This window comes from Prevotella sp. TCVGH, assembly GCF_023522295.1.
GTDB classification, from domain to species: Bacteria; Bacteroidota; Bacteroidia; order Bacteroidales; family Bacteroidaceae; genus Prevotella; species Prevotella timonensis.
This window is the reverse complement of sequence record NZ_QFFX01000001.1, coordinates 1-115343: the sequence shown is the minus strand read 5'-3', so window position 1 is coordinate 115343 and position 115343 is coordinate 1. Positions and strand designations below refer to the sequence as shown.

The 115343-nt window shown below is 44.7% G+C and carries 90 protein-coding genes, 4 tRNA genes and 2 pseudogenes (1 of these 96 running past the window's edge); 53 read left to right on the top strand and 43 right to left on the bottom strand.

What is annotated here, in order from left to right; genetic code table 11:
* Positions 1–158, bottom strand: partial view of an MBL fold metallo-hydrolase gene (locus DEM91_RS00475; RefSeq protein WP_249857446.1) — the 5' end (the start) only. It extends 643 nt beyond the left edge of the window; only the first 158 of its 801 coding nucleotides appear in the window; its start codon is at positions 156–158; its stop codon lies off the left edge, out of view.
* Positions 159–249: 91 nt separating this feature from the next.
* Here DEM91_RS00475 and DEM91_RS00470 point away from each other — a divergent pair, with 91 nt between their 5' ends.
* From DEM91_RS00470 to DEM91_RS00460, 3 genes are all read left to right on the top strand, one after another.
* Positions 250–714, top strand: a complete 465-nt coding sequence (locus DEM91_RS00470; protein ID WP_249857445.1) for a hypothetical protein — start codon at positions 250–252, stop codon at positions 712–714.
* 716 nt (positions 715–1430) lie between these two features.
* On the top strand, positions 1431–2600 hold the full coding sequence (locus DEM91_RS00465; protein WP_249857444.1) for a PCMD domain-containing protein: 1170 nt from the start codon (positions 1431–1433) through the stop codon (positions 2598–2600).
* Between the two features lie 6 nt (positions 2601–2606).
* On the top strand, positions 2607–3365 hold the full coding sequence (locus tag DEM91_RS00460; protein ID WP_249857443.1) for an outer membrane beta-barrel protein: 759 nt from the start codon (positions 2607–2609) through the stop codon (positions 3363–3365).
* Positions 3366–3483: 118 nt separating this feature from the next.
* Here the strand turns inward: DEM91_RS00460 and DEM91_RS00455 are convergent, their stop codons facing one another.
* The 6 genes from DEM91_RS00455 to gap all read right to left on the bottom strand — a co-directional run bounded on the left by DEM91_RS00455 (position 3484) and on the right by gap (position 11263).
* Positions 3484–4869, bottom strand: a complete 1386-nt coding sequence (locus DEM91_RS00455) for a glycoside hydrolase family 57 protein (RefSeq protein ID WP_249857442.1) — start codon at positions 4867–4869, stop codon at positions 3484–3486.
* 54 nt (positions 4870–4923) lie between these two features.
* Positions 4924–6192: a glycosyltransferase family 4 protein gene (locus DEM91_RS00450; protein ID WP_249857441.1), complete on the bottom strand. Its 1269-nt coding sequence runs from the start codon at positions 6190–6192 to the stop codon at positions 4924–4926.
* Positions 6193–6209: 17 nt separating this feature from the next.
* Entirely contained in the window at positions 6210–8153 is a 1944-nt protein-coding gene (locus DEM91_RS00445; protein WP_249857440.1) for a glycogen debranching enzyme N-terminal domain-containing protein, read from the bottom strand.
* A gap of 167 nt (positions 8154–8320) precedes the next feature.
* On the bottom strand, positions 8321–9256 hold the full coding sequence (locus DEM91_RS00440; protein ID WP_036928163.1) for a diacylglycerol/lipid kinase family protein: 936 nt from the start codon (positions 9254–9256) through the stop codon (positions 8321–8323).
* Complete coding sequence (gene miaA / locus DEM91_RS00435) at positions 9246–10217, bottom strand: tRNA (adenosine(37)-N6)-dimethylallyltransferase MiaA (RefSeq protein WP_249857439.1); 972 nt, start codon at positions 10215–10217, stop codon at positions 9246–9248. Before miaA ends, DEM91_RS00440 begins: the two co-directional genes overlap by 11 nt.
* 26 nt (positions 10218–10243) lie before the next feature.
* The gene (gene gap / locus DEM91_RS00430) at positions 10244–11263 is read right to left on the bottom strand and encodes a type I glyceraldehyde-3-phosphate dehydrogenase (protein ID WP_008121715.1); all 1020 of its coding nucleotides are present in this window, start codon (positions 11261–11263) and stop codon (positions 10244–10246) included.
* A gap of 298 nt (positions 11264–11561) precedes the next feature.
* Here gap and mscL point away from each other — a divergent pair, with 298 nt between their 5' ends.
* Together mscL and DEM91_RS00420 are read left to right on the top strand one after the other, a co-directional pair.
* A complete protein-coding gene (gene mscL / locus DEM91_RS00425; RefSeq protein WP_195253914.1) occupies positions 11562–11984 on the top strand; it encodes a large-conductance mechanosensitive channel protein MscL in 423 nt (140 codons plus the stop codon).
* Between the two features lie 9 nt (positions 11985–11993).
* Positions 11994–12368, top strand: coding sequence for a YccF domain-containing protein (locus DEM91_RS00420; protein ID WP_249857438.1), 375 nt, complete (start codon positions 11994–11996; stop codon positions 12366–12368).
* Positions 12369–12540: 172 nt separating this feature from the next.
* Here DEM91_RS00420 and DEM91_RS00415 read toward each other — a convergent pair whose 3' ends face one another.
* The 3 genes from DEM91_RS00415 to dnaB form a co-directional block, all read right to left on the bottom strand.
* Complete coding sequence (locus DEM91_RS00415; RefSeq protein ID WP_195253126.1) at positions 12541–13245, bottom strand: SIMPL domain-containing protein; 705 nt, start codon at positions 13243–13245, stop codon at positions 12541–12543.
* An 882-nt stretch (positions 13246–14127) separates the two neighbouring features.
* Positions 14128–14748, bottom strand: a complete 621-nt coding sequence (locus DEM91_RS00410; protein ID WP_249857437.1) for a tetratricopeptide repeat protein — start codon at positions 14746–14748, stop codon at positions 14128–14130.
* Positions 14749–15000: 252 nt separating this feature from the next.
* Positions 15001–16515, bottom strand: coding sequence for a replicative DNA helicase (gene dnaB, locus DEM91_RS00405; protein WP_249857436.1), 1515 nt, complete (start codon positions 16513–16515; stop codon positions 15001–15003).
* A gap of 168 nt (positions 16516–16683) precedes the next feature.
* Here dnaB and DEM91_RS00400 point away from each other — a divergent pair, with 168 nt between their 5' ends.
* Positions 16684–17250, top strand: a complete 567-nt coding sequence (locus DEM91_RS00400) for a hypothetical protein (RefSeq protein WP_249857435.1) — start codon at positions 16684–16686, stop codon at positions 17248–17250.
* A gap of 58 nt (positions 17251–17308) precedes the next feature.
* On the opposite strand, the gene DEM91_RS00395 is transcribed toward DEM91_RS00400, so the two are convergent.
* Positions 17309–18130: a DUF5715 family protein gene (locus DEM91_RS00395; RefSeq protein ID WP_249857434.1), complete on the bottom strand. Its 822-nt coding sequence runs from the start codon at positions 18128–18130 to the stop codon at positions 17309–17311.
* A 372-nt stretch (positions 18131–18502) separates the two neighbouring features.
* Between DEM91_RS00395 and DEM91_RS00390 the strand changes: the two genes are divergently transcribed.
* From DEM91_RS00390 to DEM91_RS00355, 8 genes are all read left to right on the top strand, one after another.
* A complete protein-coding gene (locus tag DEM91_RS00390) occupies positions 18503–19510 on the top strand; it encodes a PhoH family protein (protein WP_249857433.1) in 1008 nt (335 codons plus the stop codon).
* On the top strand, positions 19488–20432 hold the full coding sequence (locus tag DEM91_RS00385; RefSeq protein WP_008121692.1) for a phosphoribosylaminoimidazolesuccinocarboxamide synthase: 945 nt from the start codon (positions 19488–19490) through the stop codon (positions 20430–20432). Before DEM91_RS00390 ends, DEM91_RS00385 begins: the two co-directional genes overlap by 23 nt.
* Before the next feature lie 131 nt (positions 20433–20563).
* Positions 20564–21304 (top strand): bifunctional demethylmenaquinone methyltransferase/2-methoxy-6-polyprenyl-1,4-benzoquinol methylase UbiE, encoded by a 741-nt coding sequence (gene ubiE / locus DEM91_RS00380; protein WP_249857432.1) that lies wholly within the window; start codon positions 20564–20566, stop codon positions 21302–21304.
* Positions 21305–21348: 44 nt separating this feature from the next.
* Complete coding sequence (locus DEM91_RS00375) at positions 21349–22092, top strand: shikimate dehydrogenase family protein (RefSeq protein ID WP_249857431.1); 744 nt, start codon at positions 21349–21351, stop codon at positions 22090–22092.
* Between the two features lie 53 nt (positions 22093–22145).
* Entirely contained in the window at positions 22146–23306 is a 1161-nt protein-coding gene (locus tag DEM91_RS00370; protein ID WP_249857430.1) for an AIR synthase-related protein, read from the top strand.
* Between the two features lie 4 nt (positions 23307–23310).
* Positions 23311–24423, top strand: coding sequence for a peptide chain release factor 1 (gene prfA / locus DEM91_RS00365; RefSeq protein ID WP_008121684.1), 1113 nt, complete (start codon positions 23311–23313; stop codon positions 24421–24423).
* Positions 24424–24784: 361 nt separating this feature from the next.
* Positions 24785–25609 (top strand): orotidine-5'-phosphate decarboxylase, encoded by an 825-nt coding sequence (gene pyrF, locus DEM91_RS00360; protein WP_249857429.1) that lies wholly within the window; start codon positions 24785–24787, stop codon positions 25607–25609.
* Positions 25610–25654: 45 nt separating this feature from the next.
* On the top strand, positions 25655–26110 hold the full coding sequence (locus tag DEM91_RS00355; RefSeq protein ID WP_249857428.1) for a hypothetical protein: 456 nt from the start codon (positions 25655–25657) through the stop codon (positions 26108–26110).
* 1001 nt (positions 26111–27111) lie between these two features.
* On the opposite strand, the gene DEM91_RS00350 is transcribed toward DEM91_RS00355, so the two are convergent.
* Positions 27112–27726, bottom strand: coding sequence for an OmpH family outer membrane protein (locus DEM91_RS00350; RefSeq protein ID WP_249857427.1), 615 nt, complete (start codon positions 27724–27726; stop codon positions 27112–27114).
* Positions 27727–27836: 110 nt separating this feature from the next.
* Positions 27837–28031 (bottom strand): hypothetical protein, encoded by a 195-nt coding sequence (locus tag DEM91_RS00345; protein ID WP_025071745.1) that lies wholly within the window; start codon positions 28029–28031, stop codon positions 27837–27839.
* Between the two features lie 93 nt (positions 28032–28124).
* Between DEM91_RS00345 and DEM91_RS00340 the strand changes: the two genes are divergently transcribed.
* Entirely contained in the window at positions 28125–29585 is a 1461-nt protein-coding gene (locus tag DEM91_RS00340; RefSeq protein WP_249857426.1) for an aminoacyl-histidine dipeptidase, read from the top strand.
* Positions 29586–29770: 185 nt separating this feature from the next.
* On the opposite strand, the gene DEM91_RS00335 is transcribed toward DEM91_RS00340, so the two are convergent.
* Positions 29771–32482 carry a 3'-5' exonuclease gene (locus tag DEM91_RS00335; RefSeq protein WP_249857425.1) on the bottom strand — a complete coding sequence of 904 codons (2712 nt, stop codon included), beginning with the start codon at positions 32480–32482 and terminating at the stop codon, positions 29771–29773.
* A 216-nt stretch (positions 32483–32698) separates the two neighbouring features.
* On the opposite strand from DEM91_RS00335, the gene DEM91_RS00330 reads away from it, so the two are divergent.
* Positions 32699–33604, top strand: a complete 906-nt coding sequence (locus DEM91_RS00330; protein ID WP_249857424.1) for a DMT family transporter — start codon at positions 32699–32701, stop codon at positions 33602–33604.
* Between the two features lie 81 nt (positions 33605–33685).
* On the top strand, positions 33686–34027 hold the full coding sequence (locus DEM91_RS00325; protein ID WP_249857423.1) for a hypothetical protein: 342 nt from the start codon (positions 33686–33688) through the stop codon (positions 34025–34027).
* Here DEM91_RS00325 and DEM91_RS12550 read toward each other — a convergent pair.
* The 5 genes from DEM91_RS12550 to DEM91_RS00305 form a co-directional block, all read right to left on the bottom strand.
* The gene (locus DEM91_RS12550) at positions 34024–34188 is read right to left on the bottom strand and encodes a DUF805 domain-containing protein (protein ID WP_275975229.1); all 165 of its coding nucleotides are present in this window, start codon (positions 34186–34188) and stop codon (positions 34024–34026) included. The genes DEM91_RS00325 and DEM91_RS12550 overlap by 4 nt on opposite strands.
* Positions 34154–34444, bottom strand: coding sequence for a DUF805 domain-containing protein (locus DEM91_RS00320; RefSeq protein WP_249857422.1), 291 nt, complete (start codon positions 34442–34444; stop codon positions 34154–34156). Before DEM91_RS00320 ends, DEM91_RS12550 begins: the two co-directional genes overlap by 35 nt.
* A gap of 196 nt (positions 34445–34640) precedes the next feature.
* Entirely contained in the window at positions 34641–36629 is a 1989-nt protein-coding gene (locus DEM91_RS00315) for a glucosamine-6-phosphate deaminase (protein WP_249857421.1), read from the bottom strand.
* 59 nt (positions 36630–36688) lie between these two features.
* On the bottom strand, positions 36689–37480 hold the full coding sequence (nagB, locus tag DEM91_RS00310; RefSeq protein WP_249857420.1) for a glucosamine-6-phosphate deaminase: 792 nt from the start codon (positions 37478–37480) through the stop codon (positions 36689–36691).
* Between the two features lie 23 nt (positions 37481–37503).
* A complete protein-coding gene (locus DEM91_RS00305) occupies positions 37504–39111 on the bottom strand; it encodes a beta-N-acetylhexosaminidase (protein WP_249857419.1) in 1608 nt (535 codons plus the stop codon).
* Positions 39112–39770: 659 nt separating this feature from the next.
* On the opposite strand from DEM91_RS00305, the gene hflX reads away from it, so the two are divergent.
* The 12 genes from hflX (at position 39771) to DEM91_RS00245 (ending at position 56021) form a co-directional block, all read left to right on the top strand.
* Positions 39771–41018: a GTPase HflX gene (gene hflX, locus DEM91_RS00300; protein ID WP_008123148.1), complete on the top strand. Its 1248-nt coding sequence runs from the start codon at positions 39771–39773 to the stop codon at positions 41016–41018.
* 462 nt (positions 41019–41480) lie between these two features.
* Positions 41481–41939, top strand: coding sequence for a transposase (locus tag DEM91_RS00295; RefSeq protein ID WP_249857418.1), 459 nt, complete (start codon positions 41481–41483; stop codon positions 41937–41939).
* Between the two features lie 287 nt (positions 41940–42226).
* Positions 42227–44083: a DUF4954 family protein gene (locus DEM91_RS00290; protein WP_249857417.1), complete on the top strand. Its 1857-nt coding sequence runs from the start codon at positions 42227–42229 to the stop codon at positions 44081–44083.
* Positions 44084–44234: 151 nt separating this feature from the next.
* Complete coding sequence (locus DEM91_RS00285) at positions 44235–47141, top strand: M16 family metallopeptidase (RefSeq protein WP_249857416.1); 2907 nt, start codon at positions 44235–44237, stop codon at positions 47139–47141.
* A gap of 59 nt (positions 47142–47200) precedes the next feature.
* Positions 47201–48850 carry a fumarate hydratase gene (locus DEM91_RS00280; RefSeq protein WP_249857415.1) on the top strand — a complete coding sequence of 550 codons (1650 nt, stop codon included), beginning with the start codon at positions 47201–47203 and terminating at the stop codon, positions 48848–48850.
* Positions 48851–50022: 1172 nt separating this feature from the next.
* On the top strand, positions 50023–51441 hold the full coding sequence (gene rlmD / locus DEM91_RS00275; protein WP_249857414.1) for a 23S rRNA (uracil(1939)-C(5))-methyltransferase RlmD: 1419 nt from the start codon (positions 50023–50025) through the stop codon (positions 51439–51441).
* A 26-nt stretch (positions 51442–51467) separates the two neighbouring features.
* Positions 51468–52499: a type I asparaginase gene (locus DEM91_RS00270; RefSeq protein WP_102187804.1), complete on the top strand. Its 1032-nt coding sequence runs from the start codon at positions 51468–51470 to the stop codon at positions 52497–52499.
* Positions 52500–52622: 123 nt separating this feature from the next.
* Positions 52623–53486 (top strand): RNA polymerase sigma factor RpoD/SigA, encoded by an 864-nt coding sequence (locus DEM91_RS00265; protein ID WP_025072528.1) that lies wholly within the window; start codon positions 52623–52625, stop codon positions 53484–53486.
* Between the two features lie 26 nt (positions 53487–53512).
* Positions 53513–54187 (top strand): hypothetical protein, encoded by a 675-nt coding sequence (locus DEM91_RS00260; protein WP_249857413.1) that lies wholly within the window; start codon positions 53513–53515, stop codon positions 54185–54187.
* Between the two features lie 96 nt (positions 54188–54283).
* Positions 54284–55183: a hypothetical protein gene (locus DEM91_RS00255; RefSeq protein WP_249857412.1), complete on the top strand. Its 900-nt coding sequence runs from the start codon at positions 54284–54286 to the stop codon at positions 55181–55183.
* Between the two features lie 44 nt (positions 55184–55227).
* Complete coding sequence (locus tag DEM91_RS00250; protein ID WP_249857459.1) at positions 55228–55722, top strand: S24/S26 family peptidase; 495 nt, start codon at positions 55228–55230, stop codon at positions 55720–55722.
* A 32-nt stretch (positions 55723–55754) separates the two neighbouring features.
* Positions 55755–56021 (top strand): PqqD family protein, encoded by a 267-nt coding sequence (locus DEM91_RS00245; RefSeq protein WP_249857411.1) that lies wholly within the window; start codon positions 55755–55757, stop codon positions 56019–56021.
* An 80-nt stretch (positions 56022–56101) separates the two neighbouring features.
* Here DEM91_RS00245 and DEM91_RS00240 read toward each other — a convergent pair whose 3' ends face one another.
* The 9 genes from DEM91_RS00240 to nspC all read right to left on the bottom strand — a co-directional run bounded on the left by DEM91_RS00240 (position 56102) and on the right by nspC (position 60780).
* Positions 56102–56701, bottom strand: a complete 600-nt coding sequence (locus DEM91_RS00240) for a 4'-phosphopantetheinyl transferase family protein (protein WP_249857410.1) — start codon at positions 56699–56701, stop codon at positions 56102–56104.
* A gap of 3 nt (positions 56702–56704) precedes the next feature.
* Positions 56705–58048: a gliding motility-associated protein GldE gene (gldE, locus tag DEM91_RS00235; RefSeq protein WP_249857409.1), complete on the bottom strand. Its 1344-nt coding sequence runs from the start codon at positions 58046–58048 to the stop codon at positions 56705–56707.
* Positions 58049–58060: 12 nt separating this feature from the next.
* Complete coding sequence (locus DEM91_RS00230) at positions 58061–58480, bottom strand: single-stranded DNA-binding protein (RefSeq protein WP_249857408.1); 420 nt, start codon at positions 58478–58480, stop codon at positions 58061–58063.
* A gap of 27 nt (positions 58481–58507) precedes the next feature.
* Positions 58508–59062, bottom strand: a complete 555-nt coding sequence (locus DEM91_RS00225; RefSeq protein WP_249857407.1) for a hypothetical protein — start codon at positions 59060–59062, stop codon at positions 58508–58510.
* A 27-nt stretch (positions 59063–59089) separates the two neighbouring features.
* Positions 59090–59162 (bottom strand) — tRNA-Gly (locus DEM91_RS00220).
* A 25-nt stretch (positions 59163–59187) separates the two neighbouring features.
* Positions 59188–59271, bottom strand: a tRNA-Leu gene (locus DEM91_RS00215).
* Between the two features lie 26 nt (positions 59272–59297).
* Positions 59298–59379 (bottom strand) — tRNA-Leu (locus DEM91_RS00210).
* A 47-nt stretch (positions 59380–59426) separates the two neighbouring features.
* Positions 59427–59499, bottom strand: a tRNA-Gly gene (locus DEM91_RS00205).
* A 108-nt stretch (positions 59500–59607) separates the two neighbouring features.
* Positions 59608–60780: a carboxynorspermidine decarboxylase gene (gene nspC / locus DEM91_RS00200; protein ID WP_249857406.1), complete on the bottom strand. Its 1173-nt coding sequence runs from the start codon at positions 60778–60780 to the stop codon at positions 59608–59610.
* A 168-nt stretch (positions 60781–60948) separates the two neighbouring features.
* On the opposite strand from nspC, the gene DEM91_RS00195 reads away from it, so the two are divergent.
* The 3 genes from DEM91_RS00195 (at position 60949) to DEM91_RS00185 (ending at position 63109) form a co-directional block, all read left to right on the top strand.
* Positions 60949–61557 carry a thiamine phosphate synthase gene (locus DEM91_RS00195; RefSeq protein WP_025072521.1) on the top strand — a complete coding sequence of 203 codons (609 nt, stop codon included), beginning with the start codon at positions 60949–60951 and terminating at the stop codon, positions 61555–61557.
* A gap of 63 nt (positions 61558–61620) precedes the next feature.
* Positions 61621–62559 (top strand): ribose-phosphate pyrophosphokinase, encoded by a 939-nt coding sequence (locus tag DEM91_RS00190; RefSeq protein WP_008125321.1) that lies wholly within the window; start codon positions 61621–61623, stop codon positions 62557–62559.
* 4 nt (positions 62560–62563) lie between these two features.
* A complete protein-coding gene (locus DEM91_RS00185; RefSeq protein ID WP_249857405.1) occupies positions 62564–63109 on the top strand; it encodes a peroxiredoxin family protein in 546 nt (181 codons plus the stop codon).
* A gap of 778 nt (positions 63110–63887) precedes the next feature.
* Here DEM91_RS00185 and DEM91_RS00180 read toward each other — a convergent pair.
* Positions 63888–64727: a DUF4738 domain-containing protein gene (locus DEM91_RS00180; protein WP_249857404.1), complete on the bottom strand. Its 840-nt coding sequence runs from the start codon at positions 64725–64727 to the stop codon at positions 63888–63890.
* Between the two features lie 11 nt (positions 64728–64738).
* Positions 64739–65293, bottom strand: a complete 555-nt coding sequence (rfbC, locus tag DEM91_RS00175; protein WP_249857458.1) for a dTDP-4-dehydrorhamnose 3,5-epimerase — start codon at positions 65291–65293, stop codon at positions 64739–64741.
* A gap of 144 nt (positions 65294–65437) precedes the next feature.
* Between rfbC and DEM91_RS00170 the strand changes: the two genes are divergently transcribed.
* The 8 genes from DEM91_RS00170 (at position 65438) to DEM91_RS00135 (ending at position 75575) form a co-directional block, all read left to right on the top strand.
* Complete coding sequence (locus DEM91_RS00170) at positions 65438–66550, top strand: SPOR domain-containing protein (protein ID WP_249857403.1); 1113 nt, start codon at positions 65438–65440, stop codon at positions 66548–66550.
* Positions 66551–66561: 11 nt separating this feature from the next.
* Complete coding sequence (locus DEM91_RS00165) at positions 66562–67092, top strand: FHA domain-containing protein (protein ID WP_249857402.1); 531 nt, start codon at positions 66562–66564, stop codon at positions 67090–67092.
* Between the two features lie 1079 nt (positions 67093–68171).
* Positions 68172–68909 carry a cell division ATP-binding protein FtsE gene (locus DEM91_RS00160; protein WP_249857401.1) on the top strand — a complete coding sequence of 246 codons (738 nt, stop codon included), beginning with the start codon at positions 68172–68174 and terminating at the stop codon, positions 68907–68909.
* A 64-nt stretch (positions 68910–68973) separates the two neighbouring features.
* The gene (locus DEM91_RS00155) at positions 68974–70305 is read left to right on the top strand and encodes an aspartate kinase (protein WP_249857400.1); all 1332 of its coding nucleotides are present in this window, start codon (positions 68974–68976) and stop codon (positions 70303–70305) included.
* Positions 70306–70319: 14 nt separating this feature from the next.
* Positions 70320–71498 carry a diaminopimelate decarboxylase gene (gene lysA / locus DEM91_RS00150; protein WP_249857399.1) on the top strand — a complete coding sequence of 393 codons (1179 nt, stop codon included), beginning with the start codon at positions 70320–70322 and terminating at the stop codon, positions 71496–71498.
* Between the two features lies 1 nt (position 71499).
* Complete coding sequence (locus DEM91_RS00145) at positions 71500–72732, top strand: glycosyltransferase (protein WP_249857398.1); 1233 nt, start codon at positions 71500–71502, stop codon at positions 72730–72732.
* A gap of 2 nt (positions 72733–72734) precedes the next feature.
* Entirely contained in the window at positions 72735–73571 is an 837-nt protein-coding gene (locus DEM91_RS00140; protein ID WP_249857397.1) for a hypothetical protein, read from the top strand.
* Positions 73572–75575 (top strand): fructose-1,6-bisphosphatase, encoded by a 2004-nt coding sequence (locus DEM91_RS00135; RefSeq protein ID WP_249857396.1) that lies wholly within the window; start codon positions 73572–73574, stop codon positions 75573–75575. It begins immediately after the preceding gene.
* A 120-nt stretch (positions 75576–75695) separates the two neighbouring features.
* Here DEM91_RS00135 and hutI read toward each other — a convergent pair whose 3' ends face one another.
* The 4 genes from hutI to ftcD all read right to left on the bottom strand — a co-directional run bounded on the left by hutI (position 75696) and on the right by ftcD (position 82295).
* Positions 75696–76958 carry an imidazolonepropionase gene (gene hutI / locus DEM91_RS00130; RefSeq protein WP_249857395.1) on the bottom strand — a complete coding sequence of 421 codons (1263 nt, stop codon included), beginning with the start codon at positions 76956–76958 and terminating at the stop codon, positions 75696–75698.
* Positions 76959–77016: 58 nt separating this feature from the next.
* The gene (gene hutH / locus DEM91_RS00125) at positions 77017–78492 is read right to left on the bottom strand and encodes a histidine ammonia-lyase (RefSeq protein WP_249857394.1); all 1476 of its coding nucleotides are present in this window, start codon (positions 78490–78492) and stop codon (positions 77017–77019) included.
* A gap of 82 nt (positions 78493–78574) precedes the next feature.
* Positions 78575–80572 (bottom strand): urocanate hydratase, encoded by a 1998-nt coding sequence (locus DEM91_RS00120; RefSeq protein WP_195252761.1) that lies wholly within the window; start codon positions 80570–80572, stop codon positions 78575–78577.
* 19 nt (positions 80573–80591) lie between these two features.
* Positions 80592–82295, bottom strand: a complete 1704-nt coding sequence (gene ftcD, locus DEM91_RS00115) for a glutamate formimidoyltransferase (protein WP_249857393.1) — start codon at positions 82293–82295, stop codon at positions 80592–80594.
* A gap of 293 nt (positions 82296–82588) precedes the next feature.
* On the opposite strand from ftcD, the gene DEM91_RS00110 reads away from it, so the two are divergent.
* Together DEM91_RS00110 and DEM91_RS00105 are read left to right on the top strand one after the other, a co-directional pair.
* Positions 82589–82756, top strand: a complete 168-nt coding sequence (locus DEM91_RS00110; protein ID WP_249857392.1) for a hypothetical protein — start codon at positions 82589–82591, stop codon at positions 82754–82756.
* Between the two features lie 882 nt (positions 82757–83638).
* Entirely contained in the window at positions 83639–83806 is a 168-nt protein-coding gene (locus DEM91_RS00105) for a hypothetical protein (protein ID WP_249857391.1), read from the top strand.
* Positions 83807–84090: 284 nt separating this feature from the next.
* On the opposite strand, the gene DEM91_RS00100 is transcribed toward DEM91_RS00105, so the two are convergent.
* From DEM91_RS00100 to DEM91_RS00090, 3 genes are read right to left on the bottom strand one after another with little or no spacing between them, the layout of a single operon-like run.
* Positions 84091–86517, bottom strand: coding sequence for an ATP-dependent helicase (locus tag DEM91_RS00100; protein ID WP_249857390.1), 2427 nt, complete (start codon positions 86515–86517; stop codon positions 84091–84093).
* Complete coding sequence (mtgA, locus tag DEM91_RS00095) at positions 86514–87245, bottom strand: monofunctional biosynthetic peptidoglycan transglycosylase (RefSeq protein ID WP_249857389.1); 732 nt, start codon at positions 87243–87245, stop codon at positions 86514–86516. Before mtgA ends, DEM91_RS00100 begins: the two co-directional genes overlap by 4 nt.
* A gap of 54 nt (positions 87246–87299) precedes the next feature.
* Positions 87300–87977, bottom strand: a complete 678-nt coding sequence (locus tag DEM91_RS00090) for an OmpA family protein (RefSeq protein ID WP_249857388.1) — start codon at positions 87975–87977, stop codon at positions 87300–87302.
* 192 nt (positions 87978–88169) lie between these two features.
* Between DEM91_RS00090 and proS the strand changes: the two genes are divergently transcribed.
* The 3 genes from proS to DEM91_RS00075 all read left to right on the top strand — a co-directional run bounded on the left by proS (position 88170) and on the right by DEM91_RS00075 (position 94084).
* Positions 88170–89651: a proline--tRNA ligase gene (proS, locus tag DEM91_RS00085; protein WP_249857387.1), complete on the top strand. Its 1482-nt coding sequence runs from the start codon at positions 88170–88172 to the stop codon at positions 89649–89651.
* Positions 89652–89809: 158 nt separating this feature from the next.
* Positions 89810–91501, top strand: a complete 1692-nt coding sequence (locus DEM91_RS00080) for a putative transporter (protein ID WP_249857386.1) — start codon at positions 89810–89812, stop codon at positions 91499–91501.
* 228 nt (positions 91502–91729) lie between these two features.
* A complete protein-coding gene (locus DEM91_RS00075) occupies positions 91730–94084 on the top strand; it encodes a C10 family peptidase (RefSeq protein WP_249857385.1) in 2355 nt (784 codons plus the stop codon).
* A 203-nt stretch (positions 94085–94287) separates the two neighbouring features.
* Here the strand turns inward: DEM91_RS00075 and glgP are convergent, their stop codons facing one another.
* Both glgP and DEM91_RS00065 read right to left on the bottom strand, forming a co-directional pair.
* Positions 94288–96849, bottom strand: coding sequence for an alpha-glucan family phosphorylase (gene glgP / locus DEM91_RS00070; RefSeq protein WP_249857384.1), 2562 nt, complete (start codon positions 96847–96849; stop codon positions 94288–94290).
* A 22-nt stretch (positions 96850–96871) separates the two neighbouring features.
* On the bottom strand, positions 96872–98539 hold the full coding sequence (locus tag DEM91_RS00065) for a glycogen/starch synthase (protein ID WP_249857383.1): 1668 nt from the start codon (positions 98537–98539) through the stop codon (positions 96872–96874).
* Between the two features lie 130 nt (positions 98540–98669).
* Between DEM91_RS00065 and DEM91_RS00060 the strand changes: the two genes are divergently transcribed.
* Positions 98670–99098 carry a hypothetical protein gene (locus DEM91_RS00060; protein WP_249857382.1) on the top strand — a complete coding sequence of 143 codons (429 nt, stop codon included), beginning with the start codon at positions 98670–98672 and terminating at the stop codon, positions 99096–99098.
* A gap of 891 nt (positions 99099–99989) precedes the next feature.
* Positions 99990–100679: a class I SAM-dependent methyltransferase gene (locus DEM91_RS00055; RefSeq protein ID WP_249857381.1), complete on the top strand. Its 690-nt coding sequence runs from the start codon at positions 99990–99992 to the stop codon at positions 100677–100679.
* Between the two features lie 158 nt (positions 100680–100837).
* Here the strand turns inward: DEM91_RS00055 and DEM91_RS00050 are convergent, their stop codons facing one another.
* The 3 genes and pseudogenes from DEM91_RS00050 to DEM91_RS00040 form a co-directional block, all read right to left on the bottom strand.
* Positions 100838–102283, bottom strand: coding sequence for a PepSY-associated TM helix domain-containing protein (locus tag DEM91_RS00050; protein WP_249857380.1), 1446 nt, complete (start codon positions 102281–102283; stop codon positions 100838–100840).
* A gap of 14 nt (positions 102284–102297) precedes the next feature.
* Positions 102298–103173: a hypothetical protein gene (locus DEM91_RS00045; protein WP_195253287.1), complete on the bottom strand. Its 876-nt coding sequence runs from the start codon at positions 103171–103173 to the stop codon at positions 102298–102300.
* An 8-nt stretch (positions 103174–103181) separates the two neighbouring features.
* A pseudogene (locus tag DEM91_RS00040) lies at positions 103182–103656 on the bottom strand (HmuY family protein); the annotation flags it as partial.
* Between the two features lie 397 nt (positions 103657–104053).
* Between DEM91_RS00040 and DEM91_RS00035 the strand changes: the two are divergent.
* The 6 genes and pseudogenes from DEM91_RS00035 to DEM91_RS00010 all read left to right on the top strand — a co-directional run.
* Positions 104054–104635 carry a hypothetical protein gene (locus DEM91_RS00035; protein WP_249857379.1) on the top strand — a complete coding sequence of 194 codons (582 nt, stop codon included), beginning with the start codon at positions 104054–104056 and terminating at the stop codon, positions 104633–104635.
* A gap of 224 nt (positions 104636–104859) precedes the next feature.
* Complete coding sequence (gene rpsA, locus DEM91_RS00030; protein WP_249857378.1) at positions 104860–106635, top strand: 30S ribosomal protein S1; 1776 nt, start codon at positions 104860–104862, stop codon at positions 106633–106635.
* Positions 106636–106984: 349 nt separating this feature from the next.
* The gene (gene rho / locus DEM91_RS00025; RefSeq protein WP_249857377.1) at positions 106985–109000 is read left to right on the top strand and encodes a transcription termination factor Rho; all 2016 of its coding nucleotides are present in this window, start codon (positions 106985–106987) and stop codon (positions 108998–109000) included.
* Positions 109001–109002: 2 nt separating this feature from the next.
* Positions 109003–111840 carry an excinuclease ABC subunit UvrA gene (gene uvrA / locus DEM91_RS00020; RefSeq protein WP_249857376.1) on the top strand — a complete coding sequence of 946 codons (2838 nt, stop codon included), beginning with the start codon at positions 109003–109005 and terminating at the stop codon, positions 111838–111840.
* A 45-nt stretch (positions 111841–111885) separates the two neighbouring features.
* Positions 111886–112797: a glycosyltransferase family 2 protein gene (locus DEM91_RS00015; RefSeq protein WP_249857375.1), complete on the top strand. Its 912-nt coding sequence runs from the start codon at positions 111886–111888 to the stop codon at positions 112795–112797.
* 1171 nt (positions 112798–113968) lie between these two features.
* A pseudogene (locus tag DEM91_RS00010) lies at positions 113969–114133 on the top strand (ATPase); the annotation flags it as partial.
* A 583-nt stretch (positions 114134–114716) separates the two neighbouring features.
* On the opposite strand, the gene DEM91_RS00005 reads toward DEM91_RS00010, so the two are convergent.
* Positions 114717–115343 (bottom strand): transposase (locus tag DEM91_RS00005; RefSeq protein WP_249857373.1); only part of this gene is annotated, 627 nt, incomplete at its 5' end.

The window sequence follows — 115343 nt, the reverse complement described above, 5'->3', positions numbered from 1 at the left end:
ATATGACGAATATGGGAAAGAGATAGCCCGTTTTCCTTGAACGATCGCTTCAATGTTCGGACGCCTAAGCCAGCATCAATCATCAGTCCATCGTTTTCTGTAAACAAACAATAACAGTTGCCGCTGCTACCGCTTCCCATGCATATAAATTGCAACATGAATATAAATTTGAAGTTACAAAAGTATTAAAATCAAACGATATGCGCAAATTTTTAGCTATCTTTGCCATGATTAAGGAAAGCGAAAGGAATGAAAGTAAAGTTAATCATTTTCAGTATGTGCGTATGCGTCAGTGGCTTGCTGATTACAGCCTGTTCATTGCATAAAGATGAACCCCAACTCAAAGAGGCTGTCAATGGTTTTGCAGCAACTTTCTTTAATTGGCAACTGAACGAGGCTTTGCCCTATTGCACTCCCGAATCAAAGAAATGGATTGAGTATGCAGGTTCGCAAATCACACAAGAAGACATTGATTTGCTTAAAGCTCAAGACGAAGGAGCTTCACATCAACTCGAAGATATTAACTATCAAGCGGGAGACACAACAGCCACAGTAGTTGTAAAAGTAAAAAACGTAATGTTGCTTGATTCGATTGGGAAATCGGGAAAGATGATGGATAAGGCTTCTTTCCAAATACACTTATGTTATCGGAACAAGCAATGGAAAGTCCTCCTCACGTCTCTACCAAGACCCATGCGCAACAGCGATATTTAATTGGGCTTTATATTGTTGAGAGATACGAAGAAGCAACTCAAATGTTAGTCTGTATCACCACTCATTCAATAAAAAAGCTCAGCATTTTTGGTAAAATGACGATACGTGTTTGTCCTGTTATTTTACTAAAAATCGACCATTGAAAATCTTCAAAATAGAAAAATTTAATAGGCAAACGACCGACAAAAATGCGCTGATTTTAGCAAAATAACCCAATCAAAACGTTAGAACACTGAGTTAATGCGCTTGGAAACATGTATTAGAGGTGTTATTCGCATGCTTCAGCGGCATTAAAGCATGCAAATAGTTGGTTTAGAACAATGCTTTAGCGGACAAAAAAGGCTAAAAATCGGCAAGTAACGAAATAGTATAGTCGTAATTTGTTCAATATCAATGAATTATGAAAGTTGCTCATTTTTAGCGTATTTACGACCAACTTTGCTGTTGGTTGATTTTACGCGAGTTTTGAGAGGCACTTTGTAAAGAAAATTCAGCAATTATTCACCTTCCATACAGCATACTAACAACGCTTCAAATACAGTTGGGTTGGTGTTGTTTGTCGTAAAAATATCGTGCTTCAAAAGAAAGAGCAGTGTGCTTGTATCTTGCTTCAATTGGTACCGTTTGGAATAGAAAAGGCTATAATTTGAACATTTCGTTTGTGCCATCCAAAATTATGCTTTAACTTTGCAACGAAATAATAAAGTGTTATATCAATGAAATTTTATCGCAATTTATGCTTGGTTGCCGTGTGTAGCCTGTTGGTATCGTGCTTCAAAGAAGAACCTCTGAATGCCGAATGCGACATTTTAGCAGTGAGAATTGCTGACAATCAATTGCAAGAGATGTTTTTTAATGAAACAGAACGACAAATTGATGTGTTGTCAGGAGATAGTATCATTAATTTTAAGGTAAGACGTAAAGCAGATTTGAAAGCGATTGCTCCCCTATTCAAGATAACAGAAGGGGCAACCATACAACCTGCAAACGGAAGCACACACGACTTTAGCAAAGGCTCCGTTACATACACTGTAACTTCGGAAGATAAACAATGGAGCAGACGATACAAGGTTAGTTTTATCCCAACTTCGCAAACGGTGAAGGATACCATTCACTTTGATTTTGAATATTTCAGAATAGAACCTAACGACAAAAAGTTCTATTTGTGGTATGACTTTGACGAAAATGGAAAGGAGACCGATTATTGGGCAACGGGTAACATTGCCTTCAGTATTGCTGCGGGCGACAAACCGGCAGATGAATATCCCAGTGTACCAGTTTCAGAAGGTGGACACCACGGCGCTTATGTTCGACTGACAACTTGCAGTACAGGACCTTTGGGAGCTATGTTTGGTAAACCTACCGCTGCAGGAAATATGTTTTTTGGTAAATTCGATGCTGGACAATCGTTGGTAGATCCTAACAAAGCAACCCAGTTTGGTATTCCATTCGACAAAAAGCCTATCAAGTTTACAGGCTGGTACAAATATCAACCCGGCAAAAACTTTCAGAATCAGCAACAAAAGATTTTGAAAGATCGCACCGACCAAGCCGCAATATACGCCGTACTCTATCGTAACACCGTAGCTGAGGGCGAAGGCGAGAGAAAATCTAAAAAGATAGTTCTCGATGGTAACAATATCCTAACCAGTGAACATATTGTAGCTATTGCCCAAATGGAGAATATAAAAACGACCTCTGAATGGACACCTTTTGACATATCTTTCCTATATCGTCAACCCATTGATGAGAATATCGTAGAGAATAGAGGATATAGTTTGGCGATTGTTTTCTCATCAAGTCGTGATGGTGCCAAGTTTGAAGGTGCCATTGGGAGCGAACTATGTATTGACGATATTCGTATCATTTGTACTACAGAGGAGTAATAAAAGATGAAGAAGAAACAAATTATTTTAGCCACTGTTTTGAGTGTATTTACTTCCCTGTCCTGTTTGGCAGAATCTTGGTGGCATCAATTAGAAGTAACTGCACGAATAGGATATAATTTAGGGGGTACTGCGCCCTTTGGGTTACCCGCTTCTATTCGTTCATTGGAAGGCTATAAGATGCCCAACAACTCGGTATTTGAATTGGATGGAACGCAAGCCATCAACGAAAGTTGGTCATGGAGTTCAGGTCTTCGTTTTGAAAACAAGGATATGTTGGTGGATGCCAGGGTTAAAAATTATCATCTGGCAATGGTACAAGGTCAAAGTGCCATGGAAGGCATGTTTACTGGATATGTACACACCGAGGTACGGCAATGGATGGTGACACTTCCCGTGCAAGTAAGTTATCACGTTCATCCCCGTATCAATTTACGTGCTGGAGTGTATGGCTCGTATCTGCTTACCAAATCGTTTACGGGCAACGCTTACAATGGTTATTTGCGTGTTGGCTCCCCTACTGGCGCAAAAATAGAATTAGGCAATGATCTGGGAACGCGCGGCGACTATGACTTTTCTTCGGACATGCGCAACTTTCAGTTCGGTATTGTGACGGGTGTTGATTTCCATGTATATCGCCGCATCGGACTGTACGCTGATGTGAATTGGGGTCTGACTGGCATCCATAAAAGTTCATTCAAAACCATAGAGCAAACGCTTTACCCCGTGTACGGCACCATTGGACTTTCTTACAAAATAAAATAAAGTTAGCGGAGCATTGCTCACACCTATAAAAACAAAGTAGCCAGTTGAAAAGCATTTTCTTCTCAACTGGCTATTTTCTTGAAGTAAGCATTCTATAGATGCCCGATTGCAAATAGCATTATTTCTCTTCTACTTTAGTAGTGGCTGACTTGTCGTTGGTTGTTTTCTCTTTATCTTCCAACTTGGCACGCAACTTACCACTCTCTTTCTCAATCTTCTCTATCTTGTTTTGCAACCGCAATATTTCTTTCTCTTTCATCACAATCTCCTCGCCTTGATTTTTTATCGTAGTGAGTAGAGAGTTCAACTCTTCATTATCAATATCCTCAGGATACAAAGTATTTACGCGATTGATAAAATCTCCTAAGATATTCATATAATTGGTAAAGGCATCAAAAGCACTGCTATAAATGCCACGATTGAAACCTACAGCAGATGATTTTGTGGTCATAAACCTAAAGTTGTTGCTCGCCTGTAGATAATCCCAGTCTTGGTTAATACGTGGATCGTTGGCAATGCGAACCCTATCGGCAACACTGTAGAGCTTGTTAAAAGCTTCACGCTGCATGGGATTTCCCAACCAAGTACTTACATCACGTTCTTCATCATACCAACTCAATGTATCAGGCACGTCTAACGCATCAACAGTATTGATATTGGCGCATATCTCACTCGGTGTAGAAAAAGTGATTTTCTTTTCCTTGGCGCAGGCTGGCAACGCTTTGAAGAACTCTAAGATATTGGAGTTCAGAGGTTGTGCAATTCCAATAGCCGACAAGTTCATAAAGATATTGACCACTTGCTCACGTTCAGGTAGATTCGCAATGCGATCTATATAATGATCGGCAAACAACGGATAGCCTGGCCAGTCTCTGTTGTTGAAACGTAGCGAAATGTCATCACTCATACCAACATCTCTTAACAGCAACTTGAGTTGGGGTGCCAAGGCACAATGATAAAGGTAATGAGGAGACTTCCAGCCCAATACGTGCTTCGCTCCCTCTGTCAACATGCCCTCAAAGCCCATATTTGCTACTTGCAATCCAATATCGTCACTATAAATAAGCGATGAGTTACGCAGGACTTTAGGATATTGTCCAAAGTATTCGTGCATCTTCTGACATTGCCGTTTCACTTCTTCTGCAAAACTTTCTTCATTGGCTAAAGATGCCAATCCATGCGAATAGGGTTCTGCCAAGAATTCCACACAGCCTGTTTCATTCAGCTCTTGCAACTTTTCCAATACCTGTGGGGCGTGGATTTCCATTTGTTCCATTGCCACCCCCGACACAGAGAATGCTACCTTGAAGTACTTATCGCTTGAATGAATCATGTCTAACAAGGTGTTCAAAGCTGGCATATAAGACTTTTCTGCAATCTCGGTCATCATACGCTCATTCTCGTAGTCGTCATAATAGTAATGATCGGTACCAATATCAAAAAAGCGATAACGTTTCAGTTGTATGTTTTGGTGTATCTCGAAATAAAGACAAATTGTTTTCATGATCTAATGAGTTTTTCATTTATACTGATGAATATCTTTTCTATTGGATAGAACTTATCGCCATCCCATCGTGCGTTCGTAAAGTTCTCGAATCCACAATCCTACTTTTTCCCAAGTAATCTGGTCAACTTCTCGCTTGCCTTCTTCTTGAAGATATTTGAACAAGCTTTCATTGTGACAAATAGAATACATGGCATCTGCCAAAGCATTGATGTCCCAGTAGTCTACCTTGATACAATTGTGCAATATTTCTGCACATCCACTTTGCTTGGAAATGATGGAGGGCGTGCCACATTGCATCGCCTCGAGTGGCGAGATACCAAATGGTTCGCTAACAGATGGCATCACATATACATCAGAGGCTTTCAGGCATTCGTAGACTTGTTTGCCACGCATGAAGCCGGGAAAGTGAAAACGGTCGGCAATACCACGCTTTGCAGCTAAGTAAATCATCTGGTCCATCATGTCGCCCGCCCCAGCCATACAAAACCTGATGTTATGCGTACGATGCAACACCATGTTAGCAGCTTCCACAAAATACTCGGGACCTTTCTGCATCGTCAAACGTCCTAAGAATGTCACCACCTTCTCTTTTCCTTCATGATTAGGTCGTGGAATATCTTCCAACTCTTGTCGAAGTGGATAGACAGCGTTGTGCACCGTAAAACATTTGCGTGGATCTTGATGATATTGATGAATAACGGTTTGTCGAGTCAGTTCACTCACGCACATAATACAGTCCGCATAGTCCATCCCATTTTTCTCAATGCCATACACAGTGGGATTGACTTTTCCTCTACTACGGTCAAAGTCTGTAGCATGCACATGGATGCAGAGCGGTTTGCCACTCACCTGCTTAGCATGGATTCCTGCAGGATAAGTAAGCCAATCGTGTGCGTGGATAATATCGAAATCCCTTGAACGTGCCACCACACCTGCCACAATAGAATAGTTGTTGATTTCTTCATGTAAATTATCAGGATATCTTCCAGAGAACTCTATGCATCCTAAATCATTCACTTGCATGTAACTGAAATCAGCATAAATATGGTCACGTAGCTGATAATACTCCTCAGGACTGGTAATCGCTCCTATTCTTCCTTTGACATAGTCGTAATCTACATCATGCCATACCACAGGCACATTGTTCATTGCCAGAATATGGGCATTCGATTGGTCTTCATCGCCCCAAGGTTTGGGTAAGCAGAAGGTGATGTCCATGTCGCCTTGCGCATGCAGACCTTCCGTAATACCAAAGCTTGCAGTGCCTAAACCACCTAAGATATGAGGAGGATACTCCCATCCAAACATTAATACTTTCATCTGTTCGTCCTCCTTTTTTAATATTTATACTTTTCCAATAACTCAAGTGCCCGCAGAATCTCAGCCACATTAATGGCATACGAGATGGCACCACGACCACTAAAGGGCGGATTTCCATCAAACAACTCTGGAATTGTACCCAAGCAATGGCGTATCATTTCATCTTCATATCCCACCATCTGACGCTCAATAAAGCTCAAACGAGTTCGTTTGTAGAGCTTCAAATTTGCTTCCATATAGAAGCCACCTAACCATGGCCACGCTGTTCCTTGATGATAGGCATAGTCACGTTGTGTTTGTGGACCGAAATACATTGGATTATATCCCACACTCTTCGGCGAAAGGGAACGCAGTCCCTTCGGCGTTAGCAACTCTCTGGTACAAATATCTAACACACTTTTCTTCTGTTGTTGCGTCAAAGGTGAATAATCAAAAGCTACAGCGAAAACCATATTTGGCCTAACACTCTTGTCTTGGTAGCCCTCATCCACATAATCGAAGAGATAGCCACAATCATTATAAAAAGTCTGAACAAATGCTTCTCCACATTTCTCTGCCATCGACTCATAGTGGTTAGCAGCCTCCTGATCATGAGCTGCAAGGCACAGCGCCGATACATATTTCAGGGCATTGTACCACAAAGCATTAAATTCAACGATATATCCCGTCCGTGGAATCACGGGGCGTCCATTCACAGTAGAGTTCATCCAAGTCACAGGTCTATCTTTACCATTCGTTTTCAACAATCCATTGGATTGCAAACTGAGATTTGGATGGCGACCGTTGATAATAAATTCAATGATCTGATGTACTGTCTCTCCATACAGCGATAAACATTTCTCTAATCCTTCCGACTTTCCATATTGCTGAATCGCCCATATCGCCCACAGCAATACATCGGGTTGGTCTATCTCATAGATTTTAACAGAGAGGGGCTCTCCTTGCATAAATTCTTGTAAACCTTGAAGGGCGGTCTTCATTACTTTCTCAAAATAGTCGTTTTCCTCGATAGACAGCGTCAATCCTGGCAAAGCTATAAAGGTGTCACGAGCACGACATTTGAACCAAGGATAGCCGGCAATGAGGTAGCGTTCATCTTCGGAGGCTCGAATATGAAACTGATGAGCCGCATTCACCAAACAATGAAAAAAGTTATTACGAGGACTTCGAGATTCTACTTCTTGTGTAAAAACAGATAACATCTTTGTGGTATCACTCGAAGAAGTAGAAGCTGCAAAGACTACACTCTCCCCTTTTGTAATTCCCATCTCGAAATATCCGGGTACGTATAAATCCTCATTCGACGCATAGCCACGTTCCTGTTCTTTAGGATATTCTACTCCACGATACCAATCGGGTTGAAAAACAAACTCATTCTTCTTAGAGAACTGCATGTACAAATCGGGGTAACCTGCATACATACAAGTTTTTATGCCATTAGGTACTTCATCGTAGGCACGACTTGCCGTTGCATTTTCATGTGTAAACTGTCGCACACTTCGAAAAGCTAAGAAGGGTTTGAACCTGAGTGTCGTTGATGAATGTGCATCCAACAATGTGTAACAAATCAGAATCCTATCTTCGTAGTACTGAAACACCACTTCTTTTTTCAGTAAGACACCTCCCACTCGATATATCGTCGTAGGAACTTTATCGCAATTAAACTGTCGAATATATTTGTGACCCTTTGGGCTGAAATGATTTCCCTGATATTTATGAAGACCTAAATTAAATTCTGCACCGTGCTGTATAACGGTTACATCCAACGAAGATAACAAGACATGGTTGTCTTCATCGATATCAGGAATTGGAACGGTCAGCAGTCCATGATACTTTCTGGTATTACAATCTACAATCGTTGAACACGCATAAGCTCCCGATCGATTGGTACGCAGTATTTCTCTTTGGAGCGAATAGTCCAAATTCGTCATCAGGGCCTTTTCAAACTTAATGTAACTCATAGGCCTATATTAGTGTGTAATTTATGTTTTTTTATAGATTTAACGTTTCATGCGGCACCTCTTATATTTAATTAGAGATTCCTATCATGCGCTTTCAAAGTTACTCATTTTTTTAGTAAATATGAAACAATTCCTATGTTTTTTGTCTTTTCTTTCCTTTTTTTGTTCTAATCAGGTAGCAAGAAGTTGATGACATCTGGGGCAATCGAGATAGTAAACTTATTGACTGGCGTTTTCATGAGTCGTCCATCAATGCCCACCATAGCGCGTTTGGCTGCAAACACTTCAACTTTCTTCGTCCGATAAGGATGTACACTGCGGTGATTCAGGAACTTTCCACGCAAGAACAGATAAATGCCCTCAAAGAGTTGCGTCATCTCTGGATGATAGACAATCGACACATCCAATAGTCCATTGTAAGGCACTGCATTAGGTGTTTGCCCATACCCCAAGGCATTGCCCACACAAACGGTCATCACTTTGCGTTTGATGACATCGGTGTTGATTTTTAAGTGCATCTTATAATCTAAACGCTGGAAGAGTAACAAGCCAAACGAAAACAAGAAAGACAAGGCACGCGAACCAAAGATATGGTTCATTTTTCGTCGCAAATTCATGATAGCAGCCACATATCCAATGTTTATGCAGTTCAGGAAATAGCGTCGACACGCATCCCCTTCCGTATTGGTGTAACGGATACAGCCCATGTCTATCTTCTTCACCCTACGGCGTTTGAACGCTTTGACGAGCTTTTCTTCATCATCTTCCTCTATTCCCCAAAAGTGTGCAAAGTCGTTCATTAGCCCATTGGGTATCAATCCCAACACAATTTGGTTACGTGTCTCTGCATCTACCTGCATCAAACAGTTCACCGTATCATTCAAGGCAGAGTCTCCCCCCACCACAATAATGGTTTTGTAGCCACTGTTGATGAACATTTTGATGAGTCGCTGCACACTACTTGCACTTTCGCTTTGCACATAGTCATAAGCCACTTGCTGTTCCTTCAGATATTTCTCTATCTTTTCCCAGCGCTTTTGTGGTCTGAAAGCGTTTGTTTTTGGACAATATAAGATGCCCCATCGATTGTTGTCAATTGCCATATATCTGTTGTACTTGTTTTATTTTCTCTGGAGTAGGTAACAAAGCGTCTATCCAATGAATCTTAAATCCTCTGCGTTCCATGCCTCGAAACCATGTCATCTGCCGTTTAGCAAACTGATGTATCGCGATTTCGAGACGTTGAAACATGTCATCGTACGACAGCTCACCTATTATATATTCGGTTACATATTTGTATTCCAACCCATAGTATATCAAATCGTTAGCAAGTATTCCTCTTGCCAACAATCCTTGTATCTCTTCTACCATTCCTTCTTTGAGCCGTTGTTTCAGTCGGTTAGTAATCTTTGCTCTTCTGCTTTCGCGATCTATATCTAACCCTATGATACAAGTCTCTATGGGAGGAAGGCTTCGATTCTCAAGAGGATGCTCTTTATTGTACGTTTCAATCTCAATGGCACGAATGGCACGCTGTGCTGTATCCACGTCTGAACGGTTGTGCATCGTTGAGTTGTTCTGTGCTTTCAACCGAGTGAGTCGCTCGGTGAGTTCTTCCAACGAACATCCTTCCAAGCTGTTGCGCAATTCAGGGTTTTGAGGAACTGGCGAAAGTGCATACCCTTTCAGCACAGCTTCTATATATAGTCCTGTTCCTCCACACAAGATAGGCTGTCGCCCTCTGTTCACGATGTCTTGATAAGCGACATGAAAATCCTGTTGATATTGAAAGAGGTTATATTTTTCTCCAGCATTGACAATGTCTATCAAATGATAAGGAACGCTGTACCCATGTACTTCGTAATCTGCTAAGTCTTTTCCCGTGCCAATATCCATTCCACGGTACACTTGCCGACTGTCCGCACTAATGATTTCGCCTCCCATCTTAACAGCAAGCTGGGCAGCAAAGGCAGTCTTTCCACTGGCCGTAGGACCTAAGATCGTTAACAACTTCACGCTACAAATATAATAAAAAAAAGCCGTTCGACAGAAATCGAACGGCATATTTATCGTAAAACGACTATTTTTAATTAGCCATTCACCTTAGCCATGTGCTTGATTAGTTCAACAACCTTGTGAGAGTAACCAATCTCGTTGTCATACCAAGAAACAACCTTAACGAAGGTATCGGTCAAAGCAATACCTGCCTTAGCGTCGAAGATAGAGGTACGAGCATCGCCCAAGAAGTCAGATGAAACAACAGCCTCTTCGGTGTAGCCAAGGATACCCTTCAACTCGCCTTCAGAAGCTTCCTTCATTGCCTTGCAAATTTCTTCGTACTTCGCTGGCTTAGCCAAGTTTACAGTCAAGTCTACTACAGAAACATCCAAAGTAGGAACACGCATTGACATACCAGTCAACTTACCGTTCAACTCAGGAATAACCTTACCTACAGCCTTTGCAGCACCTGTAGAAGAAGGAATGATGTTGCCAGAAGCAGCACGACCACCACGCCAGTCTTTCATTGAAGGACCGTCAACAGTCTTTTGTGTAGCTGTTGTAGAGTGTACAGTAGTCATCAAACCATCGGTGATACCAAACTTGTCGTTCAATACCTTTGCGATAGGAGCCAAACAGTTGGTGGTGCAAGATGCGTTAGATACAAACTGTGTACCCTTTACGTATTTATCGTGGTTAACACCGCAAACAAACATAGGAGTGTCGTCCTTAGAAGGAGCAGACATTACTACATATTTTGCACCTGCGTCGATGTGTGCCTGTGATTTCTCTTTGGTCAAGAACAAACCAGTAGACTCAACTACGTATTCAGCACCAATCTCGTTCCATTTCAAGTCAGCTGGGTTGCGTTCTGCTGTTACACGGATAACATTTCCGTTTACTATCAATTGAGATTTTTCTACGTCAGCTTCGATAGTGCCATCGAATTGACCGTGCATGGTGTCATATTTCAGCATATAAGCCAAGTAATCTACTGGGCAAAGGTCATTAATACCTACTACTACTACGTCTTTAGCATTTGCCTCTTCCAAAGAAGCGCGGAATACGAAACGACCAATACGGCCAAATCCGTTAATACCAATCTTAATCATTTTACTTTCTTTTTATTAAAGGGTTAAAAAATAAATATTTTTTATTGCTATTGAACAAAATCTTAATTTACCTTACTACTTTACATGTAGATCGAAAAAAGACGTCGTTCCTGAAACATTTTCTTCTTTTCAACCGCAAAGTTACATTTTTTTTCTATATTTGCAGTGGCAATTAGTCTTAAATTTCTTAAAAAAGAAAGGTTTATAAGTCATTCTGTCACTTGTACATTGCATAATGACTACTTAAGACAGAAAAATGAGATTTTTTAATGTGATATGATTCAAAATATAATTGACTATGAGTAAATTTTTAAATGAATTCAAAGAATTTGCCATGCGTGGCAATGTGATAGACATGGCAGTGGGTGTTATCGTTGGCGGTGCCTTCGGTAAAATCGTCACCTCATTGGTGAATGACATCATTATGCCCCCCTTAGGTTTTGCCTTGGGACGGGTCGATTTCACCGATTTAAGCATCAAACTGGGTGAGAAATTAGCTGAGGATGGAAAAACGATGGAAGCGGTCACGCTGAACTATGGTAATTTTATTCAAGAGGTTGTCAACTTCCTGATTATTGCTTTCTGTATCTTCTTGGCTATCAAGGGCATCAATTCGCTCTCTAAGAAAAAAGAAGAAGTGAAAGAAGAGCCTGCTGCTCCAGCACCAACCAAAGAGGAGACGTTGCTCGAAGAGATTCGCGATTTGCTAAAAAACAAATAATCTGTACATATGAAAACGATTGGAAACGTCCTTTGGCTTATCTTTGGAGGTGTAGAAGCCGCCCTTCAATATTTCCTTGGAGGATGCCTTCTCATGCTGACCATTGTCGGTATTCCCTTTGGAAGACAGGCTTGGAAAATTGGCTTTTTCATCCTTTGGCCCTTTGGCTCTAAGGTGGTAAGCACATCGGAAGGCAACGGTTGTCTCAACGCGGTGATGAATTTGATATGGATTGTCTTTGCTGGAATTTGGATTAGTATAACACATGTCTTTTTTGGCGTCTGTCTATACCTCACCATTATTGGCATCCCCTTTGGCCATCAGCATTTCAAAATGGCACGACTGGCTCTCAATCCGTTTGGCAAAGATGTTCAGGTACAGTAAACGCTGGTCGACACCATACTGATAAAGTCATCATCGTGAATGACTTCATGAAGCTGACAAATGAAAAAGAGGTGCAGAAAGCAATCACACTTTCTGCACCTTTTTCTATTTATTTAGTACTGCCAAACACGCACACCTGCGCCCTTCAGCGCATTGCATGCAAACTCTATGCTTAATCTTTCAGCGAATAAGTGATAGTGGTCACCACCCTAACCTTCTTAATATAAGGTGTATTGGAATCGCGGTCTTCAATAGAAAACTGTCCTTGGTCGGCACTTACAATCTTGCTCAACTTGCTATGACTGTTCTCCGCAAACTGTTGTGCAGTCTTCTCCGCATTCTCAATGGCTTCTTGCATCATCTTAGGTTTCATCGAACTGAAAGCCACGTATTCGTACTTCACAGGATTTTCATATCCTCCTTCAACAATGGCAACACCCAATTTCAACAAATTGCCTTGCTTGGCAATAATTTGTCTCACCAACTTCACCTTTTTTGAGGTCACCGTGATTGATGAGGTGATGTTATAGCGATAACGCGACTCATTGCTTGAATACTGATTGGCATTCATATCAATGACCGATGGCGCATTGACACTAATTTCACTTTCGGAGATTCCGTTGTCCAACAAGAATTTCTTAATAATGGCTTGTGTATGTCCAATCTTCTCATAAAGCTCTGGTAAGTCGTTGCCCAACTCCTTAGACAGGATAGGCCAGGTCACTTTGTCCGCCTCTACTTCACGCTCGGAAAGTCCTTTCACCGTCACTTTGTGGTCTTTATTCACAAAATTATCGATACCTCCTTTGAGTGCAAAGCCCAATATTACAATGCTGACAGCCAATATGGTTGCCGAAATAATTCGTTCTTTTTGCATAATTTGTATCGTTTTATAAGTTTCACTTCCCCACTGTTCTCCCAGTGTGTTGATGCAAATATAACAAAAAAGGATAAGAACTGCGAGTTTTAAGCGATATATTTTTGGAGATATAGCTGTCATAAAGTAGGAATTAAGAGCTGACAACCTTTATCGTTTTCAACATTCTGTGTCATTTCATCTTAAAATTCAGCATCAGCGATTTTCTTCTACAACAGCTACATCGTCTATCATGTTGTTCCTATTTTCAACGCCTGATTTACTCATTTTCTGTAAAATATAGATAATCACAACGTTGATTACGAAAAGGAGAAACCTCAGTTCTTTCTTTGTTGGATGATATTGTTACAACCAAAATCACCAACAAAAATGCCCCAAAAACCTCATTTGCAGAATTGGTGATACACTTCATAAATGAATAATAAATGCTGAATTTTCTTTACAAAGTGCCTCTCAAAACTCGCGTAAAATCAACCAACAGCAAAGTTGGTCGCAAATATGCGAAAAATGAGCAACTTTCATAATTCGTTGATGTTAAAGATGTTACGATTACAGCTCCTCTATTCAATCCTATTTTTACCGCTTTTTGGCGGTTAAAGCATTGAGATAAGCCTACAATTTGCATGCTTTAAGGCTGCTGAAGCATGTGAATAACACCCTTAAAGAGTGTTTCCAAGAGCGTTAAATCAATCTTCTAATTTGAAAAGACATCTATTTTGTTAAAATCAGCCCAATTTTGTTGTTGGTTTGCCTATTGATTTTTTCTATTTTGAAGATTTTAGATGGTCGATTTTTGGTAAAATAATAGGACAAAAGAAAAGACTATATTTCACAATAAGTCGGCATTATGAACCACTGTTTGATGATCAGCACACTTCACTGTTACAGTTGTCGGTACCACTTTTTCAATGCGGGGCGTGGCACACCTAATTCTACCAGTCTGTCCAAATCGGCTTTTGCCCGTTGCTTTCTGCCCAATTTTAGCCACAGTTCTACCCTATTGAGCAAATAATCTGAGTTGTCCGCATCCCGTTTCAAAGCCTCGGTATAGTCATATACCGCCAATTCTATCATGCCTTGCTCCTGCTCCATGCCAGCTCGTGCGGCATAAGCGACGGCACTATCGGGAAACTGATTCACCAAACGGTTGATTTGATTCATCGCCTCGGTATGATGCTTGTCCTTCTGATTGAGCAGTGCCAAGCCTAATTGTGCCGAAAAATGTCCGGGCACCACTTTCAAAAGATTTTCATAATCCAACCGTGCAAAATTATATCTTCCCAACTGTTGGTTGGCATAAGCACGATAATACAGCCCTGCGATGTCATCAGGATGACTTCGCAACACTTGATCGTACTCATCTTTGGCATATTGCCATTGCTCCAACTGAAGGTTGAGAGCTGCCTTTTTCAACCGCAAATCGACACTGTCAGGATAGCGCGACAACACCTCTGTGGCTTCCTTGAGCTGACTGCGGAGCGTTTGATGGTCTTGTGCGTACATAGATAAAGAATAAAGATGAATACACACGCACAAGCATGTTATTATCAATAAGTTATGAATTTCAGTAAAACGATTCATTTGAAGTGTTGAGTGAGGGTTGGTAAGTCATGAAAATAAGCCCGTTAAGTCATGGAGTTAATAAAGAGGGGAAAATAAGTGGAAAAAAGAAGTGCGATAGAAGTGTAAATTCAGAACTTTTGGTCGCCGCCTTTATGGTTTTGCAAGGCGGCCTTTCCTCTCTGTGGTATGCTCTTAAAATGGGGGATTTTCCCCCGACGTCATTCCATTAAAAGGGGTTGTATCGTCTGGAGGTGGTGGCGGAAAACCGTCGTTCATGCGCGATTCCACAAACTCGCCTCCCTCGCGAACAGGCATTGAATATCGATCGTCTACGTTTTCAAAACGAGTAAACTCGCCACGGAAGTTGAGCAGCACGTCACCCGTAGCTCCTTTACGGTGTTTGGCGATGATGATTTGTGCCTTGCCACGCAGGTCTACTCCGTTAGCATCTTCATACAAGCGGTAGTATTCTGGGCGATGCACAAAAAGCACCATATCGGCATCTTGCTCAATAGCACCCGACTCACGGAGGTCGCTCAACTGTGGACGCTTGCCTTCCAATCCCTCTCGGTTCTCTACATTACGGCTCAACTGAGACAGTGCCAATACGGGAATGTCCAACTCTTTCGCCAATCCTTTGAGCGAGCGAGAGATGGTAGACACCTCTTCTTGGCGGTTACCAAAACGAATACCGTTGGCATTCATCAACTGTAGGTAGTCGATCATGATGAGCTTCACCCCCTTTTCGCGCACAAGTCTACGAGCTTTGGTGCGCAGTTCAAAGATACTAAGCCCTGGAGTGTCGTCTATATAAATAGGTGTACCTGTAAGATTGCGTACCTTGACGTCAAATCGTTTCCACTCCTCATCCGACAACTGACCGCTCAAAATTTTGCTACCCGATATCTCGCAAGTATTTGAAATCAAACGATTCACCAACTGTACGTTGTTCATTTCCAAAGAGAAGAAAGCAATGGGTTCGTTATAATCAACTGCAATATTCTTTGCAATAGACAGGGCAAAAGACGTTTTACCCATGGCTGGACGTCCTGCGATAATCACCAAATCCGATTTCTGCCACCCGCTGGTAATCTCATCTAATTTGGTAAAGCCCGATGCAATGCCCGTAAGGTCGCCCGTATTGGCAGAGGCTTTTTGCAAAATATCTGTGGCTTGCGCAATGATGGGGTCAATCTGGGTGTAATCCTTCTTCATGTTGGTTTGCGAAAGCGTGAAGAGATTACCTTCGGCTTCTTGCATTAATTCGGCAATATCTTGCGTTTCATCAAAGGCTTTGGTCTCTATCATGCTGGCATACGAAATAAGTTGGCGCGCCAACGATTTCTGCGCAATAATCTTGGCATGATATTCAATATTGGCAGACGAAGCCACTTGCGAACTCAACTCTAATACATAGGGCGCTCCACCAATCTCGTCAAGGGTGCCCTCTCGCTTGAGTTGGTCTATAACAGTCATGATATCCACAGGATTTTCATCCATGTTAAGGGTTTGGATAGCATGATAAATCTTCTGATGTTTAGGGTCGTAAAAGGTCTCTGGACGAATAAGTTCGGAAACAACCGAAAAGGCATCTTTGTCAATCATCAATGCGCCTAACACTACACGTTCAACATCGGTTGCTTGAGGTTGAACATGCGCATAGGTAGTATCTATCGGAGTCGTTTTTTTAGTTTTGGGTATTGCCATATCATGTACTGTTTTTATCAAGAAGAACGATTGAGTCGGGAGTGCAAATGTATAAAAAAAACTTCAACTACTCGCATGCCTTTGTACAAATTAACAAGTTATGAAAGATGGTGTGACTTTTTTCTTGTTTTTTTGTTTTTCCCAGTAAGATGAAGTATCTTTGCAGGCATGGTGAACATCTCCAAGCGCAGTAAGACGCTCTATCTCATATTAATGATGTGTACCTGTTTGGCAGCTCAGACTCCTATTGCCAATCGGGTGCGGGTGGCAGCACGACATTTGCCGCAAGGAGCTACCGTGTTGGCGAAGTACACCGACAACCAGCGCCATTGCTTGTATTACATTCAGGGCGAAAAAATATTTTGTTTGGATGTGGTGTTGAATATCAACGAAGAATTAGACTTTAATCAACACACCTATAAGAAGGTAGTGTCTACGTCTATTAGTAATGGTGGCGACTACATGTTTGTGGTCTTAGACACGGGCGAAAAGACGGGATGGGCGTTAGAACAGCGGTTTGAACTGTGGCGTATCGATTCTAAAAATCGACATTTTACACAACTTGGTCGTGGTTTCAAGATAGAGAAGACAAAAGAAGGTTATGTTTTAAGCCAGACCGTGAAATGTCTCAACCCTCGTGCCCCACGCTCTCAACAACGCTGGATGGTGAGAGAACATGGCTATGATGAAAAAGGAAAACCGCTACCTCCACAAAAGCCTTACGAAATGAAATAGAAAGTGAAGGGAAAAGTGATGAGCCGAAGGACAATATTTCTACTTACTCGTCCTCAATTTACTTCACCGTAATATGAAAACACCCTTGATGAACTTCATATTTCACATGGCAGCGATTTTGCTGACGTAAATCATTAAGCACCTCACTAAGCACCCATTTCAGACTGTCATTGCGTACCTTGCGCCGTGTCGGACCGTTAGGTTCTTGCACGGTCACATAACGATTGTAGGCTACATCAAAGGTTGTACCGTACAGATGACAACTGTTGGATTTTGCATTCGTATTCCGTCCTTGGAGTTTCTCTACGTCCGCTTTGCTGCGCATGACGCTCGTTACGATAATCTTGTGAAGTGGAATGCCTTTTATTTGTAAGCTATCAAAGAAGTTACTACCAATGTCTTGCAGCAAAACGGCTGCATGCGGCACCAAATAAGGAATGCTGCTCTTCAGTCGGTCAACATAAAAAAATGGATTGGCACCCACATATACCAACTCTGCCTTGCGACTTTCTGCCTCTTCGCGGTTGGTCACAGGCTCAACTCCCCAATGGGTAGCCGAAGCCAACTGCACATCATTTTGGTCGGGAAAGGCTTTGGAAAAATTGGAAACACTATAGATACGATTTTTCACCTCACTCCCATCGGCACGAAAGAAGCGAGAAGCCGTGGCTCGTTGTGTTGGCATGTTGGCAGGACTCGATGGGTTAGGTCGATTAGTCTGCTGACTGGCTTGGGCAGAGTCGAGCTGGCGAGCATTGGAAAGTTGTGCCGTGCCTTGACTTCGGTCGGTTGCAACCTGTGGAAAGATACACCGCACCATGCCTAACAAGACGACAACAAAGGCAAAACCCTGAAGATATTTTTGTTTTGAAATTTTCATTGAATTGGATGTATGGTGCACAAAGTTACGAAAAACATCATGAGATTTAGGATTTGTTTCTGTTTTTTATATTTTTTAATGCTTTATGGTAATAATTATATAAAATAAGGAGCAACCCAACAAAAGGCTGCATCTGGAAGTGAAGAGCATGGACGAGAACTTGCTCTGAACATTTTCTCCATGAAGAAAAAGGGCAACAGAGAAAGAGACAACAAACCAAATCGACAAAATTCATGGACTTTTTATCCATGTAAGTAAAAAAAACTCAAGTGGTAAAATGGTAGTCTGTAATCTTTTTCGTACATTTGCATCATCATATAAAAGGTCAACGAACACCTCCATATAAGTATCACTTAAAAGTACCTTACAACATTGATAGAGAAGCATATTGTTCTTGAAGACATCGACCCCGTAGCATTTTATGGCGTCAATAACGGTCATTTGCAAATGATAAAGTCGCTTTTTCCAAAACTACGCATAGTAGCTCGCGACAACGTAATTCGTATTTTGGGAGACGAGGAAGAGATGGCAAAGGTCGAAGAGGATATCGAACTGATGCGAAAGCATATTGTGAAGTACAACGCCATTATGGAGGAAGATATCTTAGATATTGTACACGACCATAAGACCAAAGCTGATGCGGTGAAAGGTGTGGTGGTGTACAGCATTGCAGGCAGACCTATCAAGAGCCGAAGCGTAAAGCAACAGCAACTGATTGATGCCTATCATCAGTCAGACATGATATTTGCCATCGGGCCTGCTGGCACAGGTAAGACCTATCTCAGCATCGCCTTAGCGGTAAGAGCCTTGAAAGAAAAGCAAGCGAAAAAGATTATCCTTTCACGTCCTGCCGTAGAAGCGGGCGAAAAACTCGGTTTCCTACCAGGCGATATGAAAGATAAAATCGACCCCTACCTACAGCCGCTCTATGATTCGCTGCAAGACATGATACCCGCAGTGAAACTACAAGACATGCTGGAGAAAAACATCATCCAGATTGCCCCACTCGCTTTTATGCGCGGACGCACGCTCAACGATGCGGTAGTGATATTGGATGAAGCACAGAATACAACGCCTGCCCAAATCAGAATGTTCCTTACTCGCATGGGATGGAATACGAAAATGATTGTAACTGGCGACCTTACCCAAATAGACCTGCCGAAACATCAGAAGAGCGGACTGAAAGAAGCGGTAGAAATCCTACACAACGTAGAAGGTATTTCTGTGGTAGAATTGGGACAGAAAGATATTGTGCGGCACAAATTGGTAACGCGTATCGTTCATGCCTACGAGGCATACGACCAGCGAAGAGAAGAGAATGAAGAAAATCAACCGATTAAAGATAAAATTTACAACAATGAAAGCATTAACAAAGACTGATTTCCATTTTGATGGACAAAAAAGTGTTTATCACGGAAAAGTACGTGATGTGTATGACATCAACGATGACAAGATTGTCATGGTGGCTACGGATAGGATTTCCGCATTCGATGTTGTTTTGCCGAAAGGTATTCCTTTCAAGGGACAGGTATTGAACCAAATAGCTGCCAAGTTCTTAGATTTGACACAAGACATTTGCCCCAACTGGAAACTTGCTACTCCCGACCCCATGGTTACGGTAGGTATCAAGTGTGAGGGCTTTCGTGTTGAAATGATTATTCGTAGCATCCTCACAGGTAGTGCATGGCGCGAATACAAGGCAGGAGCCAGAGAACTGTGCGGTGTAAAACTACCCGAAGGGATGAAAGAGAACGAACGATTCCCCGAACCTATCGTAACACCTACCACAAAAGCTGATGAGGGTCATGACATGAATATCTCGAAAGAAGAGATTATCAAGCAAGGATTGGTTTCAGCAGAAGACTATGCGGTCATCGAAGACTACACTCGGAAACTTTTTGCACGTGGTCAAGAGATTGCAGCCAAACAAGGACTTATCTTGGTAGATACCAAATACGAGTTTGGAAAACGTGACGGAAAGATTTACCTCATTGACGAAATTCATACACCTGATTCAAGTAGATACTTCTATGCCGACGGCTATGAAGAGAAGTTGGCGAAAGGTGAACCACAGAAGCAATTGTCTAAAGAGTTTGTTCGTCAATGGCTCATCGAACATAACTTCATGAATGAACCAGGACAAACGATGCCTGAGATTACCGATGAATATGCCGAGAGCGTAAGCGAACGATACATCGAACTATACGAACACATCACAGGCGAAAAGTTTGTTAAGGCCGATGAACACGATGACTTGGCTGCTCGTATTGAACGTAATGTGAAAGAATATCTCAAAGCATAGATTCCTTCAATCGTAAATGAGCTGACCCGTTGATTTGCGCATAGACTTGAGGCGATTTCTCTCCTTATCTATGAGCTTGTCAATCGGTCAGCTTATCCACCACAACCCCACCTACTCATCCTTATCAACGCATGTACGAACAGGAACACATAAAGCCTTATCACGCCGAAGGCGAAAAGAAACAGCAAGTGGCACAGATGTTTGACCACATTGCGCCTACCTACGATGCGTTAAATCATCGTCTCTCTTGGAACATCGATAAGGGTTGGCGCAAAAAAGCCATTCAACAACTCTGCCCATTTGCACCACAAACCGTGTTAGATATAGCCACAGGTACAGGCGACTTTGCCATAATGGCGGCACAGATATTACAGCCTCGAAAGCTGATAGGCGCAGACATTTCAACGGGGATGATGAAGATTGGCGAGCAAAAGGTTGCCAAAGCAGGCTTGTCGCATGTCATTTCTTTCCAACAAGAAGACTGTTTAGCACTCTCTTTTCAAGAAAATTCGTTTGATGCTGTCACAGCTGCCTTTGGCATTCGCAACTTTCAAGACCTCGATCAGGGATTAAGAGAGATACATAGAGTATTGAAACCTGGCGGTCATGTGAGTATTGTGGAACTCACACAACCAGTGGCATTTCCCATGCGACAGTTATTTAAGATGTATTCGCACACATTTTTGCCCTTTTATGGCAAACTACTCTCCAAGGACAAGCGTGCTTACGAATACCTCACCACAACGATAGAAGCATTTCCGCAAGGCGAGACAATGCTACAAATCTTTTCAAAAGCGGGATTTGCAAAGGCACGGTTTACACGCCTCACCTTTGGCATTTGTACAATGTACTTGGCACAAAAGGCAAAATAAGCTACCCTATTGCCCTCAAATTGACGAACGATAACACATAGAATATGGACAAATACGGACTGATAGGCTATCCACTCGGACATTCGTTCTCTATTGATTACTTCAATGAGAAATTTGAAAACGAAGGAATAGATGCCCAATATGTAAATTTTGAAATACCAAAAATAGAAAATCTCGAAGAGGTGTTGGCTTCCAACCCCGAGCTAAAGGGATTAAACGTCACCATACCTTATAAAGAGAAAGTGATTTCTTATTTAGACGAAATCAGTCCAGAAGCTAAAGAAATTGGTGCCGTCAACGTCATTAAAGTAACACACAAAGGCAAGAAGACTCTTCTAAAAGGCTTCAATAGTGACGTGATTGGATTTACCAGAAGTATCGAACCCATGTTAGAAACCTTTCATCAGAAAGCCCTCATCCTCGGAACTGGCGGTGCTGCAAAAGCCATTGACGTAGGCTTACGCTCGTTGGGCATTGCGACAAAGTTCGTCTCTCGAACCCCTCGACAAGGTGTTTTGACCTACCAAGACATCACACCTGCCGTTATCAACGATTATCGCATCGTTGTCAACTGTACACCTGTGGGCATGTATCCACATGCAGACACTTGTCCTCCCCTGCCTTATGAAGCCATGGACATGCATCATCTCCTCTACGACTTGATTTACAATCCTGATGAAACATTGTTTCTAAAGAAAGGAGCCGAACACGGAGCAACCATAAAGAATGGATTGGAGATGCTCTTATTGCAAGCTTTTGTCTCATGGGAATTTTGGCACGAATACTAATCAATCAACATATCAACTCATCAACTCGTCAACAATAAAAAACTTACAACCACATGGACAGATATATGTTGCGCGGTGTGTCTGCCGCCAAAGAAGATGTACACAACGCTATTAAGAACATTGACAAGGGCATTTATCCACAAGCTTTCTGCAAAATCATTCCTGATATACTGGGAGGAGACCCCGACTACTGCAACATCATGCATGCCGATGGTGCTGGCACCAAATCGTCTTTAGCATATATGTACTGGAAAGAGACGGGCGACCTTGGTGTATGGAAAGGCATCGCACAAGATGCCATTGTGATGAACACCGACGACTTGCTGTGTGTGGGGGCAGTAGATAACATCTTAGTATCAAGTACTATTGGGCGTAACAAGCTTTTGATACCCGGTGAAGTCATCTCCGCGATTATCAACGGCACCGATGAATTGTTGCAAGAGATGCGAGACATGGGCATTGGCATTTACCCCACAGGAGGCGAAACGGCTGATGTAGGCGACTTGGTGCGCACCATCATCGTCGACTCTACCGTAACCTGCCGTATGAAACGCAGCGAGGTCATCGACAATGCCAACATTCGTCCCGGCGATGTCATCGTAGGATTGAGTAGCACAGGACAGGCTACCTACGAGAAAACATACAACGGTGGCATGGGAAGCAACGGTCTCACCAGTGCCCGTCACGACGTCTTTGCCAAATACTTGGCAGAAAAGTTCCCTGAAAGTTACGATAATGCCGTGCCCAACGAGTTGGTGTATAGCGGTGAATATCAACTCACCGATAGCATAGAAGGCGTGGAAATTGATGCTGGTCATTTGGTGCTCTCTCCTACTCGCACCTATGCACCTATTATAAAGAAGGTGTTAGATGCACATCGAAGTCACATCCATGGCATGGTTCACTGCACAGGAGGCGCACAAACAAAGGTGCTACACTTTGTCGGTGACAATTGCAAAGTGGTAAAAGACAATTTGTTCCCCGTTCCTCCCCTATTCAAAACTATCCAACGTTGCAGTGGCACTGATTGGAAAGAGATGTACAAAGTCTTCAACATGGGACATCGCATGGAAATATATGTGGCTCCCGAGTACGCACAAGAAATCATTTCAATCAGCAAAAGTTTCAATGTTGACGCCCAAATCATCGGTCATATCGAGGAGGGAAAACGCTCTCTCACCATTCAATCAGAATTAGGAACATTCGAATATTAAATATATGATAGAAAACAACAGCATACTGAATAAGCTCGAAGGATTAGAGGCAAGGTTTGAAGAAGTATCTACCTTAATTACCGACCCAGATGTCATAGCCGATCAGCCACGCTATGTAAAGCTAACCAAGGAATACAAAGACCTTGGCGACATCATGGACATTCGCAAGCGATACATTGCATGCCTCAATGCCATACGTGAGTCGAAAGATATTCTTGCCAATGAAACGGATGCTGACATGAAAGAGATGGCTCGTGAGGAATTGCAAGCCAACGAAGATATGCAGCCACAGTTGGAAGAAGAAATAAAATTAGCATTAGTGCCAAAAGACCCTGAAGATGCCAAGAACGTACAAATGGAAATACGTGCTGGCACGGGAGGAGATGAGGCAGCCCTGTTTGCCGGCGACTTATTTAACATGTATAAGCATTACTGTGACTCGAAAGGTTGGACGTTAAGTGTCACATCGGTCAACGAAGGCTCGGTGGGTGGTTACAAAGAAATCGACTTTGCAGTGAGCGGCGACAATGTCTACGGTACGTTGAAGTACGAAAGTGGCGTACATCGTGTGCAACGTGTACCTGCCACGGAGACACAGGGACGCATGCACACATCGGCTGCCACGGTGGCAGTGTTGCCAGAGGCAGACCAGTTTGAGGTGAACATCAACGAGGGTGATATTAAATGGGACACGTTCAGAAGCTCGGGAGCTGGTGGACAAAACGTCAACAAGGTTGAATCGGGCGTTCGTCTTCGCTATCCATGGAAGAACCCCAACACTGGCGAAGTAGAGGAAATTCTCATTGAATGTACCGAGACACGCGACCAACCTAAGAACAAGGAACGTGCGTTGTCGCGCTTACGTACCTTTATCTACGACCGTGAGCATCAAAAATACATTGATGATATTGCCAACCGACGCAAGTCATTGGTATCTACTGGCGACCGCAGCGCGAAGATTCGTACCTACAACTATCCACAAGGACGTGTCACTGACCACCGCATTGGCTACACCACTCACGACCTGCAAGGCTTTATTGGTGGCGACATTCAAGGTGTCATCGATGCTCTTACCGTTGCAGAGAATGCCGAGAAATTGAAAGATAGTGAATTGTAAGATGAGTTTTTAAGTTTTTAAGTTTGTGAGTTAATGAGTTGAGTCTTTAAGTTAATGAGTTTTGAGTTAATAAGTTTTTAAGTTATTGAATTTTAAGTTGGTGAGGTAATGAGTTAATAAGTTTATTAGTTAATGAAAGCTTTATCAACTTCTCAACAAGAGAACTCATCTACAAAAGAAACTCAAAAACTAAACAACTCATAAACTTAAAAACCAAACTCACCAACTCAAAAACTTAAAAACTCAACTCATCAACTAAAAAACTCATCAACTAAAAAACCAAACTCACCAACTAATAAACTCAAAAACTTAAAAACTCAACTCATCAACTCAAAAACTTATAAACTTAAAAACTCACTCCATGACCAAACAACAGCTCGTCAAACAAATCTTTGACAAACAAACTTTTCTATGCGTAGGCTTAGATCCAGACCTACAGAAGATACCAGCACATCTCTTGGAAGACGAAGACCCTATCTTTGCCTTTAATCGTGCGATCATCGATGCCACTGCTCCCTACTGCGTAGCCTATAAGCCCAACTTGGCTTTCTACGAATCTACAGGCATCAAGGGAATGCTGTCGTTCGAGAAAACTGTGAAATATTTGCAAGACAACTATCCCACACACTTCCTCATTGCCGATGCCAAGCGTGGAGATATAGGCAACACCTCTGCCATGTACGCCAAGACTTTCTTCGAAACGTACCAAGTAGACGCCCTCACCATTGCCCCCTACATGGGCGAAGACAGCATAAAACCTTTTCTTGCATACCAAGACAAATGGGCTATCGTGCTGGCACTCACCAGTAATAAAGGCTCACACGACTTCCAACTCACACAAAATACCACAGGTATGCGCCTTTTTGAGAAGGTAATAGCAACCTCGAGTCAATGGGGAACGGATGAGAACATGATGTATGTGGTTGGTGCCACGCAAGGAAAAATGTTCGAAGACATCCGAAAAGTAGCCCCTCATCATTTCTTGCTCGTACCGGGCATTGGTGCTCAAGGTGGTAGTTTGCAGGAAGTGTGTCGCTATGGCATGACAAAAGACTGTGGTTTACTTGTCAACAGCTCACGCGGCATCCTCTATGCCAGCAACGATATACACTTTGCCGAAGCTGCGAAAGAAGCAGCAAAGGAACTGCAAGCACAGATGAAAGAGGAACTGCAAGCGCATAGCTGAAATACCAATCGACAACTCACAAAAGCACATTAATTCGCTCTTGTTATGGAAGAAGTACCAATCATACCTACAACACTTCGCTTTGCGGACATCTTTCCCATTTTGCTCATTGTCATCATGGGATTAGGTGTCATTGCATTTTGGCTGTATCGGAAAGGTTACTTTCGGAAAAAACTTGTTGTCGCAGCAACGGATAATGACACAGATTCTAAAAATGAGCAAGAGGATCAATTACCCATTGACGTCATGATGTTCGAGGAGGATAACCTCACGATTTATCCTAACTGCCTCTATATCAATAAAACGAAAGTGGGTTTCAACCAAATCGAAGATATAACATTTCATAATAGCAGCAGTCCTTACGAAGCACAGTCGTACCATCTTGTGATTACCACGACGCTCACTCAGCATCCTGTTTTTCGTTTACCCGTAGGCTCCAGCGTCTTATTTGCTCGTGATGCGTCCGAACGTCTCATTCGTTATTGGCAGCAGTACAAATAATACCAATGGTTTGAAGGGTCACTGTTGTAAGAAAAGCGCCCCCACGGCTCTTTGATTTAACGGCAATGTTGTAGAACAACAAATAAAACCAATAAAACGAATCAACGCAACAAGACAATGAACGCAAGCGTTCTACAAATGTAACAAATCTATCGACATCAACATGCTGTGTTTGCTTGCTAAATTCGCTTTATTCGGTGAACGCCTGCGTTCATTGATTCCAGCCGTTGGATTTGTGTCATTTGTTCGATTTGTTGTCGAAACAAAAAAGCATGCATGTTGTTGACAACAAACAATCTTAATAAATAAAAGAGAGTTCATGTTGCCCCTTCAACGAAAGAGTTTTTTCCTTTTGTTTTTATCTTTTTTGGAGAAGAGCATTTATTGTTTTTGTCCTATTATTTTACCAAAAAACGCCCATCTAAAATCTTCAAAATAGAAAAATTTAATAGGCAAACGACCGACAAAAATGGGCTGATTTTCACAAAATAAACGTCTCTTGAAACTAAAACATTGACTTAACAGGCTTGGAAACACTCTTTAGAGGTGTTATTCACATGCTTCAGCTGCCTTAAAGCATACAAATAGAGAGCTTATCTCAATGTTTGAACCGTTGAGAAATGATAAAAATGGAAATAAATGAAGTCATTTTAACGGTAACGTCTTATGCAACAACAGATTATGAAAGTCGCTCAAAATTAGCGTATTTGCGACCAACTTTGCTGTTGATGGATTTTACGAGAGTTTTGAGAGGCACTTTGTAAAGAAAATTCAGCATTAATAATTCTTCAAAACAAGATACTAACGATTACACAAACGCAATTTCAGAGATGTGCTTCGCAGTAAAAATATCATTCCAAAATGAAAGTCTTATGCTTCGTTGCTCCATGTTCAAGCGTCCACGTAACCAACCTATTTAGCAAAAAAATGCGAGCCGAAAAAGCTCGCATTCATTATATACAGATAATGATATTTGAAAACTGTCTTCTCAAACACCGTTGTTATTTCTTCTCGTCCTTTTTCTTTACATCCACAGGTTTGTAAGCCTTGTTCAGTCCTGCCACAACATCCTTGGTGATGTCATACGCCTTGTCGGCATACAGCAAGTTATCCCCTGCCTTTGACAAAATCAAACTGTATTTTTTGTCTTTGTTATAACTTGCCAAGAAGTGCTGAATAGAGTCACGCAATGCCTTATTATATTTATCCGTCTCGGTTTGGAACTCATTGGTCAAACGTTGGTTCAAGGCTTGCAAATCAGCTCCTTGTTTTTGCAACCCAGCCTGAATCGACTCGGCTTGCTCACGAGTGTACGCATTTTGCTGTAGTTTTTGTTGGAAATTACCAGCTGCCTGCTCCAATTGTTTTTGTTTGCCAGCCAAAGTGTTCTGTATATTTTGACCCTTTTTCTGAAGAATCATACTATAATCTTTGCAAAACTTGTACTGGGTCATGATGCTATCCACCTCCACATAAGCAATCTTAAATTCAGTAGGCACCTTTGGGGTTGCCTCTTCATTTTTGTTGTCTACCTGCGATTTGGATTTGTCGCAAGCCACCAATGTGAATGCTGCCAAAGCGGCAACAGCAACCGAACGAATCATTGTTTTCTTCATTGTTTTATTTAATATTAATGTTTTATTTTCTTTTCATATCAACCCTAACTGCCTTATTGCATGGAGTAAAGCTCAGTGAAGACATGGGTTAGTCGCCTTATCTCTACGGATTAACAAGCCTTGTTGCTACGTCGAGCCTCACGGTCTTGGTCTACCACACAATGAATGCCACGCTCCTGCATCGCCTTACTGTCATGAATGTGCTGAGAAGTAAACGAGCCATTTTTACGAAAAAGCAACTTTACAGCCAGCAATGCAAAGCAGATTGCAATAATTAACACGCTAAGAAGTAATGTTTTCAACATTTTTAGTTATATTTGCAGAGTCACATTGTGAAATAAACGTGGCAAAGATAGTAGAAATAACGCAATTTACAAAATAAAAAAACAAAAAATAACATGGAAAAGAAAGACTTAAAGCCAGCTGGCGTATTTGAACAATTTGCAAGAATTAATGAGATTCCACGCCCTTCCAAGCGTGAGGAAAAGATGATAGAATACCTGAAAGAATTTGGGAAAAAACATCAGTTGGAAACCAAGGTTGATGAGACGGGCAACGTGATTATCCGTAAGCCTGCCACCAAAGGTTATGAAAATCTGGCTACCGTGATTTTGCAAAGTCACATGGATATGGTGTGCGACAAGTTAGTAGATGTTGAGTTCGACTTTGACAAGGATGCCATTCAGACCTATATCGATGGCGAATGGCTCACCGCCAAAGGCACCACACTGGGTGCTGACGATGGTATTGGCATGGCTATCGAACTGGCTATCCTTTGTGCCGACGACATAGAACACGGTCCTATCGAGTGCGTATTTACCAGAGACGAGGAGACACAGCTCACTGGTGCCATGGGTATGAAGGCTGGTTTCATGACAGGCGACTATCTCATCAACCTTGACTCGGAAGACGAAGGACAGATTTTTGTGAGTTGTGCAGGCGGACGCAGCACCAATGCCACCTTTGACTATCAGGCTGAAGAGGCTCCTAAAGACTATTTCTTCCTACAAATTGCATTGAAGGGATTGGTTGGTGGCCACTCTGGCGACGATATCAATAAGAAACGTGCCAATGCCATTAAGATACTCAATCGATTCCTTTACAATGAAAAAGAGAAGTTCGACTTGCGCTTGTGTTCTTTTAACAGCGGTAAGTTGCACAATGCCATTCCTCGCGATGGAAAGGTGATATTTGCTATCCCTAACGACGTTAAAGAGCAAGTGCGTGCCGACTGGAACGTATTCCAAACAGAAGTGATGCAGGAGTACCACGTTACCGACAAGGACATGGTATTTAGCATGGAGAGCGCAGAAGCATGTCGGGTAATGCCTAAGAACGTAGGTTGCCAGATTATCAATGCTCTGCAAGCTGTCGACAACGGCGTTTTTGCTATGTGTCAAGATGAAATTTTGGCAAAGATGGTAGAAACTTCCAGCAACGTTGCAGCCGTTAAGACCTTAGAAGACAAGGTAGAAATTCTGTCCTCACAGCGCAGTAATGTGATGAGCAATTTGGACAATATGTGCAACACCGTCAAGGCTGCCTATGAATTGGCTGGTGCCAAGGTGGAGCAAACCGACGGATACCCCGCATGGAACATGAATCCTGACAGCAAACTGGTTAAGATTACCGTTGATGCCTATAAGAAACTCTTCAACAAAGAACCGAAAGTACTTGGTATTCATGCTGGTTTGGAGTGCGGTTTGTTCTCAGAGCGTTATCCTCATATCGATATGGTGAGCTTCGGACCTACGCTCCGTTTTGTCCATACACCCGATGAGCGTCTGCACATCCCTACTGTTCAAATGGTATGGGATCATCTGCTTGAAATTCTTAAGAACATCCCTGAAAAGAAATAATTCTTACAAGTTCATGCCACATCAAGCATGAGCAACTTGCCAACAGGAGGTTTCTACTTGTATTTGTTCGCCTGAAGAACGTACAGACTGAAACGCATTTATAAAGAAAGACCATTCCAAAACTCGTTTTAGAGCAAGGGGATGGTCTTTTTTTGTTCGTTAAAAACTCCCTTGCTATAAAGAGGTTATGCCAACGCCTCAAAGAAATGGAGCAAGGGTTTCATGAATGGCGTGAGATAACGAGGCTGCAACTGGTTGTGGTAGTCCACCCTATTGCGTGACCACGACACATACAACCGCTGCTTGGCACGGGTCATGGCAACATAAAACTTGCGTTTATCCTCGGCAACTAACCGCGCATTGTCACGATTGAAGTAGTTGGGGTATCGACCATCTACCGCATCAAACAAGACAACCTGATCGAACTCCAGTCCTTTGGCTTTGTGAACCGTCGTCACAAAGATGCGTTCATCTAAAGTTGTGCCATGACATAGGTCTGCCTCTTTCAGCGTGTTGATTTCGTTGATATACACCGAAAGCTGTTCAATGAGCGACGGATAGGCATCCTTGTCTATCATGTCAGTTGACAAATACTTGATGACATGAGGCAATTTGTCAATGGGTTGCAGCAATCCTTGTTCACAGAGGGTGCGATACAGATACTCTATTTCGGTCGCCAAGACAGGCAAATGCTCCGAATGCTGACGCTGATACAACAGCTGGCGCGCACGAGTATAGATTTCGAGATAATGCCTCCTGAACACTGCTGCCCTCTGTTGGAACCGTGGATGCTGTATCCATTCCCTTTGAGAGTTGATGTGCAGTTTCGCTTTCTCATAACAATGGCGCACCACACTGCAGGTGGCATGCACATCAGCATCGGCAAGGTGCGAGTTTTGTCCTTCGAGATGCAGCACCGACAGTAAATATTTCAGCTTGTATTCTTTTAGGTTTGGTTCGAGTAAACGGATGAGTTTCAGTGAATCAAAATACATGTTACAACGTTCTTCTAACTGTATATCAGGAAGATAACGCTGTAAGTTAAAGTTTAAGATGTGATAGTCATAGTCGGCATTATGCCCCAACAGTCTGCTCTTTCCCACATACTCCATAAACATTCTCAAGCCCTCGCTTGGGCTGTACAGCTGATGATGCTGTATTTCCTCTATCAGCGGATTGTCAATGTTGCCCAACTTGCGTGGTATCTCACGATTGGTGCGCATAAACACCACAAATTCTGACCCGGGAACCACACATCCTTGTCGCATACGTACGGCAGCTATCTGCACAATATCGTCCTTAAAAACATTCAAACCCGTAGTCTCTGTATCGAATACCACGATGTCCTGTTGCTCGTAACACTCCACAAAGGCTTGCACATAGCTGCTACCAGGGTACATCAACAAATCGGATGGCAACATGGCATTATCGAACAATCCTCGTACAAACCTACGAGCGGCAGCATTACTCTCAAACACCTTCAAGCCTTTGAGCAATCTCGACCAGCCCATGAACTGATGTTCATTACACAAAATGTTGAGGTGTGCCAAGAGTAACTTCACCTCCGAAGAAGCAAACACATCCTCTCCCGACACCTTGAAATGAGGTAAATTCCTCTGTGTTAAAGCCTCACTCATCAATTCGGCATCAGCATTTGAACTCACAATCACAGCCGTTGTCTCTTGAGGATACTGCACCTGCAAGCGTTGCACCTTGTCAGCCACATCGGCATATTCCGATTCCACCTGTTCGCTCGACATCAATTGCAGTTCATCACCTTGACGAGGAGGGTCAAAATCGGTGGTAGGCAACAAGGCAGGGTCGATGTCTAACATCTTTTCGGCAAATGTATTGAATACTTGAAGTAGATACCGAGGTGAGCGATGATTGACGAACAACCGATGCAGGTGTCCCTCACATCGCTGCTTCAGTGCGTCGAGGGTACTCATCTTCGCACCCATGAAAGAAAAAATTGCTTGTTGTTCATCGCCAAGATACATCACCGTGTGGAAGTCTTTGCTTGTAAAACCATCGATGAGTGCCAACTGTAGCGGGTTGAGATCTTGCACTTCGTCTACTTGTATCCATCGATAGCGCTTCAATTCGAGCTGGTCATCAGCGTTCAGTGCATCGTAGGTGAGCATAAGCAAGTCCTCAAAGTCGAGCAACTTGTTTTCTTTTTTGTACTGGATATAATACTGTGCTTGCTGCATCTTGCGCAACAATGCTTCTATATCATGCTGACTCCCTATGTCGTAGGCATCCGAATGGATAAGACTTTCATATGTATCCGCATTTTTGAAAACTTCTTGAAAGGTATCAGCCGTGAGTTCCATCCGCTGTACCCAACACAAAGTGCGCAAGGCAGCCACGTCCAAAGAGGTGACACATTCAGGATGCAAGCGCAAATGCTTGGGGTGATGATGAGTAAGTTGATGTATGAATCCTGCAAAATGAAGCACTTCGATGTACTCTTTCTTCAACCGAAAATTGTGCTGCACTGCATATTCATCATCATCCCGATAGCGAGCCAAGATGCTGAACGCATCATCATCGTCAATCACCGAACTCTCTGCAGGCACCAAACTATTGTCGAACAAGAACTTAGAACAAAACCTATGCACGTTTCCCACATACAATTCAGCTATCTCTTCATCATTGATATGGGTCTCAATACGCTCTCTCATGCCTCGTGCAGCACGATTGGTAAAGGTAAGGCACAACATATCGTCAAAGGAAATGCCTTGCTCGTGCGCCCTCCGAATACGCTCGGTGAGGATTTGGGTCTTGCCACAGCCCGGTGCAGCCAACACTAAATGATAACCACCGCTGGCTTGTATCACTTCGGTTTGATATTGGTCGGGAGTCAATGAATTTGGGATATTGTCTTTCTGCATGGTTTTCAATGGGCTTGATTCGTTGTACAAATATATTATTTTATTTCTGTTCCCAAGCCCCATTATTGGAAAAATCTGTATCTTTGCAACGATTTTCTACCATTGAAAATCGCCAAGCCGCAGTTGATGGCTTGTTCACATGGCATCAGAAAGAAGGATGTACCACGCTGATGTCTTCACACAACCAAAAGAAAATCAAACCATAACGAACTCGTCATGATAAAGAAACAACAGAAAATACAAGCACACACCGCAATCATCTTAGCCAACGTCATCTTTGGTTTGGGCGTACCTGTCACCAAACTACTGCTTGATCAATGGGTAACACCTATGGGCTACATGTTCATGCGGTGCTTGGGAGCGGCTGCAATCTTTTGGGCAATCAGTCTGTTCCTGCCTAAGGAGACCGTTCAACGCAAAGACTTGCTCATCATCATGTTGGGAGGTTTATTAGGTTTTGTGATTTCACAAACGCTCACAGCATGGGCTTTGGTGTACACCACGCCCGTTTATTTCTCGCTCATTGCTACACTCACCCCCGTTGCCACCATGCTCATGGCTGCGTTGTTCTTGAAAGAGAGAATGAACGGTACAAAGATATTCGGAGTGTTGATAGGTATTGTGGGTGCGCTACTCATGGTATTGATGAGTTGGAAAAGTGGCTCTGGGAAGAATGACTTATTAGGTATCACGCTCACCATTTTAAGTTTGATGACCTGGGTAGTGTATTTACTGATTACGCGCAACGTGTCTCAGAAATACACAGCCGTGACTCAAATGAAATGGATATTTCTTATTTCCACCCTTGCCGTATTGCCCTTTGCTGCTCCAGAGTTTAACCAACAAAGGTTGTGGTCGTCACAATGGGCTTGGAGTGGTGTGATCGAGATGACTTTCATTGTGGTGTTTGCCACAGTGATTGGCTATTTTGCTATCCCGTATGCCATGCGTTACCTGCAAGCTACAACCGTTAGCATCTACACCAACCTGCAACCAGTGGTGGCTTCGTTCGTAGCTATTTACATTGGACAGGACATATTGACGTGGGACAAGCCCGTGGCAGGTATCTTGGTGCTGCTGAGTGCCTATATCATTACCATTCGCAAATCGGATGGGAACTAATGGGACTGCCTTCTAATACAGCCCCATTACATCCTGAATGACCTCTAATGACGATTTAATACGATAGAAGAAGAACGAATCATGCTTATTATTCACAATCGACTGATACCTTTTAAGAAATACGATGCCATCAATCTTTTTGGCTTGTTGTTTTGCCGAAAAGGGACAACGATTACTGCCGACTTGATACAGCATGAGCGTATTCACACCCGACAGATGATAGAAATGGGGTTTATCTTCTTCTATTTGTTCTACGTCATCGAATGGTTGATTCGCATCCCGATGCAAGGGCGTGCCTATCTAAACATCTCTTTTGAACGTGAAGCTTATCAACACATGGACGACCCCAATTATCTGACTCGTCGAAAGCCCTATGCTTGGGTGAAATACTTGCGCCGAAAGCCTCAAAACGACATCAACTAATCGATGTATTTTGGTGAAGCTCCATACTTATTTGTCTCTGGTTTTGAATCGTAACAAAACCAAACGATGAGCAAAATACCACCAACAATAGGTATCAACACCCATAAATAGTTCCAGCCACTCTTGTTAATATCGTGCAAACGACGTACAGCGACAGCCAAACCAGGAATAAGCAAACCTAATGCAACGAGGATATAAAGAGGTCCATAACCAATGTCTGTGAACGTTAAGCCAAGTGCCAAGTGCAAAGTCTAAAATATAGGCAACCATGCCTGCCAATGTACCAAACAATGCAAAATACCAATATTCAGATCGACGTGCACGACCCGTAAAGGTAGCATACTTGTTGAACACTTGTTTGATTGCTTCACCAAAGGATAAGGTTGGCGTAGCCTGTGGAGTTGTGTTTGTTTCCATAATCTATTGAGTTTTAATGATGCTGTAAAAGTAACAATTTATAATGATATTTGCAATTTTTAATGTTCTTTTTTTTTACTCTTATCCACAAAAAACACGCCCCATCTTTCTACAAAAGAAGAGATAGAGCGTGTTGAACTTTACGTTAAATGGTAAGAGACTGTTCGGATGTCCTTATTAAGAAGTCTTTCGTTTCTCACACCTTATATTCTACAAAGGCTTCCATCGCCTCGTAGCAAGCCAAACCTAAACTGTCATAAAGTGCTGCCGTGGCATGGTTGCGGTCTTCAGAACGCTGCCAGAACAATCGTTCATCGTTGCCCAAGAACGGTGCACTTTCCATTTGACTCTGGTGTTTGAGGATGCTATTGCGTTTAGCACGCAACTCTTCAGGACTCATAGGAACACACATCTCTATGTTTTCGATTTCCCATTCTGCCCAAGCTCCACGATACATCCACACACGACAATCTTTGAGCCACTCTGCACCAGCTTCTTTTTCCAAATCGAGAGCAGCCAATACAGCATCTGTACACTTTCTATGAGTACCGTGAGGATCTGCCAAATCACCAGCGACATAAATCTGATGTGGCTTCACTTGCGTAATCAAATCACGTACAATCTGCACATCCTTCTCTGTCATAGGCAACTTTTCTATCTTACCCGATTCGTAGAATGGCAAGTCCAAGAAGTGAACATGATCCAAAGGAACCCCATTATACGTGTTGGCAGTGCGGGCTTCTCCACGACGAATCAATCCCTTGATGGTTCGTACGTCTAACGTATCAATATCACCTTCCTTCTTTTTCGACAAGAACTCCTTGATTTCCTTGTACTTATTCTTGATAACTTCATCTTTTTCAGAGCCAAACAACTGGTTGAATCCATTGATGAAGTGCATGAAACGTGTCACCTCTTCGTCGCCTACAGCAATGTTACCACTCGTCTCATAAGCCACATGTACATCGTGTCCCTGCTGAACTAAACGTCGCAAAGTGCCTCCCATGGAGATAACATCATCGTCAGGGTGCGGTGAAAAGACAATTACTCGTTTGGGGAACGGTTTCGCACGTTCGGGACGATAAGTGTCGTCTGCATTCGGTTTGCCACCTGGCCATCCTGTAATGGTATGTTGCAAATCGTTAAAAATCTTGATATTGGCATTGTATGCCGAACCATAGAGCGCCAACAATTCGCTCAATCCGTGGTCATTGTAATCCTTATTGGTGAGCTTCAGGATAGGTTTCTTCGTTAATTGACACAACCATACCAAGGCTGAACGCACCAACTTATCCGTCCAATGACACGACTTTACCAACCATGGATGCACAATGCGTGTGAGTCTGCTGGCAGCAGACAGGTCGATGACCACATGAACATTATTATGTGTTTGCAGAAAAGAAGCTGGAATGGTATCCGTTATGTTCTCCTCAACCGCCTTTTGAATCATCTCTGCCTTTTCTTCACCCCATGCTACCAAGAATATCTTTTTGGCTTTCAATATTGTAGCGATACCCATGGTGATAGAACAAGGTGGAACTGACTCGTTATTACCAAAGCTCAATGCCATTTCTTGACGTGATACCTCGTCTACCAAGATGATGCGTGAGGTAGATGTCAACGTAGAACCTGGCTCGTTAGTAGCGATATTGCCCGAACGTCCAATGCCTAAGAGCATGATGTCGATGCCTCCAAAGGTTTGTATGCGCTCTTCGAAAAGGCGACAATGGCTCTGTACATCCTCCTGCGAGATGCTCCCATCGAGACTAAAGACATTCTTTGGGTCGATATCGACATGGTTTAAGAAGCGATCTCCTAACTGCTTCATACAACTGTTTTGCGTATCTGCAGTAATGGGGAAATATTCATACGCATTGAATACTATCACATTATGAAAGCTTACCTTATCGGTTTGATGGCGATGAATAAGCTCATTATAGATAGGTGTGAGCGACAATCCCGTTCCCAAGCCAAGCACACAAAACTTGCCTTCAGCTTGTTTTTCCTTCACAGTCTTTATAATTTCATCTGCTATGTGACTGGCTCCCTCCTCTATTTTTGGAAAGATATCTGTTTCAATCTTCTCATAGCGTGTCAACTCAGATCGGTCAATGGCAGTTGCAGGCCGATACAACTCAACGGGTACTTTGTTGAGTACAATCTCAGAACTTAGATTTAGTTTCATAGATCTGTTATTAAAAAAGAGGCTTGTCACGAAGCGAAATCGTACAAGCCCTCGGTTAATTAAATATTGTTTTTCTCTATATCCTTAAAGTAGCGGTACGTTCCCACACGCAATTCGTCGGTAGCAGGCTCGTCACACACAATAATGCCGTGAGGATGTTGCTGCAACACACTAATCGTCCAGTAGTGGGTAACAGGACCTTCAACTACAGCTTGCAAAGCGCGAGCCTTGTGGTGGCCATTACAGAGTATCATGACTTCTTTCGCATCCATCACGGTCCCCACACCTACTGTCAGCGCATGTTTAGGCACCTTGTTGATGTCGTTATCAAAGAACCTACTGTTGGCAATAATAGTGTCACTGGTGAGGGTCTTGATACGAGTACGCGATGTAAGTGAAGAGCATGGTTCATTGAATGCAATGTGTCCATCTGGACCAATTCCTCCAATAAACAAATCGATGCCACCCGCTGCAGCAATCTTTTCTTCGTAGGCTTTGCATTCAGCTTCCAAGTCTTCTGCGTTTCCGTTGAGAATATGGATATTCTCTTTCGGGCAATCGATATGATCAAACAGATTGCGTGCCATAAACGAGTGATAGCTTTCCGGATGCGATTCGGGCAAACCAACATACTCGTCCATATTAAAGGTGATGACGTGTTTGAACGACACTCTTCCCTCCTTGTTGGCTTTAACTAACCGTGCATACATTCCCTCTGGCGAAGAGCCTGTGGGAAGTCCTAACACAAAAGGACGCTCAGCGGTAGGATTGAACGCACGAATGCGCTCAATAACGTGCTCTGCTGCCCAGTTTGACAGCGCTTCATAATTTTCTTCAATAATAAGTCTCATGTTCTTAATATTTCGTTGAATGATTATTTTTTATTCCAAAGATGCTTGGCATATTCGTAGTTATACAAGTCGTAGAACTTCGTCAAACGAGTTAAACGGTTCTTAAACTCAGGGAAGTCCTTCTTATGTTCCGACCATTGTATTTCTGCAATGGCTGCCATGCGTGGCAACACTTGATATTCTGCCAACTTTGGATAAGGAATATACTCCGTCCAAAGATTACATTGTACACCAATGATATGCTCACGTGCCTCAGCTGGTAAATCGTTGGGCAATGGCTCATAGCTGTATGTCTTTTCAATAGGCAGGTTTCCGCCAATGAGTAATGGTTCGTTAAAAGTCTTATCGGTCTGGTAATAATCGAAATAAGCATAAGTAGTAGGCGACATCACGACATCGTGACCTGCCATGGCTGCCTTTACACCGGGCTCTACCCCACGCCAACTCATCACAGTAGCACTTTGATTGATATCTCCATCTAAGATTTCATCCCAGCCTATGAGGCGACGACCTTTGCTATTGATGAATTTTTCAATGCGATTAGTGAAATAACCTTGCAACTTCTTAGCTGTCAAACCTTGTGCTTGCATGACACGTTGGCACTTTGGACATTTTTCCCAACGCACATGAGGAGCTTCGTCACCACCTATATTGATATATTTCGAGGGGAATATATCCATCAACTCGGCTAAAACATCTTCACAGAACTGGTAAGTTTTCTCGTTGCCCAAACACAAAACGTCTTCAAACACGCCCCATGTTTTTGCCACTTCGTAAGGACCACCCGTGCATCCCAACTCTGGATAAGCTGCCATAGCAGCAAGCATGTGGCCAGGCATATCTATCTCGGGAATCACAGTAATGTAACGGTCGGCAGCATATTTCACGATTTCGCGCGCCTGTTCTTGTGTGTAATAACCGCCATAAGGCACTCCGTCGCACACGCTTGAATTGCGTCCCACTACTGTTTCTTTGCGTATAGAGCCTATCTTGGTAAGTTCGGGATATTTCTTGATTTCAATGCGCCAACCCTGATCTTCGGTTAAATGCCAGTGAAACACGTTCATGTTGTGCAAAGCCAACAAGTCAATATATTTTTTAACGAAGTCGATAGAGAAGAAATGGCGACCGCAGTCCAACATTCCACCACGATAGCCAAAACGAGGAGCATCCTTGATAACAACTGCTGGCAACATCACTTCCGTTAGGTTATTTGCAACCGGGAGCGACTTGCGCAAAGTTTGCAGTCCATAGAACACACCACGTGCCGTCTTTCCAGCCACCGTCACTCCTTGAGGTGTAACGGACAGCACATATCCTTCATCGTTTTTAATTTTAGAATCTATGGTTAAAGAAATCGCTTGTTTGGTTTTCTTCGTCACACAATTGAGTTGCAAGCCCGTCGTCTCACGAATATACTCCGACAAGTACTGGGCATTGCGCTGCAAATCCATGTCTCCTGCAGGACTGTAAATACAGGTGGAAGCCGATAGAACAAAGGGCTTCTTCGTAGTGAGTGACAACTCTTTGGGCATGGGAACAATCTGATAGTCTGCCACATTCTGAGCAGAAGCGGAAAAGAAAGACATCATACCACACACCAATAGTAAGGTAATCATTTTTGTTTTCATGTTTATATCGTATTAAATGAATGACAAAGATACAACTTTATTCTGATAAAACACCTTTGTTGAGGTGCTCAATTTCCACAATCATTTCGCATTTTTAGTTTTTTTAGTATTCATCTGCAAAAATGGTGTTCAACTGCACAGGATGATAATAGATGCTGAATTTTCTTTACAAAGTGCCTCTCATAACTCGCGTCGTAACAACAAACGTCAAAGTTGGTCGCAAATATGCGAAATTTGAGCAATGTTCATAATTCGTTGTTACTCAAAATGTTATGTTTACATATTGTCTTTTCATTCCTTTTTTAACCACTTCTTGGCGACTGAAGCATTGAGATAAGCCTGCTATTTGCATGCTTTAATGCTCTTAGGTCATGCAAATAACCCCTCTAAAGCGTGTTTACAAGCCTGTTAAGTCGTTGTTTTAGCTTCAAGAGACGTTTGTTTTTTGAAAATCAGCTCATTTTTGTATATGGCTTGCCTATTAATTTTTTCTATTTTGAAGATTTTCAAGAGCCGTTTTTTGGTAAAATAATAGTACAAAAGCAACAGATGCCTTGACCAAGATGGAATGGCAATCAATCTTGAAAAGAAAAAAGAGTGTTTTATTTTGTGCTTTTGGGGCTTTATTGTACCTTTGCATGAAATCACATTATATATAAATGAAAGAATTTGTTATTTCCGAAGCCAAATCAGAAACAGCGGTATTGGTAGGTATCGTCACGCAAGAACAAAACGAGGCTAAAACCAACGAGTACCTCGACGAATTGGAGTTCTTAGCAGATACCGCAGGGGCAGAAACCGTGAAGCGTTTCACTCAAAAGGCAGGCGGACCTAATGCTGTGACTTATGTAGGCAAAGGAAAATTGGAAGAAATCAAACAATATATTGACGAAGAAGCAGAAAACGAGCGCCCTGTGGGCATGGTTATTTTTGATGATGAACTATCCGCCAAGCAGATAAGGAACATCGAAAAAGCGTTGGATGTGAAAATCTTAGACCGCACATCGCTCATCCTCGACATCTTTGCCATGCGCGCCCAGACAGCCAATGCCAAAACACAAGTGGAGTTGGCGCAATATCGCTACATGCTCCCTCGCTTGCAACGGTTGTGGACTCACTTGGAACGACAAGGCGGAGGGTCAGGCTCTGGCGGCGGAAAGGGTTCTGTGGGACTTCGTGGACCTGGTGAGACGCAGTTAGAAATGGACCGACGAATCATCCTACAACGCATCACTCTCTTAAAACAACGACTGGAACAGATTGACAAACAAAAGACGACGCAGCGCAAAAACCGTGGGCGCATGATACGAGTCGCATTGGTGGGCTACACCAACGTAGGAAAATCAACGCTCATGAACCTGCTTTCCAAAAGCGAAGTGTTTGCAGAAAACAAGCTATTTGCAACACTCGACACCACTGTTCGTAAAGTAGTGGTTGAAAATCTGCCTTTCCTTTTAGCTGATACCGTTGGATTTATACGGAAATTACCCACTGATTTGGTCGATTCTTTTAAGTCTACCTTGGACGAAGTGCGAGAAGCAGACTTGCTGCTGCATGTAGTTGACATCTCTCATCCCGACTTTGAAGAGCAAATTCATGTCGTTGAAAACACGCTGAAAGAGTTAGGATGTGCAGAAAAGCCCTCTATGATTATCTTTAACAAAATAGATAATTACACTTGGGTACCTAAAGATGCGGACGACTTGACACCTTCCACCGCAGAGAATATCACCCTCGATGAACTCAAACAAACATGGATGGCACGGCTCAACGACCAGTGTCTCTTCATTTCTGCCAAGAAAAAGTTGAACATAGACGAATTCAAAGAGGTGTTGTATCAACAAGTTCGCCGGCTCCATGTACAAAAATATCCCTACAATGATTTTTTATATCCCATAGAAGAATAACGTTCAACTCTCTATGCAGCGGCTCAATGCTCCACCTTTTATTATGAAGAGAATCAACTATAAAATATGTAACCAATGCCTCCCTTTGCTCTTTCAGAGCGTCAACCCCCTGCAACTCTCTACCCAGGGCGCTGCCCTGGGCTAAGTTCCTACTGGACCTTCGGTCCGCATCGTAGCCGTAAAAACAATCAGAGAAGGACGATAAACTGAATGAAGTAAAGAAGGACATATAGCAAGCAACTCACCACAGAATATGTAACAATTCAACAAAAGAGCGATGTCTCTAAATAATATAAAAAAAGAGAAATACAAATAAGCTAATGAAGTGGAGAAAAATCTTGCACGGAAAATAGAACTAAGTTCCAAAGAGAACATTGCTTGGGCTATGTTTTCGGCAAACTATGACAAATAACTTGCGCTCATAGAGGCAAAAGGGACTAAGAAAATAAGGATGGAAACAATATGGCACAATCATTATGTAAAATATATATACATTTGATTTTTCATATCAAAAGCGATAGCCCTTGTATTCGTGAAAATGATTTGAGTCGTATTCATGAATATTTAGCAAAACTCGTGGATTTAGCAACAAACTGCAAAGTCTTGAGTGTTGGAGGTATTTCCAATCATATACACATTTTATTCACACTTTCCAATATAGAAAGTGTTGCACATGTAGTTGAAGAAATTAAGAGAAAAAGTAGCAAATGGATAAAAACTATAGACGTTCATTATCAGAAATTTTCATGGCAACATGGATATGCAGCATTTTCAGTGAGTCAATCACAAATTGACAAGACTATACATTATATTAAAAACCAACATCAGCATCATCAAAAATTATCATTCGCAGATGAATATAAACATTTCTTAGAAGCATATCATATCCAGTATGACCAACAATATATATTTTCAGATTGACCCCCTACCGCTCTTTCTGTGTAAGTACATATCTTACGGTCTGCACATTGATGATAGATAAATAAACAGGAATAAGTGGACGAATGAAAAAGGAAAGGAGTAACAACATTCAATTGATGATAGATAAGTAAACAGGTATAAGCGGACGATGTAGACAAATAGCTTGCGCAGAGACGGGGCGAAGCCCCAAAAGGAATACAGCCCAGGGCAACGCCCTGGGGCAACAAGGAAATGTAACTTGCGCTCTGAAAGAGCAAAAGGAACCAAGATAATAAAATAAATAATGTATGAAAGAATACCGTAAACTGACAGAAGAGGAGATTCGCATCCTCGAGGAAAGAAGTTGTTGGGCAGAGGAATGGGCGAACATTCACGTAGCCGAAGGGTTCAAGCCCAATTACATGCATCGTGTGATGCTGTATGGAGAAGTTTACATTGGTGCTTTCGACGACACCATTGAAGTGAGTAGAGACTTTTTCAAACATTCGGGCATCAACAACGCAACGCTGCGAAACGTGACCATCGGTGACAACAGTCTGGTAGAAAACATTGGCAACTACATCAACAACTATACCATTGGTGACCGATGCTACATCTCGAACGTCTGTACGCTCGAAACCTCAGAGGGGGCTACCTATGGAGAAGGCAACTTAGTGTCTGTATTGAACGAGGTGGGCGACGGCAATGTGGTGCTGTTCAGAGACCTCAACAGTCAGCTCGCTGCATTCATGGTGCAACATTTCCACGACAAACCGCTCAAAGAGGCGATAAGAAGACTCATCAAAGAGGAGATAAATCTACACGCTCCCGAACAGGGATGGATTGGCAACAACGTGAAAATTGTCAATACGAAAGAGATTTCGAATACCGTTATCTTTGACGAATGCGAAATCAATGGAGCCTCCAGACTGAGCGATTGTACCATTCTAAGCTCGAACAATGCCAGTGTTTATATCGGCACGGGAGTGATTTGTGAAAACTCTATCATCTCTTATGGCTCATCCATTATCAATAGTGTGAAGATGCAAGACTGCTTTGTGGGCGAAGCCTGTCAGATAAGTAATGGGTTTACTGCATCAGCGAGTGTGTTTTTCGCCAACAGTTATATGTCCAATGGTGAAGCCTGCGCCGCCTTCTGTGGCCCGTTCACAGCCAGTCACCATAAGAGTAGTTTGCTCATTGGTGGCATGTTTTCGTTTTACAATGCAGGCTCTGCCACGAACTTCAGCAATCATGCCTACAAAATGGGACCAATGCACTATGGTACTTTACAACGAGGATGCAAGACAGCCAGCGGTGCTTACCTGCTAATGCCAGCCAACATTGGCACGTTCTCGGTATGTTTTGGCAAGCTGATGTACCACCCCGACACCAGTTGTCTACCTTTTTCTTATCTCAAAGCTTATAGTGACATCATGTATCTCTCACCAGGACGGAATATCACCACGGTGGGTTTGTATCGTGATATCAGGAAATGGCCCAAACGAGACCTAAGACCACAAGGCACACTGAAAAGTATTGTCAACTTTGACTGGCTTTCTCCTTACTCTGTAGGTGAGATAATAGAAGGAAAGAAAATATTGGAAAAGCTGCAAGATGCCTCTGGCAATGAAGTAGCACTGTACAACTACTATAACTATGTCATCAAATCCAATTCGCTACAAAAAGGTATTGAGAATTATGACATGGCACTTCGCATCTATATGGGTGCCGTATTGAAGCGCGTGCGAAAGCGAGATGCCAACCTAACTCCACCCTCCAGCACTGTGGGAACAGGACAATGGACGGACTTATCGGGATTACTTCTGCCCGTTTCTGAAGAAGAACGCCTGATTGAGGATATCAAAAACGGCAACTTAGAGTCTATTCAAGACGTGCTACAACGCTTTGAGGATATCAACGAACATTATCGAGATTACCAATGGGCATGGACTTATCAACTCATTTTGGACTATTATCATTTGAACACCATTACCCCGCAAGACGCCGATCGCATTCGAGAAGACTACATCCAAGCACGTCGTACTTGGATTGCTGCCATTCGGAAAGATGCTGAAAAAGAGTTTGCCATGGGCGATGTTGAGCAAAATGTCTTGGATGATTTCTTAAACAAACTCGATCATGAAGTGGATTATGAAGAGTAAGTATCACTAAAAACTTAAAAACTTCATCACTCACAAACTTAAAAACTCAACAACTCAATAAACTCAACTCAAGAACTCAAGAACTTCAACTCAATAACTCAAGAACTTCAACTCAATAACTCAAAAACTTAAAAACTCAATAACTCACCCAATGAAAATAGCAAAATTCACGCTCAGTTTGGCTTTGTTGCTCATTACAAGCATTGCATCAGCCAAGTCGTACAACTACAAAACGGTGGCTGGCGACCCCATGAAAACCCGTATTTACACCCTCGATAATGGACTGAAAGTTTACCTGAGTGTCAACAAAGAGAAACCACGCATTCAAACTTACATTGCGGTAAAGACAGGAAGTAAAAACGATCCTGCCGAAACCACAGGCTTGGCGCATTACTTAGAGCATCTCATGTTCAAGGGAACAAAGCAGTTTGGCACTACCAATGCCGAAAAAGAAGCCCCCTATCTCCAAGAGATTACCGAGCGATACGAGCAATATCGCTTGCTCACCGACCCCACCGAGCGTAAGAAAGCTTATCATGAAATAGACAGTGTGTCACAATTAGCTGCTGCTTATAACATTCCTAACGAGTACGACAAACTTATGGCATCGATTGGTTCGGAGGGTACTAATGCTTTTACGAGCAACGACATCACCTGCTATGTTGAGAACATTCCTGCCAACGAAGTAGAGAATTGGGCAAAGATACAAGCCGACCGCTTTCAAAATATGGTGATTAGAGGCTTCCATACCGAACTGGAAGCAGTGTACGAGGAGTATAATATCGGCTTAGCTAACGATAGTGAAAAGGAATGGAATGCACTCAATGCCAAGCTGTTTCCAACACATCCCTATGGCACACAGACCACGATTGGCACACAAGGACATCTAAAAAATCCCTCGATTGTAAACATTCAAAACTATTTCAAACGCTACTATGTACCCAATAACATTGCCATCTGTATGGCAGGTGACTTGAATCCCGACGAGGTGATGACCGTTTTGGAGCGCTATTTCAGCACATGGAAGAAGAGCGAGACACTGTCTTACCCCACTTTTGCACCCCAACCGTCTTTGCAAGCCAGCGTAGATACAACAGTTGTAGGCTTAGAAGCCGAGAATGTACTCATGGCATGGAAGTTCGATGGTGCCGCATCACTGCAAAATGACACCCTCACTTTGGTGGATAAAATATTGAGCAATGGACACGCAGGACTGTTAGACCTGAACCTCAATCAAAGCATGCAAGTGCTTGAAAGTGGTACTTTTATCAATCCTCTCGCTGACTATAGCTCCTTTTGCATCATAGGAATGCCGAAAGAAGGGCAAACCTTGGACGAAGTGAAGCACTTGTTGTTGTCGGAGGTTGATAAGTTAAAGCAGGGAGCGTTTGCCGATGACCTGCTGCTCTCTATCCTCAACAACTACAAACGCGAATATTATCAATCGTTACAATCCAACCGTTCGCGCGTTTCGATGTTCACCGATGCCTTCATCAATGGGCAAAAATGGGAAGATGTAGTGAACAAACTCAACCGATTGACAAAGATTTCTAAGCAAGATATTATTGCTTTTGCCAACAGACATTTCAAAGATAACTTTGTATGTGTGTACAAGAAGCAAGGCGAAGACACCACGCAAAAGAAAATAGACAAGCCACAAATCACGCCTATCCCAAGCAATCGCAACGAGAGTAGTGCCTTCTTAAATAACATACGAAATACACATACCACTCCCATTCAACCGCAGTTCCTCGACTTCAAACGCGACCTCACCTTCACGAAGACGAAGAAGAAGTTACCTATTGTTTACAAACACAACAGTGAGGACGGTCTGTTCAACCTTGCATTGACATGGGATTTCGGCACAACAGCAAACAAAGAGTACGACGAGGCGTGCAACTATATCGAATATTTAGGCACATCGAAGAAGTCGGCAAAAGACTTCAAGCGCGAATTATACAAGTTGGCATGTAGTCTCTACATATCAGCAAAGCCACGTAACATCACCATTAAACTATCTGGATTGGATGAAAATATGCCGAAAGCGCTCCAACTTCTCAACGAACTGATGACCGATGCCCAACCCGACACAGCGGCATACAAACAGTATGTTGCGTTAGTATTGAAAGCAAGACAGGACAACAAACAAGATCAAAAGAAAAACTTCAATGCCTTAATCAACTACGTGAAGTTCGGACCTTATAACGATGTCCGCAATATCGTTAGCGAAAAGGAACTGAAAGCATTGCAACCACAACATTTGGTCGATTTGTTTCAATCGCTTCGGAAGTACGAACACACCGCCCTTTATTACGGTCCAACAAGCGTGCAGCAGCTATCCAACGACCTCGACAAGTTGTATCATCATGCCAAAAAGAAGTGGCCAACTCCACAAAATAAAGAGTATCAAGAGCGTACTACCCCACAGAACCAAGTATTTATAGCCCCATACAAGGCTAAAAACATCTATATGTTGATGTATCATAACGAAAACAAGCCCTTCGATGAGAAACTGTTAGCAGTGGGAGCACTATTTAACGAATACTTTGGAGGAGGCATGAACACCGTTGTCTTCCAAGAGTTACGCGAGGCAAGAGGCTTGGCTTATAGCGCATCGGCATATTATAACAATAGTCCACTGAAAGGACATCCCGAATATGCCCAAACCTATATCATCTCTCAAAACGATAAAATGATGGATTGCATCAAGGTGTTCAACAACATCTTAGACACCATTCCACAAAGTCAGGCAGCCTTTGAAATTGCAAAACAAGGACTTACAAAGCAATTGGCAAGCCGCAGAATCACTCGGAGCGGTGTGCTCGAAGCTTATCATAGTGCCAAGGAAAAAGGCATTGATTATGATGTGGCAGAAAAGATTTACCACGCTTTGCCTGCCATCACCTTGCAAGACATTGTTGATTTCGAAGTAAAACACATGGCACACAAGCCATACCATTATATTATTTTGGGAGATGAGAAGAATTTGAATATCAACGCACTGCAAAAGATAGGCAACATCAAGCATCTTACTACCGAGGAAATCTTTGGTTACTAAACAAACATCACAGCATAAACAATAACAAATAACTCTATAAAACATAACAACAAAACATTATGGCAAAAACACCTGATTTCAAGTATGCGCCCATGTTTCAGATGGGCAAGGATGACACAGAGTACTATTTATTGACCAACGATGGCGTATCGGTGGGCGAATTTGAGGGCAAACCCATTCTAAAGGTAACCCCAGAAGCTTTAACCATGCTCACCCAACAAGCCTTTCACAATGTGAGTTTCATGTTGCGCCGCGCTCACAACGAACAAGTAGCGAAGATTTTAACTGACCCTGAGGCTTCGGACAACGACAAGTATGTGGCACTCTCCTTCTTGCGCAATGCAGAAGTATCATCAAAAGGCAAACTGCCACTTTGCCAAGACACGGGTACGGCTATTGTACACGGTGAAAAGGGACAACAGGTATGGACGGGCTTTTGCGATGAAGAAGCCATCTCTCGTGGCGTTTACAACACCTACACACAAGACAACCTGCGCTACTCACAGAATGCACCCCTCAATATGTACGACGAGGTGAACACCAGATGCAACCTTCCTGCACAGATTGACTTAGAGGCAACCGAGGGAATGGAATACAAATTCTTGTTTGTCACCAAGGGAGGCGGCTCTGCCAACAAGACCTATCTGTACCAAATGACCAAAGCCATTATCCAAAACCCTGGCACCTTGGTTCCTTTCTTGGTAGAGAAAATGAAATCATTGGGTACAGCTGCTTGTCCTCCTTACCACATTGCATTCGTCATTGGAGGCACCTCGGCAGAGAAAAACCTGCTCACCGTGAAGTTAGCGTCTACTCATTATTATGACAACCTACCCACCTCTGGGGATGAGACAGGACGTGCTTTCCGCGATGTAGCATTAGAGAAGGAACTTTTAGAAGAAGCACACAAGATTGGACTGGGTGCTCAGTTTGGTGGTAAATACATGGCTCACGACATTCGGGTGGTACGCTTGCCACGCCATGGAGCATCGTGTCCCATCGGAATGGGCGTCAGCTGTTCGGCAGACCGCAACATCAAAGCCAAGATTAACAAAGAGGGTTTGTGGATAGAGAAGTTGGACGAAAATCCCGGTTCGCTCATTCCAGAGGAATTACGTCAAGCTGGTGAAGGCGATGTAGTGAAAATCAACCTCGATCAACCCATGGCAGACATCTGCAAAGAGCTGTCGCAATATCCCGTATCTACACGTGTGAGTCTCAACGGTACTATCATCGTGGCACGCGACATCGCACATGCCAAGCTCAAAGCACGTCTCGATGCAGGCGAAGAGTTGCCCGAATACTTCAAGAACCACCCTATTCTCTATGCTGGTCCTGCCAAGACTCCAGAGGGAATGCCTTGTGGCAGTATGGGTCCTACTACCGCAAACCGCATGGACCCCTATGTAGACGAGTTCCAAGATCATGGTGGTTCGATGGTAATGATTGCCAAAGGCAACCGCACACAAGTGGTGACCGATGCTTGTCAAAAGCACGGAGGTTTCTATTTGGGTAGCATTGGCGGTCCTGCTGCTGTGCTGTCGATGAATTCTATTAAGAGCATTGAGTGCGTGGAATATCCCGAACTCGGCATGGAAGCCATTTGGAAAATCGACGTTGTCGACTTCCCTGCTTTCATCTTAGTAGACGATAAGGGAAATGATTTCTTCAAACAACTGAAACCTTGGACGCCCTGCTGCAACAAGTAGTACATATAGAGCAACACAAGAAGTAAGTCTATTGCCACGGTTAGGATTCATTTAGCATCTATACTTGGCAGTCAATCATCGCCAGTTTCTGCAAGAGACTGGCGATTTCTTTTCTTCTCCGCCTCGTCTCGCACCTTTGGTTCGTACTTTGAAGATTCATATTTTTACATCGAAAAACATCCGCTGCACAGGTCGCTTTCACTTAAAATAATCGTTTATTGTCAGAAACAATCATGTTCTTTTGTTTCAACAACAAATCAAACAAATGACACAAATCTGACGGCTGGAATCAATGAACGCAGGCGTTCACCGAATAAAGCGAATTTAGCAAGCAAACACAACATGTTAATGTCAATAGATTTGTTTCATTCGCAGAACGCTTGCGTTCATTGTCTTGTTTAGTTGATTGGTTTCATTCGTTTCATTCGTTGTTGAAAAACATTGCCCTTAAATGTAAGAACCGTGTCCTCTTTAGTGGTCGTTGATACGTTGCAAGAACGTAAAATAAATGCTGAATTTTCTTTACAAAGTACCTCTCAAAACTCGCATAAAAACAACCAACCGCAAAGTTGGTCGCAAATACGCTAATTTTGAGCAAGTTTCATAATCTATTGTTACACAAACTATTACGATTAAATCACTTTCATTTGTTCCCATTTTTACCCTTTCTCAACGGCTAAAGCATTGAGATAAGCCTGCTATTTGCATGCTTTAATGCTCTTAGGTCATGTGAATAACAGTTCTAAAGCGTGTTTCTAAAACCGTTAAGTCAATGTTTTAGTTTCAAGAGACGTTTATTTTGTGAAAATCAGCCCATTTTTGTTGGGCATTTGCCTATTGATTTTTTCTATTTTGCAGATTTTAGATGACCGTTTTTTGGTAAAATGATAGGACAAAAGCAAGAGCACATGTTTACCAAAAATGGCAAAAACGTAGCGCATTGATTGAACAAAAATTGGGCTGGCAAAAACTGGAACAGTTGAGGGTTTCAATGCCGTTAGATAGAGGGTTGAAACCAAAGAGCAAAGATGGTTTTTCATCCTAAGCAACCGCTCTTCAATAAAGGATGCGTGTCTCAAATTCCACATTTCTTCCACATTCGCATAGAAACCTGCCCAATTGTTTGGTAATTTACTGAATTTGCTGTAATTTTACCTGCTCAAAAAAGCAAGATGTCAAGAAAAAAGAAACCATTACCCATCCTCGAAGGAGTAACCATTACAGATGTAGCTGCTGAGGGCAAATCACTGGCACGTGTCAATGACATGGTGGTCTTTGTTCCCTTTGCCGTTCCGGGCGATGTTGTCGACCTGCAAGTGCGTAAGAAAAAGCATCACTATTGTGAAGCAGAGGTGGTGCGATTTATAAAATATAGTGAACGTAGAGCAGAACCCGTGTGCCAACACTTTGGCATTTGTGGCGGGTGCAAATGGCAAAATTTGCCGTATGAGGACCAGCTTAAGGCAAAACAAAAGCAAGTGCACGACCAGCTGACACGCATAGGAAAGGTGGAATTGCCCGACTTTCGCCCTATCTTGGGGTCTGAAAAAATCTACGAATACCGCAACAAGTTAGAGTTTAGCTGTTCCAACAAGCGATGGCTCACCAAGGAAGAAGTGAACAGTGGTGTACAGCTTGACCACAAAAATGCCATTGGTTTTCACATCACGGGCGCTTTCGACAAGATTTATCCTATCGAGAAATGCTGGCTCATGGATGACCTATGCAACCAAATCAGAAATGAGATTCGCGACTATGCCTTGAACAATGGCATCAGTTTTTTTGATGTGAGGGAACAGACAGGTCTCTTGCGAGATATCATGATTCGCAATTCCAGTACTGGAGAGTGGATGGTGCTCGTGCAATTCAAGTTCCAAGAGCAAGGAGATGAGCAACGAGCACACGACTTGTTGCAGCACATCGGCGACCGCTTCCCACAAATTACATCGCTACTCTATGTGAACAACCAAAAATGCAACGACACCTTCAGCGACCAAACGGTAGAAGTGTTCAAAGGCAAAGACCACATCACGGAGATGATGGACAAGCTACAATTCAAGGTAGCAGCCAAAAGTTTCTACCAAACCAATACCCAGCAGGCTTTTCACCTGTATGAAGTGGCACGTCAACTGGCGCAACTCACAGGAAAAGAGTTGGTGTACGACTTGTACACTGGCACAGGTACGATAGCCAACTTCGTGGCACGCCATGCCCAACAGGTGATTGGCATTGAATATGTGGAGGACGCTATTGCCGATGCCAAGGCGAATTCGAAGTGCAATGGCATTGAGAACACCTTGTTTTATGCTGGAGACATGAAGGACATCTTGACCGATGAGTTCGTTGAGCAGCATGGAAAACCCGACGTCATCATCACCGATCCACCACGAGCAGGAATGCACCCTGACGTGATACAAACCATCTTGAGAGCTGCCCCCAAGCGTATTGTCTATGTAAGCTGTAACCCTGCCACGCAAGCGCGCGATTTGGAAGTGCTGAACGAACAGTATCGAGTTGAGGCGGTGCAGCCAGTGGATATGTTTCCACACACACCACACGTGGAAAATGTGGTGCTGTTAGAGCAACGATAACACACACCTAATATAAATCTAAGAATATGAGAACAAATAAAGTATTGCTCATTTACACCGGTGGTACTATCGGCATGGGCAAGAACGCACAGACAGGCGCATTGGAACCGCTCGACTTTCGTCACCTCGTGGAAAACGTGCCAGAGTTTGATTTGCTACAAACCGATGTAGGAATTTATCAGTTTGACCCACCCATCGACTCCAGTGACATGGATCCTACGATGTGGGCAAAGTTGGTCAATATTATCAGCGAAAATTACAACAAGTATGACGGCTTCGTCATCCTGCATGGTACAGACACGATGTCGTACACGGCTTCGGCGCTTTCGTTTATGCTTGAAAACCTTACCAAGCCCGTCATTCTTACAGGAAGTCAGCTACCCATCGGCGAACTAAGAACGGATGGGAAAGAAAATCTGTTGTCGAGCCTTGAATTGGCATCAGCCCATCATGAAGACGGAACAGCCATGGTGCCAGAGGTGTGCATATATTTTAGCGGCAGACTACTACGGGGCAACCGAAGTACCAAGCAGAATGCCGATGGTTTGGATGCTTTTGAATCCTTCAACTTTCCACATTTGTGCAATGCAGGAGTGAACTTCAATTTTCAAGAACATCACATCTTAAAGCCCGACTACTCAAAACCAATGGTGCCACATACACAACTCGATTCACATGTAATGGTGTTCTCGTTGTTTCCAGGCTTGGAAGAAGAAATCTTCAAACCTATCCTGCAAGTCCCCACCTTGCGAGGCATCATCATGCGAAGCTACGGAAGTGGGAACGCCCCTCAACGAAACGGACTCACAAAACTGCTGCACGAAGCGTCCAACCGTGGCATCATCGTGGTGAACATCAGTCAGTGTATCTCGGGTTATGTAGAGATGACGCGCTACGATACAGGTTATCAACTGAAAAATGCTGGTGTCATTAGCGGATACGACAGTACGGTAGAGGCAGCGCTTACCAAACTGATGTTCCTGCAAGGGAAGTACGATGACCCACAAATCATTAGCCAAGAAATGAACCGCTCCATAGCTGGTGAGATTACACGGTAAAAACAAAGAAAGGACAAGTGCAAAAGGTTGGTGTGCGAGGAACATACTTTTTATGACTAAAATTTGTTCAGTTACACAAAAACCATTACATTTGCAACAACCATCAAATTGGTTCAGGCTAAAATGAGACAACTGAAAATCACAAAATCCATTACCAACCGTGAGAGTGCTGCCTTGGACAAGTATCTCCAAGAGATTGGACGTGAGGACTTGCTCTCGACCGAAGAAGAAATAGAGTTGGCACAGCGCATCAAAAAAGGCGATAGAAAAGCCCTTGACAAACTGACAAAAGCCAACTTGAGGTTTGTGGTGTCGGTTGCCAAACAATATCAGAACCAAGGTCTTAGCTTGCCCGACCTCATCAATGAAGGCAACTTAGGACTCATCAAAGCGGCAGAGAAGTTCGACGAGACCCGAGGTTTCAAATTCATCTCTTACGCTGTTTGGTGGATTCGACAAAGCATTTTGCAAGCAATTGCCGAACAAAGTCGCATCGTCCGACTACCTCTAAATCAGGTTGGCTCGGTGAACAAAATCAATCAGCTTCAAAACAAATTTGAACAAGAGTTTGAGCGACGTCCCAATTCGAGTGAAATTGCCGAAAGAATTGATATCCCAGAGGACAAAGTCATCGATGCAATGAAAGCCAATGGGAAGCACGTCTCGGTAGACGCTCCATTCTCGGATGGCGACGATAACAGCCTGATAGACGTTCTGCCAGACAGCGATATCCCCATGGCGGACAATGAGTTGGTGATGGAATCGCTTAGAAAAGAAATTGCGGACGCACTGCATACCCTGAACGAGCGCGAACGTAACGTAATTGAATGCTTCTATGGCATCAACCAACCCGAGATGACTCTCGAGGAAATTGGTGACCGCTACGGACTTACACGTGAACGAGTAAGACAAATAAGGGAAAAGGCATTGCGAAAACTTCGTAAGAATACAAAAAACAAACAACTCAAATCGTATTTAGGAAGATAAGGATTGTCAGTGCTATCCTGCAACAAATGGATAATCAAGTAACGGAGCCTGCGAGAAAACTTTATCATAACAACAACCCTTTTGAGGCAGACAGGCACGCTCGAGCGATGCAACAAACTTCTAAAAGGGGAATGTTAGAAGGCACGCTCCCATTCAACGTAACAACAATAATGAACATTAGAAAACTCCTACCCCTATTCATTGCCGCCCTTTTCGCAATGAATAGTCATGCAGACAACCGCCCTATGGGGGCGCACATCTTTGGATTTGCCACTTCGTTTAATGATTCTACAGTGTATCTCACAGAGATACAATATGTTGATTCTGCCTATATTGGCAAATCTAATTTTCTCTTTAGTCGTGAAAACTACTCCTATCAACTTCAGAACTATTTGAAGTCAAAAGGAATTGCTGACCCTACTTGCGTCACGACCTTTGCCAAAAAGCAAAAGAATATCGAGAAGAAATATCTAAAGATGCGTAAGCGTTACGAGAAAAAAGGCACGTATCAAATCAAATTTATACCGTTACAAGACTTTCTATACAAAGGCATCGTGCCACAAGAAAGCGATTTGAATCGGGACAAAATAGCTAAACAAAAGGCGAAAGCCGAAAAGAAAGAAGCAAAAAAGGCAAAGAAAGAAGCCAAGCGCAAGCGCAAAGAAGCAACACGACAAGCTGCAACTCAACCCACGAAATAGGGAGACTCTACAAGTTTTCCACGACCTTTGATGATGACACGAAACGATAGTGGCATCATTGAGGCTTTCTTTCACACTGAACCACTCATTTGACGGATGAAATATCAAAGCTATTATTATTGTATTGCCAACCACTATTTGAGCATCAACTTTGAATGTTCACAGAAGAATAGTCCCCAACTGATTCCCTCTTATTTACCGTTTCAATGTCCCAAGCCTTCTGCAGATCAACCGCTACTCCTTGAGCTTTATGTGAATGACGAGTTGAAACCTGCCAAGAAAGAGGAAAAAGAGTTGATAAGAAACTTTGAGACTGGCAACGGTGACACCATTGTTGAAAAGCTGAAGCGAGGTGGCTATCAATACATCATCAAGAACACTAATCAACGTGACTGTTGTCTGTTACAGACAGATAAGCATTTCTACCGTTTCGATTGCGCCCTCAATGGTCATTACAACATGCGTAGATATGGCATCAACAATGCCATCATGATGGCTTTCGCCTATTCAGCCAGCAAATACAACACCTTACTGATTCATGCGTCATTGGTGAGACAAAACGGCTATGGCTATGCCTTCACTGCCAAAAGTGGCACAGGCAAGAGCACACAGGTAAGCATGTGGCTGCGCTATCTCAAAGGTTGTGACCTGATGAACGATGACAATCCTGCCATACGCATCATTGATGATGAAGTTTTCATCTATGGAACTCCTTGGAGTGGTAAGACACCATGCTATCGAAACATCAAAGCCAAGCTGGGAGCAATCACCCAAATCGACAGGGCTTTGACCAATAGTGTCGAACGCCTCTCGCCCATCAATGCGTTTGCAATATTGCTCCCCTCCTGCTCTGGTATGCGGTGGGACAAAGATGTCAATAATAATGTATGTAACACAGTTACACGTATCATCGAATTGACACCGATATATACACTGCACTGTCTTCCAAATAGGGAAGCAGCAGAGGTATGCAATCATGCCATTGCTCGAAAATAAGAGCGTGAACCATTTTGACAAACTCTGCTATTCGTCCCAATTTCATGCAACCATCCGTACAACCAAAGACATCACCCACGAAGCTCTTCCTTGCTAACAGTGCCTTTATACCAGAAATCATCAAACTCATTGAAGACGGACATACCGTGACTATCGACCTAAGAGGCTATAGTATGCGGCCTTTTTTGGAAAACGAACGCGACAAGGGATTGATAGGAAAGCCACCACGTCCATGGAAAGTGGGCGACGTTGTCTTGGCAGAAGTACAAAAAGGGACTTATGTCATCCACCGTATCATAAAAATGGAAGGCGCACAAGTAACCTTGCGAGGGGATGGAAACATAGGGGTAGAACACTGCACTGTTGACCAACTCAAGGGTTTCCTTTTGGGTTTCTATCGCAAAGGTCGTACTCAACTCGATGCCACCAATGGACTGAAGTTCAGAGTTTATTCGAAAATATGGATGGCAATCTACCCTATTCGTCGCTATCTCTTAGCGGCTTACAGAATATGGGTTCGCTATTTTGGACCATTATAAATCATTAAATAAGCAACAAGCAAAACTAAAATATGAGAACAAAACCAGGTTTCCAACTCCGTAACATATGTGGAGAGCAAATCCTCACTGCAGAGGGTAAAGAAAATATTGATTTCACACACATCGTAGGCATGAATGATTCGGCTGCCTATCTATGGGAGAAGATTCAAAACCGTGAATTTACGATAGACGACTTAGTAGGCCTTCTCATGGAAGAATATAATGTGGACGCTTCTACTGCACACAAAGATGTTGAAGTGTTAATACAGCGATGGATAGAAGCGGGCATTTGCGAGTAGTCGTTGGACGCATTCAAATACGATAAAGAAGGTGCAACTGGCTATGTGAGAAATACGCAAAGCCCTTCGTTTTTTGGAGTCTATTCCTCCAAAGCATACGTCAGCACATAATCTGATGTGACCACATAGTTCACTGCGAGTACGGTTCCAGCTTTCAAGTTGTCTACCTCAACCCTCCCATGGGCTGTTGCGGTAAAAGGATGTAGTCGCATTTCGCTATACTGCAAGTGCTGTGAAGAATAAAATTTGAATGTTGTTTCTTTCGCACTCCAGTGTATCAACTGCTCTTCCACCTTGCTTGCGCTTTCGTCAGACCGTAAGAAGCGCGAAACAATCCTACTCACACGGTCGCTCATATACTCGATGTCTACTGCCACAATGCGAGACTTGCTGAGGATAATGGCAGCGAAACCGTGCGTATCACTGATGCTGATTTGATAGTTTTCCAACAAAGGCTTGCCGTTCATGTCGTGCGAAATCCATACGTCTTGCTTGCCTGTCATGGCATAAAGGAGCGCATAGACCGCAAGTTTTTGTCGCTTTCTTTCTATTGAGTGATAGGATTCAACCGTCTTCTCCAAATGTGGAAAACGCTGTAACAACATCGTTGCTGGCTCTTCTATCTTCCAAATACCCAACTGAACATCTGCAGCAAGCGGTATGATTGACAACACTGCCATGCTTTAGTTTTCTTCTGTAGTTTGAACAGGTTCACGATGAATCACCACTTTTATCTTACTGATTCGTCGCTCTTCTATCTCAAGAATTTCGAAGGTATAATTCTTATAATCAACTTGTTCATGCAAATGCAAGAAATCTCCTTTGATTTCCAAGAGTAAACCTGCCAAAGAATCGGCATCACCTTGCACATCCTCAAACTCATCGTCATTGAGAGACAGCAATTTGCAGAAGTCAGAAAGCAAGGTCTTGCCTTCAAAAACATACGTGTTCTCATTGAGTTTGGTGAAAGGTTTCTCGTCTTCATCGTACTCATCATTGATTTCTCCGACAATTTCCTCTAAGATATCCTCCATCGTTACCAACCCACTGGTACCACCAAATTCATCCACCACAATGGCAATGTGAATTTTGTTTTCCTGAAATTCACGCAACAAGTCATCAATCTTTTTCGTTCCTGGCACGTAATAAGGCAATCTCATAAGGCTTTGCCAGCGAAACGTTGTTGGCTTACCAAGATGTGGCAACAGGTCTTTAATGTATAACACCCCTCGGATGTTGTCGTTGTTTTCCTGATAAACAGGAATTCTGCTATAATTATTCTCTTTAATACATTGTAACACCTTCGCAAACTTGGTCTTAATATCGAGCGTGAGCATGTCCTGACGTGGTGTCATAATCTCTTTCGCTGTCTCGTCTCCAAAGCGTATAATGCCTTTCAGCATGCTCTGTTCTTCTTTGATATCTTCCTTATCTGTAAGTTCCAACGCTTGTTCTAAGTCGTTTACGCTCAAAATATGATTTTGTTTTTGCAGCATACGTTCCGCAATTACCCCACTTCTGAGCAAGACATTCTCAATTGGCCAGAAGAGTTTGCGAAAAATCAAAATACCATCTACACTCCTACGACAAAACGTGAGCGGATTTTGTCGACTATACACTTTCGGCATAATTTCGCCAAAAAGCAACAAGAGAAATGTCAACAGCACCGTAATCATGAGGAATTGCAACCAATAAGCCGATGGTCCAAAATGCACCAGTGACCCAAATACATAGTTGCAAAGCATGATAATGGTTACATTGACAAAGTTGTTAGCTATCAATATAGTTGCCAAAGTGCGCTGACTGTCTTCACGCAACCGCTCTATTTTACGATCGCGCACATTTTTCTCACTGTCCAAGGCAGCGATGTCCGTGGGTGTAAGACTAAAGAAAGCAATTTCCGAACCACTGGCAAAGCCCGATAACAGTAGCAAGAGTGCAGCAAGAATAGCCGCAAAGACAACTCCTACCGATGGAGTTTGCAGGTAAACGTCTGAAAAAGATTGAGTGATAAAGGAGATATCCAAGATTATATCAAATTAGAAAGGAACCTTTGAGAGATCGTCCGCAGCTGTAGAAGTCGTCTCCGTTGTCTGCGTTTCCGACGGTTTTTGTTGTGAAGAAGTTACATTTTTAGGGGTTAGCATCTCCATGTTATCCGCCAATATCTCGGTAACATAGCGTTTGATGCCTCGTTGGTCATCGTACGAACGATAGCGTATGCGACCCTCTATATAGAGTTTATCGCCTTTGTGAACGTATTTCTCCACGACTTTTGCCAGTCCACGGTAAAAAACAATCGTGTGCCAATCTGTATGATCAGGCACTTGAGTACCATTCTGAAGGGTATATCCACGTTCCGTAGTGGCAAGTGTGATTTGTGCAACAGCCTGATCTGCTTCAAAATATCTCACATCGGGGTCTTTACCGACATTACCAATCAACATAACTTTATTCATAGCTTGACAATTTTTTAGCACGACGGATTATTTCCACATGCCTAAGTACTTAAAACGAAAGCTTTTACCTTTTGAAGAGGGGAACTGTGAACGTGCGTCAACCCTTTCCTTCAAATAATCCACAACCCGATTATAACAGTCCTGTCCAGAGTTTGCCTTGCAACGTGCCACAAAGCGTGTGTCTCTGTATTCGTGCTTTCCCGTTGCTGGAATCATGACCACTCGCTTAAAATCCAACACGCCCTCGTACCAACCTTCTTGAATTTTGGTGAGTCGTGTCATCACGTTGGTGGTCAAATCTCGCTTATCTATCACGTTTTGTGGCGCATTATTGGGATGTAACGCCTTTTTCTGCTTGAAGTCGATCATGGTTTCTGCGGTCGTCTTGATAAGAATAAAGTAGACGCGCGGACGAACCTTATAACGTTTAGGATAGAACACATCACTCGACACATAGTCTCGAATGTCGCTCTCTAACGCAGCATCAACATCAATTTCAGAAATGGAACGTAAAAAATCTAAAGCTTCTTCAACATTATATACTAATGCTTCTTTATCAAAATATCGGATGTATAAATTCATTGATAAGTATGTTTCTCTAAAAAAAAGAGCGGCAAACGAGACTCGAACTCGCGACCCCAACCTTGGCAAGGTTGTGCTCTACCAACTGAGCTATTGCCGCATCGTACCGTAAGAACAACAAAAAGTGAAGAGGAGGAGACTCGAACTCCCACGAAACAATTTTCACTACCCCCTCAAAGTAGCGCGTCTACCAATTCCGCCACCTCTCCATTCTTGTTTTTTCTGAATAAAACAGTGCCCAGAACAGGACTCGAACCTGCACGTCGTGAAACACACGCACCTGAAACGTGCGCGTCTACCAATTCCGCCACCTGGGCAAGTGAGAGATAAAAAGCGTATCTCCGTTTTGGTTTATTCAGAAAAGAGCGGCAAACGAGACTCGAACTCGCGACCCCAACCTTGGCAAGGTTGTGCTCTACCAACTGAGCTATTGCCGCATCATCCCTCTAAAGGGGCATTTCCCTAAATGCTGTGCAAAGGTAATATTTTTTTCTGATAGCGCAAACAATTCATCATTTTTTTTCAAAAATGCCTCAAATTTTGCCTTAATCCATCCGCAAGCGATAATCGTCATAAGTATATTCCCGCAGCATTTGCAACGTTCCATCGGTTTTTAACAGGGCAATAGCGGGATGGTCAATCCCGTTAAACATGTTGGTTTTCACCGTAGTATAGTGCAACATGTCTTCAAAAATGAGGTTCTCCCCTACCTTCAATTCATGGTCAAATTGCCAATCGCCCATGAAATCGCCACTTAAACACGAGTTGCCACCTATTCTATATACATGTTTTTTCTCCGTATGGTTTTGCGACTTTGGCGCCAAAGTAGTGGCATTTCGAATCGTAGGTTGATAGGGCATTTCCAAACAGTCGGGCATGTGGCACGTAAAACTCACGTTGACAATGGCGGTACGAATGCCATGATTCTCCACCACATCAACTACCTGTGCCACCAACACACCCGTCTGCCACGCAAAAGCACTGCCCGGTTCCAATATAACTTGTAAATGCGGATGCCTCTGTTTGAAGTCTTGAAGCAGGGCAATCAACAAGTCTACGTCATAATCTTGACGGGTCATCAAGTGTCCCCCACCAAAGTTAATCCACGACAGTTCGTCAAACCAGCGGCTAAACTTCTCCTCGATGTGCACCAACGTGCGTTGAAACACGTCTGCCCCACTTTCGCAATGGCAGTGACAATGAAATCCCGTAAGGTCGTTGGGCAAAGACGGCGGCAATTGGTCAGCGGTAACGCCAAATCGGGTACCGGGCGCACAGGGGTTATAGAGGTCTGTTCCCACTTCGGAATATTCGGGATTGATGCGCAAACCCAATTGTACATTCGGTTGAACCTGTCGAGCCAAGACATGAAAACGCTCATACTGGGAAAGAGAGTTGAACGTGACGTGACTCGAGCAACGCACAATTTCCTCCATTTCATCGTCTGTATAGGCAGGCGAATAGGTGTGTGTAGGCTCGCCAAAGGCATGAAAGCCCAACAAAGCCTCATTCAGCGAACTGGCTGTTGTGGCGTGAATATACTCCCGAAAAATAGGAAACGTTTTCCAAAGGGCATAAGCCTTGAAAGCCAAGATAATCTCCACATCGGCTGTTGTTGCCACATGTCGAATCAGTTGGAGGTTGCGTCTTAACTTCTCTTCTTCTAATATATAGATAGGTCGATGTATCTCTTCGTACGTTACAGAATTAATTTTCATGTTCATTTTGTCTCTAAATAGGGTTTTACCTCCATGCCACAGCCGAAGGCAAAGGCGACATACAGGGAGCTGTCGCACATATTCATCACAAAGATAGCTTTTTATTTCGGATAAAATTGCGCATGTGACATAAATTTCATACTTTTGCAACATCAAACAAACTTGGTGATGAAGCTCGTAATCATGACGAAATCCACATTTTTTGTGGAAGAAGATAAAATATTGACAGCCCTCTTCGAGGAGGGTATGGACAGCCTACACTTGCACAAACCCGATTCCTCACCGCTCTATTCGGAACGTTTGTTATCGCTGCTACCCGAAAGATACCACAAAAAGATTATTGTTCACGAACATTATTATCTTAAAAACGAATACAATTTATCAGGCATCCATCTTCAGCAACTCACCGATCCTGTCCCCGAAGGGGTTAGAGGTCGCATCACACGCAGTTGCTCTGACATACAGTTGTTGAGAGAAACAAAGCGCAAAGCCGACTATGTTTTCTTGGAAAAGATTTTCGATAGCATTGAAGATCCTACACAGAAAGCCTCTTTCAACCTGCTGCAAATAGAAGAAGCCGCCAAGAAAGGACTCATCGACCGCCATGTTTTTGCGGTGGGAGGCATGCACTTGGACAACATCAAGTTGGCAAAAGAATACGGATTTGGCGGAGTGGTGATCCGAGGTGATTTGTGGAATCACTTCAATATCCACAATGAAATAGATTTCAAGGCGCTCATTGCGCATTTTCAAAAACTGAAAAAGGCAGTTGGATAGCCCTGAAGAGCAGAATCTACTAAAATACACATAACACTATTAAATATTAAACGCAATACTGAAATGAGTGACAATGACTCTTTTTTAATTTTCTCGGGTACCAAAACAAGGTATCTTGCAGAAAAGATTTGTGCAAGTTTGGGATGCCCATTGGGAAATATGGTGATGACCAAGTTCTCGGATGGTGAGTTTGCCGTATCCTACGAAGAATCGATTCGTGGCAAGAATGTGTTCTTGGTGCAAAGCACTTTCCCCAATTCAGACAACTTAATGGAACTCCTTTTGATGATTGATGCTGCCAAGCGCGCTTCGGCTCGTCACATCATTGCAGTGATTCCATACTTTGGTTGGGCACGACAAGACCGCAAAGACAAACCGAGAGTAAGCATCGGGGCTAAGTTGGTGGCAGATCTCTTAAGCTGTGCAGGCATCGACAGGCTCATCACCATGGACTTGCATGCTGACCAGATTCAAGGATTCTTCAACGTTCCCGTCGATCACCTCTACGCTTCGGGCGTTATCCTCCCCTATTTACAGAGTCTCAAACTCGACAATTTGGTCATTGCCTCACCCGATGTAGGCGGCTCAAAACGTGCCAACACCTACGCCAAATATTTAGGTTGCCCACTCGTATTGTGCAATAAGACACGTGCGAGAGCGAACGAAGTAGAGAGCATGCAGATTATTGGTGACGTAAATGGAAAGAATGTGGTGCTCATCGACGACATGGTAGACACTGCGGGTACTATCACCAAGGCTGCCGACGTAATGAAGGCTGCGGGTGCACTCAGCGTTCGCGCTATGGCATCCCACTGTGTGATGAGTGGACCAGCCAATGAACGTGTGCAACAGTCGTCTATCGAAGAGATTGTCTTCACCGACTCCATTCCCTACACCCAGCGTTGCTCAAAGATTAAGCAACTCTCTGTAGCAGATATGTTTGCCGAGACCATTCGTCGTGTTATTCACAACGAGAGTATCTCTTCACAATACCTTATTTAATAAGATGAAGCTGATGAAACCCACCACAGGAATAATCATGGTGCTGGCAGGCTGGCTCATCATGAGCAGCTGTCAACAGAAGAAGCAACAACCAGCGGCTCCAGCAGCTCCACAGGAGCAAAAGCAGGACACGGAGAACACCATTCCTACCTTTACGATGAACGATATCAACGGCAAATCTGTTGCTATCCAAGACGAAATGGCGAAAAACAAACTCACCATTCTCGACTTCTGGGCAAGCTGGTGTGGTCCCTGTATGCACGAAGCACCCAATGTTGTTGCCGTGTACAACGATTATCAATCCAAAGGGTTGGGTATTGTCGGCATTTCGTTGGATAATGATGAAGCGGCATGGAAGGAAGCAGTGGAGCAGTTGCACATGAACTGGACGCAGCTCTCCGACCTGAAGGGCTGGGACAGCGAAGCGGCACGCCTGTTCCGTGTCAACTCTATCCCTCACACCGTGATTATCAATTTCAAAGGAGAGATATTGGCAGAGGATTTGCGAGGCGATGACTTACGAAAGTTTGTCGCAGCACAATTAGACTAAAGGCTGGTTCTATAAATTACCACCGCATAAAGTCATTAAATTTTTATGAAACACGTTTTGTTATCTTTTGGCTTCTTTTTGGTTCAAAATGTAAGCTCGTTCAGTCGTGTAGCACGCTACACTCCTTCACTCTCTTGCATTTTGACCTCAAAAATAAGTTCAAAATCTAACAAAGCTAATTTATAGAACCAGCCTAAACTCTACAAGAACATTCTTTTTAGAACCATACATACATCGTGGCAACACTTCCGTTTGAGGTGTTGCCACGATGGCGTTTTAGAGTAAATTTATTTTGAATTTTTCTTACAGTAGCTGCTTAAATACTCGATTATTTTCGAGCAAAGTATGGACAGGTCTCAAATATGGGCTGAATTTTGCGTGTTTGTAATCGGCTGACTGTCATAGACTTCGCCAACAACTATGCATTCTAATCTCCTTAAAAGGTACTTATCTCATTGCATTAAGCCTTGTTTTGGACTAAAAAGAGACGTTCCAACCCTGTTGTTCACATGGGTTAGACGACTTAACCTAATGGGTTAAGGTGCTTATCTCTTTATACTTCCTCATCTATTGTATGGAGTTAGTCACAAAATGGGGCAAACACGAGAAGAAAATTGCCTTTTCCAATTCTATTTGCCGAAAAATAAAAGTGCCAAAAATTGTCATTTTTTTTTACGAAACACAAGGATGAAGAAGTAGAAATCAGACGAAAATTAAAGGCGTGAAGTTTGGCGAAAGCATCTAAAAAACGCCTCGTAAAAAAAATTCGAGGCATTGATTAGATGCTTAATTCAAACTTTCCAGTAAACGAAATCAACACTTTGATAACATAACTGGTCGTAGAATCTGGTATGGGTAAATAAGCACGATAGGTCACCCCATCGGCAGTAATTTTGTCAAAAAGAAAATCGGACAAGATGCATTGATTATAATAGTCGCTCGGAATCAACGTCTTAAAATCCTGTTTCCTAAAATCACGTGAAAAAATCCGGTTGGCACCATTGAACACACTCACGTGGATAATGTTGTCGTAATAGATGTTCCCCACTTCTACCCCTTCATCGGTATAGGTGTTTTTGATAATTTTATAGGTAGTAGGGTTCACCTGTACGTACAGATGATATCGCTCATTGCCAGCATGCACCACGGTATCACGCTTAATCAAACTATTCTGATTGAGTGCCACAGGCTGCTTCGACATAAAGGCATAGCGGTCTTCGGGGTCATCACTCTTCACCAATCGAACCACATCGCCATACGGATTTTTGAATATAAACAAGTGGGGTGCCTGTTTTACAATGGCATATTGCGTGATAGCGTTGCCTTGTAAAATCAACGAATCCTGCACTATTTTGAAGTACACAGGAATACTGGTCGAGTCTGGATAATAAATGGTGTCGCCATGTACCTTGAACACCACGCTCCCCTCGTCTTCATTGAGCCAAATGCCTTGCAGCAGTTTCTTTGCTTGCACATCTTCTTGGATAGCATCTTGCACGTTTTTCTTCTTTTCAGAGCCACAACTTCCCAAGACGAGGAGCAGGGTAAACAAAAAGAGAGAAAGGGGTAATGTTCTATGGTTGAGCTTTTTCACTGTCACGTCCTTTATTGTCATCATCAGCAACTCTTCTAAATTTCCTCAAAGACTTCTGCCTCTCGGAAAGAGCAAGCATTCAAATCCTTCTCACTGGTGATAAAACAAGCTGGGTCCAAAGGCCACTGAATGTTCAAATCTTCATCGTTCCAACGAATGCCTGTCTCGTGCTGAGGTGCATAAACATTATCCACCTTATATGTAAAAATGGCTTCTTCGCTCAACACCAAGAAACCATGGGCAAACCCACGAGGTATGAAAAGTTGCCGTTTGTTATCGGCACTCAACTCTACAGCGACATGTTTCCCAAAAGTAGGAGATGACTTTCGGAGGTCAACAGCAACATCCAAAACGCTTCCTTGAATTACTCGAACAAGTTTTGCTTGCGAATAGGCACCTTTTTGATAATGCAGTCCGCGCAGCACACCATAACTCGATTGAGACTCGTTGTCTTGGATAAAGTTGACCTCTCCTATATGGGCGTTGAATTCGGCTTGTTTCCAAGCTTCAAAAAAATAGCCTCGTGCATCGTTAAATACCTTTGGCTCTATAATCCAAACCCCTTGAATAGGGGTCTCTGTAAACTTCATCATATTGTATTAAAACAAATAATCTGAAGCAAAGATAACATTATTTGAAAGAATGACAAAGCAAATGCAGGTTTAATTTTTAGGTTGTTTATTTTTTCAAACAATTCATTGGTATATTCGCAAAAATAAGCTAAATTTGCAAACGTGATTGAATTAGAAAGACATATTGAGATTCTTCTGCTGAACAATGATTGCGTGATTGTCCCCAACTTTGGCGGATTCATGACGCATCATGTTGAGGCACACTATGATGAAGAGCAAGAAATGTACTATCCCCCACTGCGGACGATAGGATTCAATCCACAACTTACCCTGAATGATTCGTTATTGGCACAGTCGTATGTCGATGTTTACGACATCAGCTATCCAGAGGCATTGCAACGCATCGATAGCGAGGTGAGCGAAGTAAAGCAACACTTGGCAAACGAAGGCTCCTATGAAATGTCTGACCTTGGTACTATTTTCTATCATCATGACGGAAGCTATACGTTTCAACCCTGCGAGGCTGGCATCCTGACGCCCGAACTTTACGGACTAAGCACGGTAGACATCACGCCGCTAAGACGTATTCAAGTGCGCACAACCGCCCCTGCACCTCAGTTGGAGACGTCTACCAATCCAAAGAATGTGCCCATTCAAACCAATTCTGTGCTATCTGCCGAGACCGAAGAAGAGGCTCAGGCTAATACAGAAGTAGCAGAGGTTCGCCCCAGTCGCACCATTGAAATAAAAGTGAGTGTGCTGCGCAATCTGGCTGCGGCATGTTTGGCAGTCTTGGCGTTCTTCTTATTCCCTGCCACACTCCATGATGCAGGAAATACAGCCGATATGTTTGGGAAGATTAATACCCGTCTGCTGTATCGAATTATGCCGAAAGACGTAACCACGGGGAATGCTCAAACAGAAGCACAGCCAGCAAAACAAAAAGCAGAAGAGGTGGTAAAAGCAGAGCAACCGCAAACGGCTGTATCTACAACTGCAAAACAAACAGCGGCAGAAGAGAAGGCAGAACCTTTCTATACCATTGTCTTGGCAAGCAGAGTGACCATTCGCAACGCCACGACTTACGTGGAAGAGTTGCAGAAGCAAGGAGTTAAAGAGGCTGAGGTGTACACTAAAGCCAAGACCACCCGAGTAATTTTTGGGCACTATGCCAACGAACAAGCTGCCTATCAAGCATTGAACAGCTTGCGCCACAAACCCGCATTTACAGAAGGATGGGTCATGAAAATTAAGCACCCAACCGCAACCCGATAGAAATACTGACCGTGAAGAGAGTTCGATGTCCGAAATGTGACTATTATCTTACCTTTGATGAAACCAAATATACCGATGGGCAATCGTTGGTTTTCCAATGTCCAGCCTGCAACAAACAGTTTGGTATCAAGTTAGGTGTGTCCAAACAAAAGGACAAACAACAAGACGACACTCCCGATGAACAAGCAGCAGCCAACTATGGAGAGCTGGTGGTGATAGAGAATGTATTTCATTATAAACAAGTCATTCCTCTCCAATTGGGCATCAACGTCATAGGACGTTATCAGAAAGGCAATGACATCAATTGTCCCATCGAAACCACCGACCCCAGCGTTGACATGACACATTGCCGCATTCAGGTGTCGAAAGACAAGCGAGGCGGTTTGAAATATGAGCTGAGCGATGGTCCCAGCTTCACTGGCACCTTTGTACACAATGAAATTTTGGGCGATCGTGAGCGTCGCATCATCTACGACGGCACTCTTTTTACTATCGGAGCGACAAGCATAATTCTTCGCACACCTCACGCAGAAGAAGAATAAACAACTTTTTTGGTATCTCTTTCACCTGCATAACTACCACTCCTAAAGAGGGATAGACGCTCATACCACCTTCTCATTTTGTTTTTTTAACTGCCCTCACTCACAGTCTTACGACATAAGCAGAAAAGAGCCAGGGCAACACAATGATGTTTTAATCATCACAATTTTAGAATAAACGGTTTACACACACAGCAAAGACGGGCTGAAAGCCCAATAAGCTCTTAGCCCAGGGTAACACCCTGGGTACAGTTGACCACTAATTTTGCGCTCTGAAAGAGCAAAAGGAAGACGAAAAGAAAGAATGCTTCACTGATTCCTTTTGCGCTTACAGCGCGCCAATTAGTTAATAAACGCTCACCCAGGGTGGTACCCTGGGCTGTATTCCTATTGGGGCTTCGCCCCGCCTTTGCTCACAACATCAACTGCCGCAGAACACCTTGAACTATCATACTTTTGGGGCTTCGCCCCGCCTTTACTCACAACAATAACTGCCGTACAACACCTTGAACTATCATACTTTTGGAGTTTCGCCCCGCATTTACTCACAACATTAACTGCTGCACAACACCTTGAACTATCAATCCTTTATGGGCTTCTTGCGTACGAACTGAGATATAGACTGACAGCACATGTCTTAGAAACGAAAAACACAAAAGAAAAACATACTGTGCTACAGAAGATATTTCACAGATGAACGTCCCATTCTTTCTAAAGAGACAAAAAACATTTCCTGCAACCTCTCTCATTCAATGAAGTCTCGGAAAGAGATGGCACTTATTTATTTTCGTTCTTTTCGTTAAAAACGTCTACGTCTTTTGATTTGTTTATATCCCACACCCGCTTTCGTGTTATCTGTTGATTTCGTTGTTAACTTCATCTACGTTGTTTACAACAGGAAAATACGTCATTTTTTTATAATAGAGCCACGTTTTCAATAAAAGAGCGGTGTGCAATTCATATTTATCAGTGCCGATATGGCTGACTATTCGAAAGAATTTAGTATCTTTGCATGAGTGAAACATTCGGCTCTTGAGGAAGAGAGAATGACGATTCAATAATAAAAAAGAAGACTATCGACCATGTTAGTAGACTATCAAAAGGTGCAAATATATCAGGCTGACACGTTAGTACTGAAAGATGTAGATTTTCAAGTTGAGGAAGGTGAATTTATCTACCTTATCGGAAAAGTTGGTTCTGGCAAAAGTTCACTGCTGAAAACCATCTATTGTGAGTTGGATATCCACACAGAAGAGGGAACCAAAGCGGAAGTATTAGGGCGTGATCTCACGCATATCAAACGAAAACAAGTACCCGGATTGCGACGCGAAATGGGAATTATCTTCCAAGATTTTCAGCTGTTGCACGACAAAAACATCTATATAAATTTGAAGTTTGTACTCAAAGCAACGGGGTGGAAAGATAAGAAAGAGATTGATGCCCGCATAGACGAGGTGCTCTCAGCCGTTGAGATGACGGAGAAAAAATATAAGATGCCCCATGAACTCTCAGGCGGAGAGCAACAGCGAATTGCGATTGCAAGGGCACTCCTGAATCGTCCCAAGATGATTGTCGCAGATGAACCCACGGGCAATCTTGACCCAGAGACCGCACACAACATTGTGAAACTGCTGAAAGAGATTACCCTAACGGGCACTGCCGTTGTGATGTCGACGCATAACATCCCCTTGTTAGATCAATATCCCGGCATCGTATATCGTGCGAAAGACGGACTTCTTGAAGATATTACCAGCTCCTACAACAAATCCGACTTGAAAGTAGACGCCTTGCAGGACACGCAAGAAAGTCAAGAGGCATAACCGCATCGCACACATCAGAAGCTTATTCACATTTTACATGAACTCAGGTAAACAGTTATCACGTATGAAAGTAATGAAATTCGGTGGCACTTCCGTAGGCTCACCAACAAGAATAAAGAATGTGGCAACGCTGATTACCACTTCAGGACAACCCACTTTTGTGGTTCTCTCTGCCATGTCGGGTACAACGAACACTCTGATTGAAATAGCAGACTATTTATATAAGAAGAATCCAGAAGGCGCAAACGAGGTCATCAACGCCTTGGAAAGAAAATATCTTGAGCATATCGAGGAGCTGTACAGCACGGAAACGTACAAACAGAAAACGCGACAGTTCTTGGTAGAAGAGTTTAACTACCTCCGATTGTTTACCAAAGACTTATTTACCTCGTTTGAAGAGAAGTGCATTGTTGCGCAAGGCGAAATCATCAGTACCACGATGATGGTGAATTATCTGCAAGAGCAAGGGATAAAAGCCGTTCTGTTGTCGGCACTCGACTTTATGAGAACGGATAAGAACGGGGAGCCCAATCTTCCATATATCAAGGAACAACTTGCCGAACAAATGGCTGCCAACCCAGAGCAACAAATCTACTTGACCCAAGGATTCATTTGTCGCAACGCATATGGAGAGGTTGACAACCTGCTTCGGGGCGGTTCTGATTACACCGCTTCACTGATAGGAGCGGCACTACCAGCGGAAGAAATTGTGATTTGGACCGACATTGATGGCATGCACAACAACGACCCTCGCGTGGTAGACGACACCGAAGCAGTAGAACAGCTCAACTTTGAGGAGGCTGCAGAGTTGGCATACTTTGGTGCCAAGATACTACACCCGACTTGTGTGCAGCCTGCCAAATATGCAGGAATACCCGTGCGGTTGAAAAATACCTTAGAACCCGATGCCGATGGAACCCTCATTAACAACACTATCAAACAAGGGGAGATCAAGGCGGTGGCTGCCAAAGACAACATTGTCGCCATTAAAATCAAATCATCGAGAATGTTATTAGCCACAGGTTTCTTGAGAAAGGTATTCGAAATCTTTGAAAGTTATCAAACGCCTATTGACATGATTGCCACCAGCGAGGTGGGTGTGTCCATGAGTATTGACGACGACAGCCACTTGGACGAGATTGTTAATGACCTGATGAAGTTCGGTACGGTCACTGTTGACAGAGACATGTGCATCATCTGCGTGGTGGGCGACTTAGCATGGAGTAACGTGGGGTTCGAGACCTTGGCATTAGATGCCATGCGACACATCCCTGTGCGCATGATATCTTATGGAGGTAGCAATTATAACATCTCGTTCCTTGTAAAAGCCAGTGACAAGAAAAAAGCACTACAAAGTCTCAGTGACATGCTCTTTCATCACCAAGAAGTTGAATAGGAGACTGGCACAACATGAACGCATTACCTTCTGCAGCCTGCTTAAACACCAAGCAGACACCTTATTATTATTACGACACCCAGTTGCTTCATCGCACACTGGATGCCATTAAGCGTGAGACGGACAAGCATGCCCACTTTGAAGTGCATTATGCCTTGAAAGCCAATGCGCATCCCCAACTACTGCAACAGATAAGTCAGGCAGGGTTTGGTGCCGATTGTGTAAGTGGTGGAGAGATCACAGCAGCCTTGAAGGCTGGCTTTCCTGCTAATAAGATTGTGTTTGCTGGGGTGGGAAAACGGGATGAAGAAATCAGATTAGCACTTCAACAGCACATTTTTTGCTTTCATGTAGAGAGCTTGGAAGAGTTGGAAGTTATCAATGCGCTGGCTGCTCAAGAACAACAAGTGGCACATGTGGCATTGCGCATCAATCCCAATGTGGGAGCTCATACGCACGCTCACATCACTACAGGACTGTCGGAAAATAAGTTTGGCATTCCATTGGCACAGATGAACACAGCCATAGAAGCCTGCTCTCGGCTCGAACACATCACACTCATAGGTCTTCACTTTCATATTGGTTCCCAAATCACGGATATGAGCGACTTTGTATCTGAGTGTCAACGCATCAATGAACTGCAAACAGAGTTAAACCAGCATGACATTCATTTGCGTTACATCAATGTGGGAGGCGGACTCGGTGTAAACTATGACGACCCTGATGGTTGTGCCATCCCTGATTTCCAAGCCTATTTTGACACCTTTGCCCAACATTTACACTACACAAAAGAGCAAACCATTCACTTTGAATTAGGACGATCGGTTGTTGCCCAATGTGGGAGTTTGATAAGCAAAGTGCTCTATATCAAGGAAGGAGAACACAAAAAGTTTTGCATCATAGATGCTGGAATGACCGAACTGTTACGTCCTGCACTCTATCAAGCCCATCACAAAATAGAAAACAGGTCGTCTCAAGGAGCGCTGGACACCTACGATGTGGTAGGTCCTATCTGTGAATCGAGTGATGTCATGGCACAAGGTGTACTTCTACCCTCCTGTCGCAGAGGAGATATCTTAGCCATTCGGTCGGCAGGAGCCTACGGTGAAAGTATGGCAAGTCAGTACAATGGCAGACCTTTAGTTCAGGGATATTTAAGCAATGATTTTTCATCAGAGGAAAGAAAAATATAACATGATTATCAACGAAACAACCCTCATCATTAGCATCCTCGTCCTATTGCTGGCTTTGGTAGCACCACTTTGCAGTCCGTACTTCCGTTTTCGCCGTGATCTTCGTCGACTCATCACGACAGCAGAGGTGTCTGACGAGGAGGAAATCGTAGAGACGGCAGAGGATGTTGCCTCATCTCAACCTAATGACAACACAGCCAATGACATACAAACGACAGAACCACCGAACATCACTGTATTGGTGACGGTTCATGAACAGGCAAAAGAGTTGGCGAAGCATCTGCCTGCACTCTTGGAACAAGAATACGAAGGTGCCTTCGAGGTGGTGGTTGTGGCAGAACAAGGCGACCACGAAACCGAGATGGTGCTGAAGCGTTTTGCCAATAACCCACATCTCTACGCCACCTTTGTCCCCACATCTTCCCGGTACATGAGTCGCAAGAAGCTTGCCATTACGTTGGGTGTCAAGGCTGCTAAGCATGAATGGATACTTTTAACAGAGGCAGATTGCCAGCCAGCCAGTAGCACTTGGTTGCTTGAGATGTCTCGCCACTGCACCCAAGAGGCACAATTGGTCATGGGATATAGCCAGTATGAGCCTGCCGCCCCCACCCTTTATCAGTTGGAAAGGTGGTACTCGGATTTATATTTATTGCATCAGGCGCATCGCAGCATCGCCTATCGCACCAACTCGTGCAACCTCATGTTCCGCAAGAGTGGGTTCATTGCTCAAGACGGTTATCGTGGCAACCTGCAATTGTTGCGGGGGGAATACGACTTCATCGTCAACAAGTTTGCCGCTCCCCAAGCCAACACCGTCTGCATAGAACCTGCCTCATGGATGATAGAGGACATTCCCACTAAAAAGAAACGGCGCAACCAGCTGCTCTTCGAACTTGCCTCTCGCCCATTACTCCAACGCTCCTTCCGCTTACACCTTATATATAAGGTCGATCAGGCGATGCTTTATCTCTCTTATCTCGTGACGTTCATCGTGTTAGGGATTGCCATTAGCGAAGTCAACTGGGTGCTCATCGTGACCGCTGCCGTCGCTCTACTCTGCACGATAGGCATGAGAATGTGGGTCATCACAAAGCCTTTGAAATTCTTTATGCCCCACTTGTCTACATGGCAAGTGTTGTGTTACGAACCTACTATCGTGTGGCGTAACCTTCTGTTCAGGCAAAGATTTCGCAAAGCCGATAATTACGATTTTACCAGTCATAAACTGTAAATATGAATATCGAGTTGTATATTCCGCCCAATGTTGCCAAACAGCCGCTTTACCAGCAATATTTTACATTGCTCGAAGAGGGACTTACCGCACGCAGTGACATGACGCTGTCCACGCAGTTTCCACAACTGATTCATGTCTTTGGCGCATGGAACGCCCAAACCTCGAAGCGCATCACACAGGCACACCGACAACTGATACCCACAGTTTATTCTCCTTTGGGCGAACTGGCACCTTGGTGGTTTCATCAACAAGAAGTTCGACTGAGTCCCACAAAGCTACTTGCACAAAAAAATGCAACAAAGAAAGCCACCACAGTATTGGTATGGGGAGAAAATGAGCGAAGAAGCATCCAACAAAGGCAATGGAGCGACCGCGTGGCATTGATACCCAATCCCATCCTCACCGCCACTATCACACCGCAGGATTGCCTTGAGCAGTTGGTGACACTCTACGAACAGACCATCCTTGAACACGACCAAAGGATGCGGCAAGCGATTGCCAAGAAGATGACCATTATCGAAGAAGACGCCCCATTAGAAAAAGAATTTTGCACACAAGTATTATATCTCAGGTATCAGTACCACCGCCGCAACATTTCAAAAGCAGCATTGGCACAATTAGCCACCTCGCTGATGACGGTTGACTACGATGAGGATGCGCTTGTCCAAATGCTCATAACGCTGCACGAAGAAAAGTTTGCTGCCCGCATCCTTCAGCTACTTGAAGAAGACAAACAGATAACAGAAGGGTTCATGCCATTAAATCCTCTTGATGACAAACACACCAAAAGGCTAAGAGAAGCCGTCAACACAACAGAACAGAATACGATAAAATAAATGGAAATGGAATACAAGCACCCTACTCTACAAGATTTAAGATATTTAGAATTATTATCACAGTCGTTTCCCACCATCGCCGATGCAAGTACCGAAATCATTAACTTGCAGGCAATTCTGCATCTACCCAAGGGAACGGAACACTTTTTGGCAGATATTCACGGTGAGAACGAGGCTTTTCAGCATGTGTTAAAGAATGCCTCTGGCAACATCAAGCGCAAAGTGAGCGAACTCTTTGGCAACACCTTGCGAGAGAGTGAGAAGCGAGAGTTATGCACACTGATTTATTACCCCGAACAGAAATTGCAATTGGTCAAGGCTGCCGAACAGGATATTTATGATTGGTATCATATTACCCTGCATCAGTTGGTAATGGTGTGTCGTGATGTGTCCAGCAAATATACGCGCTCGAAAGTGAGAAAAGCACTGCCCACAGATTTCAGTTACATCATTCAAGAGCTCTTGCACGAGAATGCTGGTGTTACGAATAAGGTGGCTTATTACAACGTTATCCTTGAGACCATTATCTCTACTGGGCGTGCCGATGATTTTATCATTGCCTTGGCACACGTCATTCAACGACTGGTGATAGACCAACTGCACATCTTGGGCGATGTGTACGACCGTGGACCGGGTGCACACATCATCATGGACACCATGGAACACTACCACAGTTGGGACATTCAGTGGGGAAACCACGACGTGCTATGGATGGGGGCATGTGCAGGAAATCATGCGTGTATCTGCAATGTCATTCGCTTGTCGTTGCGATATGCCAACCTCACCACCTTGGAAGAGGGGTATGGTATCAACTTAGTGCCATTAGCTACCTTTGCCATGGAGACCTATGGAGACGACCCTTGCGAGGCTTTTTATCCAAAACTCAGTGGGGGTTCCAAAGAAGTTGCTGAGAAGACGCTGCGCCTCACAGCACTCATGCACAAGGCAATTGCCATTATTCAGTTCAAAGAAGAGGCGCAACTCTATGAACGTCATCCCGAATGGAAGATGCAAAACAGAGAACTCTTCAACTTCGTGAACTATGAGAAGGGTACTATCACATTGGACGGAAAAGAATATGAGCTTCACGATCATCATTTCCCCACAGTAGATCCTAAGCATCCCAACGAATTAACGCCCGAAGAAAAGGAACTGATGCAACGACTTCGCCATTCGTTCATGGTCAGCGAGAAACTGCACAAGCACATGCGATTGCTTTTGCAACATGGGTGCATGTACGCCATCTTTAACGGCAACTTGCTGTTTCACGCCTCTATCCCACTCAATGAGGATGGCACATTGAAAGAAGTAGAGATTTATCCCGGACGGAAATATGTGGGAAGACAATTGATGCACCAGACGGGTATGATGATACGTACCGCCTTCCAACATGACGCTCCTAACGATGAACACCAATATGCCATCGACTATTTCCTCTACCTGTGGTGTGGTCCCGACAGTCCTTTGTTCAACAAGTCGAAGATGTCCACCTTCGAGCGATATTTCATTGCCGACAAAGAGACGCACCATGAAGAGAAGGGGAACTACTTCAAACTGCGTAATCAAGAAGCGATAGTGGACCAAATCTTGGATGCCTTCGACGTAAAAGACCCCAATCGGCACATCATCAACGGTCATGTTCCCGTACATGTGATGAATGGTGAGAATCCTATCAAAGCCAACGGAAAGCTCATGGTGATTGACGGAGGCTTCTCACAAGCCTACCACAAAGAGACTGGTATTGCTGGCTACACCTTGGTGTACCATAGTAGAGGTTTCCAATTGGTACAACACGAGCCTTTTACCAACACCGAGGATGCCATTTTGCAAGGCACGGACATCATCGGAACGACGCAAATTGTTGAGATGAGTGCACACCGCATGCTGGTGGCAGACACGGACAAAGGTGCAGAACTCAAACAACAAATCAAGGATTTGGAAGCACTGCTCGATGCTTATCGCCATGGTGTATTGAAAGAGAGAGACCGTCAGATGCGAAAATAACACGACCCTACACTCGAAAAAACGCTCAACCTCATTGTGGTTGAGCGTTTTTTCGTCAAGAAAGGGGAACGGAAAAGAAAGCAAACGGACTGGTTTGAATCCAGAACATCTGCCTGTTTTCTACAACTCTGTTTGTGGAATGTACTCCTCGCCCCGCAAAAATATCCTGTTTACTATAGGTGTAGTGTATGCGTAAGGAATAAAGTCAACCGATGGGATGGGCTTCGTAATGTAAAAATTCGCAACCTTTCCCTTCGTGATAGAACCGTAATCCTTGCTCAATCCCATGGCATACGCACTGTTCATGGTACCTGCATTGATGGCTTCTGCTGGTAAGAGACGCATCTTGATGCACGCCAGCGAAATGACAAACTTCATGTCTCCCGATGGTGTCGAGCCTGGATTGTAGTCGCTTGCCACCGCTAAAGGCAACCCCTCGTCAATGACTTTGCGCCCCAACGCAAACGGCATGTTCAGGAAGAACGATGTACCGGGAAGGGCGGTAGGCATGGTTTCGCTGCCACGTAGTGTCTCTATCGTTTCTGCGGTCATACTCTCGAGATGGTCTACCGATAGGGCATTGTGTCTAACTCCTACCTCTACCCCACCAGAGGACGCCAATTCGTCGGCATGTATCTTGCCTCGCATGCCATATTTTGCCCCTGCTTCAAGAATACGTGCGGTTTCTTCGGGCGTAAAGAAGCCCGTATCGCAGAACACATCAATGTATTCTGCCAAGTTTTCTTTGGCTACAGCAGGAATCATCTCACGGATTACCAAGTCGACATAATCACTTTGTCTGCCTGCATATTCGCGCGAAACGGCATGCGCACCCAAGAAAGTGGCAACCACCTTGAGCGGTGTCGTCTCTTTGATGCGCTTGATGACGCGCAACATTTTCAGTTCGTCAGCGGTGTTCAAACCGTATCCACTCTTGATTTCTATGCACCCCGTTCCTTTTCGGATGACTTCGTCTACACGACGCATCGCCTGTTGGTACAGTTCATCTTCGGACATGTCGTGCAACTTGTCGGCAGAATTGAGGATACCACCGCCCCTTTTGGCGATTTCGGCATAGCTCAAGCCACGTATCTTGTCCACAAACTCCTGCTCACGACTCCCTGCAAAGACAATGTGGGTGTGCGAATCGCACCAAGAGGGCAGCACACTTCCGCCTTTGGCATCTATCTGCTGTACATCAGAAGGAAGGTTGCATTTCGCTAAATCGCTCATGGCACCATACGAATGGATGCGCCCGTCCTCGACATAGAGAAAGGCATTCGCTATCGTTTCGAGCCGAGCCATCTCCTTACCCTCCAGTCGTAGCTTGTCCGTGGGTTGGATGCCTGCCAGAAAAGCAATGTTGGTTACTAAAAGTTTCATATCATGTAACAAAATGAAAATCCCACTCCTCCTGTCCGAAGAGAGTGGGATTGATGATTTATTTCCTTAAAAATTCTACCGATTGCGCAATGTGTGGCGACATAAACTCATCGTTTTCGATGAATGGTACCACCTTGCGATAAGCCGCATAGATAGCCTCAATGGCTGGTGACGACTTCAATGGGCGACGGAACTCGAGTGCTTGGGCTGCATTGAACAGCTCGATAGCCAGCACTCGCTCGGTGTTGAGCACTACCTGATACAACTTTGTGGCTGCATTGGCACCCATACTTACATGGTCTTCCTGCCCCTGCGACGATGGAATGCTGTCGACCGAAGCTGGCGTGCTGTACATCTTGCTTTGACTGACAATAGACGCAGCGGCATATTGTGGTATCATGAACCCACTGTTAAGACCGGGCTTTGCCACCAAGAAGCTGGGCAGATTGCGCGTACCCGAAATCAACTTATAGATTCGTCGCTCGGAGATGTTGCTCAATTCGCACAGGGCAATTGCCAAAAAGTCCATAGGTTGGGCGATAGGTTCGCCATGGAAGTTGCCTGCAGAGATCACCAAGTCGTCGTCAGGACAAACAGTTGGATTGTCGGTTGCCGCATTCAACTCTATTTCAATGACCGATCGCACATAAGCCAACGTGTCTTTCGATGCGCCATGCACTTGTGGCATACAACGGAACGAATAAGGATCTTGCACATTCACCTTAGGTTGCTTGATGAGTTCACTGCCCTCTAACAGCTCTCGAATATGTGCAGCGGTGTCTATCTGTCCCTTGTGTGGACGGACAGCATGCACGGCATGCGTGAACGGTTCGATACGTCCGTCGTAGGCTTCCAATGACATTACGCCAATCTTGTCTGCCCAATCACAGAGACGCTCGCTCTGCAACACTGCCCAAACGGCATAAGCGTTCATGTTCTGCGTACCGTTGAGCAGGGCAAGTCCTTCTTTGGAAGCCAACTGTATGGGTTCCCAGTTCATCTTTTGCAATAGCGCCTTGCCGCTCATCCGTTCACCTTTATACTCAACCTCGCCCATTCCTAACAATGGCAAGCAAAGGTGAGCCAACGGAACGAGGTCGCCCGATGCGCCAAGTGAGCCTTGTGTATAGACCACGGGATAAATATCATTGTTGAAGAAGTCGATCAATCGCTCAACCGTCTCTACCTGACAGCCAGAATAGCCATAACTCAAAGACTGCGCTTTGAGAAAGAGCATAATCTTTACAATGTCATTTGGCACCCTGCTGCCCACGCCGCAAGCGTGCGACATGATGAGGTTTACTTGCAACTGAGCCAGCCGGTCTTTGTCTACAGACACGTTGCACAATGAACCGAAGCCTGTGGTAACGCCATAGATAGGAACGTCCGACTCGGCAATTTTCTTGTCTAAATATTTGCGACAGCGCACAATTCGTTGACGTGCGTCATCAGATAATTCTAAAGTAGCATGGTTTTCTAAAATCGCTCCCACCTCTTCAATCGTGAGGTGTGCTGCGCTAATTTTGTGTATCATAGTGTGATTGTTAATGTGCCAAGTCGCAATGCCTCTCGCTCAAAGAAGTGTTTAGCGTGAAGCACTGCGACTGGACGTTGATTTAGAAGTTAAGTTTCTCTATTTCGCTGTCATCCACGAAGTTGGGTAAGGTTACCTTCAAGCCGGGAGTGCGTTCCATTTCTCGTTGAATGGCATCGATAGAACCCTTGTTACGAGCCCAGCTACGGCGTGCAATACCGTTGTTGACATCCCACAGAAGCATCTCGCGGATGTGGCGATTCGCATCTTCGCTGCCATCGACCACCATACCGAAGCCGCCATTGATGACTTCGCCCCAGCCTACGCCTCCACCGTTGTGAATGGAAACCCATGTGGCACCACGGAAAGCGTCGCCGATGACATTTTGAATGGCCATGTCGGCACAGAATTGCGAACCGTCGTAGATATTACTGGTTTCACGGAAAGGAGAGTCCGTACCAGAGACATCGTGATGATCACGACCAAGGACAACGGGCTGACTGATTTCGCCTTTGCGCACTGCCTCGTTGAATGCCAACGCAATCTTGGTTCTGCCCACACTGTCTGCATAGAGGATGCGAGCCTGAGAGCCTACAACCAAATGATTCTTGCCAGCTTCCTTAATCCAATGGATGTTGTCATCCAACTGACCGATAATATCTTTTGTGGCAGTTTTTCTCATTTCTTCCAGCACCTCAGTTGCCAAGCGGTCGGTCACCTCCAAATCCTTCGGGTCGCACGATGAGCAAACCCAACGGAATGGACCGAAACCATAATCGAAGAACATCGGTCCCATGATATCCTGCACATACGAAGGATAACGGAACTTACCGTCCTTGCGAAGGATGTCAGCTCCTGCACGACTTGCCTCCAAGAGGAAGGCATTGCCGTAATCGAAGAAGTACATTCCCTTTGCGGTGAGCTTGTTGATGGCATCTACCTGACGGCGCAATGACGCCCGAACCTTTTCCTTGAACTGCTCGGGAGCTTCCGCCATCATGCGATTAGACTCCTCCAAGCTCATGCCTACTGGATAATAACCACCTGCCCAAGGGTTGTGCAAAGATGTTTGGTCGCTACCCAAGTCCACACGGATATTCTCTTCGGCAAGGCGTTCCCACAGGTCAACGATGTTACCAACATAAGCCATGGACACCACGCGCTTTTCTTCAACAGCTTTTCGGATAGCAGGTATCAGTTCGTCAAGATTGTCGTGTAGTTCATCTACCCATCCTTGTTCGTAACGTTTGTTAGCAGCCAAGGGGTTGATTTCAGCAGTCACACTCACCACGCCAGCGATGTTGCCAGCCTTTGGCTGTGCGCCCGACATGCCGCCAAGACCTGCCGTGACAAACAGTTTCATGTTGTCGCCACCTACCTTGCGTGCCGCATTGAGCACAGTAATGGTAGTACCATGCACAATTCCCTGTGGACCAATATACATATACGAGCCTGCGGTCATCTGTCCGTACTGACTCACACCGAGTGCATTGTCTCTCTCCCAATCGTCCTGCTTAGAGTAATTGGGAATCACCATTCCGTTCGTCACCACCACCCGTGGTGCATCCTTATGCGAAGGGAACAAACCAAGCGGATGACCAGAGTACATCACCAATGTTTGCTCGTCTGTCATCTCGCTGAGATACTGCATCACAAGTCGATACTGCGCCCAGTTTTGGAACACGGCACCATTGCCTCCGTAAGTAATCAGTTCGTGTGGATGTTGCGCTACTGCCTTATCCAAGTTGTTTTGTATCATCATCATGATAGCGGCAGCCTGCTTGCATTTGTGTGGATATTCGTCAATGTGACGAGCGTGCATATCATACGTAGGACGGAAGCGATACATATAGATACGTCCATAAGTCTTCAACTCGTCCAAAAACTCTGGTGCCAATGTGGCATGAAACTTCTTTGGGAAGTAACGCAATGCGTTGCGCAATGCCAACTTCTTTTCTTCTGATGTAAGAATGTCTTTTCTCTTAGGTGCATGGTTCACCGTGTGGTCATACGGTTGTGGGTCGGGTAAGGTATTAGGAATACCCGCCCGAATGTCCGCCATGAATTCTTCGTGCGTCATTTTCTTTATCTTTAAGGTCTTATAATTTACTTTCTACTATCTTCATAATCTCTACTTCGGCTTGGTTTGCCTTGTCAATGAGTTGGTTAGCCTCGCCCACCAACTGGTCGGCTACCTCGCGATTTTTCAGTCCAGAGGCGTTAATCTTGACATTGAGTCCTGCTCCTAAAACGGCAGCACGGGCAGCCAACACGCCCACACCAGCATCCGAAACGCTGTTGGGGTTGCCTTCTTGTGCCATCGCCTTACAGAGTTCAAACACTTTATAGGCAGCCTTCATGGTATGCAGAGGTACCTGTGTGGCATAAAGGGTGGCGTCTTGAATCGCAGCGGAACGGGCAGCCTTGTCCTCGTCCGTCTTCTTAGGCAAGCCAAAGGCAGCCATGATGCGGTTGAAAGCCTCGGTATCCTCGTCGACAAGGTGCATCAGCTCTACCTTGATTTCCTGTCCTTTGTCTGCCCAGTTGCTGAACTCTTCCCAGCGATCATCCCATCCTGCCTTGTGACTTGACAGGTTGGCAACCATCGTTCCTAAGGTAGCACCTAATGCACCCATATAAGCGGAGATGGTTCCACCACCGGGAGCGGGAGACTCGCGCGAAGTCTCGTCGGCAAACTCCTTCACGGTAAGGTCTATCAGCTTGGCTTTCTTGTTATCGTCCTCCAACAGGTATTCAATAACCTTCTCACGAGGATTGAATGGTTTGAGGTCGTCTAATCCCAACGATTTGATAGCGATGGTCAAGATATCCTCTTCTGGAATACCAGTAGAGCGGTTCTGTTTCCGCAAGAAGTACTTGCCTGCATCTATCAATGTTCGCTTAGGAACCAGTCCTACTATCTCTGTTCCCGTGACACGGATACCTCGGTTCTGCGCACAACGGCAAACCTCATCAAAGGCAACGTGCAATGGAGTGGCGTTGATATCCGTGATATTCATAGACACTTGCGCAATGGCGTATTCGTCAATATACCACCCAATCGCCTTTGTTCCTTTCAAGGTACCCGGTATCATGATGGTCTTGCCGTGCTCATCCTTCATGGGCTTACCCACAGGAGAGTTGCCCTCTCGGCGTGGACGTCCCTTCTCACGCACGTCAAAAGCAATGGCGTTGGCACGGCGTGTAGAGGTTGTATTGAGGTTGAAGTTGGTAGCAATCAGAAAGTCACGTGCGCCAACGGCAGTACATCCTGTGCGTGCCACACCTTCGTCAAAGGGGCGAGCCCCAAAGTCGGGTGCCTTAGCAGGATCATTCATCTTCTCTGGCAGCGCCTCGTATTCTCCTGCACGGCAAACAGCCAAGTTCTTACGCTCGGGCGTCCGTGCTGCAGCTTCATAACAATAACAAGGTACGTTGAGTTCGTTGGCGATCCGCTCTGCCAACTGCTGTGCGAGTTTTGCACATTCTTCCAATGTAATGCCAGCCACTGGGATAAGTGGACAAACGTCTGTGGCACCCATTCGTGGATGCGCTCCATGGTGATTGCGCATATCAATGAGCTGGGCTGCCTTTTTCACGGCTTGGAATGCAGCTTCTAATACATTATCGGGCGAACCGACAAACGTCACCACCGTTCTATTGGTAGCCTCACCTGGGTCTACATCTAATAGTTTAACACCCTTAACGCGCTCAATCTCATCTGTAATTTGTTTAATTACCTGCATGTTGCGACCCTCGCTAAAATTAGGGACGCACTCTACGATTTGTTGTTTTTCTGTCATTTTTAATATGATTAGGTTTAAGTTGTTTTTCGTTTGATGTGGTAAAGATATAAAAAAAGCAGCAACCTACAAAAAAAATACGTGTAAAGTATGCTAAATATCGTTGCTTCTCTTTTTCGTCCCAAAATTCCTTCATAGAAGAATGATGTTTTACAACGAAAAATACGAACGAAACAGAAATGTTTTTCCCTCCACGGTAATAGTGTTCCTCTATTTTTTGAAACCATCCATCGGGTTGCAATGACGGAGTAAAAGCCCAACAGAAATATAGTCCAGAGGATGGTGTAGCAACAATGGTTACGAGCAAAGACGGGCTGAAAGCCCAACAGGAATATAGCGCAGAGGATTGTGCAGCAATCATGGTTACGAGCAAAGACGGGCTGAAAGCTCAACAGGAATATAGAACAGATGATTGTGCAGCAATCATGGGTACGAGCAAAGACGGGCTGAAAGCCCAATAAGAATACAGCCCAGGGCAGCGCCCTGGGTTTGAGTTTATTAACTAATTGGCGCGCTGTAAGCGCAACAGGAGCCAGCGAAATGCTCGTTCGTTCCTTCCTTTTGCTCTTTCAGAGCGCAAGTTAGTTGGAATATTTTTACCCAGGGCGCTGCCCTGGGCTGTATTCTTATTGGGCTTTCAGCTCGTCTTTGCTCGTACCCATGATTGCTGCACAATACTCTGCGCTATATTCCTTTTCGGGCTTCGCCCCGCCATTGCTTGTAATATTGGCTACTGCACGTTGCGCTGGGCTATATTCCTATTGGGGCTTCGCCCCGTCATCGCTCACAAGGATAAACGAAAAATAATCCTACTGCACCGTTGAAATGACCATTTGCACAAACATCTGTAGGTGTGTAAAAGTGTGAAAAAATTTAACAACCCCTCTCAATACTCGCGTATTTGTAACCAAGCGCAGGACTGTACGCAAATACGCAAGTTTTATAAACACTTGTGAATGAACGGATTAACTACCATGCCACCTGTGATGAACCTACTATCTCATTGCTTTGACACCGTTGAAGCATGGAAATAAGGCAAGAATTTGCATGCTTTTGCGACACAATTTGCGGTAAATAGACGGCTTAACTCAATGAGATAAGGAAATTCCACCTAAAAAACAAGGCAAAAACGACTATCTAACAACGAATATTTTTCTAAAATGAAAAAATGAAATTACGAAATAAATTTACAAAAATACGGATGCAGCAGCACGGATCTTTCATTGAAAAGCAGTGTTGTTGAACATCGAATGAAGTCAATGAAACGAATCAACGCAACAAGAGAATGAAGCCAATCTGACGACTGACTTTTGAGGAATGCAGCGCATCAGACGGCTGGTGAGATGAAACGGAAAACATATTCTTCATCATCGCAACGGAAGAACACGGAACGACACGGACGTGTCGTGAAATCTCGCAAAATGCTGTTGCGACAAATCCGCCATGTCATTGGCTCATCATCGCATCAAAAACAGCCTGTATCTAAGTGCAGTATTACTTCAAAACAATGATATAAGTACATAATAGCCAACACTTTTCTACTTATAACATAACATAATAAAAGGAGAATTAAAAGGACATGCACGGCACAATTCCTTGCTTCTGCTGCCACAGCTACAAGAAGAAATCCTGCAAACGTTGGCGAGTAAAATCTTTTTGCAGCGGAGACAAATATCGCAGGAAAGCCGCCCACACGCAAAAAATATGGGTAGGACAAACAAATAAAGCAGGTGACAAACAACGCAGGAGAGTTGCCCACACGCAAAAGCACGAGCGGAGGTGGGCAAACAGGAACCTACTTCAGCAACTTGAAGCGAGCGAACTTGAGCAGCAACTGCTTGGTACCCGCATGCTTAAAGTCCACCGTAGCCTTTCTGTTCTCACCATCACCCTCCAATCGGAGTACGGTGCCAATGCCGAAACGCTGGTGTTCAATGGTGCTCCCCTCTTGCAAACCAGAGGCATCAGGATTAGGGGAAGAGGCTGCCGCTGTCCGTCCACCGTTGGTCATGGCGTCAGTGACACGCTTAAAGTTTCCACCTGCCTGCTGGAGTTGGCGCTTAAAGGAGGAAGAGAAGGGGTCAACAGCCTGTTCAGGGCGCTGAACAGAGGTGATTTTCGGTTTGACATCGGCTTGGAACTGACTCGCCACAGGTCGGGAGTTTTGCATGCGATCGCTATATCGTCGATAGTTATCGTCAGAGAAGTGACTGCCACTGTAAGGCGCAAAGATGGACTCATCGATCGTTTCCTCTTCGGCTTCGATGTGGATAAAACGTGAATCAATGTCTTTGATAAATCTACTGGGCGTATCAAATTCCAGTTTGCCATACCGCCAGCGGTTCTTTGCTGACGTGAGGATGCAATGTTTTTCGGCACGCGTAATTGCCACATACAGCAATCGGCGTTCTTCCTCTAATTCGCGAGGGGAATCGATAGCCATAGGACTTGGAAAGATATTCTCCTCCAATCCAACGATAAAAACAGTGGGAAACTCCAGTCCTTTGGCGGCATGCACGGTCATGAGCGACACTTTACTATCGCTCCCGTCGTCGCTATCCAAATCGGTGAGCAGGGCGACACTTTGCAGATAATCGGGCAGATACACCTCCTGTTCCAAGCCTTCCTCTCGCTTGCTCTCGGTATAATCTTGCAAGCCTGCCAACAGCTCATTGACATTCTCTTGTCGTGCCAATCCCTCTGGGTCGTTGTTGGAGTAGATATCGGTACTAATGCCACTGGTTTGGAGGATGTCACGCCCCAACTTGAACGCATCAGCCTGATGCAATTGAGCAATGAAACCCTCTATCAACTCTTTGAAGCGCAGCAACTTTGTCTGTGTACCCTTGTTCACCGTAGGCAATAAGGAGGACGCTTGCGCAATGACTTGCCAGAAGCTGATGCCGTGTTCTTGTGCCGAAGCAGCAATCTTCTGAAGCGTGGTGTTGCCAATCCCTCGCGTGGGATAGTTGATGATGCGCTTAAAAGCCTCTTCATCATCAGGATTCACCACCAGTCGGAAGTAGGCTAAGATGTCCTTTATCTCTTTGCGCTGGTAGAAACTCAAACCTCCGTAGATGCGATAAGGAATGTGCTGTCGCAACATCTCCTCCTCAAAACTCCTACTCTGCGCATTGGTTCGGTAGAGAATGGCAAAGTCGGAATAGGTCGCACCGTCGGTGCGCATGATGCGTTGGATATCCTTGCACACCACCAACGCCTCCTCTTTATCCGAATACACCGGCTTGAAAAGGAGCTTCTCCCCTTGGTCGTTCTCGCTATATACATCCTTTGGAATTTGGCGTTCGTTATGTTTGATGAGACTGTTTGCAGCCTTGACAATGTGTTGCGTGGAGCGGTAGTTCTGTTCCAACTTAAACAAGCGTGCCCCTTCGTAAATCTGTTCGAAGTCAAGCATGTTGTCAATATTTGCTCCTCTGAACCCATAAATGCTCTGTGCATCGTCGCCAACCACACAGATGTGCTGATGGTCTTTGGTTAACTCCCACACAATGCATTGCTGGGCATAATTGGTATCTTGGTACTCATCTACCAAGACATAGCGGAAACGCTCCACATATTTTTGACGAATATCCTCATGCGTCTTGAACAATTGATACGTCAACACCAGCAAATCATCAAAATCCATGGCATTTGCCTTTCTGCAACGCTGCACATAGACATCATAGATGCGATGCAGTTCGAAGCGACGACTCTTCTGGTCACGCAACATCAGCTCGGCGTTCGCTGCATAACTCTGCGGTGAGATGAGACGGTTCTTCGCATTGCTTATCACGGCATGTACGCCAGCGGGCTTGTAGATTTTATCATCCAGCTCCATTTCCTTGATAATGGCTTTGAGCAACGACCGAGAGTCGGACTCATCGTAAATCGTAAAGCCCGACCGATAGCCTACCTGTGCAGCCTCTGACCGCAAAATCCTTGCGAAGATAGAGTGGAAAGTGCCCATATTGATGTAGCGTGCTGTCTGATGTCCCACCAATTGTCCAATGCGCTCTTTCATCTCGTTGGCGGCTTTATTGGTAAAGGTGAGTGCCAAGATGTTCCAAGGTTTCATGCCTTGTTGTATCTGATAGGCTATCTTATACGTCAAGACACGTGTCTTTCCCGACCCTGCTCCTGCGATGACCAACTGCGGACCGTCGTTGTAGGTCACGGCAGCTTGCTGACTCTCGTTCAATTGTCCTAATAGCTCTTTCATTTCTTTCGGTGGTATATACCCCCCTTTGTGGTGTTGGGGTTGATATCTTCTCCCTCTCTTGGAAATGAGGGAACAAACTTCATTTCGTGTTCTATCTTCCGCTGTCGCAAGCGCATATAGGCACTTGGCGTCTTACTGCTAAACCTGATAGGGTTTGGCAGGGTAGCTGCAATCAGTGCACAGTCTGCTCGGGAAAGCTCACCAGCTGTCGTGTCGAAATGATATTTAGCTACCGCATCCACGCCATATATCATCTCGCCCATCTCTATCGAGTTAAGATACACCTCCATGATGCGCTGTTTGCTCCACATCAGTTCGATAAGAAAGGTAAAATAAACCTCAAAACCTTTGCGCACCCATGAGCGACCTGGCCACAAAAACACATTCTTGGCAGTTTGTTGGGTGATGGTACTGGCTCCGCGCTTCTTTCCCGACTTGTTGGTCAGGTTATGCGTGGCGGCTTTCTCTATGGCTTGGAAGTCAAATCCATGGTGCAACAGAAAGCGTTGGTCTTCACTTGCCATCACCGCTACGGGCATGTGTTTGGAGATATGGTCGAGGGGCACCCAGTGGTGTCGAATCTTCAACTCGCCATGCTGCACACATCGTATCACCATTAACGGGGTGATGTACACAGGAATAAAGCGGTAAGCCACCACTACTAAAATGGTGGAGGTGAAAAACAATACGATGATTCTTCGTAGAAAACGTCCTATAATGCTCATCATTCAAACAAAAAGGGGCACCAGTAACAGCACCCCTCCTCAATGTTTTATAAAATTTTAGTTGAGTTTACCGTCGTTAGCCTTCTCTACCATTTCAGGACTTGCGTACAGATACACTTCTACACGGCGGTTCTGCTGACGTCCAGCCTTGGTACTGTTGGTAGCTACGGGTTGTGAGCTGCCCATACCCGACACGTTTTGGAACTGACTGGAAGAGACACCACAGCTCTTGAGGTAGTTCACTACGCTCTGTGCACGGTCGTTGCTCAATGGAATGTTGATGCCGTCGTTACCTGTAGAGTCAGTATGACCTAAGATATCAACGTGGCAGTCTCTGTTCTTCTTCAAGACAGCAGAGAACTTAGCCAATTCGTTTTTGCTGGCTTGGTTCAAGATAGCCTTGCTCGAAGCAAACAAGATACCGCTATCAAAAGTGACCTTCACAGCCTTTAAGCCGTTCTTATCGGTTACCTCTTCTACTTTAGCATTCTCCACTTGGGCTGCAGTTTCAGCAGCGACCTTATCCATGTGACGCCCAATAATGGCACCAGTACCTGCACCAACAGCTCCACCAATGGCAGCTCCTACACCTGCATTGCCTGCTATCTTACCAATAATCGCTCCCAAAACAGCACCGCCACCAGCACCTGCCAAAGCTCCTGTACCTTGTTTAGTAGAACAACTAAATACGGTCATGAGACACATTGCCAGTGTCATTGTTTTCAATTTCTTCATAATGTTACGTTTTTTAATCGTTTATTTATTGCAAAGATAATTCTTTTTATGTCAATATTCACCCATATCAACATTTTTTTGTACTTTTGCGACAAAATTAAGCAATCATCGAATATTCCACAACGGGATATTCCTAAGATATTTATGGATTTCCCTATTTTTGTAAGGGGCTAATTATTCATCAAACAGAACATGGCAAAAGAATTAAAAGAATTGACTAAGCGCTCGGAGAACTATAGTCAATGGTATAACGACTTGGTTATCAAAGCCGATTTGGCAGAACAGTCGGCTGTACGCGGATGTATGGTTATCAAGCCATACGGCTACGCGATATGGGAAAAAATGCAACAGCAGTTGGACAAAATGTTTAAGGAAACGGGAGCACAGAATGCCTATTTCCCTCTGCTGATTCCTAAATCCTTCCTTAGTAAGGAGGCGGAACACGTCAAAGGGTTTGCGAAAGAATGTGCTGTAGTGACCCACTATCGCCTGAAATCCTCCGAAGAGGGAACGGGTGTGGAAGTAGATCCTGCGGCAAAACTCGAAGAAGAGTTGATTATTCGCCCTACTTCTGAAACCATTATCTGGAACACGTACAAGAACTGGATTAAGTCTTGGCGCGACCTGCCTTTGATGTGCAACCAATGGTGCAACGTGATGCGTTGGGAAATGCGCACACGTCCATTTCTTAGAACGTCAGAGTTTTTATGGCAAGAGGGACACACTGCCCATGCCACTCGTGAAGAAGCTGAGGAAGAAGCACAGAAGATGCTCAAGGTATATGCTGATTTTGCCGAGCAATGGATGGCTGTTCCCGTGGTTCAGGGCGTGAAGAGCGAGACCGAACGCTTTGCAGGTGCTTTGGACACCTATACCATTGAGGCGATGATGCAAGACGGTAAGGCTTTGCAGAGCGGTACCAGTCACTTCTTGGGACAGAACTTTGCCAAATCGTTTGATGTAACCTACCTCAACAAAGAGAACAAGCCCGAATACGTATGGGCGACGAGTTGGGGCGTTTCGACACGCTTAATCGGTGCGCTCATCATGACCCACTCCGACGATAACGGCTTAGTATTGCCTCCACGCTTGGCTCCTATCCAAGTAGTCATCGTTCCTATCTCTAAAACGAGCGAGCAACTCAAAGCCATTCACGACCAACTGAAGCCCATTATCGACGGCTTGAGAGCCATGGGCATCACCGTGAAGTTTGATGACAACGACACCAAGCGACCCGGGTTCAAGTTTGCAGACTACGAACTGAAAGGCGTTCCCGTGCGTTTGGTCATGGGTGGACGCGACTTGGAAAACAACACCATCGAGGTGATGCGACGCGACACACTGCAAAAGGAAACCGTTTCGTTGGAGAAGATTTTGGAATACGTCCCCAAACTCTTGGAGGAGATGCAAGCCAACATCCTTAAGAAAGCCAAAGACTTTAGAGATGCGCACATCTACGAATGTGAAAATTACGACGAGTTCAAGCAGAAAATCAAGGACGGAGGCTTCTTCCTTTGCCACTGGGACGGCACTGAAGAAACCGAAGCAAAGATTAAGGAGGAGACGCAAGCCACCATTCGTTGCGTGCCATTTGGTGTAGAACAGACACCGGGCGTGGACATGGTATCGGGCAAACCTGCCAAATATCGGGTCATCATTGCAAGGAGTTATTAAACAACGCTTCATAGATAGGTGGGTTCTATAAATTACCACCTTATATAATTATACTAAAGATATATCAGCAGGGTTACGTCTTCCCATTTTGGTGCAACACATGGAAACACAAAGAGTGGCAAGACAAATTTATAGAACCCAGCGTTTAAGTACTCAAAATGGACTGGATTATTTCGCTTTTTACGAACAACGATTCGGTAGCTCACATCGCTTTGCTCTACGCCATCGTCATAGCGGTCGGTGTTCTGTTAGGTAAAATCAAGGTTGGCGGTGTGTCATTGGGCGTTACCTTTGTATTGTTTGCAGGTATTGTCGCTGGTCATGTGGGATTTACAGGTCCTACAAATATCCTGACTTTCGTGCAAGATTTTGGACTTATCCTCTTTGTCTTCTGCATTGGTTTACAGGTTGGACCGGGATTTTTTGAGAGTTTCAGGCGAGGAGGTGTGACCCTTAACTTGCTCTCGACAGCACTCATCCTGCTCAACATTGCAGTGATGTTTGCCTGTTATTACATTTTCTTCGACACCTCCGATTCCCACAACCTTCCTATGATGGTGGGAACGCTCTACGGTGCCGTCACCAATACGCCTGGTTTGGGTGCTGCCAACGAGGCACTCACGGCGATATTTACCAAAGAAGACATGCCACAGATAGCCAACGGTTATGCCTGTGCCTACCCACTCGGTGTGTTGGGCATTATTGGAGCAACCATTGCCATTCGTTATATCTGTAGAGTCAATTTGGAAAAAGAAGACGATGACCTGTCGCAAGCCGAAGGAGACAACCCCAATGCCAAGCCTTGTCAGATTCGTCTCAAGGTGAGCAATGCCTATATCGCAGGTCGCTCGTTACAACAAATCAAGGAGTTCCTCAACCGTGACTTCGTGTGTACACGTTTGTTGCACGAGGGCAACTTGGAAATCCCACGAGGAGAAACTGTTATTCAGAAAGACGATGAGCTGCTCATCGTGTGTGCCGAGGCAGATGCCGAAGCCGTACAGGCGTTCATAGGCCCTACCATCGATTTGCCATGGGAAGAAGAGGACACCAAGCAACCCATGATTTCCAAACGAATTGTCATTACCAACTCATCTATGAATGGTAAAATATTGGGCAAGATGCACTTTGCCAGCGTCTACGGTGTCAACATCACCCGTATCACTCGTCAAGGCATTGACCTCTTTGCCAGTCAAAATCTGCACCTACATGTGGGTGACCGTGTGATGGTGGTTGGTCCAGAGGAGAACGTAGAGCGTGTTGCCGACGTCATGGGTAACTCTGTGAAGCACCTCAATGTGCCCAACATCGCCACCATTTTTATAGGTGTCTTCATCGGTATCATCTTTGGAAGTATTCCTATCTCTATCCCTGGCATGCCTGTTCCTTTGAAGTTGGGTATTGCAGGCGGTCCCTTGATTATCGCTATTCTCATTGGACGTTATGGCTACAAGATGAAATTGGTGACCTACACCACCACCTCAGCGAACATGATGTTGCGTGAAATAGGTTTGGTGTTGTTCTTAGCCAGCGTCGGTATCAAGGCAGGAGCCAGCTTCGTAGAGACAGTGGTTGAAGGCGATGGCTTGAAATATGTGTACACGGGTGTACTCATCACCGTGATTCCTATTTTGATTATCGGAACCATTGCCCGCTTAAAATACAAGTTCAACTACTTCACCATCATGGGAATGTTGGCAGGTACTTGCACCGACCCACCCGCATTGGCGTACGCCAACTCGGTTTGCTCGCACGAAGCACCGTCTATTGGCTACTCTACCGTGTACCCGCTTAGCATGTTCCTGCGTATTTTCACGGCGCAAATGATTGTCCTCTTCTGTTGCGGATAGCGCAAAAAGAGTTACCAATCCCACAAATTACAGCGAGGTAAGCACCGCCCTATTTGCAGTGCATGCCTCGCTTTTCACATATTTTGCCGTTACACACGACAAATTCTAAAAAACATTTGCGGCACTTGTTTTTTTATTATACCTTTGCAGCCACAAAGACATTTTACGAATACTCATATTTAAGCGACAGACATAAAAAGAATTACTTTTTATACTAATAAATTAAATATGAGGAAAATTTTTACACCTTTAGCGTTGCTATGCGCAACAACTTTGGCTTTTTCCGCCCCTGTGGGCAGACAACAAGCCCGACAAGCTGCATTGGCTTTTATCAAGAGCCATGCAAGTACTAACTCCCAGATTGCTACACGAGCTTCACAAGCCGCGCCCTCGCTCAACGAGGTAGCAAGTTCCAATGCTTACTACATTTTCAACGTAGGTAAGGGACAGGGCTTCGTCATCGCCTCTGCTGACGACCGCACGGTTGACGTGTTAGGTTATGCAGAAGAGGGAACATACGACGAGCAGCAATGTCCAGCATCGCTTAAGATGCTCTTGGCACAATATCGACAGGAGGTGAGCATGCTGAACGACATGCCTGCCACCACGAAGCCTGCCACCACACGTGCCAACAGAACGCTGCAGCCCATCGACCCGTTGCTAAAAACCACATGGAGCCAGTACGGTCCCTACAACCTACAAACGCCCATGCACCAAAACAAGCACTGTGTTACGGGATGCGTTGCCACGGCAGCAGCCCAAATCATGGGCTATTACCAGTATCCAAAGAAGGCTCCCGCCATACCTGCCTACAAGGCTCCGTCGGCTCGTCTGCAAGTACCTGAGCTTGCCGAGAGTACCTTCGAGTGGAACGACATACTGCCTTCGTACCGCATTCCCACCACCCAGCAACAGCAAGACGCTGTGGCTAAGCTGATGAGATATGTGGGACAGGCGGTGTACATGGATTATACCGCTGACGATTCGGGTGCCGATTCCTACAACGTGATATTGTTCCTTACCCGATTGTTTGGCTACTCTAAGGACATGCACCGTGTTTTCAGAGACCGTTACACCAGTGAGGAATGGTACAATCTGATATACAATGAGTTGAAAGCCAAACGACCCGTATATTACTTTGCCGAAGATGTGGTGTACAACTATGGTCACGCCTTTGTCTGCGATGGTTACAAGGAAGGCGACTACTTTCACATCAACTGGGGCTGGGGAGGTCAATTCAACGGCTACTATCGCCTGTCGGTTCTTTCGCCACGCGAATATGGATTTACGCAACTGCCCAGTATCTACACACGCGAGCAAGGAGCTATCATCGGATTCAGACCAAGCGAAAGTGCTGAGGTATTTCCAAAAGTTGTTGACATCAAGGAGATGACGCCCCTGCAAGATCAAAGCCGCTCGAACAGTAGCGATGACTTCACGGATTTTGACATCACCATGAAATGCGTGAACAATTACGGCGAATCCTTTGATGCGGATTGCGGCATAGGCTTTTGGCAGGGAGGTAGATTGATAAACGCCGTCAAGCTGTTCAACGCTACGTTCAAGACCGACGGCAAGATACAAAGGAACGAAGCGAACTTCAACATACCACACACCCTTGCCAACGGAAAGTACACCGTGCTACCCGTTTACCGCATACAAGGCGAAAGCGAATGGAAAGCCTGTGGCGGCATTGGAGACATGGCGCAGGAGATAGAGATTACCAACACGGAACTGAAGACCTCCACTGCCAAGCCTGTTTTAGAGGTGAAGAAAGTGGATGTGAAAGGCAGCAAGGAGGCAGGACGTCCCCTGTTCGTAACCCTCACCATAGAAAACAAAGGCGACGAGTTGTACGACACCTTCGACATGCTCTTCACGTATGACTATGTGGCTTCTACCACCACCTTCCTGCCAGCAGGACAGACGACAGACGTGGTGTTTGAGCTTTATCCAAAGGAGGTTGGAGAGTTTGACTACTCCTTCGAATGCAAATCGGGCGCCACTATCAGCTCTAAAGGAAACATTACCATTACTGAACCTAAGTCGCAAAACCTTCCTTCGGTCAAGGTGAAAATCGAACAAAGCGAGGAAAATGCTTTCCAAGCTCCTGCCATGAGGGGGAAACTCATTGTGACCAACAGCGAGAGTGCTAACTATTGCGGTGGATTCGACATTGAGCTGCGTTGCAAGAAAGGCAATACGGACGCAGCTTACCTTGAAAACAAAATCTCGCTGGCAGACATCATTCCCGCCAACAGCACGAAAGAAATACCGTTCTCGATAGACAACGTTGCCGCTGGGGCACAATATGCCATTTACGTTGATGGCTACAAGGTAGAGGAACAGGAAGACTTCATCCAAGGTGGAATGAAATACGTACCTAAATGGGAGCGCATCCTCAAGACACCGTTCTACATGGCAAAAGACGCACCAACAGCAATCGCTGTTCCTCACGGCAGCCATGAGCCAATGCTCATATACAACCTGCAAGGTGTAGTGGTAGGTAAAGGCGAACAACAGTTCAAGTCACTGCCAAAGGGCATCTACATCATCGGTGGCAAGAAAGTAGTTAAGCGATAACCACCATCCACATCAGCCCATTCATCTTTTCGACAAGGCACAGCAACTTTCTCGTGACCTTTCCGAAGTTGAATGGGCTGTTGCATGCATCGCATGACATGATGAAATAGGGAACTCTTAGGCTTACCATTCAAAAAAAGCACTTCGCATCAAGAGTTGCGAAGTGCTTTTTTGAAAGTTTTATCAGTGATTTATCAACCAATTTAGTCGAGCCATTTCACATAACAGAAGTCCTGACGGTGAGGCAAGTTAGCATTCTTTGGATACATGCGCACACACAATTTGAAGGTGCCTGCAACATCAGGTTCCAATTCTGCCACGAAGGTATATTGGTTTCCTTCATGCTTTACCATCTTGAACGGAATGATTTTGTACACTTCACGTCCATCACTGTCGGGCAGTGTACGCAATGATACGATTTCCAAGCCGATGGCATCGTCCAAGCCTTGCTCGTCGATAACGTATTTCACCTGATAGCGTACGCCTGTTTCACCGCCATTCTCCAAGAAGGTAGTGTCCTTGGAAACCACATTGATCGCATCCCAATGCGCAACCAAATTTTCTTTCCACTGGGCGATGTCTTTGGCTATTTGGTGATTGTTGGCATCCAACTGCTCGAAACGTTGCGCCTGTTTGATATAGAATTTACTGAAATAATCGTCCAACTGACGCTTCATGGTGTAATGTGGTGCAATGGTGGCAATAGAATTCTTGATGGTCTTCACCCATTCCTTGCTATAACCCTGCTCCTCATGTCGGTAGAACATCGGGATAATCTCGTTCTCTAACATTGAGTAGATGGTAGAAGCATCCAACTGGTCTTGGTACGTTTGGTTGTCATAGGTACGCTTCTGAGGCAATGCCCATCCAGCACCATCGCGATAACCTTCAACCCACCAACCATCAAGCACAGAGAGGTTCACCACACCATTCATCTCAGCTTTCTCGCCCGATGTACCCGATGCCTCGAGAGGACGAGTTGGTGTGTTCATCCAAATATCCACGCCCGATACTAATCTGCGTGCCAACTGCATGTCATAGTCTTCCAAGAAGATAATCTTACCCAAGAACTCGGGGCGCTGACTGATTTCATAAATCTTCTTGATGAGCCCCTGTCCAGCACCATCGGCAGGATGTGCCTTGCCTGAGAAGAAGAACAACACAGGACGTTCGGGGTTGTTGACAATCTTAGATAGTCGCTCGATGTCGGTAAACAACAAGTGGGCGCGCTTGTAAGTAGCAAAGCGACGGCAGAAACCAATCATCAGCGCATTGGGGTTGATGCGCTCCAAGAGAGACATTACACGCGAGGGGTCGCCCTGATTCTTGAGCCAATTCTCGGTAAACTTCTCACGAATATAGGCTACCAACTTTTTCTTCAACGCCATACGCGTTTCCCATATTTCGGCATCTGGCACCTGATAGATGTCGTGCCAAATCTCCTCGTTGCTCTGATCGCTCATGAACGACGCATCAAAGTACTTGTCATAGATGCGACGGAACTCGGTAGATGTCCATGTAGGCAAGTGCACACCGTTGGTAACATAGCCCACATGACTCTCTTCAGGATAATAGCCTTGCCAAATAGGTGCAAACATTTTCTGGCTCACCCAGCCATGCAGCTTGCTCACACCGTTGACTTCCTGCGAAGTATTGCAAGCAAAGGTACTCATACAGAATCTTTCTGTGTGGTCGTCAGGATTTTCTCGTCCCATGCCGATGAACTCATCCCATGAGATACCCAACAGTGCAGGATAGCCATTCATATACTTTCCGAACAAAGCCTCATCGAAATAGTCGTGTCCTGCAGGTACAGGCGTATGCACCGTATATAATGAGGAGGCTCTTACCAGCTCCATTGCCTGATTGAAGGTAAGTCCGCTCTCTACATAGTCGCACAAGCGTTGCAAATTGCAGAGTGCCGCATGACCCTCGTTGCAGTGGTAGATTTGCTTCTTGATGCCTAATTTTTTCAGTGCTAACATACCGCCCACACCCAGCATTATCTCTTGTTTCAGGCGGTTCTCCCAGTCTCCACCGTACAGAGCGTGCGTAATCGACTGATCGTAAGGCGAGTTCATGTCGTTATCGGTATCTAAGAGATAGAGCTTGATGCGTCCCACATTGACACGCCAAACGTAGGCATGCACCGTGTAGTCGAGATAAGGAACATCTACCACGATGGGGTTGCCGTGTTCGTCTACCTCGCGTTCAATGGGTAAGGCGTTAAAGTTTTGTGCTTCGTATTGTGCCACTTGCTGACCGTCCATGCTCAACGACTGCTTGAAGTAGCCGTAGCGGTATAGGAAACCAACGGCACAAAGGTCTACGTTACTGTCCGATGCCTCTTTGAGGTAATCGCCTGCCAACATTCCCAAACCGCCAGAGTAGATTTTCAATACCTGATTGATACCATACTCCATGCTGAAATAAGCCACAGAAGGGCGGCTCTTATCAGGTTCCACATCCATATACGTGCGGAACTGCTGATAAACATCCTGCACACGCTGCATCATGGCAGCATTGTTCACAATCTCTTCCTTGCGGTCATAGCTCAGTCTGTCGAGCAACAAGACGGGATTTTGGTTCACTTCTTCATGCAGTTTCTCGTCCAAACTCTTGAACAAGCTGCGTGCCTCGTGATTCCAACCAAACCACATGTTGTGTGCCATTTCGTCCAAACACTTCAATTGTTCGGGCAGTCTTGACTTAATGGTCACCTCTTTCCACTGAGGCGAATTGGCATAACCTGTTTTAATCTTCATAAATTTGTTTCTTATCTTGGTTTTAATTGATTTTATTTCTCTCTTCAGCTTTCTTCAGTGCCTCACTATAGGCAGAAAGATAGTATTTGATGAACTTGCTCCACAGCGCCTTCTTAGACAGTGCTGCTGCCTTTCTTCGAATGCGATTTACCTCCTCAGCGGGCAGGTTGGCAAACTGCAACAAGAGGTTCGCCATGTCTTGTGCCACTTCTGCAGCGTTGTCATCGGTGCGATGAATCACCTCAACTCCCGACTCCGCTAAGCGAGTGGAACCCGATTCGTGGGCTGCCCACATGCCAAAGCCTGCCAAATTGGTGGTGATGCAAGGCACCTTGAAGGCTATCGCTTCGAGCGGTGTGTAACCCCAAGGCTCGTAGTACGACGGATATGCACACAAATCGTTGCCCAACAGATAGTCGTAATACGTGCGCTGAATGATGCCGTCATCGCCTGTGAGATAACAGGGGACGAACATCACCTTCACCCTGTCGTTCGCCTGATTTTGCAAACCCAACTGTGCCAGCTTCGTCAGCACCGCATCTTGCTCCATGTTGTGCAACCAGTGCGTGAGCATGGGATAAGACAAAGGCGTGTCGTAGCATTTTGCCTCTGTGAGTCGTTGCTGCAAGTCGGCGCGGGCTTCGCTCACCCAACCCGGGACGGCAATCACCGCCAACACGTCTTTCGATAACAGGTGTTGCGACTGTCGCAAACGGTGAATGGCATCGATAAACACATCAATGCCTTTGTTTCTGAACTCATAGCGCCCACTGGTGGACACAATGAGGGTGTCATCGCCAAACGTATGCCCCATCAAAGCGTTTGCCACTTGTAACAATCGCTTTCGAGCAGCTTTCCGCTGACGTGTAAAGGCAGCTCCTTGTGGCACAAAAGAGTCTTCAAAACCGTTAGGCAACACCTCATCCACGGGTTTGTCCAAGAGTTCTGCGCACTCGCTTGCCGTGATTTCACTCACGGTGGTGAAGCAGTCGACATGGTGCGCCGTCTGTTTTTCTACCGAGTGCTTGCTCTCTATATTGAGTTCTCTCGACATCTGATCTCCTTGATAGGCAGAGAGATAGGCATAGAGCGGTTTGTGATTTCCAGCAATGCTACGCCCTATACTGGTGGCATGGGTGGTAAAGACGGTCGCTATTTCGGGCACATGTTGCCGCACATACAGCAGCCCAAGTCCTGTCATCCATTCGTGCCCATGATACACCACCCGTTGGGTAGCATTCAGTTGGGAGCGATAAAAACTTTCCACTACCCTTCCGGCAGCATACGAAAACATCGATGCCTCGTCATAATCGCCGTAGCCATGCAGACTGTCCACCTGATAAAGGTTCCAAAACTCCGCATAGAGTTGGTTTTTCTGGGCATAGAACGGCTCAAAATCCACCAAAATGGCAATGGGCTTTCCCGGAATATCCCAACGCCCCAATCGCACACAGAGTCCTTCCTCTTGGGCTTGTTGTTGCCATGCGGCGAAAAGGGAATCATCGGGTAAGAAATACGGACATGGACGTTGTTTCCAACAATCCGGACCGATAAAAATAAGACGATCTTGCAACAGATCTCGTAATGTTTTTGTATGCGTAGAGAGTACCGTATAGATGCCTCCTACTTTATTACAAACTTCCCAACTCGACTCAAAAAGATAATCGGGAAGTAACTGATTAGTTGTCATTTAAGTTGTATATTTTGCAACAAAGATAATATAAAAAAGGTGAACCTCAAACTTAAAAGTTCATAATATCTTAAAAACCCTGCTTTTATTGATATAAAACAGTAACTTTGCAACAACCAAACATTTCAAGATGATGAAAACCATACTAACAGGTCTGGCTTTATGGCTCTGCACGCTCGGAGCCATGGCACAACAACAGGCTGCAAAGCCCTTTCTGGGGAGGATTGGCAACGCCGAGTACCGAATTTATATCCAAATGAACTTTTACGACAATAACATCGAAGTACCAGGACAAGAATTATTGGGCGCGATGTCGGGGTTCTTGGGAGACAGCATCGACTCTCGCAAATGGCTCTTCACCTCTGCCAAAGTTCGAAAGAACGTTGCTACCTTGCAAATCATCAACGACTATGGCAGCGAGGACTTGGTAGCGACGCTCACCAAGAACAGCGACAACACCTTCACACTCAAGCAGATAGATGGCAGTCGTATCAAGATAGCACGCAACAGAAAGTGGCAAAAGCTGCCCAAAGAGTTGGTGTTTGTTCGTTCCAAATAAGTCATGGGGCTGTGTACCCTCGCTCCTTCTCAAAGCAAGGCTCGAAAACCAACCCACAAGTGGGACAAAGGAAGTGGACAAACTTAGGTGCGTCTCTTCATCAAAAAGATGCTGAATTTTCTTTACAAAGTGCCTTTCAAAACTCGCGTGTAGACCACCAGCGACACTGTTGGTGGCAAATACGCCAAATATGAGCGATATTCGTAATGCGTTGTGATAAAATATCTTACGGTTATCGCCCGTCTTTTTCTTCCCGTTTTTCCCGATTTTTGTCTGCTGAAGCATCATTCTAAGCCCGCTATTTGCATGCTTTAAGGGTGTTATAGCATGTTTCCAACGCCCTTGTTACATGTTTCCAAGCACGTTGGAGTATTGTTCCAACGAAATTTGGTGTTTATTGTGTTAAAATCAGCCCATTTTTGTCTGTCGTTTGCCTATTATTTTTTTCTATTTTGAAGATTTTAGACAGCCGTTTTTTAGTAAATTTACAGGACAAAAGCTGCATCTGACGTCACCACAAAAGCACGTGTTATCATGCAACAGAAAATATTTTTTTTCATAGCAACGGAAGATATTTTTATTATAGCAACGGAAGAACACGGACCGACACGGACGTGTCGTGAAAACACAAGAAAATTTCATCTGTTGATAAAAAACATGCTGCTAAATTTGTGTCATTCGTTGAACGTTAGCGTTCATTGAATTTTCGAGAAAGAAAAATTCGTGTCTTTCGTTTAATTCGTTATTAAAAAAAATCGTTATAAAAATATCCTTGTTGCAACCTTACAGCAAATAACCGAAATAGAAAATCACTATTATTGGCGATTGCAGGAACGAAGCACATATTGTATTTTTGCAAAATAAGAAATAAACATTTTTGACAAGAAGATAATGACAAACAGACAAAGTAATTCCTACCAAGGAATGATGGAGCATTATGATGATCTGTTGACAGGACGAAAATGGTGGTCAAGGCTATACATGCGACTGATTTGGGACGAGGACACTAATCTCTTGGCTCAGAAAGTGCTTGATTTTATACCGAACGACTTTCAAGGACGACTGCTTGACGTTCCTGTTGGCACTGCCGTTTTTACTGCCGAGAAGTATCGCCAGATGAAAGATGCCCAAATTGTTGGTTTAGACTATTCGGAAGAAATGATAGCCATTGCGACTTTGCGGAAAGAAACGGAGGAGATAGCCAACCTGTCTTTGAAACAAGGAGATGTCGGAAAACTTCCCTATGCCAACGAATTCTTCGACTGCATACTGTCGATGAACGGCTTTCAAGCTTTCCCTGATAAAGAGAAAGCCTTTGCCGAGATTTTCCGTGTGCTGAAACCCGGTGGTTTCTTCTGCGGTTGCTTTTATATCAAGGGTGAACGCCGATTGGCTGATTTATTGGTTAAAAAAGTCATGGAGAGAAAAGGATTTTTCCACCCTCCGTATGACACCTTCGCTGAAGCCGAAAGACGTCTTCGGAGTATGTTTGGCGAAGATGTGCTGACTGAGACAATGGGCGCTGCCTGCTTGTTTAGATGTGTGAAACCTCAAAAAGAATGCGCTGAAAGCGAATCATAAACCACCAAAAACATAAAGCTATGAGTATAACAACTGTTATTGATGAAGAAAATGTCACTATCGTACAAGGAATCAACGGCATTATGCTGTTTAAGGAAGAATGGATGAAGAAAAAGAAGCAAGAATAGACAGCTATTATTAGCACCTCAGTTGAAAACTCAATGAGGTCTTCTTTGCCATATCTTCCAGCCACTCCAAAGACACCATATGCAAGCCACGCCCATGAGGAAGATGTAAAATAGAGACGCCATGCCCAAAAAGGTAAAGATGCGTCCTGTGTGCACTTCTATACAAACGTTGCGTAATGACATGGGCAGCGTTGTCATGCTGTCGGGCATACGAAGGCGAGAATTTCCCTTCTTAAAATCCACGACCATGTCAGCATCGTCCAAGTCTGATGAAAATCCTGCAATGGCGTGACTTCCAAAAGGACTCCCACTGACAGACTGCACCTTTTGACGCGTGAAATAGTCGGTGACGGACTGTTGCGCTCTATCCCATACATACATACCGCTGAACGAACCTATCAGCCATGTGTTCTGATGAGTGTGTTGTTCGACATTGATGCCCATAACGCTTACAGGAGGTTGCACCTTCTCTCTTTGCGGTGTGTCGCCCAAGTGGCGAAGAGAATAGAAACCGTCCGACGTACACAACAGCCAGTCGGCTTTATTCTCATCATACCGCAGCGAACGCAGACAACCATTCCATGGGTTGTCGCTGTCCATGGAAGAAAAAGGTATGGGCGGTATTTTGCCAGAGGCTATGGCGATGAGCGCAGGCGGACGTAGCATCCAGCCTGTAATGGTCAGCAACAACAGAAAGAACATGGCACCTCGTCCCAATTTGTTGTGCCATGTTATCAGTCCTCGCTTCGTACGTTTTGCGAACGATGAACGGGAACGAGGCGCAAAAGAATAATATACGCCTGACAGGGAGAGAAACAAGAGGATTAGTGCCACGCCATCGACAAAGAGCTTGCCAGCCATACCAAACAGTCCGCCTCCGTGAAGAAGCCATATCGTTCGGAAAAGCGAAACCTTCCCTTTGTCATTGTCTGTTTTCTTCAAGGTAATTTTTTGGAAGTCGTGGTAAGGAAAGCGAGACAGATAAACGTAAGACCGACCCGTGATGATGAGCGAGTCGCCCTTCTGTGTAATATCGCTCAACTTTTCGTGCTTACCCTGAAGAATATCAACTTGTTCCCATACGCCATGGTTGTTCAACCGATACAAATGACGTTGACTCATGGCGTACAAACAGCCATTGGGCATGACCGTCATTCCACGAATGTTTCTCAGGTCGGCACCCTTGGGCAACCCGCGGTTAAAGTCGGTTATCGTGTCGGCATCCTTCTCTTTCGCCCAAATGCCAGCGTTGCCGTATATCAACACCGTATTTCTCCATTTCTGCGTACCACGAAACAATCCTTGGTTCCACTGGCTATATCGATATTCTGAGGGTAACAGTGTCCTGCTGATATCGATGCCTTGAAACAACTTGGCATGATTGAGTACTATTCCCGAGAGACAAAAGAGTATGACGAACGGAGCCAAGATAATTCCTAACCATTTATGTTGCCGTCTCCATGTTGTTTTCTTCATTCCAACTCCTTTCATCATTGCTCAACTCTCTTTCGTTGTTTGCCCTTGAACCAAAGATAAACACCCAACAAAATAAACGCCATGAGGATGACAAGCATTTGCCATGCGTGTTTCTCTGGCTCTACCCAAAACTCTTGAAAGAAGTTCATCCTTCCCAATATTTCCACAGGTGTCCAAAAGATGATGACGGTGGCGATAGCCATTCGTATGTTTGCGCCCCATGCAGCGATGTGCAGTTGGTGGCGAAACATGAAGATAGACCCCACGAGACACCCCACTCCCACGAGGAACGTCACGGGATGATGATCACCGAGGAAAGTCTTGTCGTAGCAGAACATGAGCAGCAAGTACATTGCCCAAAGAATCATGTTCAGTTCCATGAACGTGACGATGCTTGTGTGGCGCGTCATGGGTTGCACCACCACAACCTTGCGCTTGCTTCGGAAACATACCTTTTGTATCCATGTAATCAGGTCGCAACCGTTCTTTGTGCTGAACACATACATGGTCATCACCATCATCCACAAGCCAAACGAGGCAGGCATAATGAGGTATTCGGGCTTTGTCACCACTACTCCATTCTCTATCTCTGGCTGAACGCCATAGCGTCGGGCATAATACAGGAAGAGGAACTCCACCCAACCCGTCCAGAAAAGCAGTCCACCGAAGAGTCCCCACAGCGTTTGTCGGGTATCGCCCTTCACAAAGACACCAACGATAACCATGATGAGGCCTACCAAGCCCATCATAAAACCAGCAACGTGCATGGCTCCTTCGCTCATGAACTTCTCCATCAATATCATCAGCGCATGACCTAACGGCATAGCGAACAGCACCAATAAGAATGAGGCGATGGTGCGCCACCAGTAAATTTTCTTTTTATTTTCCATTTTCATATTTATTTCAGTTCATCACAGTAATAACTTATTTGTCCGCCCGTATCGTCGATTTCGGTATGTTGATGATACCAACTGACGATTTGTAACTTGAAATAACGCTTATCATCGGCAGTGCGCACCACATAAACATGGTATGAGGGTGTATAAGTCATAGGAGGTCCAGAGAGAAACATATTTCTCTCCAACAGAGGGTTTGCACTTGTGAGTGTGCGTTGTGGTCCGTTGTGGTTCGTTGTTGGGGTCGGACCATGGATTCTCCTTTGGATCGAGCTTGTGTGTGTTCACATAGCGAAACCAGTCGTTTTGCGAATAGGTTATCATCACTGTAGCATCATTATCTACTATCCACTTTTCTGTTTTTGGCAGTTGCTCCACACGCTGCCAATGATCGTAGTCGCCAAATCCAAGGTCTATGGCACCACCTTTCCCCTTTCCGCTCGTGCCACTATTGGTTCGAATGTGATAGCCACAAAAATACTGGCAATGCTAAATTCTTAAAGATTTTCATTTTAATAATCAATTAAATAAGTTTTGAATGCAAAGTTAGCTGTATATTCCGAACCCAACAATACCTATTTTTTATGATTTCTTTTTTTATATTATACAATCCTCATTTATGAGGGTACTGTTTCGCACTGTCTTTATCCTCATTTATGAGGATATGACGATAATCATACTTCTCACTTTTTGGAGAGCAACAATGAATGATATTAAATATGGTGGTAACTTTTATGAAATAGACATCATGCAACGAAAAAATATTTTCATTGTAGCAACGGAATAACACAGAAGGACACGGACGTGTCGTGAAATCTCGCTAAAATCTATTGTGGTAGACAATACGCCCAATGAACAAAGAAAATAACGTGCATTGCAGCAACTATGGTTACAAGCAAGGACGGGGCGAAGCCCCAAATGGAATACAGCCCAGGGTAATGTGCGGCAGTCAATGCTACAAGCAAGGACGGGGCGAAGCCCCAAAGGGAATACAGCCCAGGGTAACACCCTGGGTGTAAGTTCATTAACTAATTGGCGCGCTGTAAGCGCAGCAGGAGCCAGCGAAGTGCTCGTTCGTTTCTTCCTTTTGCTCTTTCAGAGCGCAAGTTTGTTGGAATATCTTTACCCAGGGCGCTGCCCTGGGCTGTATTCTTATTGGGCTTTCAGCCCGTCTTTGCTCGCAACATCAACACTTGTACGGTGCCATGGTTATACGCCTGTTGAACTTTCAGCCCGTCTTTGCTCGCACCATCAACTCTTGTACGGTGCCATGAGATATACGCCTGTTGGGCTTTCAGCCTGTCTTTGCTCGCAACATCAACTGTTGTATGGTGTCATGGGCTATACGCTGTTGGGCTTTCAGCCCGTCTTTACTCGCAACATCAACTGTTGTACGGTGTCCATGGGCTATGCGCCTGTTACTCCTTCGAGGAAAAACCTAAATGCGAACCGATGACCCTATTTTCTCTTTCAGCATGAAACATAAACCAGCAACCTTTTCATACCATTTCTCTTGGATGATGGCACGCAAAGTGCTGTATTTCGTTAAAAAACATTAAGAAACGGAGGTTTCGGTTCGTTCCATCTTCACCTCTCATAATAATGTCGTAATTTTGCACCCGATTTATTTAATTCACATAAAGTCTAACTTTATTAATTTTTAAACATTTATTATTATTTATGTCAAACTTAAAGAACGTTCAGCCATTAGAGGACTTCAATTGGGATGAGTTCGAAAATGGAACAAACGTAAACGCCAACTGTGATGACTTGGCAAAGATGTACGACGAAACCTTAAACAAGGTTAGTGAACATCAAGTCACCGAAGGAACTGTCATCTCGATTGACAAGAAAGAAGTGATTGTGAACATCGGCTACAAGAGCGATGGTGTCATTCCCGCTTCAGAATTTCGTTACAACCCAGATCTCAAAATCGGAGACAAGGTTGAGGTTTATGTAGAAAACCAAGAAGACCGAAAAGGTCAGTTGGTTCTTTCACACAAGAAAGCCCGTCTTACACAAAGTTGGGATCGTGTTAATGAAGCACTTGACAATGATGAGGTGATTCAGGGTTACATCAAGAGCCGTACCAAGGGTGGTATGATTGTTGACGTGTTTGGTATCGAAGCTTTCTTACCGGGAAGCCAGATTGACGTTCATCCTATACGCGACTACGACATCTTCGTAGGCAAGACCATGGAATTCAAGGTAGTGAAGATTAACCAAGAGTTCCGCAATGTAGTGGTTTCACACAAGGCACTCATCGAGGCTGAGTTGGAAGCACAGAAGAAAGAAATTATCAGCAAACTCGAAAAGGGACAAATCCTCGAGGGTACTGTTAAGAATATCACCTCTTACGGTGTATTCGTTGACTTAGGTGGTGTAGACGGATTGGTACATATCACCGACCTGTCTTGGGGCCGTGTCAGCGATCCTCACGAAGTGGTTTCATTAGACGAAAAGATTCATGTGGTAATTCTCGACTTCGATGACGAGAAGAAGCGCATTGCCCTTGGCTTGAAACAACTCACTCCACATCCATGGGATGCTTTGGATCCAAACTTGAAGGTTGGTGACAAGGTGAAAGGAAAAGTGGTTGTTATGGCAGACTATGGCGCATTCGTAGAGATTGCTCCGGGTGTTGAGGGATTGATTCACGTGAGCGAAATGTCTTGGAGCCAACACTTGCGCTCTGCACAAGACTTCATGCACGTAGGCGACGAGGTAGAAGCTGTTATCCTGACTTTGGATAGAGAAGATCGCAAGATGAGCTTGGGTATCAAGCAACTCAAGTCAGACCCATGGGAGGATATCGAAACCAAATATCCTGTGGGAAGCAAGCACACCGCTAAGGTACGCAACTTCACCAACTTCGGTATCTTCGTAGAATTAGAAGAAGGTGTTGACGGCTTGATTCACATCAGCGACCTCTCTTGGACCAAGAAGGTAAAACATCCTTCAGAGTTCACTACTGTGGGCGCAGAAATTGAGGTAGTAGTTCTCGAAATTGACAAAGAGAACCGTCGCCTGTCACTCGGTCACAAGCAACTCGAAGAGAATCCTTGGGACACTTACGAAACCCTCTACACTCCCGGTTCTATCCACAAAGGTAAGATTACAGAGATGATGGACAAGGGTGCCGTGATTACCCTGAACGAAGGTGGCGAAGGCTTTGCTACGCCTAAGCACTTGGTAAAGGAAGACGGTTCGCAAGCAAAACAAGGCGAAGAACTCGACTTCAAGGTTATCGAGTTTGTGAAAGATACCAAGCGCATCATCCTCTCTCACAGTCGTACGTTCGAAGATGAGAAGGAAGAAGTGAAGGCTGCACCAAAGCACACCAACAAGAAGCAAAACGATGCCGCAGCCATTAACAATGTGGCAGCTGGTACCAGCTTGGGCGACTTGGATGTCTTGGCTAAACTGAAAGCCGACATGGAAAGTTCAGACAAATAATTGTTTGACGCAATCATAATAGAGGTCGATTCTTCACGAATCGGCCTTTTTTTATTTCCTCCCCCCTCCCACACCACGTCACAACTATTTCATTGTCGCATTATTTTTTAACAACGAAAGTAGCGAAATTCCTGTGTGAAGAGTTTTTACTTCCAACAAGCGCACGAGGAACTTGCCGAACCGTTCGCAGCGGAAGAGTGAAGATGTTAACAAAGATTAAACGTTAAAAATAATACGTTCGCCCCACTCCATAGCCGTCAACTTTTTTGTATCTTTGCATCAAATAAAAACATACCGCTCGTTTCTGTTCTGAAACGACACTATTTCAATCAACACTTATTATACTAAAATGTATAGCAAAGACGAATTATCATCTAAGGATGTCCGAGAATTGACGGATATCGCACAAGAATTGGGTGCAAATCTTGATGCAACACAAACGCCCGAACAACTCATAGATACCATACTCGAGAAACAAAATGCAGACGATGACAACAGTGCTTCGACAGGAACGAAGCGCAAGAGAGTCCGCATTGCGAAGCACGAAATCGACAGAGTGTATTCGGTGAATGGCAAGGAGGGCGAAAACTTTGACCTAAAGAAAAACAGACCAGTCAACGAACCTATTTCCCTGTTCAAGGACCAGTTGGAGGAAGAAGCCCCCGCAGATGATGAAACGCCTGCACTCTCGCCAGAAGAAGAGTTGGCTGCCATGCCCAAGCACCGTGGTAGAAAAACGAAGAGAGAACTTGAACTCTTGGCGATGATTGAAGCCAAAAACAAAGAACAAGCAGCGACAGCCCCAAAAGAAGAGCCAACCTCACAAGAGGAAGAGAAGGAAGAGGAGAAAGCGGAGGAAGAAAAGTCTGCTGACACTTCACGCACGGAGGAGGAAATCGCTATTCCTGAAGAAGAAGAGATGATACCCGAGGAAAGCGCCACTGTCGCATCGGAAGAGCCACACAAAGAGCAAGGGATGAGCAATCTCTTGGCACAATTACAGGCGAAAGTAGATGCACACAACGAGAACGCACAAGAACACAGAGAGAATGTTTTGGACGGAATATGGGAAGGCGACCCCGGCGACGGCACCGACTTCATCATCGTGCAAGACCTGCCCATCATGGATCAAGGTGCAGTGCCTAACTTTGACATGTTAGACAATCCCACCACTCCTATCAATCCTCCTACTTCATACCAAGCCCCCACCCCCATGACCAACGCCAATCAGCCTGCATACGATTTTGCAGACCTCATACAAGCCAACGGAGTGTTAGAAACCATGCCCGATGGCTATGGCTTCTTGCGCTCGAGTGATTACAACTACCTCTCATCGCCCGATGATGTCTACGTTGCCAGTTCGCAAATCAAGAAATACGGTCTGAAGACAGGAGATGTGGTACAATGCCGTGTACGTCCACCACACGACGGAGAAAAATACTTCCCACTCACCACTATTGACAAAATCAACGGGCGCAATCCCAACGAGGTACGTGACCGCATCCAGTTTGAACACCTCACACCCCTCTTCCCAGACGAGAAGTTCACGCTCTGCGGTGATCGCGAAACCACGAATCTATCGACCCGCATCGTCGACCTCTTCTCTCCTATCGGTAAGGGGCAGCGTGCGCTCATCGTGGCACAACCCAAAACAGGTAAAACCATCTTGATGAAAGACATTGCCAATGCCATTGCTGCCAACCACCCCGAGGCTTATCTCATGATGTTGCTCATTGACGAGCGACCCGAGGAGGTAACAGACATGGCACGCACGGTGAATGCAGAAGTCATCGCCTCCACCTTTGACGAGCCTGCCGAGCGTCATGTGAAGATAGCAGGCATCGTCTTAGAGAAAGCCAAACGCATGGTAGAATGTGGACACGATGTGGTGATATTCCTCGACTCCATTACCCGATTGGCGCGCGCCTACAACACGGTGAGTCCTGCCTCTGGCAAGGTCTTAACCGGTGGTGTGGATGCCAACGCACTGCAAAAGCCCAAACGCTTCTTCGGTGCAGCTCGAAACATTGAGGGCGGAGGGTCGCTCACCATCATTGCCACAGCACTCATCGACACAGGTAGCAAGATGGACGAAGTGATTTTTGAGGAGTTCAAAGGCACAGGAAACATGGAGTTGCAACTGGATCGCTCACTCTCCAACAAGCGCATCTTCCCAGCGGTCAACTTGGTGGCATCGAGTACACGACGCGACGACTTGCTGCAAGACAAGACCACACTCGACAGGATGTGGATTTTGCGCAAATACATTGCCGACATGAATCCCGTGGAGGCAATGAACACGCTGCACGACCGCCTAGTGAAAACCCGCAGCAACGAAGACTTTCTGTTGTCGATGAACTCGTAAACATGAACGAAGATATAGAAATAAAGGGTGCTCGTGTCAATAATCTGAAAAACATCAGCATCCGTATTCCACGCAATCAACTGATTGTCATTGCCGGACTTTCCGGCTCTGGCAAATCCTCGTTGGCCTTCGACACACTCTATGCCGAAGGTCAACGCCGCTATGTAGAATCGCTCTCTGCCTATGCACGCCAGTTCTTGGGGCGCATGAGCAAGCCCGAATGCGACTTCATCAAAGGGCTGCCCCCTGCCATTGCCATTGAGCAACGGGTCATTGCACGCAATCCGCGCAGCACGGTAGGCACCTCTACCGAGATATACGAATACCTGAAACTGCTGTTTGCACGCATCGGCAAAACCTTTTCGCCCATCAGCGGTGAAGAGGTGAAGAAACATTCTACTGACGACTTGGTGGACTGTATGCTGCAATATTCTGCAGGCACCAAGTTTGCGGTGGTATCACCCCTGCACCTCATTGAGGGGCGGACACTGGAGAAACAACTCGAAATGGAGATACAAGAGGGTTATACCCGACTGTGGCTGAACAACGAGTTTGTGCGCATTGACGACCTCTTGCAAGACAAGACGGCACTCAAGGCGATCCCCCTCGACCAGATTTTTCTCCTCATCGACCGCCTATCGGTGAACAATGACAAAGATACCATTTCACGATTAACCGATTCGGCAGAGACCGCCTTCTACGAAGGGCATGGCGAATGTATGCTCGTGTTCTTCCCCTCCAACATCACCTATCACTTCTCTACACGCTTCGAAGCCGACGGCATGAAGTTTGAGGAACCCAACGACAACCTCTTTTCCTTCAACTCGCCCTTAGGCGCCTGCCCCACCTGCGAGGGTTTTGGTAGCATCATTGGCATTGACGAGAAGTTAGTTGTTCCCAACACTACCCTCAGCGTGTACGACGGTTGTGTGCAGTGCTGGCACGGAGAGAAGATGGGCGAATGGAAAAACGAATTTTGCCGACGAGCTGCCCAAGACAACTTCCCCATTTTCAAACCTTATCTGGAACTGTCGCGCAAAGAGAAAGATATGCTGTGGCACGGACTGCCCTCAGAAAAGCAAAAGGACATTCACGACCAAGTGAGCATTGATGCCTTCTTCCAAATGGTGAAGGAAAACCAATACAAAATACAATACCGTGTCATGATGAGCCGATACAGGGGCAGAACTGTATGCCCTACCTGTCACGGCACACGGTTGAAACAAGAAGCCAGTTGGGTGAAAATTCAAGGCATGTCTATCACCGACTTGGTGGAGATGCCCATTGTCAACCTCAAACAATGGTTCAATGAGCTGACACTCAACGAACACGACCAACAAATAGGCAAGCGACTGCTCACCGAAATCAACAATCGCTTGCAATTCCTCCTCGATGTGGGCTTGGGCTATCTCACGCTCAACCGACAGTCGAACACCCTCAGTGGTGGCGAGAGCCAGCGCATCAACCTCACCACCTCATTGGGTAGCTCGCTCGTAGGCTCGCTCTACATCTTGGACGAGCCAAGCATCGGTCTGCACAGTCGTGACACGCAGCGACTCATCGAGGTACTGAAAAAGCTGCAAGCCATAGGCAATACCGTCATGGTGGTAGAACACGACAAAGAAATGATGTGCGCTGCCGACACCCTCATTGATGTGGGTCCCGATGCAGGACGATTGGGGGGCGAGATTGTGTTCAATGGACCGCTCCAAGAAGTGCTACAACATCCTGCTGAAATGGCACGCAAATATCCACGTTCGCACACCATACAATACCTCACAGGCAACGAGACCATTGATATGCCCACCTCCAGACGGTCGTGGAACCATACTATCAAAGTGGTAGGTGCACGCCAAAACAACCTGAAAGGCATTGATGTCAGCTTTCCGCTCAACGTGCTTACTGCTGTTACGGGCGTCAGTGGTTCGGGAAAATCTACACTCGTTAAGGGCATTCTCTACCCTGCGTTGAAACGTCATCTCAACGAGGTGGCAGACCAGCCCGGCGAATACATCTCCTTAGAAGGCGACTGGAAATACATCCAGCACGTGGAGTTTGTCGACCAAAACCCCATTGGCAAGAGTTCGCGAAGCAATCCTGCCACCTATGTCAAAGCGTATGATGCCATTCGACAACTGTTTGCCGAACAGCCATTGGCAAAACAATTAGGTTTTTCGGCACAATACTTCTCCTTCAACACCGAGGGCGGACGCTGCGAGGAGTGCAAAGGCGCAGGCACCATTACCGTGGAGATGCAATTCATGGCTGATTTGGAATTAGAATGCGAGGCTTGTCACGGTCAGCGTTTTAAGAAAGATGTGTTAGACGTTCGGGTGGCAGGAAAGAATATCAACGACGTGCTGAACATGACCATTGCCGAAGCCATCGAGTTTTTCGATGCATTACAACAGAAGTCGATTGTCGCCCGATTGCAACCACTCTACGATGTGGGATTAGGATACATCAAATTAGGACAAAGCTCATCTACCCTCTCGGGCGGTGAAAACCAACGTGTGAAACTGGCTTATTTCATCGGACGTGAGAAGCAGGAGCCCACGCTGTTCATCTTCGACGAGCCTACCACAGGACTTCATTATTTGGACATCAAACGTTTGCTGTCGGCATTCGACGCACTGCTCAATCGCGGACACTCCATCCTTGTCATCGAACACAACTTGGATGTGATTCAGTACGCCGACCACGTCATCGACCTTGGACCCGACGGAGGAGACAAAGGGGGCAACTTGGTGGTGACTGGCACACCCGAAGAGATAGCGAAATGCAAAGACAGCGTGACGGGGCAGTATCTCAATCGAGAGCTGCACAAAGCACAGTCCTAATGACAGCCAACACCAACCACCCAACGCACAGCGCAAACCTGAAACATGAATCGCACCGAACTCTCTATCCTCATTCCCACCTACAACGATTGTTGTGTAGAACTTGTGAATAACTTGGCACAACAAGCCATGCGTTTGTCGGGTTTAAGCTATGAGATAATCGTGTTAGATGATGCATCTAACCGCCCTGAAGTATTACTTCAAGCTGCTTATATTAATGAGTTAAGAAACACACGGTTCGTGCGTAGAGAAACGAATGTGGGACGTGCCAAAATACGCAACATCCTTACTTCCATGGCACGCTATCAGTGGCTCCTTTTCTTAGACAGCGACATGGAGATTGTCAGTCCTGATTTCTTGGAACGATACTTGCAAGCACCCCCCGAAGCAACGGTGGTTTATGGTGGCAACTGCGTGCAGCGTGACAGGCTGCCGCACGATGGAACCCTGAAATATCGCTATGAAAAAGCGGCTGAACTAACGCACGATGCCGCCCAACGCAACAAACAACCTTACCAGCAGTTTAACACTTCCAACTTTTTAGTGGCAAAGTGGGTCATGGAAGCGCACCCCTTTGACGAGCGCATACAGACCTATGGCTATGAGGATGTGCTGTTTGGCAAGACCTTGCGCACGGCAGGCATTCCTATTCTGCACATCGACAACCCCGTAGGCTTCGGCACGTTTGAGTCGAACCGCAGCTTTCTCGCCAAGACAGAAGAGGCAATGCACACCCTTTTTCTATACCGCAAAGAACTCTTGGGCTATTCCACCGTTTTACATACCTATGCCCACCTGCGCCGTTATCGTTTGGCGTGGCTCGTTCGTCTGCTCTTTTTATGCGCAAAAAAAAGGATGAGAACCCAACTCCTGAGTACTCATCCCTCTCTTTTTGTCTTCAAATGTTACAAATTAGGTTTTTATGCGTCCTTGCCACACAACCAACAGCAAGGATGATGCGCAGATTTTCCACACGATTGCACAACAATAAATAAAGATTGATATTGTTGAACAACCAATGGAATTCCTGAACGGGTATTTTTTTAACAACAAATATAACAAAAAAAACGAATTTTCATTGTTGGAAATCCATGAACGCAAGCGTTCAACGAATAACACAAATTTAGCAAGGCAACAATTTTTTTAGAACGTCGAATGATTTTATTGTGAAATTTCACGACACGTCCGTGTCGTTCCGTGTCATTCCGTTGCTATGATGAGAAATATTATTTCCGCTACCTCATTTGGTTTGAAATTCTGTTGCTTACCTTGAACAAAGGGTTTGCGCGCAGCAAAAACGGGGCTTCGTCCAATCCATGCTCGTGTAACATAAGCTGCTATTACGTTCCGCTACCTCATTTGGTTTGAAATTCTGTTGCTTTACCTTGAACAAAATGGTTTGCACGCAGCAAAGACGGGCTGAAAGCCCAAAAGGAATACAGCCCAGGGCAGCGCCCTGGGTAACAGTGAATGAAGTAATTAGCGCTCTGAAAGAGCAAAAGGAAGGAAAGAACGAGCATTGCGCTGGCTCCTTTTGCGCTTACAGCGCGCCAATTAGTTAACTACCGCTAACCCAGGGTGTTACCCTGGGCTGTATTCCTATTGGGGCTTCGCCCCGTCCTTGTTCTTAATCATGGCTGCTGCACATTGCACTGGGTTATAAACCTATTCTGGCTTCTTTCACTATTATCTGTAACCATGGCTGCTACTGCAATACACAATATTTTCTTTGTTCATGGAATGTATTGTTTGCCGCAACGGGATTCTCGCGAAAGTTTTATTCGTTGTTAAAAAATATTGTCTTTCTAAATTTGTTGCATTCGTTGAACGCCTGCGTTCATGGATTTCCAACAATGAAAATTCGTTTCTTTTGTTTTATTCGTTGTTAAAAATAATTGTCTTGCTAAAAAATATTCAACTCGTTGTTAAAACAAAGAAAAATAATTGCTTTTGACAACAAACAACTTTTTATAAAACAATCGTGCCCTTCTCCATATTTCTTTCACAAAACTTGTCTGTTTTATGAATAATTGCTATTTTTTCACTGACGACTGCGGAAAAGTGTGGTATTATCACACTTTTCTGCGCTTAAAAATGTAAACGCATGGAAATAAGGAGAGACATCATAAATTGTGTGAGTGGCAGAAGCCTGTCTGTTTATAACGAGCGATACCACCCACAGGAACGTATCCGCTTCTCTTTTCTCAATCTACAATACAATGAGGGATTGCTCAGTTGTCCTTCACCCTTAGCAGATTGGTTTTATAGGCTTTTGCCAAATGAACAAGAGTGACGGGGAGTATGCGCCATGAACAAAAAAGAATATTGTGTATTGCACTAGCAGCCATGGTTACGAGCAATGACGGGGCGAAGTTTCAACAAAATGATAAATCCAAAGCATTGCATTGCAGCTGATGTAACGAATAAAGACGGGGCGAAATTTCCAAAAAATGATAATCCCAAAGCATTGCAGCTGATGTTACGGGCAGAGACGGGGCGAAGCCCCAAAAGGAATACAGCCCAGGGTAACACCCTGGGTTAGCGGTAGTTAACTAATTGGCGCGCTGTAAGCGCAAAAGGAGCCAGTGAAATACTCGTTCTTTCCTTCCTTTTGCTCTTTCAGAGCGCAAATTACTTTGTTCACTGTTACCCAGGGCGCTGCCCTGGGCTAATTTCCTATTGGGCTTTCAGCCCGTCTTTGCAGCAGACAAACCCTTTGTTCAAGATAAAACAACAGATTTTCAAGCCAAATGAGGCAGCGGAAATAATATTTTTTATTATTGCTGTCCGGTAAAACTCAAAAGAGCATAAATATCCTCCCCGAAGCCCAGTAAAATTGGACTTCGGGGTTTATTTTTTCAAAAGTAAGCCCCCTCTTAATCGAAAAGACTTGGTTCTGGCGGCGCTTTTTGCATCTCCTTTGCAAGGAAATCATTCCAAGTTTTTTCGGGATTTTCCATGAATGCGATAAAATCAACGTAGTACATAAGCATAAGTCGTATCATGGTAACAACTTGCGAGAATGCACAATGTCTCTTGATGCTTCTCGACAGAACCGTTATCAGCAGATTAGCTATCAGAACAACCCATGTCTGTATTTGTATGGCGTTGACGCTGTCCCCATAGAAGAAATGAAGCGGGAAGTTCTGTTTAAGTTGTTTGTATAACGACTCGATAGCCCATCTTAAGCGGTAAATTTCAGCAATGTCCTCAACCGTGAAGTCAAAGTTGTTGGTCAATAGCACAACTGGTTTCTTGTTCGCATAAAATATCTCCACCCTTCGTGCCTCATGGATGAGTTCCCCTCTTGTAAAACGTACTTTTTGGTCAATATGTGCCACAAGTCCCTCTGTATTGACGTACATAACGGATTCAAGTACCTCATACTTAAGGTTTTTCTTCATTTTTGTCACGTAGCAAACGCCTTCTTCTGTAAGACGTTGGAATTGCGCGACATCGACATAACCACGGTCCATTGCTAAAGTGGAGTCTTTGGGCAGATG

Coding starts and splice junctions, on each gene's coding strand:
- DEM91_RS00410 (WP_249857437.1), bottom strand. CDS start 14,748: ATGTACGCACAAGACCATCAAACGCTCCGCAGTCAGCTCAAGGAAGCC.
- DEM91_RS00400 (WP_249857435.1), top strand. CDS start 16,684: ATGGTGAACATCTCCAAGCGCAGTAAGACGCTCTATCTCATATTAATG.
- mtgA (WP_249857389.1), bottom strand. CDS start 87,245: ATGATGAGCATTATAGGACGTTTTCTACGAAGAATCATCGTATTGTTT.
- DEM91_RS00270 (WP_102187804.1), top strand. CDS start 51,468: ATGAGAACAAATAAAGTATTGCTCATTTACACCGGTGGTACTATCGGC.
- DEM91_RS00075 (WP_249857385.1), top strand. CDS start 91,730: ATGAGGAAAATTTTTACACCTTTAGCGTTGCTATGCGCAACAACTTTG.
- DEM91_RS00290 (WP_249857417.1), top strand. CDS start 42,227: ATGAAAGAATACCGTAAACTGACAGAAGAGGAGATTCGCATCCTCGAG.
- DEM91_RS00155 (WP_249857400.1), top strand. CDS start 68,974: ATGAAAGTAATGAAATTCGGTGGCACTTCCGTAGGCTCACCAACAAGA.
- DEM91_RS00415 (WP_195253126.1), bottom strand. CDS start 13,245: ATGCAAAAAGAACGAATTATTTCGGCAACCATATTGGCTGTCAGCATT.
- DEM91_RS00055 (WP_249857381.1), top strand. CDS start 99,990: ATGACAAACAGACAAAGTAATTCCTACCAAGGAATGATGGAGCATTAT.
- DEM91_RS00225 (WP_249857407.1), bottom strand. CDS start 59,062: ATGAATTTATACATCCGATATTTTGATAAAGAAGCATTAGTATATAAT.
- DEM91_RS00135 (WP_249857396.1), top strand. CDS start 73,572: ATGGAAATGGAATACAAGCACCCTACTCTACAAGATTTAAGATATTTA.
- DEM91_RS00440 (WP_036928163.1), bottom strand. CDS start 9,256: ATGGCAATTGACAACAATCGATGGGGCATCTTATATTGTCCAAAAACA.
- hutH (WP_249857394.1), bottom strand. CDS start 78,492: ATGATACACAAAATTAGCGCAGCACACCTCACGATTGAAGAGGTGGGA.
- prfA (WP_008121684.1), top strand. CDS start 23,311: ATGATAGAAAACAACAGCATACTGAATAAGCTCGAAGGATTAGAGGCA.
- DEM91_RS00470 (WP_249857445.1), top strand. CDS start 250: ATGAAAGTAAAGTTAATCATTTTCAGTATGTGCGTATGCGTCAGTGGC.
- DEM91_RS00090 (WP_249857388.1), bottom strand. CDS start 87,977: ATGAAGAAATTGAAAACAATGACACTGGCAATGTGTCTCATGACCGTA.
- DEM91_RS00100 (WP_249857390.1), bottom strand. CDS start 86,517: ATGAAAGAGCTATTAGGACAATTGAACGAGAGTCAGCAAGCTGCCGTG.
- DEM91_RS00145 (WP_249857398.1), top strand. CDS start 71,500: ATGATTATCAACGAAACAACCCTCATCATTAGCATCCTCGTCCTATTG.
- DEM91_RS00285 (WP_249857416.1), top strand. CDS start 44,235: ATGAAAATAGCAAAATTCACGCTCAGTTTGGCTTTGTTGCTCATTACA.
- miaA (WP_249857439.1), bottom strand. CDS start 10,217: ATGCCGTTCGATTTCTGTCGAACGGCTTTTTTTTATTATATTTGTAGC.
- DEM91_RS00350 (WP_249857427.1), bottom strand. CDS start 27,726: ATGAAGAAAACAATGATTCGTTCGGTTGCTGTTGCCGCTTTGGCAGCA.
- DEM91_RS00255 (WP_249857412.1), top strand. CDS start 54,284: ATGAAATATCAAAGCTATTATTATTGTATTGCCAACCACTATTTGAGC.
- DEM91_RS00305 (WP_249857419.1), bottom strand. CDS start 39,111: ATGAAAACAAAAATGATTACCTTACTATTGGTGTGTGGTATGATGTCT.
- DEM91_RS00315 (WP_249857421.1), bottom strand. CDS start 36,629: ATGAAACTAAATCTAAGTTCTGAGATTGTACTCAACAAAGTACCCGTT.
- DEM91_RS00395 (WP_249857434.1), bottom strand. CDS start 18,130: ATGAAAATTTCAAAACAAAAATATCTTCAGGGTTTTGCCTTTGTTGTC.
- DEM91_RS00345 (WP_025071745.1), bottom strand. CDS start 28,031: ATGTTGAAAACATTACTTCTTAGCGTGTTAATTATTGCAATCTGCTTT.
- lysA (WP_249857399.1), top strand. CDS start 70,320: ATGAACGCATTACCTTCTGCAGCCTGCTTAAACACCAAGCAGACACCT.
- DEM91_RS00325 (WP_249857423.1), top strand. CDS start 33,686: ATGCTTATTATTCACAATCGACTGATACCTTTTAAGAAATACGATGCC.
- rfbC (WP_249857458.1), bottom strand. CDS start 65,293: ATGAAGTTTACAGAGACCCCTATTCAAGGGGTTTGGATTATAGAGCCA.
- nagB (WP_249857420.1), bottom strand. CDS start 37,480: ATGAGACTTATTATTGAAGAAAATTATGAAGCGCTGTCAAACTGGGCA.
- DEM91_RS00060 (WP_249857382.1), top strand. CDS start 98,670: ATGATGAAAACCATACTAACAGGTCTGGCTTTATGGCTCTGCACGCTC.
- DEM91_RS00250 (WP_249857459.1), top strand. CDS start 55,228: ATGCAACCATCCGTACAACCAAAGACATCACCCACGAAGCTCTTCCTT.
- uvrA (WP_249857376.1), top strand. CDS start 109,003: ATGAACGAAGATATAGAAATAAAGGGTGCTCGTGTCAATAATCTGAAA.
- rpsA (WP_249857378.1), top strand. CDS start 104,860: ATGTCAAACTTAAAGAACGTTCAGCCATTAGAGGACTTCAATTGGGAT.
- DEM91_RS00015 (WP_249857375.1), top strand. CDS start 111,886: ATGAATCGCACCGAACTCTCTATCCTCATTCCCACCTACAACGATTGT.
- dnaB (WP_249857436.1), bottom strand. CDS start 16,515: ATGGCAATACCCAAAACTAAAAAAACGACTCCGATAGATACTACCTAT.
- hutI (WP_249857395.1), bottom strand. CDS start 76,958: ATGAAACTTTTAGTAACCAACATTGCTTTTCTGGCAGGCATCCAACCC.
- nspC (WP_249857406.1), bottom strand. CDS start 60,780: ATGAAAATTAATTCTGTAACGTACGAAGAGATACATCGACCTATCTAT.
- rho (WP_249857377.1), top strand. CDS start 106,985: ATGTATAGCAAAGACGAATTATCATCTAAGGATGTCCGAGAATTGACG.
- DEM91_RS00120 (WP_195252761.1), bottom strand. CDS start 80,572: ATGACGCACGAAGAATTCATGGCGGACATTCGGGCGGGTATTCCTAAT.
- hflX (WP_008123148.1), top strand. CDS start 39,771: ATGAAAGAATTTGTTATTTCCGAAGCCAAATCAGAAACAGCGGTATTG.
- DEM91_RS00375 (WP_249857431.1), top strand. CDS start 21,349: ATGGACAAATACGGACTGATAGGCTATCCACTCGGACATTCGTTCTCT.
- DEM91_RS00230 (WP_249857408.1), bottom strand. CDS start 58,480: ATGAATAAAGTTATGTTGATTGGTAATGTCGGTAAAGACCCCGATGTG.
- DEM91_RS00140 (WP_249857397.1), top strand. CDS start 72,735: ATGAATATCGAGTTGTATATTCCGCCCAATGTTGCCAAACAGCCGCTT.
- DEM91_RS00320 (WP_249857422.1), bottom strand. CDS start 34,444: ATGGAAACAAACACAACTCCACAGGCTACGCCAACCTTATCCTTTGGT.
- DEM91_RS00185 (WP_249857405.1), top strand. CDS start 62,564: ATGAAGCTGATGAAACCCACCACAGGAATAATCATGGTGCTGGCAGGC.
- DEM91_RS00065 (WP_249857383.1), bottom strand. CDS start 98,539: ATGACAACTAATCAGTTACTTCCCGATTATCTTTTTGAGTCGAGTTGG.
- DEM91_RS00260 (WP_249857413.1), top strand. CDS start 53,513: ATGGATAATCAAGTAACGGAGCCTGCGAGAAAACTTTATCATAACAAC.
- DEM91_RS00195 (WP_025072521.1), top strand. CDS start 60,949: ATGAAGCTCGTAATCATGACGAAATCCACATTTTTTGTGGAAGAAGAT.
- mscL (WP_195253914.1), top strand. CDS start 11,562: ATGAGTAAATTTTTAAATGAATTCAAAGAATTTGCCATGCGTGGCAAT.
- DEM91_RS00280 (WP_249857415.1), top strand. CDS start 47,201: ATGGCAAAAACACCTGATTTCAAGTATGCGCCCATGTTTCAGATGGGC.
- DEM91_RS00240 (WP_249857410.1), bottom strand. CDS start 56,701: ATGGCAGTGTTGTCAATCATACCGCTTGCTGCAGATGTTCAGTTGGGT.
- DEM91_RS00420 (WP_249857438.1), top strand. CDS start 11,994: ATGAAAACGATTGGAAACGTCCTTTGGCTTATCTTTGGAGGTGTAGAA.
- DEM91_RS00335 (WP_249857425.1), bottom strand. CDS start 32,482: ATGCAGAAAGACAATATCCCAAATTCATTGACTCCCGACCAATATCAA.
- gap (WP_008121715.1), bottom strand. CDS start 11,263: ATGATTAAGATTGGTATTAACGGATTTGGCCGTATTGGTCGTTTCGTA.
- DEM91_RS00080 (WP_249857386.1), top strand. CDS start 89,810: ATGGACTGGATTATTTCGCTTTTTACGAACAACGATTCGGTAGCTCAC.
- pyrF (WP_249857429.1), top strand. CDS start 24,785: ATGACCAAACAACAGCTCGTCAAACAAATCTTTGACAAACAAACTTTT.
- DEM91_RS00460 (WP_249857443.1), top strand. CDS start 2,607: ATGAAGAAGAAACAAATTATTTTAGCCACTGTTTTGAGTGTATTTACT.
- rlmD (WP_249857414.1), top strand. CDS start 50,023: ATGTCAAGAAAAAAGAAACCATTACCCATCCTCGAAGGAGTAACCATT.
- DEM91_RS00180 (WP_249857404.1), bottom strand. CDS start 64,727: ATGATGACAATAAAGGACGTGACAGTGAAAAAGCTCAACCATAGAACA.
- DEM91_RS00455 (WP_249857442.1), bottom strand. CDS start 4,869: ATGAAAACAATTTGTCTTTATTTCGAGATACACCAAAACATACAACTG.
- DEM91_RS00330 (WP_249857424.1), top strand. CDS start 32,699: ATGATAAAGAAACAACAGAAAATACAAGCACACACCGCAATCATCTTA.
- DEM91_RS00445 (WP_249857440.1), bottom strand. CDS start 8,153: ATGAGTTACATTAAGTTTGAAAAGGCCCTGATGACGAATTTGGACTAT.
- ftcD (WP_249857393.1), bottom strand. CDS start 82,295: ATGACAGAAAAACAACAAATCGTAGAGTGCGTCCCTAATTTTAGCGAG.
- DEM91_RS00110 (WP_249857392.1), top strand. CDS start 82,589: ATGGTTACGAGCAAAGACGGGCTGAAAGCCCAACAGGAATATAGCGCA.
- DEM91_RS00465 (WP_249857444.1), top strand. CDS start 1,431: ATGAAATTTTATCGCAATTTATGCTTGGTTGCCGTGTGTAGCCTGTTG.
- DEM91_RS00105 (WP_249857391.1), top strand. CDS start 83,639: ATGAAACGGAAAACATATTCTTCATCATCGCAACGGAAGAACACGGAA.
- DEM91_RS00190 (WP_008125321.1), top strand. CDS start 61,621: ATGAGTGACAATGACTCTTTTTTAATTTTCTCGGGTACCAAAACAAGG.
- DEM91_RS00450 (WP_249857441.1), bottom strand. CDS start 6,192: ATGAAAGTATTAATGTTTGGATGGGAGTATCCTCCTCATATCTTAGGT.
- ubiE (WP_249857432.1), top strand. CDS start 20,564: ATGTACGAACAGGAACACATAAAGCCTTATCACGCCGAAGGCGAAAAG.
- DEM91_RS00160 (WP_249857401.1), top strand. CDS start 68,172: ATGTTAGTAGACTATCAAAAGGTGCAAATATATCAGGCTGACACGTTA.
- DEM91_RS00245 (WP_249857411.1), top strand. CDS start 55,755: ATGAGAACAAAACCAGGTTTCCAACTCCGTAACATATGTGGAGAGCAA.
- DEM91_RS00385 (WP_008121692.1), top strand. CDS start 19,488: ATGAAAGCATTAACAAAGACTGATTTCCATTTTGATGGACAAAAAAGT.
- proS (WP_249857387.1), top strand. CDS start 88,170: ATGGCAAAAGAATTAAAAGAATTGACTAAGCGCTCGGAGAACTATAGT.
- DEM91_RS00355 (WP_249857428.1), top strand. CDS start 25,655: ATGGAAGAAGTACCAATCATACCTACAACACTTCGCTTTGCGGACATC.
- DEM91_RS00370 (WP_249857430.1), top strand. CDS start 22,146: ATGGACAGATATATGTTGCGCGGTGTGTCTGCCGCCAAAGAAGATGTA.
- DEM91_RS00295 (WP_249857418.1), top strand. CDS start 41,481: ATGGCACAATCATTATGTAAAATATATATACATTTGATTTTTCATATC.
- DEM91_RS00340 (WP_249857426.1), top strand. CDS start 28,125: ATGGAAAAGAAAGACTTAAAGCCAGCTGGCGTATTTGAACAATTTGCA.
- DEM91_RS00050 (WP_249857380.1), bottom strand. CDS start 102,283: ATGAAGAAAACAACATGGAGACGGCAACATAAATGGTTAGGAATTATC.
- DEM91_RS00045 (WP_195253287.1), bottom strand. CDS start 103,173: ATGGAAAATAAAAAGAAAATTTACTGGTGGCGCACCATCGCCTCATTC.
- DEM91_RS00265 (WP_025072528.1), top strand. CDS start 52,623: ATGAGACAACTGAAAATCACAAAATCCATTACCAACCGTGAGAGTGCT.
- glgP (WP_249857384.1), bottom strand. CDS start 96,849: ATGAAGATTAAAACAGGTTATGCCAATTCGCCTCAGTGGAAAGAGGTG.